A 113654-nucleotide genomic window follows, 5' to 3' on the forward strand; every position below is an offset into this window, starting at 1 on the left:
GGCGCGCGGCTTCTCGCGCCGCTTCTTCGAGCGCGCGCTCGAGCGCGAACTGCTGCTGCGCCCGATCGGCACGACCGTGTACCTGATGCCGCCGTACGTGATGACCGACGACGACATCGCGTGGCTCGCGCAACGCACGCGCGACACGCTCGACGCCACGCTCGCGGAGGCCGCACGATGAAGCCGGGCGCGCCACCCATCGCCACGCCGCTGCTCGACACGCTGCAGCGCGGCCTCGCCGAGCTCGACGCACAGGGCCTGCGCCGCGTGCGCCGCACCGCCGACACCGCCTGCGACGCGCACATGCGCGTCGACGGCCGCGACATCGTCGGCTTCGCGAGCAACGATTACCTCGGCCTCGCCGCCCATCCGGCGCTCGTCGCCGCGTTCGCCGAAGGCGCGCAGCGCTACGGGTCGGGCAGCGGCGGCTCGCATCTGCTCGGCGGCCATTCGCGCGCGCACGCGCGCCTCGAGGACGAACTCGCCGGCTTCGCGGGCGGCTTCTCCGACGCGCCGCGCGCGCTGTACTTCAGCACCGGCTACATGGCCAACCTCGCCGCGATGACCGCGCTCACCGGCAAGCAGGCGACGATCTTCTCCGACGCGCTGAACCACGCGTCGCTGATCGACGGCATCCGGCTGTCGCGCGCGAACGTGCAGATCTATCCGCACGCCGACATGCACGCGCTCGGCGCGCTGCTCGATGCGTCGGATGCGCCGACGAAGCTGATCGTCAGCGACACCGTGTTCAGCATGGACGGCGACCTCGCGCCGCTCGCCGAACTCGTCGCGCTGGCCGAACGCCACGGCGCATGGCTCGTCGTCGACGACGCGCACGGCTTCGGCGTGCTCGGCCCGCAAGGCCGCGGTGCGCTCGCGGCCGCCGCGCTGCGCTCGCCGAACCTCGTCTACGTCGGCACGCTCGGCAAGGCCGCGGGCGTCGCCGGCGCGTTCGTCGTCGCGCACGAGACCGTGATCGAATGGATGATCCAGCGCGCGCGCAGCTACATCTTCACGACGGCCGCGCCGCCGGCGGTCGCGCACGCGGTGTCGGCGAGCCTGAAGGTGATCGGCGGCGACGAAGGCGACGCGCGCCGCGCGCATCTCGCCGCGCTGATCGAACGCACGCGCGCGCTGCTGCGCGCGACGCGCTGGCAGCCGGTCGATTCGCACACGGCCGTGCAGCCGCTCGTGATCGGCAGCAACGACGCGACGCTCGCGGCGATGCGCGCGCTCGACGCCCGCGGGCTGTGGGTGCCGGCGATCCGCCCGCCGACGGTGCCGGCCGGCACGTCGCGGCTGCGCATCTCGCTGTCGGCCGCCCATTCGTTCGACGATCTCGCGCGGCTCGAAGCCGCGCTGATCGCAGCCAGCGAGGCGAGCGCATGAGCACCGCACTGTCCGTTTTCGTCACCGGCACCGACACCGAGATCGGCAAGACCTTCGTATCGGCCGCGATGCTGCACGGCTTCGCGCGGCACGGACTGCGCGCGGCCGCGCTGAAGCCGGTCGCCGCCGGCGCGTACGAGCGCGACGGCATCTGGCGCAATGAGGACGCCGACCAGCTCGACGCCGCCGCGAACGTCGCGCTGCCGCCCGAGCTGCGCACGCCGTTCCTGCTGAAGGCGCCGGCCGCGCCGCACATCGTCGCCGCGCACGAAGGCGTGACGCTCGACATCGACACGATCGTCGCGAGCCATCGCGAAGCGCTGACGCGCGCGAACGTCGTCGTCGTCGAAGGCGTCGGCGGCTTTCGCGTGCCGCTCAACGACACGCAGGACACGGCCGATCTCGCGGTCGCGCTCGGCTTGCCGGTCGTGCTCGTCGTCGGCATCCGGCTCGGCTGCATCAGCCATGCGCTGCTGACGGCCGACGCGATCCGCCAGCGCGGCCTCACGCTCGCCGGCTGGGTCGCGAACCACGTCGATCCGGCGATGTCGTACGCCGACGAAAACGTCGCGACGATTCGCGACTGGCTCGCGCGCGAGCATCGCGCGCCGCTGCTCGGCCGCGTGGCGCACCTGCGGCCCGCCGCCCCCGAATCCGCCGCGGCGATGCTCGACATCGCCGCGCTCGTCGACACGCTGCGCCGCGCGCAGCATTGACGCCCCCATCCCCACGTTCCCGCATCCAGCACAGGAAAACCACCATGACCCAAGCCCAGACCGCCGCCGTGCAACCCGACGCGATCCCCGTCGCGGCACCGACGCCGCAGCGCTGGCGCGTCGCCGACGTCGTCGCGCTGTTCGAGCTGCCGTTCAACGACCTGATGTTCCGCGCGCAGCAGGTGCATCGCGAGCATTTCGATGCGAACGCGGTGCAGCTGTCGACGCTGCTGTCGATCAAGACGGGCGGCTGCGAGGAGGATTGCGGCTATTGCTCGCAGTCGTCGCACCACGACACGGGGCTGAAGGCCGAGAAGCTGATGGACGTCGACGCGGTGCTCGAGGCCGCGCGCGCGGCGAAGGCGAGCGGCGCGAGCCGCTTCTGCATGGGCGCCGCATGGCGCAATCCGAAGGAACGCCACATGCCGGCGCTGACCGAGATGGTGCGCGGCGTGAAGGAGCTCGGCCTCGAGACCTGCATGACGCTCGGCATGCTCGAGGACGAGCAGGCGCAGCAGCTCGCGCACGCAGGCCTCGACTACTACAACCACAATCTCGACACGTCGCCGGAGTTCTACGGCCAGGTGATCTCGACGCGCACGTACCAGGACCGTCTCGACACGCTCGACCGCGTGCGCGACGCGGGCATCAACGTGTGCTGCGGCGGCATCATCGGGATGGGCGAGTCGCGCCGCGAGCGCGCGGGGCTGATTTCGCAGCTCGCGAACCTGAATCCGTATCCGGATTCGGTGCCGATCAACAACCTCGTCGCGATCGAAGGCACGCCGCTCGAAGGCACCGCGCCGCTCGATCCGTTCGAGTTCGTGCGCACGATCGCGGTCGCGCGCATCACGATGCCGAAGGCCGTCGTGCGCCTGTCGGCCGGCCGCGAGCAGCTCGACGACGGGCTGCAGGCACTGTGCTTCCTCGCGGGCGCGAACTCGATGTTCTACGGCGACCAGCTGCTGACGACGAGCAACCCGCAATCGCAGAAGGATCGCGCGCTGTTCGAGCGGCTCGGCATGCGCGCGAGCGACGCGGACGCGATGTCCGCCGACGCGTAAGCGTCAGTGCGCTCGCCCGCCGCGCACGAAACGGCGGGCGGATCTGCGCGGCTTCCGGCGCTCCCACGCGCCGGGGCAGCGGCTGTTCGGCGATCTCGCGGGCTTGCCTGAACGAAGCGCGCAAACGACGCTGCCGCGTAAACGACAAAACCCCATGCTCCGAAAAACATGGGGTTTGTCAGCGTTCCGAGCCGGGACATCCGCCGGCTTTTTCTCTCCGCAACGCCGGCGCGCAACGCCGGCGACCGCCTCACACGTGCGCCGCCGCGCCGTCGAGCGCGGCGCGCACGCGCGCGACCTGCTCCGCGTCGACGGGCGCGAGCACTTCGCCTCGGGGCCGCACGCCCGAGCCGAAATGCACCGCCCGCACGCCGGTGGCGCGCACGAAATCGCCGACCGCATCGACCGTCAGCCCCGAGCCGGCCAGCACCGTGCACGTCGTGCCGGCCGCCTGCCGCACCAGCCGCGTGATCGTCGCGACCGCGTCGAGCACCGACGGATGGCCGCCCGAAGTCAGCACCGACGTGACGGCCGGCACGCGCAGCAGCGCGTCGAAGCCGGCGTTCAGATCGCGGGCGACGTCGAAGGCGCGGTGGAACGTGAGCGCGCGCCCGTCGGCGGCGGCCGCGATCCGCGCGAGCGCGTCGACATCGACGTCGCCGTGCGCATCGAGCGCGCCGAACACGACGCCGTGCGCGCCGGCCGCGACGGCCGCGCGCACGTCGCGCTCGATCACGCGCAGGTCGTCGGCGTCGTAGACGAACGAGCGGCTGTGCGGGCGCACGATCACGTTGACCGGAATCGGCACCGCGGCGACGACGGCCTCGATCAGGCCCACGCTCGGCGTGAGCCCGCCTTCGCTGATCGCGGTCACGAGCTCGAGGCGGTCGGCACCCGCGCGCGCGGCGGCCCGCGCGTCGCCGACGGTCGTCGCGATGACTTCGAGAAGGACGGAGGAAGCGGCAGTTCGGTTCATCGGCAGGCTCGCGAATCGTCTGGACAATTCGCGCATCCTAGCCGAGCGGCGCGACGCGCGCCAGCATCCGGCCCGCGCCGCCCGTCGGTGCGCTACGGCCCGTTCATGCGAAAAACGGGCTTGCTCCCCTGTTTGGAAAGATTCGTTCGCGGAGCCGGCCCTACGCGCCGTCGGCCGTGTCGTCGCGCCAGTCGATATCGCCGCACAGCACGTGCAGCGCATCGCCGATGCGCACGGCCACCGACAAGGTCACGCACGGCTGCGCCTCGCTGATCGACAGATACGGGCGCGTCAGCTGCACGCGCCCCGGCTCGGCGATCGCGGTGCGGAAATACGGCCGGCGCAGCCAGTTCGCGCCCTGCGCATCGGCCAGCGGCGAGAACCGCGCCTCGGCGAGCGCGCGGTCCGCGCGCAGCACGACGTTGCGGCCGGACTGACGGCCGCGCGCGTCGAGCAGGAAGCAGCGCGCGGCGTCGTCGAGCGCGAGAAAGTTCCAGCACACCTCGTCGAGCGCTTCGCCGGCCGCGAGCCGCTCGGCCGCGCGTTCGAACGCGCGCAGGTACGGCGCGAGCCGCTGCGCATCGCGCCGCTCGCGCGCTTCGGATTGCTGCCGGAAGCGCTCGGTCAGCTCGCCGATGCAGCCGGTCGCCGCCGCGCTGTCGGGCAAGCCGGGCGCCGGGCGGCCGAAGTAATAGCCCTGCACGAAATCGGCCTCGCACGACAGCGCGATCTGCGCGTCGTGCTCGGTCTCGATCCCCTCGACGAGCACCAGCTTGCCGGCCTCGTGCAACAGCGTGACGAGCCCGTGCAGAATCGCGGTGAGCCCCGTGCGATGCGCGGCGTGCGACAGCATGATGCGGTCGAGCTTCACGATGTCCGGGTTCAACTGCCAGATCCGCTCGATGTTCGAGTGGCCGGCGCCGAAATCGTCGAGCGCGATCAGGAAGCCCTGCGCGCGAAACTCGCGCACGGCGTCGGCGAGCCGCTCGACGTCTTCCGCGCGCTGTTCGAGCACTTCGAGCACGACGCGGCGCGGCGGCATGCCGAGCCGCTTCAGGTTGGCGAGCAGCGCGGCGGCCTGGAACGGGTCGGTCAGCACGCCCGGATGCACGTTGAGAAACAGCCATTCGCGCTCCGCGCCGAGCAGCGCGAAATTCTCGAGATGCAGCGCCTGCGCGAGCCGGTCGAGCTGCAGCAGCTCGCCCTGGCGCGCGGCCTGGCCGAACACGTCGAGCGGCGACACCGCACGGTCGAGCGGATCGTGCGCGCGCAGCAGCGCCTCGTAGCCCACCGCGCGCTGGTGCGACAGGCTGAAGATCGGCTGAAACACGGTCGTGAGCGTCAGCTCGTGGTGCTGGGTCGCCAGTCGTTCGAAGCCGGAGCTCATCTCCCGCTCGAAACGATACGGCGACGCGGCAGCCGGACGCTCCTGCTGCACGATGGTCATGGCTGCCTCCTGCCGATGCGGCCGAACGTGGCGGGTGAACGGGGCGGCGCGCGCAATGTCATGGTGAATTCCTCGGTGCTCCGGTCGTTGCCGGACGGTACGCAAGCATCAAGCAAGCTCCGTGCAAGCGCTGAACACATATGCCGCACGCGCCTGCGCGCCCGCCGCACCAGCCTGGCGCAGCCGTGCTGCACCGTTTGCGTGCGCGCGCACCGGCGCACTCGAGCGCAGCGCGCACGTCGTCACGCTACACTGCGTACGGTCGTTCCATTCTCCTCGTGCCGTATCGATGGAAATCGTCTTCACCGTCCTCATTCTGCTGCTCACGGTCGCGCTGTCGGGCGCGCTCACGCGTGTGCTGCCGTTGCGGCTGCCGCTGCCGCTGATGCAGATCGCGTTCGGCGCGATGCTCGCGTGGCCCAGGCTGAACCTGCACGTCACGTTCGATCCCGAGATCTTCATGCTGCTGTTCATTCCGCCGCTGCTGTTCGCCGACGGCTGGCGGATCCCGAAGCGCGAACTGTACATGCAGCGCCGCGCGATCCTGATGCTCGCGTTCGGGCTCGTGTTCATGACGGTACTCGCCGTCGGGTATTTCGCGCACTGGCTGATACCCGAGTTGCCGCTGCCGATCGCGTTCGCGCTCGCGGCCGTGCTGTCGCCGACCGATGCGGTGGCGCTGTCCGGCATCGCCGGCAAGGGCCGCATCCCGCCGCAGCTGATGCACATCCTCGAAGGCGAGGCGCTGATGAACGACGCGTCGGGCCTCGTCGCGCTGAAGTTCGCGATCGCCGCCGCGCTCACCGGCATGTTCTCGCTGCGCGACGCGTCGATCACGTTCGTGATCGTCGCGGCCGGCGGGCTCGCCACCGGCGCGGGCGTCGCGTGGCTGTTCAGCGCGCTGTCGACGCGCTTTCTCAACGCAGAGCAGGAAGGCGATCCGGCCCCCGGCATCGTGATGACGCTGCTGGTGCCGTTCGCCGCGTACCTGTTCGCCGAGCATCTCGAGCTGTCGGGCGTGCTCGCGGCGGTGTCGGCCGGGATGATGATGAATTACACGAGCTTCTCGCGCAAAAGCACCGTCGCGTCGCGCGTGCGCGCGGAGAGCACGTGGGCGATGATCGAGTTCGTGTTCAACGGCATGGTGTTCATCATGCTCGGGCTGCAGCTGCCGCACATCATCGGCAGCGCGCTGGTCGACGCGCACCACACGAGCGATGCGCTCGTCGGCCGGATGATCTTCAACGTCTGCGCGATGATGGTCGCGCTGTATGCGATCCGCTTCCTGTGGGTGTGGCTGCTGCGCTGGATCGCGAGCCGCCGCGCCGCGCGCCAGGGCCTGCCCGGCACGATGGCCGGCGTGCGCACGATCGCGGTGATGACGGTCGGCGGCGTGCGCGGCGCGGTCACGCTCGCCGGCGTGCTGTCGATTCCGGTCGCGCTGTCGAACGGCGCGCCGCTGCCGGGGCGCGACGCCGCGATCTTCATCGCGTCGGCGGTGATCCTCGGCTCGCTGATCGTCGCGATGATCGGCTTGCCGCTGCTGCTGCGCGGCATGCGCGCGGCGCGCAACCCGCTCGCCGCCGAGGAGCGCGCCGCGCGCGCGGCCGCCGCGCAGGCCGCGATCCGCGCGATCGACGCGTCGCACGACGCGATCGCGGCCGCGCTCGACGAATCGGGCGCCGCGCGCTGCGCGGACATCTCGGCGCGCGTGATGGACCTGTACCGCCGCCGCCTCGCCTCGCTCGCCGACGACGGCCCGACGCCGCGCGCGCAGGCGCATCAGAGCGAAACGATGGAGCTGCAGATGCGGATCGCCGCGGTGCGCGCGGAGCGCACGGTGCTTTATCGGCTGCGCAGCGAAAGCCGCATCTCGGACGAAACGCTGACGAAGCTGATCCGCGAGATCGATCTGTCGGAGACGGCGCTGTCGACGCGCAAGAAGGGCCTCGTCTGATGCGTCGATGCACGCCGCCGCGCACGGCCACCGCATGAAGAAACGGCGACGCTCGCGCGTCGCCGTTTTCGCATCGGGCGGGCGGTTGCCTTACTTCGCGACGACCACCGGAATCCCCTTCAGCATGCCGGCGCCCTTCATCTCGTCGAGCGCGTGCTGCACGGCCGCGCTCGTCGCCGCGTCGATGCCGAGCTGCAGCGCGAGCTCGCGCTCCGCCCGCTTCACGCCCGCGAGGTTGCGCACCTTCACGTGGCCGAAGCCGCGCACGCGCGCATGCAGTTCGGCCAGTTGCGCGACCTGCGCCGCGTTGGCGGCCGTCATCGCGGCGAGCGCGCGCGTGAGCGTCGTCTCGTAGTCGTCGGCGAGCGCGCGCTCCATCCGGCGCTCGGCCGTGCGGCCGAACGGATCGAGCGGCGTGCCGCGCAGGCTGCGCACGCGCGCGAGCACGCCGAGCACCGGCCACAGCCACTGGCCGAACACGCGCTTGTTCGGCGCGCTGCCGTCGCGGCCGGCCTTCGCGAGCGCCGGCGGCGCGAGATTGAACTTCACGCGATAGTCCTGCCCCGGCACGCCTTCGAACTGCGCTTCGAGCGCCGCGCGGAACGCGCCGTCCGCATAGAGCCGTGCGACCTCGTATTCGTCCTTCACCGCGAGCAGGCGGTAGAAGGTCGTCGCGACCGCGCGCGTCAGCGCCTCGTCGCCCTTCGCGCGCGCCGCGTTCACCAGCGCGCGGTAGCGCTCGACGTAACGTGCGCCGCCGTATGCCGACAGGCGCGTCTCGCGATCGGCGATCAACGCGTCGAGCGGGGCAGGCGTGTCCAGCGTGTCGGAGGCGGCGGCTGTGGAAACCATCGGCGCGAGCCCCGCATGGCGCGCCCGCCACAACGCGTCGAGCCCCGTGGCGTCGCCGGCCGCCATCCGGCCGATCGAGAACGCGAGCTTGTTCATCGGCACCGCGACGTTGTTCAGCTCGATCGCGCGCATCATCGCGGCGAGCGACACCGGCACGAGACCGAGCTGCCACGCGTAGCCGAGCATCAGGATGTTCGCGCCGATCGAGTCGCCGAGGAATTTCGCGGCGAGCGCCTGCGCGTCGCAGCTCGACAGATGGCCGGCGCCGGCCGCGTGACGCATTTTCTCGAGCAGCGCGTCGGCGTGCAGGTTCGCGTCCGGGTTCTGCACGAACGACGCGTTCGGAATCCGGTGCGTGTTGACGACGATGCGCGTGCGCTCGTGGCGCACCGTCTGCAGCGCCTCGGCGCTCGCGCCGACCACCATGTCGCATGCGAGCAGCACGTCGGCCTGCTGCGTGTCGATGCGCACCTGGTTCAGCCAGCGGTCGCTCGACGCGATCCGCACGAACGACAGCACCGAGCCGCCCTTCTGCGCAAAGCCCATGAAGTCGAGCACCGACGCGCTCTTGCCCTCGAGGTGCGCGGCCATGCTGATCAGCGCGCCGACCGTCACGACGCCCGTGCCGCCGACCCCGGTCACCAGCATGTCGTACGGCGCCGCGTCGAGATGCGTCGCGGGCACCGGCAGCGCGTCGACGCGCGCGGCGAGCGCGGCTTCGTCGAACGCCGCGCCGGCCGCCTTCTTCAGCGCCGCGCCTTCGACCGTCACGAAGCTCGGGCAGAAGCCGTTCACGCACGAGTAGTCCTTGTTGCACGACGACTGGTCGATGCGGCGCTTGCGGCCGAGCGGCGTCTCGAGCGGCTCGACCGACAGGCAGTTCGACTGCACGCCGCAGTCGCCGCAGCCTTCGCACACCGCGTCGTTGATGAACAGCCGCTTATCGGGATCGGGGAACTCGCCCTTCTTGCGGCGGCGGCGCTTCTCCGCCGCGCAGGTCTGGTCGTAGATCAGCACGGTGACGCCCGGCGTCTCGCGCAGCTCGCGCTGCACCGCATCGAGCTCGCTGCGGTGATGGAACGTCGTGCCGGCCGGGAACTGCCCGTGATGGCCGTCGTACTTCTGCGGCTCGTCCGACACCACGACGAAGCGCGACACGCCTTCGGCTTCGACCTGCCGCGCGATCTGCGGCACCGAGATGCTGCCGTCGACCGGCTGGCCGCCCGTCATCGCCACCGCGTCGTTGTAGAGGATCTTGTACGTGATGTTCGCTTTCGCGGCGACCGCCTGACGGATCGCGAGGATCCCCGAATGGAAGTAGGTGCCGTCGCCGAGGTTCTGGAACACGTGCTTCGTGTTGGTGAACATCGCGTGCGCGGCCCAGTCGACGCCTTCGCCGCCCATCTGGATCAGGCCGGTCGTGTCGCGCTCCATCCACGACGCCATGAAGTGACAGCCGATGCCGGCCTGCGCGATCGAGCCTTCGGGCACCTTGGTCGACGTGTTGTGCGGGCAGCCCGAGCAGAAATACGGCGTGCGCTTCACCGCATCGGCTTCGTTCGACAGGATCTGCGGGGCGACGAGATCGACCACGCGTTCGCGGCGATCGAGCGTCGGCTTGTGGCGCGCGAGCCAGTCGGCGAACACCGGCAGGATGCGCGACGGACGCAGCTCGCCGAGTTCCGACAGCAGGCACGCGCCGGCCGCGTCGTGCTTGCCGAGCACGCGCGGGCGCGCGCCGTCCGCGCGGTTGTACAGATAGTCCTTGATCTGCTGCTCGATGACGGGGCCCTTCTCCTCGATGACCAGCACCTCGGCGAGCCCGTCGACGAAGGTGTCGATGCGCGTCATTTCGAGCGGATACGACAGGCCGACCTTGTAGATCCGCACGCCGGCCGCGTCGAGATCGCCGACCGTCAGGTCGAGGCGGCGCAGCGCTTCCATCAGGTCCAGATGCGCCTTGCCGCACGTGACGATGCCGACGTTCGCGTGCGCGCCCGGCGCGATCCACTTGTCGATGCTGTTGGCCCGCGCGAAATGGCGCACCGCGTCGAGCTTGGCGGCGAGGCGCGCTTCGATCGTCAGGCTCGGCAGGTCGGGCCAGCGGTTGTGCAGGCCGCCGGCCGGCGGCGCGAAGCCGGCCGGCGCCGGCCACTGCGTCTGCAGCGCGTCGAGATCGACGGTCGAGCCCGACTCCACCGTCTCCGAGATCGCCTTGAAGCCGACCCATGCGCCCGAGTAGCGCGACAGCGCCCAGCCGTACAGGCCGAATTCGAGCATGTCGGCGATGTTCGACGGGTTCACGATCGGCATGTGCCACGCCATCATCGCGAAGTCGCTCTGATGCGGCATCGACGACGACACGCAGCCGTGGTCGTCGCCCGCCACCACCAGCACGCCGCCGTGCGGCGACGAGCCGTACGCGTTGCCGTGCTTCAGCGCGTCGCCGGCGCGGTCGACGCCCGGACCCTTGCCGTACCACATTGCATATACGCCATCGACGGTGCGCTCCGGGTCGGCCTCGACGCGCTGGGTGCCGAGCACCGCGGTGCCGCCGAGCTCCTCGTTGATCGCGGGCAGGAAGCGCACGCCGCCGGCGTCGAGCAGCTTCTTCGCCTTCCACAGCTGCTGGTCGACCATCCCGAGCGGCGAGCCGCGGTAGCCGCTGACGAAGCCGGCCGTGTTCAGGCCCTGCGCGGTGTCGGCTGCGCGCTGCATCAGCAGCAGGCGGACCAGCGCCTGCGTGCCGGTCAGGAAGATGCGGCCGCGCGTGGCGGTCAGGTTGTCGGTCAGCCGGTAGTCGGATAGAGCGGGCGTGCCGTCGACGGGCAGGCGGGCGGTCATGGGGATGTCTCCTGATTGTGCTTTGTGCTGTGCCGGGCCGCGCGCCGCGGCGTCGGACGACGCCGGCCGCGAGCAGCGGGATGGCTCTATTTTTTCGCGGGAAGGCGAGAAAGTTTTTTCTCATCTTGCTGACGCGGCGTCGAAGCGAGAAAGACTGCACAGGTTTTGCAGCGGAATTGAGAGAGTTCTGCCGCAGGCCGCTGGGCGGCTCGCAGCGCATGCCGAGACGGGCGGGTGCGCTGCAGCGCTCACACGGCGAGGCGGCGGCCGCGGAAGCAGCGGCACGCGCGCGCAAGGCCGCGTGGCAAGGGTTTGCGCCTCGGATCGCGAGCGTCCTCACCCATGAAATGCACAGCGTTCGAATTGGTCGCGGGCGCCGGATATCCACAACGCCCGGCTGCAGGCGGGCGCTCACCGGTCGATTGCACAGCGTTTCGAGTGTCGTCGGGGGGTGGATTATCCACAACGCAATCGGCCCGCCCATCCAGCGGATCGAGGCGCTCACCATTCAAATCCACAGGGCTGCGAGTCGATGCGGAGGCCGGATATCCACACCCGCCTGCCCGCTTCCCGCCGATTCGGCGGCGACGCTCACCGGTCGAATGCACAGGATTGCGAGTCGATTGAGCGGGGGCGATTGTCCGCAGCGGTGTGCGGCTCGCGATGCTCTATTTACTTCCGGCGCGGCAGGCGCGGAAGCGTGTAGGTGCGGGGCACCTCGGGGGCAGCCACACACTAAAAACCCTGTGAGTTCCGATGGTGAGCAGCGGCACGCAAGCGAATGAGGAGGCCGATTTGGCTGTGGATAGAACCCACCCATCACAACTCGAAACGCTGTGCATTCCGACGGTGAGCGACAGCAAATCGATCGAACGGCCGCGCCGATTCGGGAATGAATGGCCCTTTCCGCGATCACTCGAAACGCTGTGCATTTCAAGGGTGAGCGGCGATCGGGAGATCGATGTGGACAATTCACCCATGCAACCACTCGCAACACTGTGAAATCGAACGGTGAGCGTCGGCGCGGTATCGCATGACGACCGCCGATTCGGGCGCGAACCGACGCGAGCGATGCCGCTCAGCCCCGCGCGCCGGGGCTCGCGCGCACGCGGCCGCGCCGCACGCATCGGCGCTCACCGTCGGGATACACAGCACATCGACTGGTTCGGGCGAGCGCATATCCACATCGCGGCAAGCAGTCGAATGAAACGCGCGATCGCGAGTGCGGTTAGAATGCGCGACCGCCGAAGCCGTCCACGGGAACGCGCTAGGCCACGCAGGCAGACCTCGGGCGCGACCGGGCCGCGACGCTCACCATCGGAATACACAGCGCTGCGACTGCGTTCGGCGGCAAGATATCCACAACGCGAAACGCTCGCGCGATCGATCGTCGAAGCGAGCGGCGCGCCTGAACGCGCAACGCGCCGAATGTCGGGCAGCGCGCGGAAGCCCGCGCGGCGCAAGCGTCACACGCGGGCGGACGCCGGCGCTCACCGTCCGCGAGCACAGCGTTTTTCGTCGTTGCGCGCCAGGTTGTCCACATGCTGCGGCAGGCATTCCTGCCCACGGGCGCATGCTCACCGACCAAATGCACAGCATTGCGACTGCGTGCGAAGCGAGATATCCACAACCGACATCGCGCGGACGTTGGCCGCCCGCGCATGCGCAACGTCGGCTAATGCACACGCCGGCGCGCCCGCGCCAACCGCCGCAAAACCGCGCCGCTTCAGGCTTGCGCCGCATGCTCACCGGTCGCTTGCACAGCATTTCGATTGAGCGAAATGCCGGTTGTCCACATCCGCCGCGCGGTGGCGTCGCCGCCGCCCCACGCCGTCACTCCGCGATCGAACGGACGATCCGCGCCGGGTTGCCGGCGACCAGCGTATTCGGCGGGACGTCGCGCGTCACGACCGAGCCGGCGCCGACCACCGCGTTCTCGCCGACCGTCACGCCGCCGAGGATCGTCGCGCCCGCGCCGATCCACACGTTGTTGCCGATCGAGATCGGCCGGGCCACGACCGCGTCGCGTCGGCGCGACGGCTCGAGCGGATGGCCGGACGTGATGAGGCTCACGTTCGGCCCGATCATCGCGTCGTCGCCGATGTCGAGGCCGCCGAGGTCGTAGAACGTGCAGTTCTGGTTGACGAACACGTTCCGGCCGATCCGCGTGGCTGCGCCGCCGGTTGCGTAGAACGGCGGAATCAGCAGGAAGCCGTCGTCGATCGGCTTGCCCGTCAGTTCGCCGAACAGGCTGCGGACTTCGTCCGCATCGGCGAACGTCAGCCGGTTGAGCCGCGCGGTGATCGCCATCGCGCGCGCGAGCTCGGCGCGCATCGCCGCCGATTCGGGCGTGCGCCGGGAAATGATCGTCGTGCGGTCGTCGTGGGCCATGCGGTGCCTTCTCCGTGGGTTCGATCCGGCGCGCGGCGCATCACGCTGGGTGCGGCGCGCCGCTCATGCGGCCGGCCCGGGCGCGCGCGCCGACCCGCCCGCATCGACCACCTCGCCCGGCAGACCGCCTGCGTCGCTGTCCGCGTCGACCGGCACGACCTCGTGAAAATGCGTGTAGTCGATGTGCGTGATGCCGCCCTCGTCGCGCATCAGGTCGACATAGCGGTGACGCCAGCGGATCTCGGCGTGGGTCCACGTGTGGCGCGCCTGCATGACCTGCGACGTCGTCTCGTCGGAGCCCTCGATCGTGATCAGCAGCGACGCGTCGCGCGCGGCGAGCGATTCGGCCGTTTCGCCGAACAGCGGGCTGGTTTCGTCGATCACGTGCATCAGGTTCCAGCCGAGCAGGAAGATCGGATGCTCGTTGCGCACGAGCGGCAGATCGTGGATCTTGCGCAGCGTGTAGCCTTCGTGCGTGCCTTCGACCCGCATCAGCCGCAGTTTCGCCTGCGCTTCGGCGATCACGTTCTGACGCGCGTTGGCGGCGCGCACCATCAGCGTCATCCGCCCGTCCAGCGGCCGCACGATCGCGTAGCGCGCGAACAGGATCTTCGCCTGCGGTCGCGAAAAGCGCGCGAACACGAGGCCGGTGGCCAATGCGATGCCCGACATCCCGATGAAGATCTCGAACGTGGCGACGACGTGCGCGTAGACGGTCTGCGGATGCATGTCGCCGTAGCCGACCGTCGCGAGCGTCTCGACGCTGAAGAAGAACGCGCCGGTGAAGCCGGCCGGCGACTGGTTCGCGATCGGCTCGTGGCCGAGCAGGTAGAGCAGCGCGAAGCCGCCGTTGATCAGCAGGAACAGCACCGCGAGCGACAGGAAGAACACGGGCCAGGTGACCGTCAGCGCGCGGTGATACAGGTCGCGCCAGCCGAGCGGCGGCATGCCGTACGCGATCACCGGGCGGGTGCCGGACCAGATCCGGCGGCCCCGGCCGCGGGAGAAAGGGGAAGACGGATCGACGTTCATCGCGCGACGCCTGGGACAGGAAGGCGATGAGCGTAGCATGCGCGGGCGCGGGGCGCGCGTACGGTGCGGAGGTCGCGCGGGGAGGGGTTTCGTGCAGCGCTCACGCGCTGCACCGAGGCCGCGGTGCGCGCGAGATCGGCGCTGCGCCGACGGACGCGCGGCGCGCGAAAGATCGCGCCCTCCGCGCGCGCCGCCCTTACTTCCGGTCGACGATCACGCGATCGAACGTGCCGCCGTCGGCGAAGTGCGTCTTCTGCGCGTTCGCCCAGCTGCCGAAAACCTGCTCGACGCTGAACGTCTTCAGCGGCTTGAACTCGGCCGCGTGCTTTTTCAGCACGTTCGGATCGCGCGGGCGCAGATGGTGCTGCGCGACGATCTCCTGCGCCTGCGGCGTGTACAGATAAGCGAGATAGGCCTGCGCGACCTTGCGCGTGCCCTTTTTGTCGACGACCTTGTCGACCACGGCGACGGGCGGCTCCGCGAGAATGCTCGCCGACGGATACACCGCGTCGAATTGCGCGCCCGATGCGCCGGTGTCCATCAGCGCGACCTCGTTCTCGAACGTGACGAGCACGTCGCCGATGCCGCGCTGCGTGAAGGTCGTCGTTGCGCCGCGGCCGCCCGAATCGAGCACCGGCACGTTGCGGAAGATCGCCTTCTCGAAATCGAGCGCCTGCTGGTCGGTCGCGCCCTTCTGCTTCTGATAGCCCCACGCGGCAAGATACGCGTAGCGGCCGTTGCCCGACGTCTTCGGATTCGCGATGACCACCTGCACGCCCGGCTTCGCGAGATCGCTCCAGTCCTTGATGGCCTTCGGGTTGCCCTTGCGCACGAGGAACACCATCGTCGTCGAGTACGGCGAGCTGTTGTCGGGAAAGCGCGCGCGCCAGTCCTTCGACAGCAGCTGGCCGCGCTCGGCGAGCAGGTCGATGTCGTTCGGCTGGTTCATCGTCACGACGTCGGCCTGCAGCCCTTGCAGCACCGACAGCGCCTGCGCGCTCGACGCGCCGTGCGACTGCTTGATCGTCACCGTTTCGCCGGTCTGCTGCTTGTACGCCGCGGCGAAGCTCGCGTTGATGTCCTTGTACAGCTCGCGCGTCACGTCGTACGACACGTTGAGGATCGACGTGTCCGCGTGCGCGGCCGTTGCCGCCACGACCAGCGCCGCCGCCGTGCCGGCGTGCAGCCAGCGGCCGATCACCTTGATGCCTGCCATCGCGATATACCCCGTTTCCAGTGGTGGTGAATGTGCGTGACGGCGCGCGTGCGCACCGTCATCGAAACGTAAGCGGGCATTCTAGCGGCCGGGCGCCGCGCGCCTTCCAATCTGTCGTGGAAAGCAAATCTGGAATTCTGCTAACGCGGCACGCCGGCTCGCGCGCGCGCCGGCCGCGGTGTTAAGATCGCCGCTCAGCCCTTTTCCGGTCCATCCATGTCCGCTGCTCCGCGCTCGCTGTCGATCCTCGCCGCCACCGCGGCAGGTGTGCGCGCGGCCGGGCTGAAACTGAAAAAACGACTCCTCGACTGACGGGGACGTCGCGTCCCGTCAGGCGAATGCCGGACGGGATGCCCGCGGGTCGTTGCTTTCTCCTTGCCCGCATGCCTCGCTCCGGCGCCCGCCGGCGGAACGGTTCCTCTCCACTCCGTTCTCACCATGAGGCTTTGCATGCACACACGTTTCGAAGGTATCTGGCTGCCGATCATCACGCCGCTCCACGACGGCGAGGTCGACCACGGCGCGCTCGCGCGGCTCGCGCGCCATTACGCGGCGGCCGGCATCACCGGCTTCGTCGCGGGCGCGACGACCGGCGAGGGCGTGCTGCTCGACGCGCGCGAACAGGATGCGGTGTTCGCGACGCTGCGCGACGCGGCGCCCGGCGTGCCGATCGTCGTCGGGCTCACCGCGAGCGCGACCCACTTCGCGGCCGCCCGCGCACGCGAGCTCGCCGCGCTGCGGCCCGACGGGCTGCTCGTCACGCCGCCCGTCTACGTGAGGCCGACGCAGGACGGCATCCGCCGTCACGTCGAGGCGATCGTCGCCGCGGCCGATGTGCCGGTGCTCGTCTACAACATCCCGTACCGCACCGGCGTGAACGTCGAACTGGAGACGTTGCAGGCGCTCGCGCGCGATGCGCGCGTGGCCGGCGTCAAGGAGTGCGGCGGCACGCTCGACCGGCTGAGCCGGCTCGTGCACGACACGCCGCTCGCGATCCTGTCCGGCGACGACAACCAGAACTTCGCGGCGCTCTGTGCAGGCGCGCACGGCGCGATCGCGAGCAGCGCGCACGTGCTGCCCGAATGGCACGTGCGCATCCACGCGCTGCTGCGCGACGGCCGCCTCGCCGACGCGCGACGGCTGGCGGTCGCGTTGCAGCCGCTCGTCGCGGCGCTGTTCGCCGAGCCGAATCCCGCGCCGGTGAAGGCGCTGCTGGCCGCGCAAGGATGGTGCGAAGACGGGCTGCGGTTGCCGTTCGTGCCCGCGAGCGCCGCGTTGCGCGACAGGCTCGGCGAGCTGTGGGCGGCGCTGCAGGCGCACGCGCCGGCGGTTGCGGCGGTGTAGGACGAGGGGTATGGGCGCGTGGGGCCGGCTGGGGTGGTGGCCGTTGTGCGGCGAAGCGGTCGGCTGGCCGGGGCGCCGGGTGAACCGCAAGCGGTGCGTTTCGCCGACCGGACGGCGCCGCTGCGCGACACGGCCGTCGGCGCGCGGGCGAGCGAACGAGCGAGCGGGCGAGCGCGCAGGCGAGCGGGCGAACGCGGCGGACGATCGAACGGGCTACCGTCGATGCGGCGGCGTGCCGGACGCTCACGCCGCCCATCGAAGCCTGAGCGCCAGCGGCGAGCGCGCCCGCTCACTCTCAAACTGCGCGCGCCGCCTCACGCGACACCGCCCCGGCGAGCCTCAGGCCGCCAGCGCCACCGCGTCGCGTCGGGTCGCGTCGCGCACGGCCTGCGTCACGATCTGCGCGAGCCGTTCCACGGTCGGCGTCGCCGACGACGTGCGGCGCAGCAACAGCAGCGGCAGGCTCGGCAGCGCGGGCAGGCCGCACGCGGCCGTGTCGAGTGCGCGCACCGACGCGGGCAACCCGTAATGCGAGCGCACCGTGACGCCCAGCCCGGCCGCCGCGGCCGCCCATAGTCCGGCCAGGCTCGGCGTGGTGAATGCGACGCGCCACGGCAAGCCCGCGCGGTCGAGCGCGTCGGTCGCCGCGGCGAAGAAGCGGCACGGCCGGTCGAACACGACGAGCGGCAGCGGCTCTCCACGCTCTGCCTGCTCTGCCTGCTCTGCCTGCTCTGCCTGCTCTGCCTGCTCTGCCGGCGCACCCGGCGTGCGCTCCGCGGCGGCGCTCGCAGCGCCGTCGCGTGCGGCATCCGGCATTGCGCCGGCGTCGGCCACGCCGACGTCGCCCGCGCCCACGGCCGCGATCCACTGCATCGGCACCTGGGCGATCGCGTCGCTGTCGATGCCCGCGCGCGACATCAGGCTCGCCGATGCCGGATCGCCCCACACGAGCGCGAGATCGAGCTGATTCGCGTCGAGCCGCTCGAGCAGCTCGGCATTGCGCGCGACGCGCGCCTCGATCCGCACCTTCGGATGCGCGCGCGCAAAACGCCCGAGCACGTCGGGCAGGATCGCTTCGCCGAAATCCTCCTGCAGCCCGACCCGCACCCAGCCGTCGAGATTCACGCCGCGCACGGCCGCGGCCGCTTCGTCGTTCAGTTCGATCATGCGGCGCGCGTAGCGCAGCATCGCGTCGCCCGCGTCGGTCAGCGCCAGCCCGCGCCCGGCCTTCACGAACAGCGGCGTGCCGGCCTGCTCCTCGAGCTTGCGGATCTGCGCGCTCACCGCCGACGACGAGCGCGCGACGCGATCGGCCGCCTTCGTGAAGCTGCCGAGGTCGACGCCCGCCACCAGGCTGCGCAGCGCCGCGACATCGAAATTGGGACGCGCAAGCGCGGCGTCGCTAGGGTCTCGCATCGGCATCTCGATCATCCTGTTTTGTCGAACGATTCATCAAAAACTTTCCGATTTTCAGGATGAATGTAGGTCGCCACACTGACGATGTCAATTTGCACACGGACCCGTCGTCATGGATACCTCCTGCCTCGCTTCCCCGTCCGCGCGCGCCGGCGCTGCGCGCGGCCCGGCGCATCGCTGGCGCGTGCTCGCTGCCGGCGTCGCGGCGAACATGAGCTTTTCGGCCGCCGCGGCCGGCATTCCGACCACCGCCGTGTGGATGCGCTCGGCCTATCACCTCGACAACGCCGCGCTCGGCCTCGTGCTCGGCGCGCTGGGCTTCGGCGTCGCGCTGTCGGAGTTGCCGTGGGGCATCGCGGCCGATCGCTTCGGCGATCGGCGCGTGCTGCTCACCGGCCTCGTCGCGACCGCCGCGATGCTCGCGGTGATGGTCGCCGCGATCGTGCCGAGCGCGCATGCCGTGCCGCCGCTGCTGCGCGTCGTGGCGGCGATGTGCTGCGTCGGCCTGCTCGGCGGCAGCGTGAACGGTTCGAGCGGACGCGCGGTGATGCGCTGGTTCGGCGAACGCGAACGCGGGCTCGCGATGAGCATCCGGCAGACGGCCGTGCCGCTCGGCGGCGGCGTCGGCGCGGCGCTGCTGCCGGCGCTCGCGTCGCATGCGGGCTTCGCCGCGGTGTACGGCGCGTTGATGCTGCTGTGCGCGGGATCGGCGGCGCTCACGTGGCGCTGGTTGCATGAGCCGCCGGGTGGGGTGGTTGCGTTCGCGCCGTCCGCCACTTCCGCCGCATCGGTCGCGACGGCTACATCCGGCGCATCGGACTCATCGGTCGCATCCGCCGCGTCGGTCCCATCGGCAACATCCCGCACATCCGACACATCGGCCGCATCCGCCGCGCCGTCCACCTCGAGCACCTCGACAACGCCGCCCGCCGCACAGCAAGCGTCCGCCGCTCCCGCGCGCGGCCCGCTGGCGAGCGCCCGCGTGTGGCGCATCGTGCTCGGCATCGGCGCGTTGTGCGCGCCGCAGTTCGCGGTGCTCACGTTCGCGACCGTGTTCCTGCACGATTTCGGCCGGCTCGGGCTCGCCGGCATCAGCACGGCGATGGTCGCGCTGCAGGCCGGCGCCATGGTGATGCGCGTGTGGAGCGGCCGCCATACCGACCGGCACGGCAACCGGCGTGCGTACCTGCGCGGGTCGGTCTGCGTCGCGGCCGGCGCGTTCTCGCTGCTCGCCGCAGCGACGGCCGCCAGCCCCTACGTTCCGCTCGGCGCGATCGTCGCGATTCTCGTGTTCGCCGGCATCTGCGTGTCCGCGTGGCACGGCGTCGCGTACACCGAACTGGCGACGCTCGCCGGCGCGAACCACGCGGGCACCGCGCTCGGGATGGCGAACACGGTCGTCTATCTCGGCCTGTTCGCCACGCCGCTCGCGATCCCGCCGCTGCTCGCCGTCAGTTCGTGGAGCGTCGTATGGCTCGCGACCGCGTTGATCGCTGGGGCGACCTATCCGCTGTTCGCGCGCTAACTCACGAGCTAATCGACGGACCAAGCCACCCGCCGACTCACGCGCGGGCGAGTCGGCGCGCGGCACACGCCACGTGATACACGCGGCACATGCAGCCGCAGCCGCACGCGACCGCACCGCGCGCGACAACGCCCGATGCACAGCAACTTGCGGCGCAGAACCCCGCGCCGCTGACGCTCAGCCCATCGCCGACGTCGCCACCTTGTCGAGCGTGATCGGCAGATCGCGCACGCGCACGCCGGTCGCGTGATAGACGGCATTGGCGATCGCGGCCGGCACGCCGGTGATGCCGATCTCGCCGATCCCGCGGATGCCGAGCGGATTGAAATGCGTGTCGCGCTCGTCGACGAAGATCACGTCGAGTTCGCCGATGTCCGCGTTCACCGGCACGTGATATTCGGCGAGGTTCGCGTTCGTGAAGCGGCCGTGCCGCACGTCGAGATACGACCCCTCCTCGAGCGCGGTGCCGAGCCCCCACACCATGCCGCCGATCAGCTGGCTGCGCGCCGTCTTCGCGTTCAGCACGCTGCCGACGCTGTATGCGCCGACGATGCGCGGCACGCGGATCGTGCCCAGCTCGGCGTCGACGTGCACCTCCGCGAACACCGCCCCGAACGAATGCGACGCATAGCGCGACTTCTCGTCGCCCGGCTTCGTCGTCGCCTGCACGTCGATCGGCCGGCCGCCCGCGCGCGCGATCACCGCCGCGGCGGGATCGCGCCGCGACGGATCGCGGCGATGCACGACCCAGCCGTCGTCGACCGTCACGTCGTCGGCCGCGACGCCGTGCAGCGGCGAACCGGGTGCGCCCACGGCCAGCGCGATCAGCTGCGCGCGCGCCTGCAGCGCGGCCTCGCGCACGGCAGGCGCGACGCTCGCCGCCGTCTGCGAGCCGCCCGACACCGGCGCGCGCGGCAGCCCGGAGTCGCCCAGCACGAAACGCACGTCGCGCAACGCGAAGCCGAGCGCATCGGCGGCCACCTGCGTCATCACCGTGTAGGTGCCCGTGCCGATGTCCTGCGTGCCCGATGCCACTTCAGCCGTGCCGTCCGGCAGAATGCGCGCGCGCGCCGACGCCTCGCTGCGGTTCGCCGGGTACGTGGCGGCCGCCATCCCGAGGCCGATCAGCGTGTCGCCGTCGCGCATCGTGCGCGGCGCGCCGGTGCGGCGCGACCAGCCGAAGCGCTGCGCGCCGAGCCGGTAGCACGCGCGCAGTTCGTTGCTCGACCACGGCTTGCCGTCCTGCGGATCGACCTGCGCGTAGTTCGCGAGCCGCAATTCGACCGGGTCCATCCGCAGCTGCCACGCGAGTTCGTCCATCGCCGACTCGAGCGCGAACGACCCCGACGCCTCGCCCGGCGCGCGCATGAAGGTCGGCGTGCCGACGTTCAGCGACACGATCCGGTGCGTCGTCGCCTGGTTCGGCACCGCGTACATGATCCGCGACGGCATCCCGCACATCTCGGTCCAGTCCTCGAACGTCGAGGTGGTCACGACCGAATCGTGGCGCATCGCGGTCAGCGTGCCGTCGGCGCGTGCGGCCAGCACGACGCGCTGCTCGGTGTACGGCCGCGAGCCGACCGGGCCGAACATCTGCGGCCGCGTCAGCACGAGCCGCACCGGCCGACCGGCCTGCTTCGCGGCCATCGCGCACAGCGACACGTGCGACCACGACGAGCCCTTGCAGCCAAAGCCGCCGCCGAGGAACGGCGACAGCACGCGCACCTGCTCCGGCGCGATGCCGAACACCGCGGCCACCGCGGTGCTCGCGCCCGACACGCCCTGCGTCGCGTCGTGCAGCGTGAGCGTCGGGCCGTCCCAGCGGGCCATCGTCGCATGCGGCTCGATCGGGTTGTGATGCTGCATCGGCGTCGTGTAGGTCGCGTCGATGCGCACCGCGCCTTCGCGCAGCCCCGCGTCGACGTCGCCGCGCTGCGTGTCCATCGGCCGCCCCTGCTGCTTCGGCGGCACGCGCGCGGCCGCCTTCTCGCGCGCGAAATCGAGCGCGGCGGCGCCCGGGCGATAGCGCACGCGCACCGCATCGGCGGCGGCGCTCGCCTGCTCGAGCGTCTGCGCGACGACGACCGCGACGGGCTCGTTGCTGTAGCGCACCGTGTCGTCCTGCAGCAGCGTGAGGTGCCGGCCCGCGGGCGGCGACAGCGGCGGCCGGCCGCCGTTGGGCAGCCGCATCGCGTTCTCGTGCGTGATCACGAGCAGCACGCCGGGCATCGCCCGCGCACGCGCCGTGTCGATCGATTCGATCCGCCCGGCCGCGATCGTGCTCGTCACGAGCACCGCGTGCGCGAGCCGCGGATCGGCGAATTCCGCCGCGTAATGCGCGCCGCCCGTCACCTTCAGCATGCCGTCGACGCGATCGAGCGGCTGTCCGGTCAGCGTGTTCATGCTGCACCTCCATTGGCTGCGGCGCGTTTCACCGCGCGCACGATCGCGCGCTGCGCGAGCGCGACCTTGAACGCATTGCCGTCGAGCGGCCGCGCATCGCGCAGCGCGAGCGCGGCGGCGTCGTGCAGCAACGCATCGGTCGGCGCGCGTCCCGCGAGATGCTGCTCGGCGAGCGTCGCGCGCAGCGGCTTGTGCGCCACACCGCCGAGCGCGATGCGCGCCTCCTCGATGCGCGCGCCGTCCATCCGCAACGCGGCCGCCACCGACACGAGCGCAAACGCGTAGCTCGCGCGATCGCGCACCTTCAGGTAATGCGCATGGCCGGCGAAGCGCGGCGGCGGCAGGTCCACCGCGGTGATCAGCTCGCCGGGCGCGAGCGTCGTGTCGAGATCGGGCCGGTCGCCGGGCAGGCGGTGAAACGACTCGAACGGAATCTGCCGCGCGCCGCGCGGGCCGCTCACCTGCACGACGGCGTCCAGCGCGGCGAGCGCAACGCTCATGTCCGACGGGTTCACCGCCACGCACTGCGGGCTCGCGCCGAGAATCGCGTGCATCCGGTTGTGGCCGCCGATGGCCGCGCAGCCGCTGCCCGGCTCGCGCTTGTTGCATTGCGCGAAGGCCGTGTCGTAGAAGTACGGACAGCGCGTGCGCTGCATCAGGTTGCCGCCGATGGTCGCCATGTTGCGCAGCTGCGCCGACGCGCCCGCGAGCAGCGCCTGCGACAGCAGCGGATAGTCCGCGCGGATGCGCGCATGATCGGCCGCATCGCTGTTGCGCACGAGCGCACCGATCCGCAGCCCGCCGTCGGGCAGCGCGTCGACCGTATCGAGGCCCGCGATGCGCGTGATGTCGATGAGCGCGACCGGTCGCGCCACGCCGCCCTTCATCAGATCGAGCAGGTTCGTGCCGCCGCCGATGAACGCCGCGCCCGGACGCTGCGCCGCGCGCACCGCGCCGGCGACGTCGGCCGCACGTTCGTAGGTGATCGCTTCCATTGCGATGCCCTCCGCCGGCTATGCGCTCGCCGCGTGCGCGGCGCGCACGGCGGCGACGATGTTGGAATACGCGCCGCAGCGGCACAGGTTGCCGCTCATGCGTTCGCGGATCTCGGCGTCCGTCAGCTGCACCGGGCGATGCCGCACGTCGGCGGTGACCGCGCTCGCCGCGCCGGCCGCGAACTCGTCGAGCAGCGCGGTCGCGGCGCACACCTGGCCGGGCGTGCAGTAACCGCACTGGAACGCATCGTGTGCGACGAACGCGCGCTGCACCGCGCTCGGCACGCCGTCGCGCGCGAGCCCTTCGACCGTCGTGATGTGCTGGCCTTCGTGCATCACCGCGAGCGTCAGACACGCATTGATGCGCCGCCCGTCGACGAGCACCGTGCAGGCGCCGCACTGCCCGCGGTCGCATCCCTTCTTCGTGCCGGTCAGCCCCGCGTACTCGCGCAGCGCGTCGAGCAGCGTGACGCGCGGCTCGAGTTGCAGCGTGTACGCGCGTCCGTTGATGTCGAGATGCACCGGCCGCGCGGGCACCGCGTCGCGGTGCGCAGGCGGCGCTGCGGCGGCCTCGCCCTGCGCATGCACGTGCGGCGCGGCGCCGACCGTCGCGGCCGCCGCCGCCGATTGCAGGAAGCGGCGACGCGCCGCGCTCGACGGCGTATCGGCCGGCTGCGACGGCGCCGGCCGGCCTTCGCCGAGCGGCGCGCGCGAAGCGGCGCGCCCGGGTTCGGCGGATGAGGAATCGGATCGATCGGTGAACATGAGTTCTGCTCGCTCGATGAGGGATGGACGCGGAAAGGCGGCCCGTGCCGGACCGGTCGTGCGCGAGCGCGCGCGCAGCGGCGCTCGGAGCAATTCCGGTGCCGCGCAGCAGCGACGCCGGCGCGCGCGTGCCGCGCACTCGGCCGGGATCGCGATGCGCGGCCGTATCCGAGCGCTGGATGGCGGCACGCTGACGCGCTGCTGGCAACACGCCGACGAAACGGCAACAAATACCGGCTCGCGGCATCGGACGCGACATATCGACCGCCGCTCGCGCGCTGGCCGCCGCGCACTGCGCGCGCATCGCGCGCGGCACGGTTCGCGCCTTCGCGTTGCACACGCATGTAAATGCGGCACGTCGTCCGCGTCCCGCTGGCAAATTCCACCATGCGCGTCTGCCTCGTGCAGCCTTCGCCGAAAGCCACGGGACAGCTTCGCGAAAGCGTTTCGCGATCATGTTCCGGTCGCAAACGATTCACCGAAACGTCGCATCGCGCCAGCATACTGGAAAACGTTTGCCGATCAGCCTGCCAGGAGAGAAGTGATGCGTCGTGTCGTCGTTGCCGCCGTTCTGTGTGCCACCGCGCTCGTCGCCGCCTGCAGCGACGACGCGCCGCACGACGAGCAAGCGGCCGACGCGTCGCAGCAGGCCGGCGCGTCGTCGGGCACCGCGAGCGCGTTCAACAGCGATGCCGGCGCGCACGCTGCCGCGGCGGATGCCGCGCCGCTCGCGCCGCCCGTCGTCCACTTCCCGCCCGACGACGACGACGATGCAAAACCGGCGGCCGATGCGTCGGCCACCGCGGCATCGGCCGCCGCTGCCTCGTCGCCGCATTGATCGCGCCGTCCCCGCTCCCGTCCCGTTCGCAGAACCGAGGTAAAACGACATGACGTCATCCAGCCGCCGCCGTTTCCTGCATACCGTCGCGCAATCGGCGGGCGCCGCCGTCGCGCTCAACGCCTTCCCCGAATCGATCCGCCGTGCGCTCGCGATTCCCGCCGCGCGCGGCACCGGCACGATCCGCGATGTCCAGCACATCGTCGTGTTCATGCAGGAGAACCGCTCGTTCGACCATTACTTCGGACACCTGCGCGGCGTGCGCGGCTACAACGACCGCTTCCCGATCCCGCTGCCGAACGGCAAGCCGGTGTGGTACCAGCCGTCGAAGGAGGATCCGGGCAAGCCGGTGCTGCCGTTCCGGCTCGACACGAAGACGACCAGCGCGCAATGTCTCGGCGCGCTCGACCACTCGTGGGCGAAGACGCACGCGGCGATCGACGGCGGCCGCTACGACCAGTGGCCCGCGAACAAGACCGACATGACGATGGGCTATCACGTCCGCGACGACATCCCGTTCCACTACGCGCTCGCCGATGCGTTCACCGTCTGCGACAACTATTTCTGCTCGCTGCCGGGGCCGACGCACCCGAACCGCTCGTACCTGATGACCGGCACGATCGATCCGACCGGCAAGTTCGGCGGCCCGCTGCTCGACAACGCCGACTACGTCGACGGCGACCTGCCGCCCGCCTACCAGCTGCTGTCGTGGACGACCTTCCCGGAACGGCTCGAGGCGCGCGGCGTGTCTTGGCAGATCTACCAGCAGGGGCTCACGTGGGCCGATCCGTACAACGGCAACTACGGCACCAACATCCTGCAGAACTTCGCGAACTTCATCGACGCGAAGCCGGGCTCGTCGCTGTATCAGCGCGCGCAGACGGTGCGCACGCTCGACAACCTGAAGGACGACGTGATCAACGACCGGCTGCCGCAGGTGTCGTGGCTGCTGCCGCCGGCCGCGTTCTCCGAGCATCCGAAATACACGCCCGCGTACGGCGCGAACTACACGTCGCAGATCCTCGACGCGCTGACGTCGAACCCCGACGTGTGGGCGAAGACGGTGCTGTTCATCATGTACGACGAGAACGACGGCTTCTTCGATCACGTCGTGCCGCCGCAGCCGCCGACCTCGGCCGCGCAGGGCGCCTCGACGGTGACCACCGACGGCGAGCTGCACACGGTCGTGAACCCCGGCCGCGGCGGCAGCTATACGGCCGACGGGCTGCCGTACGGCCTCGGGCCGCGCGTGCCGATGACGGTCGTGTCGCCGTGGTCGAAGGGCGGCTTCGTGTGCTCGCAGGTGTTCGACCACACGTCGGTGATCCGCTTCATCGGCGAACGCTTCGGCGTCGACGAGCCGAACATCACGCCGTGGCGCCGCACCGTGTGCGGCGACCTCACCGCCGCGTTCGACTTCCGCTCGTCGGACGCGACCTTCCCGGCGCTGCCCGACACGAGCCAGTACCGCTCGATCGCCGATCAGCAATGCACGTCGCAGCCCGCGCCCACGGTGCCCGCGACGCCGTCGCCGATCGATCCGCAGGAGCCGGGCGTGCGGCCGGCCCGCGCGCTGCCGTACGAGCTGCACGTGAACGCGAGCATTTACGGCGGCAACACGCTGCGCATCGAGTTCGCGAACCGCGGCAACCAGGGCGCGCACTTCCACGTGTACGCGACGAACCGCACCGACGGCCCGTGGCGCTACACGGTCGGCGCGCGCCGCGTGCTGCACGCGGACTTCGATCTGACCGAGACGAACGGCGCGTATGCGTTCTCGGTGTACGGCCCGAACGGGTTCGTGCGGGTCTTCGCGGGCGACGTGTCGGCCGCGACGGCGCGCCGCCGCAACCATGCGCAGCCCGAGGTGAAGGCCGGCTACGACGTCGCGAACGGCAATCTGTATCTGAAGCTGCGCAATCATGGCAGCGGCCACGTGACGTTGACGCTGACCGACAACGCGTACGGCGCGCCGTCGCGACAGGTCACGCTGCACGGCGGCGACGAGCGCGTCGAGCAATGGGCGCTCGCGGCGAGCCATCATTGGTATGACGTGACGGTGAGCGACGGCGCGAACCCCACGTTCTCGCGGCGCTTCGCGGGCCACGTCGAGAACGGCCGGCCGAGCTATTCGGACCCAGCGGCGGTGAAGCCCGTCACGGTGTCGTAAGCGGGGTGACGCGGGGTGTGACGCGGGCGCGCGCCGCGCGCGTCACACCGCATGCGCGAGCGCGCGCTCGACGAGCGCGCGGTCGAAGCCGTCGGCCGCGTCGCGAAAGCGCAGCGGCGCCGCGCAATGCACGAGCGTGTCGATGAAATACTTCGCGCGCGGCCACGGCCCGAAGCCCGCCGCGGTGTTGACGTGCCCCGCGTCGCCGAGGTTCACGAACGCGCTGCCGAGCTGCCGCGCGAGCGTGCGCGCGTCGGCGAGCGGCATCCACGGATCGGTCTCGCTGCCGATCACGATCGACGGCACCGCGAGCCGGCGCGCGTCGAACGGCCCGGCGAACGTGAACTTCTTCGGACTGGCCGGCGCGACGAGCAGCACGCCCGCGACGTCGGCGGCCTGCGGCCACTGCGCGAGCGCATGCGCGGCGGCGAGGCAGCCGAAGCTGTGCGCGGCCAGCACGAACGGGCCGCGCTCGCGCTCGAGCAGCGCGCGCACCGACTGCGCCCAGCGCACGAGGTCGGGCGCATCCCAGTCGGCCTGCTCGACGCGCAACGAACGCGCGAACTGCCGTTCGAGCCAGCTCTGCCAGTGGGCGCCTTCGCTGCCGTGCAGGCCCGGAACGGTCACGAGCCGCGGCGGCCACGCCGATTTGCTGCATGCGCGCATGATTGCCCTCGCTTGCGTTGCTTGAAGACGAGCGTCGATTCTCGCGCGCCGCGCATCGCGGCCGAACCAATTTTTTGTGCTTTGCTTGTGCGCGGGCTGCACGCGCCGCGGCCGCTCGGCGTCGCCGGCAGCCCGGCGACGGCGCAACGCGCCGCGAGACCGTAGAATGTGGGCTTCCCGCTTGCCATGCACCGGATCGGAGCCGCGCGCCGCCGCGCCGTTCCGGTCGACAGGAGATGCCCGATGTCCGCTTCGCCCGCCGGCGCGCTGCGCCCGTTCCATCTCGCCTTCCCCGTGACGAGCCTCGCCGCCGCGCGCGCGTTCTACGGCGGCCTGCTCGGCTGCGCCGAAGGCCGCAGCTCGGAACACTGGGTCGACTTCGACTTCTTCGGTCACCAGCTCGTCGCGCATCTCGCCCCTGACGAGACCGGCAGGAGCGCGGTGAATCCGGTCGACGGCGACGACGTGCCGGTGCGCCATTTCGGCGTCGTGCTGTCGATGGACGAATGGCATGCGCTCGCCGACACACTCCGCGCCGCGCACACGCGTTTCGTGATCGAGCCGCACATCCGCTTCAAGGGCGAGGTCGGCGAGCAGGCGACGATGTTCTTCCTCGATCCGTGCGGCAACGCGCTCGAGTTCAAGGCATTCGCCGACATCGGCCAGCTGTTCGCGAAGTAAGCGGATGAAGCTCCTGTTCTATACGCCGCACCAGGAAGCCGGCGCATGGCGCGACGCGCTCGCGCACGCGCTGCCCGACGCCGAGCTGCGCGAGTGGCAGCCGGGCGACACGGCCGCGGCCGACTACGCGCTCGTGTGGCGCGCGCCGCGCGCGCTGTTCGCGCCGCGCGAGCGGCTGCGCGCGATCTTCAATCTCGGCGCCGGCGTCGATGCGCTGCTCGCGCTCGAGCGCGCGCATCCCGGCACGCTGCCGCCCGACGTACCGCTCGTGCGGCTCGAAGATTCCGGCATGGCGCAGCAGATGATCGAATACGTGACGCACGCGGTGCTGCGCTACCTGCGCCGCTTCGACGAATACGACGCGCTGCAGCGCGAGCGGCGCTGGGAGGTGCTCGAGCCGCATCCGCGCGGGCGCTTCACGGTCGCGGTGCTGGGCCTCGGCGTGCTCGGCGCGCAGGTCGCGCAGGCGCTCGCCGCGCTCGGCCTGCCGGTGCGCGGCTACAGCCGCAGCCCGAAGCAGCTCGACGGCATCGCGACCTTCGCCGGCGAGCATGCCTTCGACGCGTGCATCGACGGCGCGAAGGTGCTCGTCAACCTGCTGCCGAGCACGCCCGACACCGACGCGATCCTGTCCGCGCGCACCTTCGCGCGGCTCGCGCCGGGCGCGTACCTGGTGAACGTCGCGCGCGGCGCGCATCTGGTCGAAGCCGACCTGCTCGACGCGCTCGCGAGCGGCCGCATCGCGGCCGCGACGCTCGACGTGTTCGAGCACGAGCCGCTGCCCGCCGACCATCCGTTCTGGCAGGCGCCGCGCATCACGATCACGCCGCACAGCGCCGCGCTGACGCTGCGCGACGAAGCCGTCGAGCAGATCGCGGGCAAGATCCGCGCGCTCGAGCGCGGCGAGCCGATCGGCGGCATCGTCGACCGCGCGCGCGGCTACTGAATTCGCACAACATGACACTGGAGACAACCATGACGTTCCCCACCGCCGTCAAGATCGTCGAAGTCGGCCCGCGCGACGGGCTGCAGAACGAGAAGGCCTTCGTGCCGACCGACGTGAAGATCGCGCTCGTCGACCGGCTGTCGCGCGCCGGCTTCCGCAACGTCGAGTCCGCATCGTTCGTGTCGCCGAAGTGGGTGCCGCAGATGGCCGACGGCGCCGACGTGATGGCCGGTATCGAGCGTCGCGCGGGCACCGTGTATTCCGTGCTCACGCCGAACCTGAAGGGCTTCGAGAACGCGCTCGCCGCGCGCGCCGACGAAGTGGTGATCTTCGGCGCGGCGAGCGAGGCGTTCTCGCAGCGCAATATCAACTGCAGCATCGCGGAAAGCATCGCGCGCTTCGAGCCGGTCGCGCAGGCGGCGAAGGACGCCGGCCTGCGGCTGCGCGGCAGCGTGTCCTGCGCGCTCGGCTGCCCGTACCAGGGCGACGTGCCGGTCGCCTCGGTGGTCGACGTGGTGGAGCGCTTCGCCGCGCTCGGCTGCGACGAGATCGACATCGCCGACACGATCGGCGTCGGCACGCCGAAGCGCACGCGCGAGGTGCTCGCGGCCGTCACGCGCGTGTTCCCGCGCGAGCGGCTGTCGGGCCACTTCCACGACACCTACGGCCAGGCGCTCGCGAACATCTATGCGGCGCTGTTCGAAGGCATCGAGATCTTCCACGCGTCGGTGGCCGGCCTCGGCGGCTGCCCGTACGCGAAGGGCGCGACCGGCAACGTCGCGACCGAAGACGTGCTGTACCTGATGCAGGGCCTCGGCATCGACACCGGCATCGACCTCGCGCAGGTGGTCGCCGCCGGCGACTTCATCTCCACTGCGATCGGCCGCGCGAACGCATCGCGCGCCGGTCGCGCACTGCTCGCCCGCGCGCAGAGCGCCGCCGACGCGCCGAGCTGCACCTGAGCCTCACACTTCCGGACTCACCCATGACGACACCCACTCCGTTCGACACCCTCCCCGATTCCGCGCGCCGCGTCGCGCTGCTGCTGCGCGAACGCGGGCATGCGAAAGACATCGTGATGCTCGCCGAAACCGGCAAGACCTCCGCCGAAGCCGCGGCCGGGCTCGGCTGCGCGGTCGCGCAGATCGCGAAGTCGATCCTGTTTCGCCGCGAGTCGGACGGGCTGCCGGTGCTGGTCGTCGCGAGCGGCGCGAACCGCGTCGACGAAAAGAAGGTCGCGGCGCAGGTCGGCGCGGTCGGTCGCGCGGACGCGAAGTTCGTGCGCGACAACACCGGCTATGCGATCGGCGGCGTCTGTCCGATCGGCCATCTCGTCGAACCGGTCACGCTGATCGATGCGGATCTCCTCGCGCTCGACAGCCTGTGGGCGGCCGCCGGCCATCCGCACGCGGTGTTCAACCTGTCGCCGCAGGAGCTCGTCGCGCTGACGGGCGCGCCGGTCGCCGACGTCGCGCTGCGCAACGACGCATGAGCGACACGCCGGTACCGGTCGGCACGGTGGCCTCGCCGTGCACCGACGTCTGCAGGATCGATCCGCGCACCGACTGGTGCGCGGGCTGCCTGCGCACCCGCGACGAAATAAAGGGATGGCGCGCGTCGGACGACGACGCGCGACGCGCGCTGCTCGCGCGCCTCGATGCGCGCCGACGGCTGATCGCACGCAGCGGCGCATAAAAAAATGCCGTTCGGCCTGCGTGGCGAACGGCATGAGATCGGAATCCTGTGAACGTGATCAACGTCACAGCCCGCATCATACGAGCGACCGTGCTGCATCGCATCGGGTGTTTCCCTACAACTTCTTACAGTGGCGTGGGGGAGTGAGCGGGGGGCGCGGATCGGGCTTGGGGTTGGGGCTTGGGGTGTCGAACGGCGGGCGTTGGGCGTTGGGCGTTGGGCGTTGGACATCGGGCATCGGGCATCTGCCGTCGCCGGCAAGCCATTGCAGCAAATCCCGGCCGCGAGCCCTGACGGCAAGCCGGAGCGCGCGTCTCAGTTGCCGGGCGCCGCGCGGCGCGCCGGCACGATGCGCCAGCCGAGGTTCACGCCGGCCGCCGCGACGAGGATCAGCAGCGCGCCGAGCACCTGCGTCCACGCGAGCGTCTGCCCGTACGCGATGCGATCGACGATGATCGCGACGACCGGATAGACGAACGACAGCGCGCCCGTCATCGCGACCGGCAGCTTCTGGATCGCGCCGTACAACAGCACATACATCACACCCGTGTTCATCACGCCGAGCACGACGAGATCGAGCCACTGCGCGGCCGTCGCCGGCAACGTGCCGAACTGCGCGAACGGCGCGAGCAGCACGACGCCGAGGCCGACCTGCAGCAGCGCGAGCAGATGCGGCGGCGTGCCCTTCAGATGCTTCGTGACGATCGACGACAGCGCGTACAGGAACGCCGCGCCGAGCGACAGCGCGACGCCTTCGAGATATTCGCCGGGCACCGCGAGCACCGCCGGCTCGACGCGCACCACGCAGACGAGGCCGATGAACGCGACCGCGAGCCACGCGAGCGTCGACGCGCCGATCCGCTCGCGGAACACGATTGCGCCCAGCGCGACGAGCATGAACGGCTGCGTGTTGTAGACGGCGGTCGCCATCGAGATCGACGCGCGCGAATACGCGGCGAACAGCAGCAGCCAGTTCGCGACGATCGCGAGGCTGCCGAACGCCGCGAGCGCGAGCATGCGCGGCGAGAACAGCGCGCGGCGCAGCATCCCGAGCGCCGCGCAGACGATCGCGAGCGTCGCCGCGCCGAACACGCAGCGAAAGAACACGACGTTGGACAGCGGCTGCTGCGACGACATCACGAGCCAGCCGATCGTGCCGGACATCAGCATCGCGACGAGCATCTCGGCGGCGCCGCGGCGGATTTCGTTCGAGACCATCGTGGGCTCCGGTGGCGAGGGAAGATGACTTCGATTCTAGGAGCTTGCTTTCCGTGCATCCACGGCTAGACTGAAGCGAAACCGCCGATTCACCTTCGAAACCAAAGCGATCATGTCGAAACGCCTTTCACCGCCGGCCGCGGTATCGCTGGACGCGACCGACCGCGCGATCGTCGCCGCGCTCGCCGACGATGCGCGCATCGCGACCAGCGAACTGGCGCGGCAGATCGGGCTGTCGGCGCCCGCGACCGCCGATCGCGTGCGGCGGCTCGAAGCGCAGGGCGTGATCGCCGGCTTCACCGTCGAGCTCGATCCGCGCGCGCTCGGCTACACGCTGCAGGCGATCGTGCGCGTGAAGCCGTTGCCGGGACAACTGCATCTCGTCGAAGACGTGCTGCGGCGCATTCCTGAATTCGTCGAATGCGACAAGGTCACCGGCGAGGACTGCTTCATCTGCCGGCTGTACCTGCGCACGATCGAGCATCTCGACGACATCCTGTCGAAAGTGACGGAGCGCGCCGAAACGAGCACGGCGATCGTCAAATCGACGCCCGTGCCGCGCCGCCTGCCGCCGCTCGTCGACGACGACGCGGGGCGACGCTGACGGGCACTGAAAGCGACTACGTACCACTCGGCGCCACTCAGCGCCAGCGCGCGTGACCAATGCGAGCGCGCCGGGCGCGCATACTGCCGCTTGTACTGCCGCTCAAGCAGCCGCGTCGCGCGCGTCGAAGAACGCCAGCAGTTCGTCGATCAGCGCCGTGGGCGCTTCTTCCGGAATGTAGTGGCCGCAGTCGAGCGCGCGGCCGCTGACGTCGCGCGCGACGCGCCGCCATTCTTCCAGCGGATCGAAGCACCGTGCGACGGTCCCGTTCGCGCCCCACAGCACGCGCAGCGGGCACGCGACCTTGTTGCCGCGCTCGAGGTCAGCACGATCGTGTTCGAGATCGATCGTCGCCGAGGCGCGGTAGTCCTCGCACATCGCATGCACGGCGCCAGGCTGCGCGAGCGCCGCGCGATAGGCGTCGAGCGCCTGCGGCGCAAACGGCGCGAGTCCGGCCGAGCGATTGCCCATCACGCGCTCGATGTACGCGTCGGTGCGGCCTTCGATCAGCGTTTCGGGCAGCGGCTCCGGCTGGATCAGGAAGAACCAGTGGAAATACGCGGTCGCGAACGCGCGGTCGGTCTGCTCGTACATCGCGAGCGTCGGCGCGATGTCGAGCAGCATCATCCGCTCGACGGCCGCCGGATGATCGAGCGCGAGCCGATGCGCGACGCGCGCGCCGCGATCGTGTGCGCACACGTGAAATTGCGTGAAGCCGAAATGACGCATCACTGCGAGCTGATCGGCGGCCATCGCGCGCTTCGAATACGGCGCATGCTGCGCATCGCTCGGCGGCTTGCCCGACGCGCCGTAGCCGCGCAGGTCGGTGGCGATCACCGTGAAATGACGAGCGAGCGTCGCGGCGACGCGATGCCAGATCATGTGGGTTTGCGGGTGACCGTGCAGCAGCAGAAGCGGCGGCCCCGCGCCTCCTTTGACACCGAAGATGTCGGTGTCCTGCACCGTCACGCGAAACGGTGCGAACGCGTCGAACGACATGGTTTGTTTCTCGTCGGTTTGTTATTGGCCGGTATTGTAGGAGGCTTGGCACATCGCTGCGCGCAATCAACAGCCGAATGCGTAGAGACAGAACACTCCCTCGATTGTCGGCACGCCGTGCGCTTTGCTAAGCTCGCGTAGAATCGCACGATCGTTCGTATCAATACGGACGCGCCGCTGCGCAGCTACACTCGAACTTTCGTTCGACTGCAAGCACCGATGCCGGCGTCGGCACGCACACGACCCGGCCGCCCTCGAGACTGGAGACAATCACATGGCATTGCCCGCTGTCCTGCAGAATCTGACGCTGCCCGTCATCGCGTCGCCGATGTTCATCGTCAGCTATCCCGAACTCGTGCTCGCGCAATGCAAGGCGGGGATCGTCGGATCGTTCCCCGCGCTCAATGCGCGCCCGGCGGAACTGCTCGACGAGTGGCTCACGCAGATCCAGTCGGCGCTGGCCGACCACAAGGCGCAGCACCCGGATGCGGTGATCGGCCCGATCGCGGTGAACCAGATCGTCCACCAGTCCAACGAACGGCTCGAGCACGACGTGCGCGTGTGCGTCGAACACAAGGTGCCGATCTTCATCACGAGCCTGCGCGCGCCGGCGCGCGAGATCGTCGACGCGGTACACAGCTACGGCGGCATCGTGCTGCACGACGTGATCAACCTGCGCCACGCGCAGAAGGCGCTGGAAGCAGGCGTCGACGGGCTGATTCTGGTCGCGGCCGGCGCCGGCGGCCATGCGGGCACGACGTCGCCGTTCGCGCTCGTCGGCGAAGTGCGCAGGATGTTCGACGGGCCGATCGTGCTGTCGGGTGCGATCGCGAACGGCGGCTCGATCCTCGCCGCGCAGGCGATGGGCGCGGATCTCGCGTACATGGGCACGCGCTTCATCGCGACGCAGGAAGCGCACGCGGTCGAAGCGTACAAGCATGCGATCCTCAACGCGAAATCGTCGGACATCGTCTATACGAACCTGTTCACCGGCGTGCACGGCAACTACATCCGCGAGAGCATCGAGCGAGCCGGCCTCGATCCGGACGCGCTGCCGGAATCGGACAAGTCGAAGATGAATTTCGGCAACGACAAGGCCAAGGCGTGGAAGGACATCTGGGGCGCCGGCCAGGGCGTCGGCCTGATGGACGACCTGCCGAGCGTCGGCGAGCTCGTCGAGCGGCTGAAACGCGAGTACGACGACGCGAAGGCGCGGCTCGGCATCGCACGCTGACGGATACGCGCGGCGCGGGCGCCGCGTGTGCGGCGCGCGGAGGTCGCGCGGATGTCACGCAGACGTTGCGGGTGCGCCATCACGCGGACCACTGCAAGTCGCACGCACCGCGAGCGCGTCGCGTCACTGGCGTCGCTCGTTCATTCGCGCCACTCGCGCCACTCGCGCCACTCGCGTCACTCGCGTCACTCGCGTCACTCGCGTCAACCGCGTCAACCGCGTCACTCGCGTCAACCGCGTCAACCGCGCCGCAATAAAAAAAGCGCGAACCCAGTTACGGTTCGCGCTTTCTTCATCGACGCACGCTCGCGTGCAAACCCAGTCAAGCTCGCTTGATTCGCGTGATCGGCAGCACGCGCAGCCGCGCCTCGATCGACGGGCACAGCGACTGCCCTTCGAAGCGCGCGGCGAGGAAATCGACGAACGAGCGCACCTTCGCCGATACGTGACGGCGGCTCGCGTACACCGCATAGATCGGCGCCTCGTGCGGCGGCACCGCGTCGAGCAGCAGCGGCACGAGCCGGCCGGATTCGATGTCGTCGCCGACCACCTCGGTGCCCAGCAGCGCGATGCCCGCGCCCGCGAGCACGGCCGCGCGCAGCCCTTCGAGATGGTTCACGATCAGGTTGCCGTTCAGGTTCACGCGCGACGCGGCGGCCGCGTCGATCACCAGCGCATCGAGCGCCGAGGCGCTCGACTCGCGCCGCAGATAGTTGTGGTACGCGAGATCGGCGATCGTCTGCGGCGTGCCGCGCCGCTCCAGATAATCCGGCGACGCCACCAGCAGAATGTGCGCGGTCGCGATCTGCCGCGCGACCAGCGACGACGACTTCAACCCATTCGGCGCCGCGCGCACCGCGACGTCATAGCCTTCCTCGATCAGATCGACGACACGGTCGGACAGCGTCATGTCGACGGTCACGTCCGGGAACCGGCCCGCATAGTCGGTGACGGCCTGCATCACGTGCCGCAAGCCGAACGCCGACAGCGACGTCACGCGCAACCGCCCCTGCGGCACGACGCTCGCGGCGCCCACCGCCTGCCCTGCCTCGTCGAGTTCCGACAGCGCCTGCACGAGGCGCTCGTAGTATTCGCGTCCCGCCTCGGTCGGCGCGACGCGTCGTGTCGTACGATGCAGCAGCCGCGCGCCGAGCTGCTGCTCGAGATGCATCACGTGCTTGCTCGCCATCGCGGCCGACATCTGCATGCGCTCGGCCGCGCCCACGAAGCTGCCTACTTCGACGACGTACCGAAACACATTCATGCTGACGAGGGTATCCATCGAACTAGCCCGCAATTCCTAGGTAATCATGCAATTTGGCAATAGGGTAACAAAGGCGAGGAAACATAAAGGTCAACAAACGCAAAACGGCGCCGCGGTGAGCGGCGCCGTTCGTGGGCGGGCAGGCCGACATGCCGGCCGCGCGCGCAGCGTCTGCGCGGCGGCGAATGCGCGAATCAGAACTTCGCGCGGATGCCGGCGCCGAACGTGTTGCCGTTCGACAGCCCGCTGATGTGGTCGTTCATGTACGCGGCGTAGACGTCGGTGCGCTTGGACAGCGGGTAATCGTAGCCGACGGCCCAGGTCTGGCGCGTCTGGTCGAGGCCGCCGGCGTCGCGCGAGTACGCGTACGACGCCATCGCGTTGCCGACGCCGAGCGGCACCGAGACGCCGCCCTGCGCGGTATTCACGTGCCAGCTGCCGGTTGCCTGATCGTTCTTCGTATACATGTACTGGCCGAACAGCTTCACGTACTTCAGGTCGTAGGTCGCGCCGACGAGCCCGATGCCCTGGCTCTTCAGGCCGGTCACGAGCGAGCTGAGATCCTGCGGGCCGTTGTTGAAGTTCACGTACTGGTAGACGGCGGTCGCCGCGAACGGGCCGTTCGCGTAGTTGAACTGGGCGCTCCACTTCTTCGAGCGGTTGTCGCCGGCCGTGTTGCCGAGCGCATACATCGCCGCGAAATTCAGGCCGCCGAACGACGGCGACGTGTACGACAGCGCATTGTTCCAGCCCGAATCGCCGACCGCACCCTGGTCGCTCGGATAGGTCGGGAACGTGCCGAGGCCGAGGAACACGTGGTACACCATCGGCGAGAACGTGTACGAGTCGTAGAACGGGTTGAACAGGATCGTCGACAGGAACAGGTGCGTCGTCAGGCGCCCCGCCGTCACCGTGCCGTACGGCGAGCTGACGCCGACGTACGCGTTGCGGGCGAAGAACGTGTCGCCCTGGAAGCGGCCGAACTGGCCGTTCTGCGCCCGGAAGAAGCTCTCCACCGTGAAGATCGCCTTGTAGCCGCCGCCGAGATCCTCCGCGCCGTGCAGGCCCCAGTACGACGTCGACATCCCGCCGCCCGACACGTTCCATGCGCGATCGCTGCCCGGGAACTTGGTCGCGCCCACCCACTCGTCGACCTGACCATAGAGCGACACGCTCGACTGCGCATGGGCGGGTGCGGCGGCAGCGACACAGGCGGCCGCGGCGATCAGGTTGACGGACGTGCGCGACGCACGGCGAGCGAATGCTTTCATGGGATCTCCAGGTTTTGTCGATAGTCGATAAGCGGCGCGAGCGTTGTTTTTGGGGCCGAGTGCTTGCGTCGTGTGGGGCGCAGCCATCTTTACGGAAGATTTATCCGACCAAAATTGCGCGCACTTATTGCGGGTATAGCGGCGGCATTAACTTCTCGGCGCGAAGATGCGCGGCGGCGCATCGCGGCGGCCCGGCGCGGGACGGACACGCGGCCGGCCGGCCGCGCGGCGCGCGTGCCGGGCGCGAAAGATAGCGCAATGCGTCGGGAAAATCAGCGGAAATGTGTGGGCGACTGTGGCGAATTCGCATCACAGCGCGGGGGACGAGCGCGCGGTGCGCTCAGTTTCGGTAGAACGGCGAGAAAAACGGCGAGCGGCCGGATTCTTCCTGCGCACGCGGCGGCGGCATCGGACGGCCGCCGCGCTCCTCGTTGTAGCGCGCGACGTCCGCGCGGATCGAGCCCGCGCGCAGCGGCACGTTGCCGCCGCCGGACGGATGCGGCACCTGGCGCGAATCGGCGCTGATCGGCCGGTACGGGTTCTGCGCGGCGTAATGACCGTACGACGGCGTCGGCCGCAGCCCCCAGCGGGCGCCGTAGCCGTTCACGCCGCCGCTGCGCACGCCGCCGGCCGGCGCACCGCGACGCCATACCGGTACGCCCGCGGCCGGTTGGCCGTATGCGCGCGTGCCGGCGCCGAGGCCATGACCGAAGCCGTGACCGAAACCCTGGGCGCCGAAACCTGCGCCGCCGCGCGGCGGCTGGGCAAGCGCGAGCGGCACCAGCAGCGCGCAGAGCGCCCCTGCCACCCATCGTCCGATCTTCCGTTTCGCCCGTTCCGCCATCGCTCAGTGCCTGTTGCGGCCCGCAGCCGGACACTCCCCGGCCGACGCAAGCCTTTCAGCAGTAATTTATGGGTGGCCCGAAACGGTGTCGAGCCAAAAAGTGTTAGGTCGCCGGCATCGGTGTAACACCATGTTACTGCTAGGTTTTTTCACTTCCTGACGCGATCGTCGCAGAACATTCTTCGGTGGATTGGCGCAGATTTCGACCCGCCGCGACACCGGCTCCCGTGCAATGGAATCATCAATCGATTCCCACAATGAATTTGTGTATTGAATTCGCTGGCCGGACAATAGCGGCTTCGCGCGCGCGACACGCGCGCCTGCCCCCGCCGTTGTTTCCGACTCGAGTTTCACCATGGCCCGTCCACGCTTTCTTCCCGACAATTTCACGCTCGCGCTGGTCGGCACCGTCGTGCTGGCGAGCCTGCTGCCGTGCCACGGCGCGGCCGCGCATGCGTTCAACTGGGCGACCAACGTCGCGGTCGGCCTGCTGTTCTTCCTGCACGGCGCGAAGCTGTCGCGCGAAGCCGTCATCGCCGGCGCGACCCACTGGCGGCTGCACGCGGTCGTGCTGCTCAGCACCTTCGCGCTGTTTCCGCTGCTCGGCCTCGCGCTGAAACCCGTGCTGCAGCCGCTCGTCACGCCGACGCTCTACGCCGGCGTGCTGTTCCTCTGCACGCTGCCGTCCACGGTGCAGTCGTCGATCGCGTTCACGTCGATCGCGAAGGGCAACGTGCCGGCCGCCGTGTGCGCGGCCTCGGCGTCGAGCCTGCTCGGGATCTTCGTGACGCCCGCGCTCGTCGGGCTGATGATCACGTCGCAGTCGGCCGCGGCCGCGTCGCCGTGGAGCACGGTCGGCAGCATCGTGATGCAGCTGCTCGTGCCGTTCATCGCGGGGCAGCTGCTGCGTCCGGTGATCGGCTGCTGGATCGACCGCAATCGCGGCGTGCTGCGCTTCGTCGATCAGGGCTCGATCCTGCTGGTCGTCTACGTCGCGTTCAGCGAGGCCGTGAACCAGGGGCTGTGGCATCAGATTCCGGCGCGCGCGCTGGGCGGCCTGCTGATCGTCAACATCGTGCTGCTGGCGATCGCGCTGCTGCTGACCACCTTCGTCGGCAAGCGGCTCGGCTTCAACCGCGCCGACCAGATCACGATCATCTTCTGCGGATCGAAGAAAAGCCTCGCGGCCGGCGTGCCGATGGCGAAGGTGATCTTCTCCGCGCAGGCAGTCGGCGCGATCGTGCTGCCGCTGATGCTGTTTCATCAGATCCAGCTGATGACATGCGCGGCCCTCGCGCAACGCTGGGGCGCGCGCGACACGAGCGGCGAAGATGGGGGACGGGTCGCCGCGGGCGCACGCGGCGGCCGCGGGCTGAACGCGGGCAGGCGCTGACGCGGGCGGGCGCAGGTGGCGTAGCGGTAGGAGGCGGTTGGCTGGGTGCTTGCCGCGGGCGGGGTTCGCGGGCTGCGGCGTTGTGGGTTTTGCGGTCCCGGCTCGCTCTCGCTTGCGGCTGCTCGCCTGCGCGCCGTGCCCTCTTCGCCGCTCGCCGCACACCGATGCACCATCCACGTGCATCAGGTCACGAAATCTTCACTCAATTGTCCGCGCGAGTTGCCGTTAAAGTCTGGCGTACCCTCGCTTCAGCCCGCCCATGCCTCCGCCCACTTCCGGCTCCGCTGCCGCCGTCACCACGCGCCTGATCGCGGAGCGCGCGCTCGCCGCCGTATTCCAGCCGATCGTCGATCTCGCGTCGGGCACCGTCGTCGGCTACGAAGGGCTGATCCGCGGCCCGCGCGGCACCGATCTCGAAGCGCCGAACGCGCTGTTCGCGCAGGCCGCCCGCGACGGCGCCACCATCGCGCTCGAACAGGCGGCCGCGCTCACCTGCATCGACGCGTTCGCGGCGCTCGGCTGCGACGGCAAGCTGTTCCTCAACTTCAGTGCGCGCACGATCGTGCAGCTCGCGCGCGAACGCGAACGCGCGCGGCAACTGCTCGCCCGCGCGGGCGTGGGCGCCGAGCGCATCGTGATCGAGCTCACCGAGCAGGCGACGATGCCCGACATCGCGCGCATCGGGCCGGCGGTCGAGACGCTGCGCGATGCGGGCATCCAGTTCGCGCTCGACGATTACGGCACCGCCAACGCGAGCATGAACCTGTGGCTGCGCCTGCATCCCGACGTCGTGAAGATCGACCGCTTCTTCATTCACGACATCGCGCGCGATCCGCTCAAGTTCGAGGCGGTCCGGGCGATGCAGCATTTCGCGCAAGCAAGCGGCGCGAAGCTGATCGCGGAAGGGATCGAGAACGAGAGCGACCTGACCGTCGTGCGCGACATCGGAATCTGCTGCGTGCAGGGCTTCCTGCTCGGCCGGCCGAGCGCGCGCCCGTCCGCGCTGCTGGCGCCGGCCGCCCGCGACGCGATCCATACGCCGCACATCGCGGTGTTTCCCGGCGCGACGCGCAGCGTGCGCCCGGCCGCGACGATCGCGGCGAAGATGCTGGTGCCCGCGCCGGCGCTGCCGCGCGACGCGACCAACAACGACGTGCTCGACCTGTTCAACCGGATGCCCGGCCTGCACGCGGTCGCGCTCGTCGAAGCCAGCCGGCCGGTCGCGCTGGTGAACCGGCACGGCTTCATCGACCGCTTCGCGCTGCCGTATCACCGCGAGGTGTTCGGCAAGAAGCCGTGTCTGCAGTTCGCGAACGATGCGCCGCTGATGATCGACAACGCGACGACGGTCGAGCAGCTCGCGATGCTGCTCGCGCGCCACGACCAGCGCTATCTGGCGGACGGCTTCGTGATCACCGAACACGGCCGCTACGTCGGGCTCGGCACCGGCGAGAGCCTGGTGCGCGCGGTGACCGAGATGCGCATCGAGGCCGCGCGCTACGCGAATCCGCTGACGTTCCTGCCGGGCAACATCCCGATCAGCGCGCATATCGACCGCCTGCTCGCGCGCGACGCCGGCTTCCACGCGTGCTACGTCGACCTGAACCAGTTCAAGCCGTTCAACGACCAGTACGGCTACTGGCAGGGCGACGAAGTGCTGAAGTTCGCCGCGACGGTGCTGGCCGGCGTGTGCGATCCGCAGCGCGACTTTCTCGGGCACGTCGGCGGCGACGATTTCCTGGTGCTGTTCCAGCGCGACGACTGGCAGGCGCGCGCGACCGAGGCGATCGCGCGCTTCAACGAAGGCGCGCTGCGCTTCTATACGCAGGCCGACCGGCTGGCGGGCGGGCTGCGCGGCGAGGACCGCCACGGCAACGCCGCGTTCTTCGGCTTCGTGACGATGGCGATCGGCGCGGTCGGCGTGCCGGCCGGCGCCAACGACGCGATGCGCTACGGCAGCGACGAGATCGCGTCGGTCGCCGCGCTCGCGAAGCGACGCGCGAAGCAGCAGCCGGGCGGACTCGCGGTCGTCGACCTCGACGCCGGCCGCGCCGCGCTGCGCGAGCGCGGCGAGCCGCCGCGCGCCGCGGTGGCCTGCTGAACGACGGGCGGAGACCGGCGGGGCGGGCGGTTGGCGGGATCGGGTAGCCGGCGCGCGCGTCGTACGCTTGCGCTCGCTCTCGTTCGCTTCATTCGCCTCGTCCGGCCCCGTCCGCTTCGTTCGCCGCGTCCGCTTCGTTCGTCTCATTCGCCCGCGCTCGCCCCCGCCACCGCGCCGCGCCGCGCCCCTTCTCTGGCCGCCGCTCCCATGAGCAACTTCACGCCGACCACCCGCGCACCGCAACACCGCCCCACACCAACCTTGCCTTTCCCGCGTTTTGTTTAGTATTTTTAGTTACGTCGTTTTCGCAGATTAGCAACCTAAAAACCCGTTATTTCCGGGTATTCCCCGGTTATCCGGCCCGAATTGCGCCCGGATTTTTACTATACAATCGCCTTCACCCTAAACAAACCGGACCCGAACGATGGGCACCACCATTCGCGACGTGGCGCGGGCGGCAGAGGTCTCGATCGGCACCGTCTCGCGCGCGCTGAAAAACCAGCCCGGCCTGTCCGAGGCCACGCGCGCGCGCATCGTCGAAATCGCGCACCGGCTCGGCTACGACCAGGCGCAGTTGCGGCCGCGCATCCGCCGGCTCACCTTCCTGCTGCATCGCCAGCACAACCGCTTTCCCGCGAGCCCGTTCTTCTCGCACGTGCTGCACGGCGTCGAAGACGCCTGTCGCGAACGCGGCATCGTACCCACGCTGCTCACGGTCGGGCCGAACGACGACGTGCTGCGCCAGATGCGTCCGCACGCGCCCGACGCGATCGCGGTGGCCGGCTTCATCGAGCCCGAGACGATCGAGGCGCTCGCGGCGACCGGCCGGCCGCTCGTGCTGATCGACCTGTGGGCGCCCGGCCTGCGTTCGGTGAACATCGACAACGCGACCGGCGCCGCGCTCGCGATGCGCCACCTGCTCGCCACCGGCCGCTCGCGCATCGCGTTCATCGGCGGCTCGGCCGCGCACTACAGCATCGCGCAGCGCGCGATCGGCTATCGGCGCGCGTTCTTCGAGGCCGGCAAGCTGTTCGATCCCGCCTACGAAGTGACGATCGACGCCGGCCTCGACCCCGACACCGGCGCCGCGCGCGCGATGGAGCAACTGCTCGACGCGCCCGGCCCGCGCCCCGACGCGGTGTTCGCATACAACGACGCCGCCGCGCTCGCCGCGCAGCGCGTCTGCATCGCGCGCGGCCTGCGGATTCCGCAGGACATCGCGATCGTCGGCTTCGACGACATCCCGGCCGCCGCGCACGCGAACCCGCCGCTCACGACGCTCGCCGTCGACAAGGAAGCGCTCGGCCGCCGCGGCGTCGAACTGCTGCTCGCGGAAGCCCCCGAGCACACCGAGATCTCCCTGCCCGTCGAGCTGATCGTGCGGGCCAGCAGCCAGCCCGCCGGCTCACCGGCACTCGATACCGCCACGGTCCACGAATCATGAACATGCCTCCGGTCCAACCCACTCCGGCCGCGCCGGCCGGTCACGCGCAAGCGGCGCCGTTCGTCGCGAGCTTCCGCGATCCGTCGTTCCTGCTGTCGCACGTCGAGGACACGCTGCGCTTCTACGCGGCGAACGCGTTCGACCCGACGGGCGGCTTCCACCACTATTTCCGCGACGACGGCAGCATCTACAACCCCACGTCGCGGCATCTGGTGAGCAGCTGCCGGTTCGTCTACAACTACGCGATGGCTTACCGGCATTTCGGCGATACGCGCCACCTCGACTACGCGCGCCACGGCCTGCGCTTCCTGCGCGACGCGCACTGGGACGACGCGCTGCAGGGCTACGACTGGGAACTCGAGTGGCGCGACGGCCGCAAGCAGGCCACGCTCGACGCCACACGCCACTGCTACGGGCTCGCGTTCGTGCTGCTCGCCGCCGCGCACGCGACGATGGCGGGCATCGACGAAGCGCGCGCGCTGATCGCATCGACCTTCGAGCTCGCCGAGCACCGCTTCTGGGACGCCGCCGCCGGCCTCTATGCCGACGACGCTACGCCGAACTGGCACGTATCGTCGTACCGCGGCCAGAACGCGAACATGCACATGACCGAAGCGCTGCTCGCCGCGTACGAGGCGACCGGCCATCTCACGTATCTGGATCGCGCGGAAAAGGTCGCGAGCCACATCACGCAGCGTCAGGCGGCGCTGTCGGGCGGCCTCGTGTGGGAGCACTTCCACGCGGACTGGTCGGTCGACTGGGACTACAACAAGGAAGACAGCTCGAACATCTTCCGGCCGTGGGGCTTCCAGCCCGGCCACCAGACCGAATGGGCGAAGCTGCTGCTGATCCTCGAGCGCCACCGGCCGCTCGACTGGCTGGTGCCGCGCGCGACCGAGCTGTTCGACGCGGCGCTCGCGCACGCGTGGGACGCCGATCACGGCGGCCTCTGCTACGGCTTCGGCCCCGACTTCACGATCTGCGATCACAACAAGTATTTCTGGGTGCAGGCGGAGACCTTCGCGGCGGCCGCGATGCTCGGCGCGCGCACCGGCAGCGAGCGTTTCTGGGACTGGTACGACGAGATCTGGCGCTACAGCTGGGCGCACTTCGTCGATCACCGCTACGGCGCGTGGTACCGCATCCTCACCTGCGACAACCGCAAGTACAGCGACGAGAAGAGCCCGGCCGGCAAGACCGACTATCACACGATGGGCGCGTGCTACGACGTGCTCGCGACCCTGGCGCGCGCGGCGCGCAGCGAGACGACGCAATGAGCGGCGGCACCTTCCCGGCTTTCGTGTCGGCGGGCGACATCCTGACCGACATGGTGCGCGCAGGCGACGCGCAATGGACCTCGGTGCCGGGCGGCGCCGGCTGGAACGTGGCGCGCGCGGTCGCGCGGCTCGGCTTGCCGAGCGCGCTGGCCGGCGCGATCGGCGAGGACTGCTTCTCCGACGTGCTGTGGCGCGCGAGCGAGGCCGCCGGCCTCGACCTGCGGTTCCTGCAGCGCGTGCCGCGTGCGCCGCTGCTCGCGATCGTGCACGAGACGCGCCCGCCCGCATACTTCTTCATCGGCGACGCGAGCGCGGACCTCGCGTTCGATCCCGCGCGGCTGCCGCAGGGCTGGGCCGAGCACGTGAAGTGGGCGCACTTCGGCTGCATCAGCCTGGTGCGCGAGCCGCTCGCGAGCACGCTGGTCGCGCTGGCGGCGCAGCTGCACGCGCGCGGCGTGAAGATCAGCTTCGATCCGAACTACCGCAACCTGATGACGGCCGCGTATCGGCCGACGCTCGAGAAGATGGCCGGCCTCGCCGACCTGATCAAGGTGTCCGACGAGGACCTGCGCCACCTGTTCGGCGGCGACGGCCCCGATGCGATCGCCGCCGTGCGCGCGCTGAACCCGCGTGCGGCGGTGTTCGTCACGCGCGGCGCGCAAGCGGCCACGCTCTACGCCGGCGACGACGTGCTCGAGGCAAGCCCGCCGCGCGTCGAAGTGGTCGATACGGTCGGTGCGGGCGACGCGTCGATCGGCGGGATGCTGTTCAGCCTGATGGCCGCGCCGCAGCGTTCGTGGCGCGAGCACCTCGCATTCGCGCTCGCGGCCGGCGCGGCAGCGTGCCGGCATACGGGCGCCCACGCGCCGACGCTCGACGAGGTCGTGGCGCTGCTCGAACGATGACGCGTGACGGGGCGCGGACGGGGCACCGGCGACGCGTCGATCGGTCGCCGTTTCGCGGCGCTGTACATGCTGCGCCGCAGTGCTACGATGAGGCGTCCTACTGCGGGAGAGGCACGATGATGGACACGAACACGTTCACGAAAGGCATCTACACGGCCAAGGCGCATACGCACCACGCCGCCAACGGTCAGTTCCAGGGCTACGTGATCCTCGCCCGGGACGACGGCAGCGAGACCGAGAACATGCGCTACGACGTCCATACGACGAGCACGAGCGAGGAAGAGGCATTCGAGGAAGCGATCGCGCTCGCGCACCGGATCCTCGGCGAGATCGAGCTTTGAGGTGTGCGCTTTGATCCGCGAGCTTGAACCTCGAGTTTGAACCTCGAGCTTCGACTCACGCGCCGCAACCAACCCAACCGTCACGCGCGCGCCACGACTCCGGCCGTGGCGCGCCGCCGCCGTTGCGGGCCGCTCACAGTAGCCGCGCGACCATCGACAGAAGCATCGTCAGCACCAGCGTCGACATGAACGGGAACGGGTAGCGCCGGCCTCCCAGTGTGAGCGTGACGTCGCCCGGCAGGCGCCCGACGCCCAGCTTGCCGAGCCACGGCCAGCAACGCGTCAGGATCATCACCGCGACGAACGACGTCATCAGCCAGCGCAGCATCGCCGGCTCCCTTTAGAGCGCGTGCGAGCGGTCGCCGCGCGCAAACGCGTCGAGCGTGCCGTCGATGCCGCGCGAGAAGCCGATCACCTTGAACAGCTCGCCCATTTCCGCTTCCGAAATCAGTTTCTGCACCGCATTGGCGGCCGGCAGGAAGGCGCGGATATCGGACGGATCGATGGCGGCCAGCGCGTCGGTGACGCCCGCGTTCAACAGGAAGCGCGCCTGCGACGTGTAGCCGAGCAGGTCCGCGCCTGTCGCGATGCCGGCTTCGTAGATGCCGGTAAATTCGACGTGCGCGGTGATGTCCTGCAGCCCCGGATACAGGAACGGATCGTCGTGCGCGTGGTGGCGGTAGTGGCACATGAGCGTGCCGCGCTCGCGCTGCGGATGGTAGTACTCGTGCGCCGGAAAGCCGTAGTCGACCAGCAGCACCGCGCCGCGCGCGAGCATCGTGCACACGGTGCGCGTGAACGCGAGCGCGGCTTCGTGCGTCTCGGTCACGTAGCCGTCGCCGACGTCGAGCGTCGCGAGCACCGCCGGCACGCCGGCCGCGCCCGCCGGGCGGTCTTCGAACACGAACGCGTGCCGCGCGTCGAGAGCGACGCCGCGCTCCAGCCACGTGTCGCCCGCCTTCGCGAACAGGCGCACCGGCATCGCGTCGAGCACCTCGTTGCCGACCACGACGCCGTCGAAGCGCTCCGGCAGCGCGTCGAGCCAGCGCACCTTGCCGGCGAGCGCCGGCGCGGCGGCCGCGATCGTCTCGCGCTGCCGCTCGCGCAGCTCGCCGGACAGATCCACGATCAGGTATTCGTCGAGCTCGACGCCGAGCGCGTCGAGCGCCGCGAGCAGCCCGGCCGCGAGCTTGCCGGTGCCCGCGCCGAATTCCATCACGCGACGTGTGTCGCTCGCCGCGAGCGCGTCCGCGACCGGATTCGCGAGCGTCTGCGCGAACAGCGGCGACAGCTCGGGGGCCGTCACGAAGTCGCTGCCGTCGTCGGCGCGGCGGCCGAACTTGCGCGCGCCGCCGCTGTAATAGCCGAGGCCGGGCGCATACAGCGCGCGCTCCATGAAGCGATCGAACGGCAGCCAGCCGCCGGCCGCCGCGATCTCGTCGCGCAGTTGCGCGGCAAGGGTTTCGGACTGCGCGAGCGCGTCGGGGCCGGGAGCAGGTAAACTAGCGGGTTCGTGAGCTTTCGGGTTCATCCCGGCATTGTAAATGACCGTTTCAGCCGATACGTCGCCCCCGCGCATCGCGCTCGTCGCCGGCGCGCTCGGCAGCGCGGCCGACGCCGCCACGCTCGGCCGTGCGCTCGCGACGCAATTCGCGCAGCGCGGCTGGGACGTCGCGCTGCAGCGCAGCCCCGGCGCGCCGCGTGCGGCGGCCGACGCGCTGATCGCCGAAGTCGCCGCGCGCGGCCGCCGCGCGGTCGTGCTCGACGCCGATCTGGCGCGGGAGGCCGACGCCGGCGGGCTGGTCGCCGCGTGCTGCACAGCGCTGGGCCGCCCGGCGTGCGCAGTGTTCGTCAGCGCGTGCGCGGGCGCCGACGACGCGCACACGGCCGACGGCGCGGCGCTGGCCGGCGCGCTCGCGCGCAACGTGACGGCCGCGCTCGCGCTGGCCCGCGCGCTCGCCGACGCGACGCCCGACGCGGCGCGCGACGACGAGGCGCTGCGCGCGTGCGCGATCCACGTGCTCGATCAGGCACTGTTTCACCCGGCGCCCGCGCAGTTCTCGCATGCGCTGATGCAGGCCGCGCTGAACCGCGCGACCGCCGCGCTGGCGCTGTCGCTCGCGCCGAAGGTGCGGGTCGCGGCACTGGTGCGCGGCCACGCGCCGCAGGCCGACGACATCGCGGCGGCCGCCTGCTATCTGGCGAGCGCGCCCGGCGTCACGGGCGCGACGCTGACCGTCGACGGCGGCGAGCACCTGGTGCCGCCGGACGCCGGCCCGAATGAATGAATCGCGCGCGAGCGTGCGGCCCGCGGGCCGCCGCCCGCGCCGCTTTGCGTGTGCGCACGCCAATTTGACTGGGACGACCATGTTTTCCGCTCTCCTGCACCCCCGCCTCGCGGACTGCCGCAGGCTCTACCTGCGCGACTACGAGGTGCACATCAACATCGGGGCCTTCGAACACGAGAAGCGCGGCGAGCAGCGCGTCGTCATCAACGTCGACCTGTTCGTGCCGCTCGCGCAGTCGACCCCGATCGACGACCGGCTGCATGAAGTCGTCGACTACGATCTGATGAAGCAAAGCGTCGCGCAATGTCTCGCGCGCGGCCACATCCATCTGCAGGAAACGCTGTGCGACGCGATCGCCGCGACCCTGCTGGCGCACGATGCCGTGCGCGCGGTACGCGTCTGTACCGAGAAACCGGACGCCTATCCGGACTGCGACGCCGTCGGCGTCGAAGTCTTTCGCATCAAGGACGAGGAGCGCGCATGAACGCCCCCCAAACGAACGACACGGCGGCCGACGGCGCCGCCACCGAAGCCATCGCCGCCGACTCCGGCCGCCGCGCGCTGACGCGCCGCGAGCAGAAGGAAGCGTACGAAAACAACAAGCTGTTCAAGCGGATCGCGCGCCAGGTCGGCCAGGCGATCGGCGATTACAACATGATCGAGGCCGGCGACAAGGTGATGGTCTGCCTGTCGGGCGGCAAGGACAGTTATGCGATGCTCGACGTGCTGCTGCGCCTGCGCGAGCGCGCGCCGATCGACTTCGACATCGTCGCGGTCAACCTCGACCAGAAGCAGCCGGGCTTCCCCGAGCACGTGCTGCCGGAATACCTGACGCAGATCGGCGTGCCGTTCCACATCGAGAACCAGGACACCTACAGCATCGTCAAGCGGCTCGTGCCGGAGGGCAAGACGACCTGCTCGCTGTGCTCGCGGCTGCGCCGCGGGATCCTGTACCGCGTGGCCGGCGAGCTCGGCGCGACCAAGATCGCGCTCGGCCATCACCGCGACGACATCCTGCAGACGCTGCTGCTGAACATGTTCTACGGCGGCAAGCTGAAGGGGATGCCGCCGAAGCTGCAGTCGGACGACGGCAGGAACGTCGTGATCCGCCCGCTCGCGTACGTGAAGGAAACCGATCTCGAGAAATACGCCGAGCTGCGCGAATTCCCGATCATCCCGTGCAACCTGTGCGGCAGCCAGCCGAACCTGAAGCGCGCGGAAATGAAGGCGCTGATCCGCGAATGGGACAAGCGCTTCCCGGGCCGCGTCGACAACATGTTCAGCGCGCTCGCCAACGTCGTGCCGTCGCACCTGATGGATACCGGCCTGTTCCCGTTCGCGTCGCTGCGCGCGACCGGCGTGGCCGATCCGCTGGGCGACATCGCGTTCGACGAGGAGCCGTGCGCGTCCGGCGATGCCGCGGGCAACGCGGCGGGCAACACGACGAGCGGCGCCGCGCGGCCGATCTCCATCGTACAGTTCGACGACCTGTAAGCAGGGGCCGGAACGCGCGTCGCGACGGCGCGCGAGCGCCCGTTGCGGCGCTGTCGCCGCGCCGCGACAGGCCCGGGACGCCAGGGGCCGCATGCTAAAATGGACGGCTTCGAACTCCTCTGACAAGCTGGCGCCATGAATATCGTGATTTTGGCGGCAGGCACCGGCAAGCGCATGCGTTCCGCGCTGCCGAAAGTGCTCCATCCCCTGGCCGGCAGGCCGCTCCTCTCCCACGTCATCGCTACCGCGCGCACGCTGCAGCCGTCCCGGCTCGTCGTCGTCGTCGGGCATGGCGCCGAGCAGGTGCAGGCCGCGGTCGCCGCGCCCGACGTGCAGTTCGCGGTGCAGGCCGAGCAGCTCGGCACCGGCCACGCGGTGCGCCAGGCGCTGCCGCTGCTCGATCCCGCGCAACCGGCGCTCGTGCTGTACGGCGACGTGCCGCTCACGCGTGCAACGACGCTCAAGCGTCTGGTCGACGCGGCACACGACGGCCGCTACGGGATTCTGACCGTCACGCTCGACGATCCGACCGGTTACGGCCGCATCGTGCGCGACGCGGCGGGCTTCGTCACGCGCATCGTCGAGCAGAAGGACGCGTCGCCGGAGCAGCTGAAGATCGCCGAGATCAACACCGGCATCATCGTCACGCCGACCGCGCAGCTGTCGATGTGGCTCGGCGCGCTGAAGAACGAGAACGCGCAGGGCGAGTACTACCTGACCGACGTGGTCGAGCTCGCGATCGAGGCCGGCTTCGAGATCGTCACCACGCAGCCCGACGACGACTGGGAAACGCTCGGCGTGAACAGCAAGGCGCAGCTCGCGGAGCTGGAGCGCATCCATCAGCGCAACGTCGCCGATGCGCTGCTCGTCGAAGGCGTCACGCTGGCCGATCCGGCGCGCGTCGACGTGCGCGGCACGCTGCGCTGCGGCCGCGACGTGTCGATCGACGTGAACTGCGTGTTCGAAGGCGACGTGACGCTCGCCGACGACGTGACGGTCGGCCCGAACTGCGTGATCCGCAACGCGTCGATCGGCGCGGGCACGCGCATCGACGCGTTCACGCACATCGACGGCGCCCAGCTCGGCGCGAACACCGTGATCGGCCCGTACGCGCGGCTGCGCCCCGGCGCGCAGCTCGCGGACGAAGCGCACGTCGGCAACTTCGTCGAGGTGAAGAACGCGGTGATCGGCCACGGCTCGAAGGCGAACCACCTGACCTACATCGGCGACGCCGACATCGGCGCGCGCGTGAACATCGGCGCGGGCACGATCACCTGCAACTACGACGGCGCGAACAAGTTCCGCACCGTGATCGAGGACGACGTGTTCGTCGGCTCGGACACGCAGCTCGTCGCGCCGGTGCGCGTCGGCCGGGGCGTGACGATCGCGGCCGGCACGACGGTCTGGAAGGACGTCGCCGAAGGCACGCTCGCATTGAACGAGAAGACGCAGACCGCGAAGAGCGGCTACGTCCGCCCGGTCAAGAAGAAAAGCTGAACACCTATGGCGGGCGTCGGCACGGCGCCCGCTTCGACTTACAGGGATTGACGACTCATGTGCGGCATTGTCGGCGCAGTTGCGCAGCGTAATATCGTTCCGGTGCTGATCGAAGGATTGCGGCGCCTCGAATACCGTGGCTACGATTCGTGCGGCGTCGCCGTGCTCGAACCCGACGCACCGCGCCGCGCGCGCAGCGTCGCGCGCGTCGCCGATCTCGACGCTCAGGTCCACGAAGCCCATCTCGAAGGCACGACCGGCGTCGCGCACACGCGCTGGGCCACGCACGGCGCGCCCGTCACGCAGAATGCGCATCCGATCTTCTCGTCGAACGCGCTCGCGCTGGTCCACAACGGCATCATCGAGAACTTCGAGACGCTGCGCGACGCGCTGCGCGCGAAGGGCTACGAGTTCGTGTCGCAGACCGACACCGAAGTGATCGCGCATCTGGTGCACAGCCTGTATCGCGGCGATCTGTTCGAAGCGGTGCGCGAGGCCGTGCAGCAGCTGCACGGCGCATACGCGATCGCGGTCACGCACAAGGATCAGCCGCACACCGTCGTCGGCGCGCGCCAGGGCTCGCCGCTCGTGGTCGGCCACGGCGACGGCGAGAACTTCCTCGCGTCCGATGCGCTCGCGCTGGCCGGCAGCACCGACCGCTTCACGTTCCTCGAAGAAGGCGACGTCTGCGAACTGTCGCTCGACGGCGTGAAGATCGTCGATCGCCACGGCGCGCTCGTCGAGCGCGAGACGCGCGTGGTCAGCGCGTACGGCGGCGCGGTCGAGCTCGGCCCCTATCGCCACTTCATGCAGAAGGAAATCTTCGAGCAGCCGCGCGCGATCAGCGACACGGTGCCGCAAACCGAAGCGTTCGAGCCGACGCTGTTCGGCGCGGCGGCAAGCGCTGCGTTCGCGAACATCGACAGCCTGCTGATCCTCGCGTGCGGCACCAGCTACTACTCGGGCCTCACCGCGAAGTACTGGCTCGAATCGATCGCGAAGATCCCGACCCAGGTCGAGATCGCGAGCGAATACCGCTACCGCGAGTCGGTGCCGAACCCGCGCCAGCTCGTGCTCGTGATCTCGCAGTCGGGCGAGACGGCCGACACGCTCGCGGCGCTCAAGCACGCGCAGTCGCTCGGCCACACGCACACGCTCGCCGTGTGCAACGTCGCGACGAGCGCGATGGTGCGGCTCACCGAGATGCAGTTCCTCACGCACGCGGGCACCGAGATCGGCGTCGCGTCGACCAAGGCGTTCACGACGCAGCTCGTCGCGCTGTTCGTGCTGGCGGCGACGCTCGGCAAGCTGCGCGGGCACGTCGACGCCGCGCAGGAAGCGCAATTCCTGAAGCAGCTGCGCCACCTGCCGGCCGCGCTGAACAGCGTGCTCGCGCTCGAGCCGCAGATCATCGCGTGGTCGGAGGAATTCGCACGCAAGGAAAACGCGCTGTTCCTCGGCCGCGGGCTGCATTACCCGATCGCGCTCGAAGGCGCGCTGAAGCTGAAGGAAATCTCGTACATCCACGCCGAAGCCTATCCGGCCGGCGAGCTGAAGCACGGGCCGCTCGCGCTCGTCACGGAAGCGATGCCGGTCGTCACGGTCGCGCCGAACGACACGCTGCTCGAGAAGCTGAAGTCGAACATGCAGGAAGTGCGCGCGCGCGGCGGCGAGCTGTACGTGTTCGCCGACGCCGACACGCAGATCGTCAACGACGACGGCCTGCACGTGATCCGGATGCCGGAACACTACGGGCAGCTGTCACCGATCCTGCACGTCGTGCCGCTGCAGCTGCTCGCGTATCACACCGCGTGCGCGCGCGGCACCGACGTCGACAAGCCGCGCAACCTCGCGAAGTCGGTGACGGTGGAATAAGCAATCGGCGCAGCGCAGCCCGGCGCGCCGACGAGACTGACGGAGAGACCATGGTAAGACTGTTTGGATGCGGATTGCTGGCGCTGAGCGTCGCGTCGACGGGCTGGGCGGCCGAGCACTACGTCGAGGTCTGGAACCCGCCCGAGGCGCGCACGCCGGCCGCGCACGCGGCGGATGCCCATACGCCTACCGCACGTACCGGCAGCAGTGCCGACTCGCATGCCGGCGGCAAGACCGCGGAAAAGCACGCCAGCGCTCAACCGAAGGCTTCCGTCAAGCCGCACAAGCGCCGCGTCGCGCAAGCCGTCAAAGCCACGCCGCATCGACCGCCTGCCGCGGCGGCCGACGCGCCGGCCGCGCCGCGCCCGGTCGCGCAGCCCGCGCCCGGCCGGCTCACCGTGATGCAGCCGGCCGCGCCGGACCCGCAGCACGCGCTTGGCTTCTCCGACATCCCGCGGCAATACACGCCGGACGGCAACGTGCTGCGCGTCGGCACCGGCAGCCGCTCCGCGGAGGTGACGCGATAATGGAAGCGCAGACCTATCACGGCTACCAGATCTGGGGCCATGCGATCCTGCAGCAGGACGAGATCCTGCAACCCGAACGGTTCGCGGCGAGCGGCACGATCACGCAGAACAACCGGCTCGTCGAAGCGTCGGGCGTGCTCGGCGTGTTCGATACCGAGGACGAAGCGCGCGAAGCCGGCCTCGAATGGGCCCGCGCGTGGATCGACGGTCATCAGTGAACGGCCCGCACGACGGGCGCATGCAACAAGGGGCGTCGACGACGCCCCTTGTTGCATGCGGATAGCGGAAATTCAGGCCGCGGCGCGCGGCGGCCGCACGGCCGGCTGCGGCCGGCCGACGAGCCGTGCCAGCGCGACGATCGCGACCAGCGTCGCGACGTAAGCGGCGATCTGGATGCCGGCCGGACGCGCGGTATAGCCGATCAGCGCATGCAGCGCCTTGCCGACGACGCTCGATTCCTTCAGCAGCCACGACGTGTCCCACACCGCATCGCCCCACGACGGCACGAGGCCCGCGGCGAGCAGAAAGCCCACGCACTGGCTCGCCATCCCGGCCGCGAGCAGCACGATCAGCACGTTGGTGACCGAGAACAGGCGTTTCAGCGGAATCTGCAGCAGGCCCGCGTACATCGCGTAGCCGAGGCCCGCGCCGCCGAGCACGCCGAGCAGGCCGCCGGCGATCATCTGCGGCGTCTGCCCAGGGTCGCCGGCCGCGATGCCGTACAGGAACAGCACGGCCTCCGAGCCTTCGCGCAGCACTGCCGCGCCGACCACGATCGCGAGCCCCGTCAGCGGCCGGCTGCCGGCCGCCACCGCGCGGCCGACCTCGCCCATCTGCAGCGCGATCTCACGGCCGTGCCGGCTCATCCAGATGCAGTGCCACGCCAGCATCAGCGTCGCGACGAACATCACGCCCGCGTTGAAGACTTCCTGCCCCATGCCGGACGCCCACTGCGAGATCGCGTCGGCGAACGCCGCGATCAGGCCCGCGCCGATCACGCCGCCGACGAGCCCGCCGCCGACCCACCAGCCGCGGCGCGGCACGCCCTTCGTGGCGGCCATCACGATCGACACGACGAGCGCGGCCTCGAGCACTTCACGGAACACGATCAGGGCAGTTGACAGCATGGCGGCGTCCGCTTACTTGACGGTGAGGTGCGTCTTCGACTGCGCTTCGTGATACTCGTCGTGGAACTCGTAAGTCCCGGCCTTCAGCGGCCCGACGAGGATCTCGACCGACTTGCCGGCCGGCACGACCTTCTCCGCCTTGAAGTCGTCGCTCTCGAATTCCGCGGGCGTCGCGTCGAGGTTCTTCACGACGAACTTCACGCGCTTGCCGGCCGGGATCGTCACGCCGTCGGGCGAAAACTTGTGGTCCTTCAACGTCAGGTTGACGACGTCGTCGGCGGCGAATGCGGAGCTGGCCGATGCGCCGAGCAGGGCGACGGCGAAACCGAGAGCGAAACGATTCATGTGCATCATGAGGTGAAATGCCGAAGCGGATTGATATTAAGAGCGATTCGCATTTTCACCCTGGCGTATCCTTAAAGCAATCGGGAAGATCGATGGGTGCGCGCACGTGCCGCACCGCGCCGGGCAACGCGAGCGGCGCGTTTTGGCCCCGTCGTCGCACCGTCAATCGGGAAAAATTCGGACGGGCGGAGGCGGTCGATTCGTCTGACTTCACGCTGACGAAAACCCTCGCGCGCCGCTTGACCTTCCCACCATGGCAAGCTTCATGCTGAACCTACTCGTCAATCGTCAACTCAGGAGAACACGATGGAATTCGAAGTCCAGGACATGACCTGCGGCGGCTGTGCCAATGCGATCACGCGCGCGGTGACGGCCGCCGATCCCGCCGCGAAGCTCGACATCGACGTGGCCGCGAAGACGGTCAAGGTCGAATCGGCGCAGGGCGCCGAACGCGTGCAATCCGTGATCGAGGCCGCAGGCTTCCATCCGACGCTGCGCGCGGCTTGACGCAGACGGGGCGCGGTGGCGGTACGGCGCCGCGCGCCCCGCTCCCACCTCACCGCAACCGGATCAGCGTCGACTTCAGCTCGGTGTACTTCTCGAGCGCATGCAGCGACTTGTCACGGCCGTTGCCCGACTGCTTGTAGCCGCCGAACGGGAAGTTCATGTCGCCGCCTTCGTCGTAGCAGTTCACCCACACCGTGCCCGCGCGCAGCCGGCGCGACACGTCGTGCGCGGTCGTCAGGTCCGACGTCCAGACGGCGGCCGCGAGTCCGTATTCGGTGTCGTTCGCGATCCGCACGGCCTCGTCGACATCGTCGAACACGATCACCGACAGCACCGGCCCGAAGATCTCCTCGCGCGCGATCTTCGCGTCGGGCTTCACTTCGAACACGGTCGGCTCGACGTAGAAGCCGCCCGTCTCCTGCCGCACGCGCGCGCCGCCGGTGACCAGCGTGCCCTCGCTGCGCCCCGCTTCGATGTAGCCGAGCACACGCTCGAGCTGGATGCCGTCGACGATCGCGCCCATCGACACCGACGGATCGAGCGGATTGCCCGGCACGTACGCACGCGCGGCCGCGACCAGCTTCTCGATGAACGCGTCCTTGATGTCGCGATGCACGAGCAGGCGCGAGCCGGCCGTGCACATCTCGCCCATGTTGTAGAAGATCGCGCCCGCGGCGGCCTGCGCGGCGCGCTCGAGATCCGGACAATCGGGCAGCACGATGTTCGGCGACTTGCCGCCGAGCTCGAGCCACGCGCGCTTGAGGTTCGACTGCGCGGCGTACTGCATGATCAGCTTGCCCACCGCGGTCGAGCCGGTGAACGCGATGCAGTCGACGTCGCGATGCAGCGCGAGCAGCTTGCCCGGCTCGCCCGCGCCCGGCACGACGTTGAACACGCCGGCCGGGATGCCGGCCTCGTACGCGAGCTGCGCGACCCGGATCGCGGTCAGCGGCGATTTCTCCGACGGCTTCAGCACGACGCTGTTGCCGGCCGCGAGCGCCGGCCCGAACTTCCACGCGGCCATCAGGATCGGGAAGTTCCACGGCACGACCGCCGCGACCACGCCGACCGGCTCGCGCGTGACGAGGCCCACCAGATGATGATCGGCCGGCGCGACTTCGCCGCCGACCTTGTCGATCGCTTCGGCGAACCACTCGACGCAATACGCGGCGCCCGGCACGTCGACCGTCGTCGTGTCGCCGATCGGCTTGCCCGCATCGAGCGTCTCGAGCAGCGCGAGTTCGTCGAGATGCGTGCGCATCAGCGCGGCCCAGCGCAGCAGCACGGCCTTGCGCGCGCGCGGGTTCAGCCCGGCCCACACGCCGGCGTCGAACGCACGCCGCGCGGCCGCGACCGCCGCGTTCACGTCGGCTTCGCCGCAGTCAGCCACCTTCGCGAGCACGCGGCCGTCGATCGGGCTCACGCAGTCGAACGTCTTGCCGCCGTGCGCGTCGCGCGACGCGCCGTCGATGAATGCGCGCCCTTCGATCCGGAGCGACGCCGCCTTGTCCTGCCAGTCAGCCAAAGTCAACTTGTTCATCAGGATTTCTCATTGTTTGGCATTCGCGCTGCGGCACGCCGCGCAACGGCAACGCTGCCGGCGGCGAATGCGGTGATGCGCGGTTAGAAGGTGGCCGGCGAATTGGCCGACACGACCTCGCAGAGCTGCTCCGCGCTGGGATTGCGAAAACGGTGCGGCAAACGGCTTTCGAAGTAGTAGCCGTCTCCGGGATCGAGCAGCCACGTCTCGCCGTCGACGGTCAGCTCGAGCCGCCCCGACACGACGACGCCGCCCTCGTGCCCCGCATGCGCGAGCATCTCCGCGCCGGTGTCGGCGAGCGGCTGATAGATCTCGCGCATGATGCACATGTTGCGATCCTTCACGCCCGCGCCGACGAGATGAAACGCGAGCGCGTCGTTGCCGAGGTTCGGCATCTGATCGCGACGCGACACGACCGAGCGCGACTCGACCAGTTCGAACGTGAAGAACTCGGCGAGACTCATCGGAATACATTCGAGCAGCTTCTTCAGCGAGCCGACCGACGGGCTCACGCGCCCCTGTTCGATCAGCGAGATCGCGCCGTTGGTCACGCCCGCGCGCTTTGCGAGCTCGCGCTGCGACAGGCCATGCTTGTTGCGCACGAAACGCAGACGCTCGGCGACTTCAGTGGACATCGATTCGGTTTCGGACACGATAGGAGTGCGGGAAAAAAGTGAAGCGACGCATTGGCTGCCGTTGAATATTCTAATCACTTTATCGCCCGGATCAGCGGGGAAAACCCTGAAAGGCGTTCGAAATAATGAACAGCGAGCGGGTCATTCCATTTAAGAATCTTTTATTCGGAATGCCTCGGGAAAGCCCTGACACGACACCGACAAAAAACATTTGACGGCGTTTTTGGCTCGTATATGCTGGCTCTCAGGTCAGCGTCATTCGTCGATCATCCGCACCAAAAGCGTTATCGCAACGCAAAAACCGGTGCAGTTCGACGTCAATGATGCGGATCGGGCACCTCGATTATTTTAAACGCCTCGCGCGCCGAAACGATCAGGTGTTCAATACTTTCAACAACCCAGTCGAGTGTAATCGTGAGAGTCCGTGGCCCTCTGGTGAGGTGGGATCGACGCGATGCGCGAAGTTCGCGCAGCGCCGGACCCGCTTCCGATGGCAGTTGCGGCTGGCATAGTCCTCGCCTGCTGCACCTGTCGATCTACACCATCCTGTCCCGTCGTTCCGTTCGGCGTCACAACGCTGTTTCCGCACGTGCATTCGTGGCCGTCGACACCGACGAAGTCGCGTCGCTGCTGCCGTAGCGCCTCTCCCCTTTTTCGTCGTTCGTTTCTGCTGCCTGCTCGCTAACCGCGCCATCCGCGCGGTGACGGAACGCGTTCGCGCATTCGTTGCTGCGTCGCGTCGCGCAGCGAAACGAACGACGGCCTGACCGTCGCGCACAGCACGGGTCGCCAATCGTCCCGTCGTGCCCATTCATCAGCGGCCTCGCGTGTTGCGCGCGGCTGCGGGGCCGTGTCGCGCCTGCGTTCCTGCACGTTCGGGAACCGCGCACGCACACGCCCTACGCACAACTGATAGACGTCATGGAAAGGAAACCTCTCGTCGGCATCACTGCCGACCTCACGCAGATCGGCGCTCACGCGTCGCATACGGTCGGCGACAAGTACGTCGCGGCGATCGTCGACGGCGCGCACGCGCTTGCGATGGTGCTGCCCGCGCTCGGCGATCGCCAGTCGGTCGACGACGTGCTCGCGACGGTCGACGGCCTGCTGTTTACCGGCAGCTACTCGAACGTCGAGCCGCATCGATACGGCGGCGAGCCGAGCGCGCCCGGCACCAAGCACGATCCGGCCCGCGACGCGACGACGCTGCCGCTGCTGCGCGCCGCGCTTGACGCGGGCGTGCCGGTGCTCGCCGTCTGCCGCGGCTTTCAGGAGCTGAACGTCGTCTGCGGCGGCACGCTGCATCAGCGCGTGCACGAAGTGCCGGGCCTCGACGATCACCGCGAGGACGACGACGCGCCGATGGACACGCAGTACGGCCCCGCGCACGTCGTGCATCTGACGCCGGGCGGCCTGCTGCACACGCTCGCCGGCGGCCGCGACGACGTCCACGTCAACTCGCTGCACAAGCAAGGCATCGCGCAGCTCGGCGCCGGCCTCGCCGTCGAAGCCGTCGCGCCGGACGGTCTGATCGAAGCCGTCAGCGTCGTCGACGCACCGGCGTTCGCGCTCGCCGTGCAATGGCATCCGGAATGGCGGCACGCGCAGGACCCGCTGTCCACGGCGATCTTCCGCGCGTTCGGCGACGCATGCCGCGCACGCCGCCACGCGCGCACGCAGGCCGCGTGCTCCGCTGCGCTCGCATGAGCGCGCCGACCCACATAACGAGAACGAACATGCAAGACATCGAAGACTTTCTGAAGCAGCACCGGATCACCGAGATCGAAGCGATCATCCCCGACATGGCCGGCATCGCGCGCGGCAAGATCACGCCGCGCAACAAGTTCACGTCCGGCGAATCGATGCGGCTGCCGCAGGCCGTGATGGTGCAGACGGTCACCGGCGAGTATCCGGAAGACGGTTCGCTGACCGGCGTGACCGACCCCGACATGGTGTGCGTGCCCGACACGTCGACCATCCGCCTGATTCCGTGGGCCGTCGATCCGACCGCGCAGGTGATCCACGACTGCGTGCACTTTGACGGCTCGCCGGTCGAGATCTCGCCGCGCTACGTGCTGCGCCGCGTGCTCGAGCTGTACAAGGCGAAGGGCTGGAAGCCGGTGGTCGCGCCCGAGCTGGAGTTCTACCTGGTCGACATGAACAAGGATCCGGACCTGCCGCTGCGTCCGCCGGTCGGCCGCACGGGCCGCCCCGAGACGGGCCGCCAGTCGTATTCGATCGAGGCCGTCAACGAGTTCGATCCGCTGTTCGAGGACATCTACGAATACTGCGAAATGCAGAACCTCGACATCGACACGCTGATCCACGAAGTGGGCGCCGCGCAGATGGAGATCAACTTCATGCACGGCGACGCGCTGTCGCTTGCGGACCAGGTGTTCCTGTTCAAGCGCACGGTGCGCGAGGCCGCGCTGCGCCACAGCATGTACGCGACCTTCATGGCCAAGCCGATGGAAGGCGAGCCGGGCTCCGCGATGCACGTGCACCAGAGCATCGTCGACGAGGAAACGGGCCGCAACCTGTTCACGTCGCCGGAGACGGGCGGCGCGACGTCGCTGTTCTACAACTACCTCGCCGGGCTGCAGAAGTACACGCCCGCGCTGATGCCGATCTTCGCGCCGTACATCAACTCGTATCGCCGGCTGTCGCGCTTCATGGCCGCGCCGATCAACGTGCAGTGGGGCTACGACAACCGCACGGTGGGCTTCCGCATTCCGCATTCGGGGCCGGCCGCGCGCCGCATCGAGAACCGCATTCCGGGCGTCGACTGCAACCCGTATCTCGCGCTCGCGGCGACGCTCGCAGCCGGCTACCTCGGGATGACGCAGCGCCTCGAGCCGACCGAGCCGCTCGTCAGCGACGGCTACTCGCTGCCGTACCAGCTGCCGCGCAACCTAGAGGAAGGGCTCACGCTGATGGCCGCGTGCGAGCCGCTCGCCGGCATCCTCGGCGACAAGTTCCTGAAGGCGTATTTCGCGCTGAAGGAAACCGAATACGAAGCGTTCTTCCGCGTGATCAGCTCGTGGGAACGCCGTCATCTGCTGCTGCACGTGTAAGCGGCGCACGATCGCATTACGGAAATACGGAGAAAACATGACTTACCGCAACGAATCCGCCTGGGTCCAGCCGGCCGCGCCGGCCACCGCACCGCGCACCACGCAGGCGCGCACGACCGCCGAATACCGCGCGCTCGACGCCGCGCACCACATCCATCCGTTCTCGGACATGGGCGCGCTCAATCGCGCCGGCAGCCGCGTGATCGTGAAGGCCGACGGCGTGTACCTGTGGGACTCGGACGGCAACAAGATCATCGACGGGATGGCCGGCCTGTGGTGCGTGAACGTCGGCTACGGCCGCAAGGAACTCGCCGACGCCGCGTATCGCCAGCTGCAGGATCTGCCGTTCTACAACACGTTCTTCAAGACCACGCACCCGCCGGTGATCGAACTGTCGGCGATGCTCGCCGAAGTCACGCCCGCGGGCTTCAACCACTTCTTCTATTGCAACAGCGGCTCGGAAGGCAACGACACCGTGCTGCGCCTCGTCTATCAATACTGGCGCGTGCAGGGCAAGCCGCAGAAGAAGTACGTGATCTCGCGCCACAACGGCTATCACGGCTCGACGATCGCCGGCGCGACGCTCGGCGGGATGGACTACATGCACGAGCAGATGCCGTCGAAGGTCGAGCACATCGTGCACATCGATCAGCCGTACTTCTTCGGCGAAGCGCAAGCGGGCGAGACGCCCGAAGCGTTCGGCCTCGCCCGCGCACAGCAACTGGAGGCGAAGATCCTCGAGCTCGGCGCGGAGAACGTCGCCGCGTTCATCGGCGAGCCGTTCCAGGGCGCGGGCGGCGTGATCTTCCCGCCGTCGACGTACTGGCCGGAGATCCAGCGGATCTGCCGCAAGTACGACATCCTGCTGGTCGCCGACGAAGTGATCGGCGGCTTCGGGCGCACCGGCGAATGGTTCGCACACCAGCACTTCGGCTTCGAGCCCGACCTGATCACGATGGCCAAGGGCCTCACGTCCGGTTACGTGCCGATGGGCGCGGTCGGCATTCACGAGCGCGTCGCGCGGCCGATCATCGACAACGGCGAGTTCAATCACGGCCTCACGTACTCGGGCCACCCGGTCGCGGCGGCCGTCGCGGTCGCGAACCTGAAGCTGCTGCGCGACGAAGGCATCGTCGAGCGCGTGAAGCGCGACACGGGCCCGTACTTCCAGGCGCTGATGCGCGACACCTTCGCGCAGCATCCGATCGTCGGCGAGGTGCACGGCCAGGGGATGGTCGCGAGCCTGCAGCTCGCGCAGGCGCCGGCCGAGCGCCGCCGCTTCGCGAACGGCGGCGAGGTGGGCACGATCTGCCGCGACTTCTGCTTCAACGGCAACCTGGTCATGCGTGCGACCGGCGACCGGATGCTGCTGTCGCCGCCGCTCGTGATCTCGCGTCAGGAAATCGACGAACTCGTATCGAAGGCGAAGAAAGCCGTCGATGCAACCGCCCAGCAGCTGGGCCTTTCGTAACGGCTTTGACTACGGGCGTGCGGCGGGCGCCGCACGCCGCCATAACCAGGGGAACTCCACCATGCGTGCCTGCTTTCTTCGCCAAGCCTGTTCCATCGCGGCCCTCGCCGCCGCCGCCGCGTTCACGTCGGTCGCCAGCCCGTGCGCCCACGCGGACGAGCTGAACGTGTACAACTGGTCCGACTACATCGCGCCGGACACGATCCCGAACTTCCAGAAACAGACCGGCATCCACGTCAAGTACGACAACTACGACAGCGACGACACGCTGCAGGCGAAGCTCCTCGCCGGCAGCTCGGGCTACGACATCGTCGTGCCGACGTCGAACTACATGGCCAAGCAGATCCAGGCCGGCGTCTACCAGAAGCTCGACAAGTCGAAGATCCCGAATCTCGCGAACCTCGATCCGCTGCTGATGAAGATGATCGCGGACGCCGATCCGGGCAACCAGTACGGCGTGCCGTGGGCATACGGCACCGACGGCATCGGCTACAACGCGCAGGCGGTGAAGAAGGCGCTCGGCGACAAGGCGCCGGTCGACAGCTGGGCGCTCGTGTTCGACCCGGCCAACATGGAGAAGCTGAAGAGCTGCGGCGTGTCGTTCCTCGACCAGGCGGTCGACGTGTTCGCGGCGACGCTGCAGTACATGGGCCGCGATCCGAACAGCAAGAACCCCGGCGACTACCAGGCCGCGTTCGAGGTGCTGAAGAAGGTTCGCCCGTACATCACGCAGTTCAACTCGTCGGGCTACATCAACGACCTCGCGAACAACGACGTGTGCGTCGTGCTCGGCTGGTCGGGCGACGTCGGCATCGCGCATCGCCGCGCGGCCGAGGCGAAACGCGCGTACGACATCAAGTTCTCGAACCCGAAGGAAGGCGGGCTGCTGTGGTTCGACGTGATGGTGGTGCCGAAGGATGCGCCGCACCCCGAGGCCGCGATGAAGTGGATCAACTACGTGTCCGACGCGAAGGTCAACGCGGCGATCACCAACACGGTGTTCTATCCGACCGCGAACAAGGCGGCGCACCAGTTCGTCACGCCGGCCGTCGCGCAGGACCCGACCGTCTATCCGCCGGAGGACGTGCTGAAGAAGATGGTGCTGATGAAGCCGATGCCGGCCGACATCCTGCGCCTCGAAAACCGTCTGTGGGCGCAGTTGAAGACGGGCCACTGAGCCGGCTTCGTCATGGCGGCGCACGCGCGTACTGAACGCGTGCCCGCCTGAACAGGCGGACCGTCCGTCCGCCCGCGCGCACCGCGCGCCCGGTTCCATCCGGCACGAGCCGTTCGTCCGCGAGTCGCGTTGCGCGCCTCGTGCGGGGACGCTCATGCCTGCAATCCGTGAAGAACGAATGGTGAATCCCATGCAATCGATACCCTCTTCCGCTGCTGCACGCCAGGCCCAGCCGGCCGCCGTGGCCCGTTCGAAGAACGACGCGTTCGTGCGCATCGAAAACGTCGTGAAGAAGTTCGGCGACAGCACGGCCGTCGACAACGTGAACCTGACCATCGCGAAGAACGAGTTGTTCGCGCTGCTCGGCAGCTCGGGCTGCGGCAAGTCGACGTTGCTGCGCATGCTGGCCGGCCTCGAGACGGCCACCTCCGGCAAGATCTTCGTCGACGGCGAAGACCTCGCGTCGCTGCCGCCGTACCGCCGGCCGGTGAACATGATGTTCCAGTCGTACGCGCTGTTTCCGCACATGTCGGTCGAGTCGAACGTCGCGTTCGGGCTCAAGCAGGAAGGCACGCCGAAGAACGAGATCAAGGAGCGCGTGGCCGACGCGCTCGCGCTCGTGCAGATGAGCAAGTACGCGAAGCGCAAGCCGCATCAGCTGTCGGGCGGCCAGCAGCAGCGCGTCGCGCTCGCGCGCTCGCTGGTCAAGCGGCCGAAGCTGCTGCTGCTCGACGAGCCGATGTCGGCGCTCGACAAGAAGATCCGCCAGAAGACCCAGCTCGAACTGGTGAACATCATCGAGAAGGTCGACGTGACCTGCGTGATGGTCACGCACGACCAGGAGGAAGCGATGACGATGGCGAGCCGGCTCGCGGTGATGAGCGAAGGCAAGATCGTGCAGATCGGCACGCCCGGCGAAGTCTACGAATACCCGAACAGCCGCTTCTCGGCCGAATTCATCGGCTCGACGAACCTGTTCGAGGGGCGCGTGGTCGAGGACGAACCCGATCACATCTTCGTCGAGAGCGACGACCTCGAGGCGCGCATGTACGTGAGCCACGGCGTGACCGGCCCGCTCGGGATGCCGGTCGGCATCTCGGTGCGCCCGGAGCGCGTGAACGTGTCGCGCGAGAAGCCCGGCTCGCATCACAACTGGGCGCGCGGCGTGGTGACCGACATCGCGTACATGGGCAGCTACTCGCTGTATCACGTGCGGCTGCCGAGCGGCAAGACGGTCGTGTCGAACCTGTCGAGCTCGAACCTGATGCGCGACGACGCGCCGTCGTGGAACGACGACGTGTTCGTGTCGTGGTCGCCGGCGAGCGGCGTCGTGCTGACGCAATGAGGACGCCATGATCAGAACCTCCGCTTCCACTCCGTCCGCGCCGGTTTCCGCCGGCGCGGCCAGCACCGGCGCCGGCCGCGCGCGCCGCAGCCGCTTCGCCGCGCTGTCGCGCCTGCTGCCGTCGGGCCGCAGCGTCGCGATCGGCGTGCCGTTCCTGTGGCTCACCGTGTTCTTCGCGCTGCCGTTCGTGCTGGTGTTCAAGATCAGCTTCGCCGACCAGGTGATGAGCATCCCGCCGTACACGTCGCTCGTCGAGATGAAGGACGGCGCCGTGCACTTCGTGCTGCAACTGTCGCACTACGCGTTCCTGCTGCAGGACGACCTGTACATCGCGACCTATCTCAGCTCGCTGAAGATGGCCGCGGTGTCGACGCTGCTGTGCCTGCTGATCGGCTATCCGATGGCCTACTACATCGCGCGCGCGGAGCCCGGCCGGCGCAACGTGCTGATGATGGCCGTGATGCTGCCGTTCTGGACGTCGTTCCTGATCCGCGTGTACGCATGGATCGGCATCCTGAAGGACGACGGCCTGCTGAACCACGCGCTGATCGCGCTCGGCATCATCCATACGCCGCTGCGCCTCTATCACAGCGACGCGGGCGTCTACATCGGGATGGTCTATTCGTATCTGCCGTTCATGGTGATGCCGCTGTACGCGCACCTCGTGAAGATGGACCTCACGCTGCTCGAGGCCGCGTACGACCTCGGCGCGAAGCCGTGGGTCGCGTTCACGCGCATCACGCTGCCGCTGTCGAAGAACGGGATCATCGCGGGCAGCCTGCTGGTGTTCATTCCGGCGGTCGGCGAATACGTGATTCCGGAACTGCTCGGCGGCGCCGACACGCTGATGATCGGCCGCGTGATGTGGGACGAGTTCTTCAACAACATGGACTGGCCGATGGCGTCCGCGGTGACGGTCGCGATGGTGCTGCTGTTGCTGGTGCCGATGGCGTTGTTCCAGTACTACCAGGTCAAGGAACTGGAGGAAGCGAAATGATCAAGCCAAGCAAACCGCTGTCGACCGGCATTCTCGCGTTCGGCTTCCTGTTCCTGTACATCCCGATCATCAGCCTGGTCGTCTACTCGTTCAACGAGTCGAAGCTGGTGACCGTGTGGTCGGGCTTCTCGCTGAAGTGGTACGCGGCGCTGCTGGACGACGACGAGCTGCTGACTGCCGCGTGGCTGTCGCTGAAGATCGGGCTGCTGACGGCCACCGCGTCGGTGGTGATCGGCACGTGGGCCGGCTTCGTGCTCGCGCGCTTCGGCCGCTTCAAGGGCTTCACGCTGTACACCGGGATGATCAACGCGCCGCTGGTGATTCCCGAGGTGATCCAGGGCATCTCGCTGCTGCTGCTGTTCGTCGCGCTCGAGCAGATGTTCGGCTGGCCGAAGGGCCGCGGGATGGTGACGATCTGGATCGGCCACGTGATGCTCTGCGTGTCCTACGTCGCGATCATCGTGCAGTCGCGCGTGAAGGAGATGAACAAGTCGCTCGAAGAAGCGGCGCTCGATCTCGGCGCGACGCCGCTGAAGGTGTTCTTCGTGGTCACGCTGCCGCTGATCTCGCAGGCGCTGCTGTCCGGCTGGCTGCTGTCGTTCACGCTGTCGATCGACGATCTGGTGCTGTCGGCGTTCCTGTCCGGGCCGGGTTCGACCACGCTGCCGCTGGTGGTGTTCTCGCGCGTGCGGCTCGGGCTGAACCCGGAGATGAACGCGCTCGCGACGCTGTTCATCTCGGCCGTGACGATCGGCGTGATCGTCGTCAACCAGATGATGATCGCGCGCGAGCGACGCCGCGTGGCCGACATGAAGGCGGCGTTCGCGGCCGCGTGAGTTGCGTTTCCAGCTGTTCATAACATGACCGCGCGCCGCGCGATGCGGCGCGCAATACAGATCACACATTGACAGGTGCACGACAAGGAGAGTCCGCAATGAAGAAGAAACTGATCTGCCTGCTGGTGGCCGGCGCGTTGCCGGGCGTCGCGCTGGCCGGCTCCACATCCGCCGAGATCAAGGCGCTGCAGGCGCAGGTCGCCGCGCTGCAGAAGCAGATGAAGGCCATGCAGGCGCAGCTCGCCGCGCAGCCGGGCGGCGCCGCGGTCGCCCACGCCGGCGCGGCCGGGGCGGCCGGCTCCGGCGGCACGGCGCGGCCGGCCATCGTGGCGGCCGACCCGTCGTCGCCGGATTACGGCAAGGCGCAGGCCGCGCTGACCAACGACGAAGTCAGCGAAATGAAGCAGCAGATCGCGAACCAGCAGCTGAAGGTCGACTCGCTGACCGACGCGGCCACCACCGGGCCGCTCGCGGGCCTGTCGGTGACGGGCTACCTCGATCCGACCTACATCTACAACCGCGCGGCCGGCTCGTCGTCGTTCCTGTTCGCGAACCACGAGAACGCGTACAACTACTTCAACAGCACGTTCGGCGATCTGTACCTCGACATCAAGAAGACCTTCGGCGTCGGCCCGATGGCGCCGTCGGCGGAGATCACGCTGATGCCGAACCGCGGCAACGGCATCACGCTGCTGCAGAACTCGCGCGGCTCGATCACCGACAACCTGCTGAACACCGCGGTCATCAACGTGCCGATCAGCGCGACCACCACGCTCGTCGCCGGTCTGATCCCGAGCTTCGGCGGCTACGAGGTGCAGCAGTCGAACCAGATGCTCACGCTCACGCACAACCTGCTGTACGACTTCTCCGATCCGGGCAGCTACGTCGGCGCGGGCGCGAACTACACGAAGGGCAACTGGGCGTGGAAGTTCTTCGTCGGCAACGAGCAGTACCGCACCTACGGCTCGGTCACGCAGACGGGCACCAACGCGCTCGGCGATCCGATCACGACCAGCAACAAGGTGCCGACCTTCACCGCGCGCGCGGACTACACGTGGTCGAGCGCGCTCGATCTCGGCGGCTCGATCAACATCGGCCGGCAGACGCTCGCGAGCGCGATCGACTCGAACGGCGTCGTGCATTACGGGCCGGGCGGCAACGGCGGGAGCGGCTACGGCACGTTCTTCTTCGGCGAACTCGATGCGACCTACATGCTCGCGGACACGCAGTACAACGCCGAGCTCGACTACGGCCAGCAGCAGAATGCGGCGTACAACGGCGGGCTCGCGCAGTGGTACGGGCTGTCGCTGCTCGCGCACCGCAAGTTCAACGCGCCGGTGGTCGGCCGCATGGGCGTGACGCTGCGCTACGACGCGCTCGTCAACAGCAAGAACGGCGGCGGCGGCGGAGGCATCGCGCTGAACGGCAACGGCATGGATCCGTACAACGGCTTCGGCGTGGACGCCGACTGTCTCGCGACGTCGAAGGCGAACGGCGGTCTGGGCTTCGACTGCAAGGGTGCGATCCGTCAGGACGTCGCGCTCGACCTGCTGTTCTATCCGACCCAGCAGATCACCGTGAAGGTCGAATACCGCCACGACTGGGCGAACAACAAGGTGTTCCTGCGCAACGACGGTTCGTACGGCAAGTCGAACGACCTGCTCGCGACGCAGTTCATCTATTCGTTCTGACGCAGGCCGGGCGGGACGCCGTGCCGCGAGCACGGCGTCCCGCGTCATTTCAACCGGCCGGATCGCGGTGCGTCGCGCACCGCCTCCGGCCATCTCCGAGGGAGCCGGTTCGATGCCGCAGTCTTTCACCCGCCGCGCCGATGCGCTCGCGCACGACTCGTATTACGAAGCCAGCGTCACGCGGCCGCCGACCAACGATCCGGTGCTCGACGGCGCGATCGACGTCGACGTCTGCGTGATCGGCGCGGGCTTCGCCGGGCTGTCGACGGCGCTCGAATGCCGCGCGTGCGGGCTGTCGGTCGCGGTGATCGACGCGCACCGCCCGGGCTGGGGCGCGTCGGGCCGCAACGGCGGCCAGGCGATCACCGGCTTCGCCAAGGACGGCGTGATCGAGCGGCAGCTCGGCGCGGCCGGCGCGCGGGCCGCGTGGTCGCTGTCGCTCGACGGCGTCGAGCTGATCGCCGAGCGCATCGCGCGCTACGCGATCGACTGTGACTTCACGCGCGGCTACCTGACGGTCGCGACCAAGCCGCGCCGCGTCGGCGATCTGCGTGCGTGGATGGACGCGGCGCGCACGCGCTGGGGCCACCCGTCGCTGTCATGGCTCGACACCGCCGGGATCCGCGCGCGCATCGCGTCGCCGCGCTATCTGGCCGGCGTTCACGATCCGCTGTCGGGCCATCTGCATCCGCTCAAGTATTGCCTGGGCCTCGCCGACGCCGCGCGGCGCGAAGGCGTCGCGCTGCATGCGCACACGCCGGCGCTCGACGTCGCGCGCGGCGCGCGGCCGGTCGTGCGCACGCCGTCGGGCGAGGTGCGCTGCGGCTTCGTCGTGTCGTGCTGCAACGCGGGGCCGGGCGGCATCCTGCCGGCCGCGACGGCCGCGCGCATCGCGCCGGTCGCGTCGTACATCATCGCGACCGAGCCGCTCGGGCGTGCGCGCGCCGACGCGCTGATCGCGCAGCGCGAAGCCGTATGCGACAACAACGTCTTCCTCGACTACTTCCGGCTGTCGGCCGACCACCGGATGCTGTTCGGCGGCCGCGCGAGTTCGGCGGGCGCGCCGCCCGAGGTGCTCACCGAAGCGATCCGCCAGCGCATGACCGGCGTGTTCCCGCAACTCGCCGACGCGCGCGTCGAGCATGCGTGGGGCGGCTTCGTCGACGTCACGCGCAACCGCGCGCCGGACTTCGGCGCGCTCGATCGCAACTTCTTCTACGTACAGGGCTTCAGCGGCCACGGCGTCGCGCTGACCGGCATCGCCGGACGCGCGGTGGCCGCCGCGATCGCGGGCGACACGCGCGCGTTCGACCTGTTCGCGCAGCTGCGCCACCGGCGCTTTCCGGGCGGCGACGCGTGGCGCCAGCCGGCGCTCGAACTCGGCATGCTGTATCACCGCGTGCGCGAGCTGTTCTGAGCCAATCGATCACATCCACATCATGCAGACATTCGCGAACCAGCCCCACGTCGCGTCGTACTACGCGGCGACCGTCAACGATACGACCCGCCATGCGCCGCTCGCCGGCGCGACCGACGCCGACGTGTGCGTGATCGGCGCGGGCCTCACCGGCCTGTCGGCCGCCCTGAACCTCGCGGAGCGCGGCCATTCGGTGACCGTGCTCGAGGCGTCGCGGGTCGGATGGGCGGCGAGCGGGCGCAACGGCGGGCAGCTGATCGGCGGCTTCGCGTGCGACATCGATACGTTCGGCAACTTCATGCCGGACAGCGACGTGAAGCGGATCTGGGAGATGGGACTCGAGACGCTGTCGCTCGTGAAGGCGCGGATCGACAAGCATGCGATCGACTGCGCGCTGGTGCCCGGCTACCTGACCGCGGCGAACACCGAGCGCGACGCCGATGCGCTGAAGCGCTGGCGCGACGAGGCCGCGAAGCGCTTCGGCTACGAGCGCTTGCATTTCGTCGAAGCGGACGCGCTCGGCGACTTCGTGCAGTCGGCGCGCTATCGCGGCGGCCTGTACGACCCCGACAGCGGTCATCTGCATCCGCTCAACTACACGCTCGGGCTTGCGCGCGCGGCGACCGACGCCGGCGTGCGGATCCACGAGGACAGCTGCGTGACGCGCGTGCGCGACGTGGCGGGCGGCCATGTCGTCGAGACCGCTGGAGGCCACGTGCGCGCGCGCTTCGTGGTGCTCGCGTGCAACACCTACGTCGGCACGCTGGCGCCCACGCTGGCGAAGAAGATCATGCCGGTCGGCACCTACGTGATCGCGACCGAGCCGCTCGGCGACGCGCGCGCCGCCGCGCTGATGCCGGCGCGCGCGGCCGTCTGCGACAGCCGCTTCGTGCTCGACTACTTCCGGCCGGCGCCGGACACGCGGCTCGTCTGGGGCGGCAAGGTCAGCTATTCGACGCGGCCGCCGCGCAACCTCGCGGCCGCGATGCGCGCGGACATGCTGAAGACGTTCCCGCAACTCGCGGACGTGAAGATCGACTATGCGTGGGGCGGTTTCGTCGACATCACGATGAACCGTGCGCCGCATTTCGGGCGCGTGACGCCGACCACCTACTTCGCGCAGGGCTTCTCTGGACACGGCGTGAACACGACCGCGCTCGCGGGCAAGCTGATCGCCGAAGCGATCGACGGCCAGGCGAGCCGCTTCGACCTGTTCGACAAGATCCGCCACCGCGACTTCCCCGGCGGCGCGACGCTGCGCACGCCGGCGCTGGTGCTCGCGATGAGCTGGTACAGGCTGCTGGACGCGTTCGGCGTGCATTGAGCGGCGCGTGCGACGCGCGTTCGCGCTGCAACGCAAAACGGCCGCGCAGGCGCGGCCGTTTCATCGGCTATCGCGGCTTCCGCACAACGGGCAAGCGGGGCTGCCGAGGTGCGGAAGCGCCCCGCTCAGTCGGTGCCGTACTTCGGCGAGTGCGGCCCGTACAGCAGCCCGTTCGGCGGGCCGGCGGACAGCAGGCGGTTGCTGGTCAGCGCGGCGACGTCGTGCGCCTCGTCGGTCAGCGAATGGGCGATCTGCTTGACCGCCGCCTGCACCAGCATCCCGACGAGACCGAACGCGTTGACGTTCACGTTGTTGCCGAGCTCCTTGCCGGTCGCGCGGCCGGCGCCCTGCCACAGCACGTCGCCGGTCCGCAGGTCGACGAGCTTCGCCGACGCCGCGACCACCGTCGTGCTGTCCAGCACCTGGTAGACCGAGCCGTATTTCGTGATCTTCGTGTACAGCGCGGCATCGGCGCCGAAGATCTCGCGCAGCTTCGCCGGCGACGTGCCCTGGATCTCCGCGGCGTTGGTGAGGCCGTTCTGCTTGAACGTCTCGTCCATCACCGCGACCGGCACCACGTAGTAGCCCGACTCGGCGAGCGGCAGCGTCATCTGCGACAGCACGCCGTAGGTCGCGCCGACGTCGGTCGTTTCGTTGATCGGCGGCAGCACGAGGATCGAGCGCGGATGGCTGTTCTTGAACGCCGTGTAGTCGGCGCGTTTGACGGGCTGCGCGCATGCGCTCAGCAGCGCGACGAGCGACAGCACGGACATCAGCTTGAATGAAAGTGTCTTGAACATGGCGGGCGCGTTACTGTTTGGCGGAAGTCGTATCGGCGTTCTTGCGGCCGGCGAGCGTCTGGCCGGCAGCCGACGGGGTCGGCGCGCTTGCAGCCGCGGTGGTCGCAGCGCCGCTCGGCGCGGCCTTCTTCTTCATCAGGAAATCCATGTACGACGCGGATTCCGGGAACAGCGCCTTCTCGGCCTCGAACTCCTGGCCCGCCTGCTGTTCGCTGCCCACGCTCGCGTAGAGCATCCCGAGATGCGCATGGAAGCCGGGCGGCGGCTTGTTGCCCTTCGCACGGATTTCCTGCAGCGCTTTTTCGAGCGCGTCGATCTGCTGTTGCGGCGACGATTGGCCCTTGAAGTATTCGTACACCTGCGGCTGATAGCCGTTCCACTGATAGAGCGGCGGCGTGGTCGGCGCGGCGCAGCCCGCGAGCAGCATGGCGGCTGCCGTCGCCGGCAGCCAGATTCCCCGTTTCATTGTTTGGTCTCTTGTGATTCGATGATTGATCCGGTGCGCCGTACGGCGCACCGCGCTTACTTCGTCGCCTTCAGCACGCCCGCGTCGACCTGGTCGACGAGGTGATTCACGGCTTCCTGGATCGCGAGGTCGAGCACCTTGCCGTTGAGCGTCGAGTCGTAGCCGGCGGTGCCGCCGAAGCCGATCACTTCGCGGTTCGACAGGCTGAATTCGCCGGCGCCCTGGCTCGAGGCGACCACTTCCGACGTCGTCGTGTCGACGATGTTCAGGTTGACCTTCGCGTACGCGACCTGCGTCTTGCCGCTGCCGAGAATGCCGAACAGCTGGTGGTCGCCGACGTCCTTGCGGCCGAACTCGGTCACGTCGCCGGTCACGACGTAGTTCGCGCCCTTCACGGCCTGCGCCTTCTTCATGAAGCCGGCTTCCTGCTTGATCTCGTCGAGGTTCTCGCGATCGAGCACGTTGAAGCGGCGGCTCTGCTGCAGGCGCGTGACGAGAATCGTCTTGGCCTGGCCGCCGAGGCGGTCGATGCCGTCGGAGAAGATCCCGCGCATGTAGCTCGAGCGGTTGTCGAACTTGCCGATCGCGATCGCGACGGGCTTGCCCGCATACGGCTTCTGCGCGCTGCTCACGGCAGGCACGTCGAGCGTGCGCGACGATTCGGTCGCGCAGCCCGACAGCGCCGCGACGAGTGCCGCCGCGACGACAACGGTGCGTCGTGTCTGAATGTTCACTGCTGGTCTCCTTGCGAAAAAGATTGCCCGACACGGGCGCGCCGGCTCGCGAGCGAACCGGCGGAGGAAGCGATGGAAATGCCGTGGACGCGCAGCGGCGCGCGCCGCGTCATCGCGGCAATGGCGATAGCGACGGTGACGGCATGCGTTGAGAACGCGCGCGCAACGGACGGGTTGCGGCGACAGGCGAGCGTGCGGCGCGCCGGTATGCGCCGCTCATGTGGTCGTGGATGTGGTCGTGTGCGTGATTGCGCTGTTGATCGCGCATGATTGGCCCCGTATATGCTTTTGGCCGATCATACCAAGCTCTTCGCCGACTCGGCATCGTCCCGGCACGAATTGACGAACTTTTGCGTTGCCTGCGTATCGTGGATGCGACGGGGCGATGGATCGTCGGATGCGATGGATGGGTCGGATGCGACCGACTCGTCAGACTCAACCGACTCAACCGATGCGATGGACGCGTCCGATGCGACGGCGTCGAAGGCTCGAACTCCGCGAGCTATGCGGACTGCGCCAACTCCCCGGACTTCATAGCCCCGCTAGACCCCACACGCCGATGACGCGACATCGCGCCACTCCATCGCCCCTAGTCGGCAACCTTCTGGCGCATCGTCACGAATTCCTCTGCGGCGGTCGGATGGATGCCGATCGTGTCGTCGAATTGCGCCTTCGTCGCGCCGGCGCGAATCGCGATCGCGATGCCCTGGATGATCTCGCCGGCGTCGCGGCCGACCATGTGCGCGCCGACGACGCGCTGACTGTCGCGCGCGACCACCAGCTTCATCAGCGTGCGCTCGTCGCGCCCCGACAGCGTGTGGCGCAGCGCCCGGAACGACGTCCGGTAGATGTCGAGCTCGCCGTACACGCCGCGCGCATGCGCTTCGGTGAACCCGACCGTCGCGACTTCCGGCTGGCTGAACACCGCGGACGGCACCCATTCGTGGTCGGTCGCGACGCGCGCGCCACCGAACAACGTGCGCGCGAGCAGGCTGCCGTCGCGCGTCGCGACCGGCGTCAACTGCGGCCGCGACGTGACGTCGCCGAGCGCGTGGATCGACGCCACCGACGTCGCCGAATACGCATCGACCGCGATCGCGCCGCGCGCGTCGAGCAGCACGCCCGCGCGCTCGAGGCCGAGCCCGTCGACGTTCGGCACGCGGCCGGTCGCGTAGAGCACCGCATCGTACGGCCCGTGCGTCGCGTCGCCGACCCGCACGGAGAGCGTGCCGTCGTCGGCCCGCGCGATCGACTCGACCACCGCGTGCGCATGAATCGCGACGCCCTGCTTCGTCATCTCGTCGGTGAGGAACTGCCGCACGTCGTCGTCGAAGCCGCGCAGGATCCGCTTGCCGCGATAGAACAGGTCGACGCGGCTGCCGAACCCGTTGAAGATGCCGGCAAACTCGACCGCGATGTAGCCGCCGCCGACCACCGCGATGCGTCCGGGCAGCGCCGGCAGCGACAGCGCCTCGCGCGACGTGATCGCATGCTCGATGCCGGGCCGCGGCGGCAGCGACGGGCGCGAGCCGGTGGCGATCGCGATGTGGCGCGCGCGGAACGTGCGCTCGCCGACGGCGACCGTATGCGCGTCGACGAGCGTCGCGCGGCCGGCGTGCATGTCGACGCCCGATTGCCGCAACAGGTCGATGTAGATGTCGCTGAGGCGGTTGATCTCGCGATCCTTCGCGGCGATCAGCGCGGGCCAGTCGTGGGTGCCGGCGCCGAAGCGCCAGCCGAAGCCTTGCGCGTCTTCCAGCTCGTGCGGATAGTGCGAGGCGTAGACGAGCAGCTTCTTCGGGATGCAGCCGCGCAGCACGCAGGTGCCGCCGATCTGTTCCTGTTCCGCTATGGCGACGCGCGCGCCGTAAGACGCCGACATCCGGGCGAGCCTCACGCCGCCGGAGCCGGCCCCGATGACGAACAGGTCGTAGTCGAAATCCATCGCAAGCCTCATCGCAGTTCGGATGACGGCACGATAACAAGATTCCGGCGTTCGTGCGGGAAGCGCCGATGCAGGGCGCGCGCCACGAAAAAAAACGGCGAGAGACCCTGCCTCTCGCCGCTCAACCCGGTTGCCGGGTGTGCCATGCGTCACCGATCGAGCGCATGCCCGGCCAGCCGGCCGCGCGGCGCCGGTCCGCCCGCACGCGCGAACGGCGCGCCCGCGGACCGGCCGCCATGCTCAGGCCTGCGACGTGTCGCTGCCGTCCGTCGCCTGCGTGTCGTCTGCCTGCTGCGGCTGCTCGTCCTTCTTCTCGAGCATGCCTTCGATCGCCTCCGCGCCCTTGAAGCCGGCGATCGCCGCGGCTGCCTTGGTCAGCAGGCCCGCATCGGGATCGACCTTCTCCGCAGCCTCGACGGCCGCGACGGCACCAGCGATTTCACCCACGGTATTCAGGATACCCATCGTCATCCCCTTCGAAGAAAATCGTGAGCGCATCGTCCCACGAAAAAAACCGGCGGACCGCGTTTGTCATCGCCGGATACACAAGTTACCCACCAGGCCGGCCGCGCGCGAACCCGCGCGCCGGAACGACGCCCGCGCGCACCGCGGACCATGCGCGCAGCGTAGCGCAAACGCGTCGCGCGCACTGTCAAAGTATGTTCTGGATTGCCGACGGAACGCTTACGGGCAGCACGAGCGCCCGCGGCGGCGCGGGCGGGCAAAAAAAGAGGCTCCCACAGGAGCCTCCCGGATGCGCGCCGCGCGTGGCGCGGCGCAGCTGCGACGGTTCTCGTCAGAAGATATTGCGCAGGCCGATCGCGATGCCGGTCTGGTTGCTGCGGCCCGGCAGCTCGACGTTCGCGGCGCCGTTCGTCTTGTTGAAGTCGACGGTGCCGTAGACTTCCGTGCGCTTGCTGAGCGCGTATTCGGCGATGCCGACGATCGCGTAGCGGTTGCCGCTCGCGAGCGTGCCGTTGGCGGTCATCGCGTTGCGCATGTGGTCGTAGTAGAACGCCCCGGTCAGCGTCAGCGGCGTGCTGACCTGCCAGCTCACGCCGGCGAACGGACCGTCGTCGATCCGGCCCGTGCCCTTCGCGACCGGAATCGACTGCTGCGCGAGCAGGCTGTCGACGAAACCGGTGTCGTCCTTCGAGCGCAGGTAGCCCGCGTAGACCTTCGCCTTGCTGAACGCGTAGACGACGTTCGCGTGGTAGATGGTCTGCTTGCGTGCGGAGTTGTCGCTGTTCTGCTGCGCGCCGGCCGCGATGCTCAACGGCCCCATCACGTAGGACAGCGACACGCCCCATGCATTGCCCTTGCCGAGCGAGCCGGGGATCTGGCCGGAGAAGCCGCCCGCGCCGGTCGACTCGTAGTTCGTGCCGGTCGAGTACATCGCCTTCGCGGTCAGGCCCGAGAACGTGCCCGTGTACTTGATCTGGTTGTCCGCATACAGGCCGCCGCCCAGCGCCACCGGGAGCCACGCGTTCTCGAGGTAGTTGCCGACCGTGAGCGGATCGTAGGTGTCCGCGAGCAGGTCGAACAGCGGGGTCTTCTGGCGGCCGAGGGTCACCGTGCCGTACGGGCTCTGCAGGCCGACGTACGCGGCGCGATTGAACAGGCGGCCGCTGTCGGCGAATGCGCCGTTCTGCAGGTTCACGCCGCTTTCGAGGTTGAACACGGCCTTCAGGCCGCCGCCGAGGTCTTCCGAGCCGTAGATGCCGAAGCGGCTGTTGGTGATCGCGCCGTTGGTCATCGACAGCAGGCCGTCGTTCTTCGCATTGGCGTTGGTGAGGTAGCGGATGCTGGCGTCGGCGACGCCCCACAGCGTGACCGAGCTTTGTGCTTCGGCGAACTGACTGGCGACGGCGAGTGCCGCGCCCCCTGCGATGGCTGCGAGCCGGGTGGTCTGCTTCATGAGCTTTCCTATTTGTAGGTGTCTCCGTTCATGGCCGGCCGCGTGTGCAGCCGGGTGGCAATCGCGGGCGCTCATGGCGCCCGCGATGTCGGCAGAATCATAAGACCAGTACGCGGAACGAAAGAAATTGAAACGTCCGCGCACGCGCGATTGTCGTCAGCGAACAACGGTCGATTGGGCGGGCGGGGATTGCGCCGGCGGGAGGCCGGGCGCGGCGCGGCGAGGACCGTGCGGGGTTGGAGGCGATGACGCTGCGTCGGGGCGCGCCGTCGTGCACGTGCAGGAGTGCTGCGGTTGCCGGTATCGGAGGCGGCGGGCCAGGGCTCGGGCAATCGGGTGCGGCGGCTGATCGGTGGCGCGATGAGTGCGCTGCAGCAACGTACCGAGATGGCGGCTCGCTGCGACGCCCCGGGGTGTCACGCCCGCTGCGATGTTACGTACTCCGACTCCGGTGCGGCGGCGTTGGTGGCGTTGGTGGCGTTGGTGGCGTTGGTGGCGTTGGTGGCGTTGGTGGCGTTGGTGGCGTTGCCGCCATCGCTGCCGTTACCTCCATCCCCGCCCGCGCCGCCTGCCGGATCCCCCGCCCGCTGCCGCGCCCGCCGCACGATCTCCGCGAACGCGCCGACGAGCGGCAACACCGCGCCCCACAGCGCGACATCGGGCGCGAGCCGCGTGACGAGTCCACCGCACACGGCGCCGCCGAGGAAGCAGAAGCTGATCGTCGCGAGCAGCGCAGAATCGTGCAGCGCGCCGGCGTCGTAGCGCGGTATCAGCCCGACGAACAGCTTCTGCGCGGCGCGGCGCAGATTGCCGGTCGTCATCACCGACGTGTACGACAGCGCCTCGAGATGCGTGAACGACAGCGTCTGCAGCGTCGCGACGAACGTGATGCCGGGGATCAGCCACGCGCTCGACGCGCCCACCAGCCCGCTCGCGGCCAGGCCGAGAAACGCGATCTCGACGATCAGGCTCGCGAACGCGGTGTGGCGCATCCAGCCGCGCTGGGCGGCGAGGCCCAGCAGGTGCGCGACGAGCACCGCGACCACGAACCCGCCGAGCGGCGGCACGTGACGCAGCGCGGCCGCCCATTCGCCGGCCGACAGATTGATGCCGAGCAGCGCGACGTTGCCGGTCATCGTGTTCGCGAACACGTGGCCGTGGCCGACGTACGTGTACGCGTCGAGATAGCCGCCGGAGAGCGTGAGCAGCGCGGCGACGGTGAGGTTGCGGCTGGCGCCGTCGAGATTCATCGATCCTCCATGTGGTGTGCCGCCCGGCCGCATGCCGCGCACGGCGGGCGATTCATCGGCGTCGGCGCGGCGGCCGGCCGCCCTTCACTGGCCGATGCCGGTGAGCCCGATCAACGCGCCCGCCGCGAGCAGCCACAGCGGATGAATGCGCGTGCGCCACGCGAGCACCGCGCATGCGGCGGTGATGCCCCACTGGATCGCGCTGCGGTTCGACGCCTGCGAGATCAGCATCGCGCTGGCCGCGACGAGCCCGGCCGTGACGGGCATCAGCCCCTGCTGCACGTAGCGGCGCCACGGCCGGTCGCGAAAGCGCTCCCACGCGTGCAGCGCCAGCACGGTCACGATCGACGACGGCCCGAACTTCGCGATCGACGCGACCAGCAGCCCGGCCCAGCCGGCCACGTGCCAGCCGACCAGCGACACGATCATCATGTTCGGCCCCGGCGCCGCCTGCGCGAGCGCGAACAGCGCGGTGAACTCGTGCGCGCTCATCCAGTGATGCACGTCGACGACCTGCCGCTGCATCTCCGGCAGGATCGTGTTGCCGCCGCCGAACGCGAGCAGCGACAGCTGGCTGAAGATCGTCGCGATCGCAATCAACGTGTCGTTCATCGGCCGCCTCCGTCGCGTGCCTCGGCGCGCGGCTGCGCCGGCGTGTCGCGACGCCGCGACGCGAGCCAGATGCTGACGGGCGTCAGCACGAGCATCGTCGGCAGCAGCGGCACGCGCAGCACCGCGATCGCGACGAACGCGAGCGCCGCGATGCCGGCGGCCGTGCGCGGCGCCTGCCGCAGCGGCCGCGCGACCTTCACCGCCATCGCGACGAGCAGCCCCGCGGCTGCGGCCGCGAGCCCGCCGAACAGATGCTGCACGTGCGGGTCGGCCTGCGTCTTCGCATACAGCACGCCGAGCGCGACCACGACGAGCGTCGGCCCCGCGATCAACCCGAGAATGCCGGCGAACGCGCCCGCGACGCCGCGAAAGCGCATGCCGACGGCGACCGACAGGTTGATCACGTTGCCGCCCGGCAGAAACTGGCACAGGCCGAGCAGATCGGTGAATTCGTCGGCGGACAGCCACTTGCGCTCGTCGACGATGGTGCGCCGCGCAAACGGCAGCGCGCCGCCGAACGACATCAGCCCGAGCGACAGAAAACCGGTGAACAGCTCGGCGAGACCGATCGGGCGCGGCGCGGCGGCGGGCGGTGGGGAAACGGATTGCATGGGGATCCTCATCAAGCGGTGCCACGAGGTTACCGCCGTCGCGGAGGACGGCAAAACGATTTTATCGGCGCGTCCTTGTGATCTAGAATCACAAGCATGCCACGCGACCTACCGCCCTTTTCCGCGCTTCGTGCCTTTGAAGCAGCGGCCCGACACGAGAGCTTCAGCGCCGCCGGCGACGAGCTGCATGTGACCCACGGTGCCATCAGCCGGCAAATCGCCGGGTTCGAGGCGTGGCTCGGCAAGCCGGTGTTCCAGCGCTACGGCAAGCGCGTGAAGCTCACCGACGACGGGCGCCGCTATCTCGACACCGTGCGCGCCGCGTTCGACAGCATCGCGCTCGCCACCGAGCAGCTGCGCAACGCCGGCGCGACGCGCGTGCTGCGCATCAACGCGCTGCCGACCTTCGCGATGAAGTGGCTGCTGCCGCGCCTGTCGCGGTTCCAGCGCGACGTGCCGAACGTCGAGCTGAAGCTGTCCACGTCGAACGCGGCGCTCGACACGCTCGACGGCTTCGACGTCGCGATCCGCCGCGAGCCCGGCCCCGGGCCGAACTGGCGCAGCGGCCATTTCCTCGACGAAAGCGTGATTCCCGTCTGCAGCCCCGCGCTGCTCAAGCGCGCGCCGATCGCCCGCGCGGAAGATCTCGCGCGGCACGTGCTGCTGCATTCGGATACGCGGCCGGAAGGCTGGCGCGACTGGTTCGCCGCGGCCGGCGTGACGATGAAGGGGCGCAAGCGGCAGTCGTTCGACCACTTCTATCTCGCGCTGCAGGCGGCCGTCGACGGGCTCGGCGTCGCGCTCGGCCCGCTGCCGCTGATCGACGACGAGCTCGCGAGCGGCCGCCTCGTGATGCCGCTCGACGGGCCGCGCATCGCGACGCGCAGCTACTGGTGGATCGCGCCGGGCGCGTCCGCCGACGATCCGCTCGTCGCGCAGTTCTGCGCGTGGCTGCAGGGGCAGTCGAACACCGGCGCATGAGCGGGCGCCGGCGGGGCCGCTTCCGCTACCCGCTCACACCACCGGGCCCGGCTCCTTCTCCTTGCGCAGGATCGCGTACAGGATGATCGCGCCGAACGTCGCGGTGCCGATGCCGCCGAGCGCGAAGCCGCCGAACTTCAGCGAGAAGTCGCCGGCGCCGAGCACCAGCGTGACGGCCGCGACGATCAGGTTGCGGTTGTCGGAGAAGTCGACCTTGTTGACGACCCAGATCCGCGCGCCCGTCACCGCGATCAGCCCGAACACGACGATCGACACGCCGCCGAGCACCGGGCCCGGAATCGTCTGGATCACCGCGCCGAACTTCGGCGAGAAGCCGAGCCCGATCGCGATCAGCGCGGCGAGCGCGAACACGAGCGTCGAATAGATCCGCGTGACGGCCATCACGCCGATGTTCTCCGCGTAGGTGGTCACGCCCGTGCCGCCGACGCTGCCCGACACGATCGTCGCGAGCCCGTCGCCGATGAACGCGCGGCCGACGTAGCGGTCGAGGTTGGTGCCCGTCATCGCGCTGACCGCCTTGATGTGGCCGAGGTTCTCGGCGACCAAGATCACCGCGATCGGCGCGAGCATCAGCATCGCGTGCGGATCGAACACCGGCGCGCGAAAGCGCGGCACGCCGAACCACGCGGCATGCGCGACGATCGAGAAGTCGATCGGCTTGCCGAGGCCCATGCCGTTGGTCGCGACCGCATAGATCGCGTACGCGATCACGAGCCCGACCAGGATCAGCAGCCGCTGCACCATCCCGCGCGCGAACACCGCGACGCCGCCGACGCACAGCACGGTCACGAGCGCCATCACCGAGTCGAAGGTCGACGCCGACACGCCCCTGACCGCGATCGGCGCGAGGTTCAGCCCGATCACCGCGACCACCGCGCCGGTGACGACCGGCGGCATCAGCGTCTCGATCCAGCGCGTGCCGATCGCCTGCACCAGCGCGCCGAGCGCGACGTACACGACGCCGCACGCGACGATCCCGCCGAGCGCCACCGGAATGTTCGGGTTCGGCCCGCTGCCGCCGTAGCCGGTCACCGCGATCACCAGGCCGATGAACGCGAAGCTCGAGCCGAGGTAGCTCGGCACGCGGCCGCCGACCAGCACGAAGAACAGCAGCGTGCCGATGCCCGACATGAAGATGCACAGGTTCGGATCGAAGCCCATCAGCAGCGGCGCGAGCACGGTCGAGCCGAACATCGCGACGACGTGCTGCACGCCCATCGCGACCATCTGCGGCCACGCGAGGCGCTCGTCGGGCCCGACCACGCGCGACGCCGCGCCGGCCGGTTGCACCCGCCAGCGCGGGAAGTAGGAATCGGACATGGGGAAAGGGCTCCTGTCGGTCGCCGGCGGCGGACGGTGCGCCGGCCTGGAATCTGGCGCGAGTTTACGGAGCGGAAATGGGGCTGGCAAGCGCGCCGCCGCACGCGCGGCAATGGCGCGCCGGGAGCGGGCTTGCGGTATGACGGGGGAACGAGTCGGCCGGGCGGCCGTGGGTCACCGCGCCGGTCGCCGCGCGGGCGACCGGCACGCGCACCGCGCGACGTGAGCGAAGGCTCACATCGCACGATGCTGCGCGCCGATCAAGGATTGACGTACTGGAACAGCGACAGGTTCTGCAACTGCACGTAGGCCTTCTGCGCGCCGGTCAGCGCGTTCTGCACCTGCAGATACTGGCTGATCGTCGTCACCATGTTGGTGCCGGTCAGGTCCGTCAGGTTGCTGGTGGTCTGCAGCGACGCCGTCTGGGTGACCGCCTGCATCGCCTTGACTTCCTGCTCGCGGCCGCCGACCGACGCCTGGATCGTCGTCACGTTGCGCATCGTGTTGCCGACCTTGATCGAGCCGGTCATCATCGCGTTCGACAGCGCGGCGGCCGCGACGGGATTGCCCGTCACCGGCGTCTTCAGCGCGGCGATCATCGAGTCGAGCGTCGAGAAGATGTCCGCGCCGCCGGTTGCCTGCGGGCCGGGCGTGACCGAGAACGAGTCCCCGGCCGACGGCGTGCCGGACACCGAGACGGTCATCCCGCCGCCGAGCGCGATCGACGCGCCGGCCGTGTACGCCTGCGCGGGCGTCGTGGTCGGCGGCTTGGCCGACGAATCGGTGACCGTGTAGGTCGGCGCGGCCGGCGTGCCGCCGAACGTGATCGCGAAATGATGGCCGTTGGTCGCGGCCGACGGGCTCGTGACGGTCACCGCGGTAATCCGGCCGGTGCCCGTGTTGGCGGCGTCCGCCGCCGGCACCGGGACGCTGCCGAGCGACTGCACCGACATGAACACGGCCGCGCCGGTGTCGCCTTGCGCGACGCTGCTCGAATCGCCGATCTGCACCTGGCGCGTGCCCGAATCGCCGACATACGACACGGTGCCGTTCGGGCTGCTCGTAAACGGCGCCGACGAATTGTTGACCCCGGCGAACAGATAGGTGCCCGCGCCGTCGTTCGTGTTCGCGAGCGTCATCAGCTGGTCGCGATAGCCCTGCAGCTGGGTCGCGAGCGCCGCGCGGTCGCTGTCGGCGAGCGAACCGTCGCCGGCGCGCACGGTCAGCGTCTGCACGCCGGTCAGCACGGTGCTCACGCTTTGCAGCGTCTGGTCCTCGGCCTGCAGCGACGCGAGCGCCGTGCTCTGGTTGGCCGTGTACTGCGACAGCGTCGCCGACGTCATCGACAGCTGCACGGCCTGCGCCGCGCCGACCGGGTTGTCGGCCGGCGTCTGCAGGCTCACGCCGCTTGCGATCTGCTGGTACAGCTGCGAGAGCTGCGCCTGCTGATCGTTCATCTGTGAGACGTTCAGCTGGAAAAACTGGGCGCTGGAAATCCGCATCGCTTCTATCCCTCGAATCCGGTCAGTTGAACAGGCCGAGAACGGTCTGGAACAGCGTCTGCGCGGTCTGGATCACCTTCGCGTTCGCCTGGTAAAGCTGCTGGTACTGCATCAGGTTCGCCGCTTCCTCGTTCTGGTTCACGCCCGACACCGACTGCTGCGCGCTGGTGATCTGGCCGACCAGCGACGTCTGCGCGGCGCTCGACGACTTCAGCTGGCTCGCCGTGTTGCCGATCGCGTTCACGTAGTTCGCGTACGCGCCGGTGAGCGTGGTCGTGCCGCCGCCGAGCGACTTGGCCGTCACCAGCTGCGACAGCGCGAGCGCGTTGGCGCCGTCGCTCGTGCCGCCCGCGTACGGCCCGATCGAGAACGAGTCGCCGTCGGACGGCGCGCCCGACAACGTGACGGTCACACCGTTCAGCGTGCCGGACATCGTCATCTTCGCGCCCTGGCTCGCGTTGTACGGCACGCTGTCGGTCGGGTTGGCGATCGTCACCGAGGTGGGCGGCGTGCCCGCGATCGTGACCGTCGTGCCGACCGGGAAGCCCGACAGCGAGTTCGTCGCCGCGTCGTAGGTGAGCTTGGTGGCCGGAATCTGATAGCCGGAGCTCACGCCGTTCGAGACGATCTTCCCCGTCCCGATGTTGGTCGTCGACGCGGAGGCGACGACCGGCGACGCCGCCGCGATCGCCGCGCCGCTCGTCGTCGCGAGCCCGAAGCCGGTCAGCGCGCCGCGCGTCGGCAGCACGGTGAACTGGTCGCCGGCGTTCATCGCGCCGGACGAGAACGACAGCTGCAGCCCGCCCAGCGATGCCGGCATCGACGTCGACTGGCCGATCACCGAGCCGCTCGCCCGGTCGGCCAGCGTGTAGTTGGTGCCGTCGAACGACAGCGTGTAGTCGCCCGTCGTCGGCTGCGCGGGGTTCGTGAACGACACGGACAGCGCCGCGTTGCCGGTATTGCCCTGATTCGCGAAGACGGTCGCCGGCGCGACGGCGAACAGGCTGCCGCCCGGATTGCCCGACAGGTCGACGCCGAGCGCGTTCTGCGCATTGACCTGCGCGGCGAAGCTGGTCGCGAGCGCGCCGAGCTGCGCCTGCGCCGGATCGAGCGTCTGACGGCGGAACGCGAGCAGGCCGCCGAGCGTGCCGCCCGACAGCGACGCATCGGGCAGCGACTGGTCCGGCGTTTTCGGATTCGCGCCGGCGATGCCCTGCGACACCACGGTCAGCTCGCTCGGATCGGACGACGACGCGACGGCCGCGAGCTGGTAGCTCTTGTCGGCGACGACGAGCGGCTGGCCGCCCGCGAGGAACACGCTGTAGCCGCTGTCGTTGCGCACGACCTGCACGCCGGCGAGCGACGACAGGTTCGACACCGCGAGGTCGCGCTGGTCGAGCAGCTGGTTCGGCGGCTGCCCCTGGCTGCTCGCGGCCCCGATCTGCTGGTTCAGCTGCGCGATCTGCGAGGTGTACGTGTTGATCTGCGACACGGTGCTGGTGAGCTGCGTGTTCACGCTCTGACGCAGCGCGTCGTACTGCTGGCCGGTGGCCTTCAGCTGGTCGGCGAGGATCTGTGCGTTGCTGATCGCGGTCTGCCGCACCGACGGGTCCGACGCGTTGTTCGCGACGTTCTGCAGCCCGGTGAAATAGTTCGTGATCGCGGTCGAGATGCCGGCCGTCGGGCTGCCGACGTAGTTGTTCAGCTGCGCGACGAGCGAATACCACGTCGACTGCGCGCCGCCTTGCGACTGCGCGGCGTTCAGCTGGTCGCTCAGGTACTGGCTGTACTGCCGCTGCACGGTGACGGTGTTCACGCCCTGCGGCAGATAACCGCTCGCGGTGTACTGGCCGCTCTCTTCGGCATAGACGGGACGCTCGACCGAATAGCCGGGCGTCGCGGCGTTGCTGATGTTCTGACCGGTCGTCGTGAGGCCCCAGAGCGCGGCATTGAGGCCGCTGACGCCGAGGTTCATGAATGTGTTGGACATGCGCGATCCTGATGAGCCGGCCGCGCTGCGGCCGCCGGGTTGCGTGACTCCCGGTATAACGGCCGCGGATCGAAAAAATTGAGGGAAAAATGCGCACGCGGCGCGCGCGTGCGCGCGGCGGCCGCGAGGCGGTGCGTCAGGCCCGCGCGAGCGAGCGGCGCTTCATCTCGAGCTGCGTGATCAGGCGCTGCAGCGTGTTCTCCGCGCTGCCCGGCAGCGACATGAAGCGAAACCCGAGCTGATAGCGGCGCGAGCCGTTCGGCAGCTGCGTCGAGCGCTGCGACACGAGGCGCAGGTCGAGCGACAGCTTGCCGTGACCGTTCAGTTCGAGCTCGACCTCCGGCAGCAGCGTGCCGACTTCGAGCGTCTCGACGCGCTCGTCGATCGTGCGCAGCCCGACGCCGCCGAGCGACAGGTTCTGCACCTCGAACACGAAGCCCTCGCCGTCCGGCAGCTTGCCGCGACACTGGAACGGATCGACGACCGGCGCATCGACGCGGAAGTACTCGCGCCGCTGGATGCACATCAGCACTTCGGGGAATTCGGCGACGAACGCGGGCAGCCCCTCGTAGCGCGTCTCGCGCGGCGTGCCGGTGGTGAACTCGACGCGCACGCCGTCCGGCGCGGCGGCGAAGGTGCAATGCGACGCGGCGAGGATGCCGGCGTTCTGCTCGGCCAGCGCGCCCCAGTCGAACGTGAAGGTGCGCGCGCCGACGTCGACGTCGAGCAGGCGCGTGACGAGCTGCCCGCCGGGATACTGGACGGTCAGGAAGTCGCCCCGGTTCACGAGGTTGCGCAACTGCACGCCGATCTCGAGCGGATTGCGGCGGGCGTAGTCGGGTCCGGAATGGCCCGCATCCAGGCTCGGGTCGGTCGACGTTTCGATATTCATGGCTAGCCGGTTTCTTGTCATGGACGCCCCGGCAACCGGGACGCAATAAAACCGGGCCTGAACATGGGCCCGGTTGCTGGTCTCTCACACTTAGCGGCAGTGCTGACCGAAAGTTTAGATCGAATCGCGGATTATTTTCCGCGCAAACGATAAAACCGCGCGCGGCGGACGCCGGGCGCGGTCGGAAACACGGCAGGAAATCACGCCGCGCGGCCGTGGCGGCGCGGCGCGTCAGCCGATCTGCTGCATGATCGAGATCAGCTTCTTCGCGTAGTGCGGGTCGGTCGCGTAACCGGCCTTCTGCATGCCGTGCGCGAAGCCCTCGACGCTGCGGCTCGCGCTCAGCACGCCCGCGTAGCGCGGGTTGTTCTTCAGCAGGCTCGCATAGTCGGTCATCGCGTGCTCGTACGAGTCGTACGCGCGGAACTTCGCGACCACGCGGCGCGGCGTGCCGTTCACGTACTCGGTCGTGAGCGCCGCCACCGTGCGGCCCGTCCAGCCCTTGTTCGCCTTGATGCCGAACACGTTGTAGCTGGTCGAGCCGTCGCTCGCGCGGATCTCGCGCTTGCCCCAGCCCGATTCGAGCGCAGCCTGGCCGACGATGAAGCGCGCCGGAATGCCGGTCGCCGCGCTCGCCGCCTGCGCGGGGGCGGCGAGCCGGTCGACGAACGCGTCCGCGTCCTGCACGCCGCTCGAGCCTTTCAGCGGCGGCGTCAGCGCGCTGCCGGCCGAGTAGCCGCGCGTGCCGGCGAGCGCGCCGTTGTTCGCCGCATTCGCGTAGGCCCGCGCCATCGCGTTCATCGCGGCGAGGCTGCCTTCGTTGCCCGACGTGCCGGCGCCGGCCGCGCCCAGGCCCGTCGCACCGAGGCCGGCCGCGCCGGCATCGCCCGCCGGATCGGCGCCCTGGCCCGCGTTGCGCAGCAGCTGCTTCATCAGCGCATCGGCGACGCCGATGCCGCGCTTCGACATCTGCTGCGCGAGCTGCTGGTCGAGCATCGACGTGTACATCTTCGACGTGTGCGAGTCGAGCAGCCCGCCGTCGGGCGTCGCGTCGCGCATGCTCTTGAGCATCATTTCCGTGAACATCGCGTCGAACTGGCCCGCGACCGCCTTCGCGCCGGCCTGCGGCGACGCCTTCGCCTGCGCGCGCAGCGCGTCGAAACCCTGCACGTCGAGCGCGAAGCGCTGCGTCAGGTCGTTTGCGTTCGGAAGATTCGCCATCAGATGATCTCCAGATCGGCGCGCAGCGCACCCGCCGCCTTCATCGCCTGCAGGATCGACATCAGGTCGGCCGGCGTCGCGCCGAGCGTGTTCAGTGCCTTCACGACGTCGGCGAGGTTCGCGCCGGCCGTCACCATCTTCAGCGAGCCGTTGTCCTGCTTCAGCTGGATCTGCGACTGCTGCGCGACCACCGTCTGCCCGTTCGAGAACGGCCCCGGCTGCGACACCACCGGCTGCGTGTTGACGACCACCGACAGGTTGCCGTGCGCGACCGCGCAGCTTTGCAGCGTGACCATCTGGTTCATCACGATCGAGCCGGTGCGCGCGTTGAGGATCACCTTCGCGGCCGCCTTGTCCGGGCTCACGTCGAGGTTCTGCAGGCGCGCCATGAACGCGACCTGCTGCGACGGGTCGGCCGGCGCCGCGAGCTGGATCGTGCGGCCGTCGAGCGCCGTCGCGGTGCCCGGGCCGAAGCTCGAATTCACCGCGGACACGATCCGCTGCGCGGTGCCGTAGTCCATGTCGTTCAGTTGCAGCTGCAGCACGCCGTTCATCTGCGCGACCGCGTTCGGCACCGAGCGCTCGACGATCGCGCCGCCGGCGATGCGGCCGGCCGCGAGCTGGTTCACCTGCACGCGGCTGCCGTTCGCGCTCGCGCCCGCGCCGCCGACCGCCATGTTGCCCTGCGCCAGCGCGTACACCTGCCCGTCCGCGCCCTTCAGCGGCGTGAGCAGCAGCGTGCCGCCGCGCAGGCTCTTCGCGTTGCCGAGCGACGACACCGTCACGTCGAGCGCCTCGCCCGGCCGCGCGAACGGCGGCAGCGTGGCGGTCACCATCACGGCCGCGACGTTCTTCAGCTGCATGTTGTTCAGCGACGACGAGCCGCCGTTCGCCGAGCCGTTGTTGATCGAGATGCCGAGGTTCGCGAGCATGTTCGCGAGCGTCTGCGTCGTGAACGGCGTCTGCATCGTCTGGTCGCCGGTGCCGTCGAGGCCGACCACGAGGCCGTAGCCGATCAGCGGGTTGTCGCGCACGCCCTGGATCTGCGCGAGATCCTTGAGGCGCTCCGCATGGGCGCCGGCGGCGCCGAACGCGCACGCGATCAGCATGAATGCGCCGGCCAGCGCGCGCGCTGCGCGCCGCGACAGGCGGTGGAAAAGAGGCTGCTGCATCGGGATCACCACGGTGCCAGATTGAGGAAGAAGCGCTGCAGCCAGCCCATCGTCTCGGCTTCGTTGATGTAGCCCTTCGCCGAGTATTCGATCCGCGCGTCGGCCACCTGCGTCGAGTAGACCGAGTTCGCGCCCGAGATCGTGTTCGGGTTGACGACCCCCGAGAAGCGCACGAACTCGTTGCCCTGATTGATCAGCATCTGCTTCTCGCCGCTCACGACGAGGTTGCCGTTCGGCAGCACGTTGGTCACCGTCACGGTGATCGTGCCGTTGAACGTGTTCGCGGCGCTCGCGCCGCCGGTCGCCGCGAACTTGTTCGCGCCGGTCGCCGACAGGTTCGCCTTCGCGAACAGCCCGCCGAGGAACGCGGCCGTCGGCACGTTGAAGTCGGTGTTGCCCTGCCGGTTGGTGTTCGCCCCCGACGACTTGGTCGCGTTGATGTTCTCCGCGATCACGATCGTCAGGATGTCGCCGACGTTGCGCGGCCGCTGATCCTCGAACAGCGGCCGGCCCGCGAAGCCCGGATTGAAGATCGAGCCGGGCGCCTGCATCGCGATCGGCATCGGCGGTTGCGCCGTCATCGGCTGCTGGATGATCGGATCGCGCGGAATCTGCGCGCAACCGGCGAGCGCGGCCACCGCGACCGCGCACGCGGCGCGGACGGTGGCTGACGGGAGGAGGCGGACCTGCTTCATGGCGACGGCGGGACTTCCGGTTAGGTCTTCATCTGCGTGACGGTCTGCAGCATCTGGTCGGACGTCGTCACGGCCTTGCTGTTGATCTCGTACGCGCGCTGCGTCTGAATCATGTTGACGAGTTCCTGCACGACGTTCACGTTCGACGCCTCGACGTAGCCCTGGTTGAGCACGCCCGCGCCGTTCAGGCCCGGCTGCGACACGTTCGGCGCGCCCGACGAGGTGGTCTCGGCGAACAGGTTCTCGCCCTTCGCCTCGAGGCCGGCCGGGTTGATGAAGGTCGCGATCTGCAGCGAGCCGATCTGCACCGCGTTGTTCGAGCCCGGCTGCGTGACCGACACGACGCCGTCCTTGCCGATCGTCAGCGACTGCGCGTTCTGCGGCACGGTGATCGCCGGCAGGATCTGGTAGCCGCTCGACGTGACGAGCTGGCCCTGCGCGTTGGTCTGGAACGAACCGTCGCGCGTGTAGGCGTTGGTGCCGTCCGGCATCAGCACCTGGAAGAAGCCCGCGCCGTTGATCGCGACGTCCTTCGAGTTGCCGGTCTGCGTGAGGCCGCCCTGCGTGTACAGGCGCTCGGTCGCGACCTGCTGCACGCCGGTGCCGAGCTGCAGGCCCGACGGCAGCTCGGTCTGCTGCGTCGAGTTCGCGCCCGGCTGGCGGATCGTCTGGTACAGCAGATCCTCGAACACCGCGCGCGACGCCTTGAAGCCGTTGGTGCTGGTGTTCGCGAGGTTGTTCGAGATCACGTCCATCTGCGCCTGCTGCGCGTTCATGCCGGTGGCGGCAATGTAGAGCGATCGGTTCATGTTGAATCTTCTCCTGGTAGCGAGGGCCGTGCCGCTCAGCTGAAGTTGAGCAGCTGGTTCGCCGACTGCTCGTTCTGGTCGGCCGTCTGGATCAGCTTCGACTGCAGCTGAAACGCCCGCGCGTTGTCGATCATCGCGACCATCGCGGTCACCGGGTTCACGTTGCTGCCTTCGAGCGAATTCGGCGTGACGACGACGTTCGGGTCGGCGTCGGCCGGATTGCCGTCGGCGGTGCGGAACAGCCCGTCGTTGCCGCGCGTGAGCGTGGTCGGGTCGGGGTTCACGAGCTTCATCTGATCGACCATCGCAACGGCGGTCGGCGGGTCGCCCGGCATCAGCGCGGACACCGTGCCGTCCTTGCCGATCGTGACTTCCGCGTTCGGCGGCACCGAGATCGGGCCGCCGTTGCCGATCACCGGCAGGTTGCTCGCGTTGACGAGCTGGCCGTTCTCGTCGACGTGCAGGTTGCCGGCGCGCGTGTACGCCTCGCCGCCGTCGGCGGTCTGCACCGACAGCCAGCCGGCGCCCTGCACGGCCACGTCGAGCGGGTTGCCGGTGCGTGTGATCGGACCCGGCGCGTAGTCCGCGCCGGGCGTCGACGCGAGCACGTAGGTACGCGTCGTCGTCGGGTCGATCGTGCTGCCGTCGCCGAAATTCATCGGCACCGCGCGGTAGTTCGCGAGCTGCGCGCGAAAGCCCGTCGTCGACGTGTTCGCGAGGTTGTTCGCGACGATCGCCTGCTGGTCGAGCGACTGCGACGCGCCCGTCATCGCCGTGTAGATCAGTCGGTCCATGGCTGCCGGTTATCCGCGCTTTACAGGTTGATGAGCGTCTGGTCGACGGTCTGCTGCGTCTTGATCGTCTGCGCGTTCGCCTGGTAGTTGCGCTGCGCGGTGATCAGGTTCACGAGCTGCGACGTGAGGTCGACGTTCGAGTTCTCCAGCGCGCTGCCCTGCAGCGTGCCGTGGTTCGTGCTGCCCGGCGCGGAGATCTGCGGCACGCCCGACGCGGCCGTCTCGGCGTACTGGTTGCCGCCGAGGTTGATCAGGCCGTTCGGGTTGTTGAAGTTCGCGATCGCGATCTGGCCGAGCACCGCCGTCTGACCGTTCGAATAGTTGCCGGTCAGCTTGCCGTCCGCGCCGATCGAGAAGGTCGTCAGCGTGCCGCTCGCGTAGCCGTCCTGCGCGAGGTTGTTCACGCCGTCCTTGCCGCCGTACTGCGTGGTGCCGGTCAGGTCGAGCGTCAGCGCCTGCGGCGTCGACGAGCCGTCGGTGGTCGGCACGCTGAACTGGAACTGGCCGAGCGATGCGGTCGGCGTGGCCGACGCGGGCAGCGTCGTGCTCGTGATCGCGCCCGACGAATCGAACTTGACCGTGCCGAGATCGGTCATCGTGCCGCCCTGCACGCCCGCGTACGCTTCCCACGCACCGGCCGCCGACTTCACGAAGTACATGTTGACCGCCTGCGAGCCGCCGAGCGAGTCGTACACCTGGATCGCGGTCGAGTAGTTGTAGGTCGCGCTGTCGGTCGCGTTGAACGGCGTCTTGGTCGGCACCACGTCCTGCGAGTTCAGGTTGAACTGGCCGACGATCTTGGTGGTCGGCGTCGGCGCGATGTTGGACGTCGGCGCCTGCAGCGGCACGGTCTGCGCGGTGCTGACCACGCCGTTCTTGTCGGCCGTGTAGCCCATCAGGTTCATGCCCTGCGCGTTGACGATGTAGCCGTTCTTGTCGCGCTGGAACGTGCCGTCGCGCGAGTAGGTCGTCACGCCGTTGTTCGACATCTGGAAGAAGCCGTTGCCGTTGATCGCGACGTCGAGCGACGAATTCGTCGTGTTGATCGTGCCCTGGCCGAACTGCTTCTGCACCGACCCGAGCGTCGTGCCGATCCCGATCTGCGTGTTGACCGACGTCGCGATCGAGTTCGCGTACATGTCGGAGAACTGCGCGGTGCTCGACTTGAAGCCGACCGTGTTCGCGTTCGCGATGTTGTTGCCGATCACGTCGAGCGCGTTCGATGCGCCGGCGAGGCCGCTCAGACCCTGTTGATAACCCATTTCGGTCTCCGTTTGCGAGAAAGCTGGATCAGTTGGTGGTGGTCGTGCCGCCGGACGACGACGACGCGGTGTTCGGGAAAATCGACGCGACCTGGGTCAAGCCCACCGTCGTGCCGTTCGACAGCACCAGCCCCGCGGTGCCGTCGGCCTGCTTGATGACGCTCTGTACCTGCGCGGCCGCGAGCACGGTCGGCGCATAGGTCTTGCCGTCGCTGCCCGTGTACTGCGCGCTCACCGTGTACTTGCCGTCCGGCAGCGCATTGCCGGCTGCATCGGTCGGCGTCCAGTTGAACGGCACCGTGCCGGCCGACTGCTTGCCCGCGTCGATCGTGTTGACGACGACGCCCGCGCTGTTCTTCACGGTGATGGTCAGGTTCGACACGTCGTTCGCGAGCGACACGCCGAACGGCGACGCCGCGCCGCTCTTCACCGAGACGTCGTTGCCCGGCGCGAGCACGTTGGTGCCGATCAGCAGCGCGGCCTGCGTCTGCTGGCCGGCCGCGAGCTGCGTCGACAGCGACGACAGCGACGAGTTCAGCTGCGCGATGCCGCTGACCGTGTTGATCTGCGCGAGCTGCGACGTCATCTGCGAGCTGTCGACGGGGCTGGTCGGGTCCTGGTTCTGCAACTGCGTGACGAGCAGCTTCAGGAACGTCGCCTGCAGGTCGCTCGCCGACGTGCCGGTCGTCGACACTTTGTTGGTGTTCATCGTGTCGGTCGGCAACGTCGACACGTTGGTGCCGTTGCTGCCGATCGTCGTGTTGGAGGATGTCATCCTGGTGGCCTTGGGTCGGAACTGTCGGAACTGTCGAATCTGGCGCGGCGCGCGGCTTACGTGCCGATCGTCAGCGTCTTGAGCATCAGCGTCTTCGCGGTGTTCAGCGTCTCGACGTTGGCCTGGTACGAGCGCGACGCCGAGATCATGTTCACCATCTCCTGCACCGGGTCGACGTTCGGCATCTGCACGTAGCCGTTCGCGTCGGCGGCGGGGTTCGCGGGGTCGTAGGTCGACTTCATCGGCGACGGGTCGTCGACGACCTTGGTCACGCGCACGCCGCCCACGCCCTGGCCGGACGCGGTGCGCGCGCCGCCGAGCGGGTCGGTCGCGAACACGACCTGCTTGGCCTTGTACGGCTTGCCGTCGGGGCCGGTCGCGCTGTCGGCGTTCGCGAGGTTCGACGCGGTGACGTTCAGGCGCTGCGATTGCGCGGACAGCGCCGAACCGGCGACGCCGAAAATGTTCATCAACGAGGGCATGGTGGCTCCTGGTGCTCGGATTCGATGGCGGGGCGCGCCGTTACTGGTTGCTCGTGATCGCGGCGATCATCGTCTTGATCTGCTGGGTCATCACGGTCATGCCGCTCTCGTAGTGCAGCGCGTTGTTCGCGAATTGCACGCGCTCGACGTCGAGGTCGACCGTGTTGCCGTCGAGCGACGGCTGCAGCGGCATCCGGTACTGCGCGCGACCGTAGTCGTCGGCCGGGCCGCCGGTCGGGATCAGCTTCGCGGCGCCGGCCATGTGGCCGGGCGCGGTGGACACCATCGTCATCCCGCTCGTCACGCCGGCCGGCTGCGCCATCGGCAGTTGCGCGGCGTTGCTCGGCGCGAGGCCTCCGTCCGTCTGCTTCAGCGAGCGCGCGAGCGCCGACGCGAAATCGACGTCGCGCGCCTGATAGCCCGGCGTGTCGGCGTTCGCGATGTTCGACGACAACAGTTCCTGCCGATAGGCGCGCACGTCGAGCGCCTGTCGGCCGAACGCGAATTCGGCATCGAGTTTGTCCAGCATGTGTGCGTCTCTCCAGATGAAGCGCTGCACGCCCCCCGCGCCGGATGGCGACCCAAGGGGCTTTTTTCCATGACACCGATGGTAGGGGTGCGGCACAACCCGCAATCGGACGAATAACGCGCCAAAGGCCCCCTCTATTCATCGTTTGCGCGACGGCCCCGCTGCCTAGAATGCGAATCGGATCAACGGTTTCGAGGACACGGCGATGACAGGCAGCGCACTTCGCGACGACGGCGCACGCGGCAAGCGCGTGCGGCGTGCGTTCGCGCTCGCCGCGGCGTTGTGGCTCGCGGCGCCGGGCGCGCACGCGGACGACGCGATGATCGTGATCCCCGGGCGCGGCGAGACGGTCGAGACCGCGCTCGCCCATGCGAGCGCGGCGGGCGTGGCGGGCGTGGCGGGCGTGGCGGGCGCGGCGGGCGTGGGACAACCGGGCCGCGGCGGCGCGGGCGTTGCGACGGTCGCGGGCAGCGGCGGCGCGGCGCCGGTCGGGAATGCCGGCGTGGGCGCGATCGCAGGCGCCGGCATGGTCGGCGCGGGCACGGTTGCACCTGCCGCGCAGCCGGCCGGCACGATGGTCGTGGTCGACGTCCCGGCGCCGGCTGCGGTGCCGAGCGCCGCCCCGCGCGCCGCCTACGCGGACGCGCGCGCCAATTCCGTCAGCAGCGCCTATGCCGCGCACGCCGCTAACGCCTCCAATTTCGCCGGTTCCCGCTACGCCGCACCGCGCGCTGCCGATCCGGGCGCCGTGGCGACCGTCGTCGCCGGCGCGCCCGAACCGGCGTCGAACCCGACGCGGCCGGCCTTCGCCCGCGCGGCCGCCGTGCGCACCGCGTACGCTGCGCCGGCGCCTGCCGCGCCCGCGCCCCAGCCGGCCGCCGCGGCGCAGCCTGCGACCCCGCCCGGCCAGCAAGACCCCGAATCGATCCGGCGCAGCGCGCTCGCGTTCCTGCAGCAGCAGATCGCGGGGCTGCCCGGCAAGACCACCACGACGGTCGCCGCCGCGTTTCCGCGCGGGCTCGCCGAATGCACGACGCTCGAGCCGTTCCTGCCGACCGGCGCGCGCCTGTGGGGCCGCACGACGGTCGGCGTGCGCTGCGCGGGCGCGCGGCCGTGGACGGTCTATCTGCAGGCGAAGGTCACCGTGCAGGCCACCTATTACGTCGCCGCGCGGCAGATCGCGCCGGGCGAGCCACTCACCGCCGCCGACCTGATCGCGCGCAACGGCGACCTGACGGTGCTGCCGCTCGCGGTGATCACCGATCCGGCGCAGGCGATCGGCGCGACCTCGCTCGCGCGGATCGCGGCCGGGCTGCCGTTGCGCCAGGACATGCTCAAGAGCGCCGCGTCGGTGTCGGCCGGCCAGACGGTGCGGGTGGTCGCGGCCGGCCCCGGTTTCACGATCTCGGCCGAGGGCAACGCGCTCGCGAACGCGGCGCCGGGCCAGTCGGTGCGGGTCAGGATGGCGGCCGGTCAGATCGTCACGGCGATCGTCAAGGACGCCGGCACGGTGGAAATTCCGCTATAGGGACCGAACCCACCGCAACATTGCAAAGAATTGTTTATTCGGAGAATTTCGCACCCGCGATGCTAAAGTTCGGGCCGGCCCGGCCGTTATCTGGGTCAAACCGAACAGGAAAACCATCGTGAAAATCGATTCCACTCCGAACCCGAGCCCACTCGCGCCCACCGGCAACGGCGCGACCCGCGCGCAATCCGGCGCGGCTTCGTCGTCGTCCGCGCAGGCCGGCGACGCTGGATCGACCGGCGGCGACACGAGCGTGAACCTGTCGGGTCTGTCGGGACAGCTGCGTTCGCTGTCAGCCTCCGGCAGCGCCGACATCAACACGGCGCTGGTCCAGTCGATCAAGGACGCATTGAAGGACGGCTCGTTGACGATCGACGTGAACAAGATCGCCGACGGCGTACTGAATACCGCCCGCGACCTGCTGCAACGGCAGCGCTCGCAGAGCAACTGAGCCGGCCCGGGGCCCGTCACGCCCTGACCGGTCCCCTGGATGGCCGGCATGCGGGAACGCGTGCCGGCGCGACGAGCATGACGCGATGAGAGAAGAGCTGCTGGCCACGGTCAACGACGAACACGCGACGGTCGAAGCGTTCGCGTCGCTGCTCGCGTATGAAGAAAAGGCGCTGACGACGCCGCAGCCGCTCGACATGCTGCCGGGTATCGTCGAAAAGAAGAGCGAGCTGATCGATCGGCTCGCGCAGCTCGAGCGCACGCGCGACGCGCAGCTGTCGGCGCTCGGCTTTCCGGCCGGCAAGAAAGGCATGGATCAGGCCGCCGAGCGCGACGCGCGTCTCGCCGGCCGCTGGCAACTGCTGCTGCAGGCCACCGAACGCGCGCGCCAGGCCAATGCGACCAACGGGATGCTGATCCGGATCCGGATGGACTACAACGATCGCGCGCTCGCGGTGCTGCGCTCGGCGTCCGCGCCGGCCGGCGTCTACGGGCCGGACGGACGCGTGTCGGCGCTGATGCGCTGAGCGCCGCGCGCGCCGCAGCGCCGGCGCCCCGTCGCACCATGCGCGGCCGCGCCGCACTACCCTTCCTTTACAGCAACGGACACGCGGTGACCTGCGTGCCGCGTTGCGCGCAAAGCCGTTCGTAGTCGCGCAGATACGCGCGCTCGTCGGCGTCGAGCAGCGCGACGTCGATCAGGTCCCAGTCGTAGCCCACCGTGACGAGGTTTTCGAACGCGACGGTGCCCGCTTCGGCGTCGTCCGCATGGACGATCACGATGTTCTCGATCCGCACGCCGCCCTTGCCCGGCAGGTAGATGCCCGGTTCGACCGAAATCACCGCATTCGGCACCAGCCCGTACGACGCGCCGGGCGCGAAGCGCACGCCGCCCTCGTGCACGTGGATGCCGACGCCGTGACCGGTGCCGTGGCCGTAATCGTAGCCGTGGTCGCGGCACACCTGGCGCACCGTCGCATCGACGTCGCCGCCCGTCGCCGTGTTCGGGAAGCGCGTGACGAGCCCCTTGATGCAGGCCTTCAGCGCGACCGTGTAGATTTCGCGCTGCCACGGCTGCGCGACCGTCTCCGCTCGCGTGCGACGCAGCACCACGCGCGTGCAGTCGGTCGCGAAGCCGGCGTCGTAGTACGCGCCGCTGTCGAGCAGCACGAGTTCGCCCTCGGTCAGTTCGACGTCGGCGCTCGCCTCCGTGTAATGCGCGAACGTGCTGTTCGCGCCGTTCGCGGCGATCGACGGGAACGTCAGCGCGACGGCCGAGCGCGCGCCGTACGCGTCGTTGATCTTGCGCGCCAGGTCGTATTCGGTGTGGCGCCGTCCCGGCTCGCCGGTCTTGGCCCAGCGCATCGTCTCGGCGATCGCCGCCGAGCTGCGCGCGAACGCATCGCGAAAGCGCTCGAGCGCCGCCGGCGTCTTGCTCGCCCGCAGCGCCTCGACCGGGTTGAAATCGGCGTGGCGCGCATGCGGCCAGACGCGCCGCACCGATTCGACGAGCGCGCAGTTGACCGATTCGAAGCCGTAGCAGACGTGCTCGACGGCGAAGCGGGCGAGGAAACGCTCCAGTTCGGCGAAGTCGCGGCGGATCACGTGCAACGCCGGGTACGACGGCAGGTCGACCGCACAGCGGTCGCAGCCTTCGGGCAGGAACAGCGCGACCTGCTCGCCGAGCACGAACAGGAAGCCGAGATGCGACGACGCATTCGGGATGTGATAGCCGCGGCTGTTCAGCAGATAGGCGAGATCGTCGGACGCGCAGGTGACGAAGGCGGTCGTGGGGGGCGTCGTGTCGGTCGTCGTGGCGGTCGTCGTGGCGGTCGTCGTGGCGGTCGTCGTGTCGCTCGCCGTGGCGGTCGCCGTGGCGGTCGCCGTGTCGCTCGCCGTGGCGGTCGCCGTGTCGCTCGCCGTGTCGCTCGCCGTGTCGCTCGTCGTGTCGCTCGTCGTGTCGCTCGCCGTGTCGCTCGTCGTGGCGGTCGCCGTGGCGGTCGCCGTGTCGCTCGCCGTGTCGCTCGCCGTGTCGCTCGCCGTGTCGCTCGCCGTGGCGGTGTGCGCGGCGAGCCGGCCGTTCAGCGCGTCGAGGTTCTGCGCGACGCTCACGCCGGTCGTCGCCTCCGGCAACCCGAAGATCGGCCGTTCGACGACCCAGCCCGGCAGCGCGATCGCGCGATCGATTTCGCGCGACGTGAGGCTCACCCAGTCGAGCGACGCGGGCTGCGTCTGCGCGAGCAGCCGGTCGCGCTGCGCGATGCTGATCCGCCACGCGTCGTAGCCGACCCGCGCGAGCCGCGCCGCGTGCGTGACCAGCCAGCCGGCGAGCGCCTGCCAGATCGTCACGTCGATGCCGAGCTTCACGACCTGCACGCGCGCCGGGTCGCACTGCCGTTCGGCCTGCAGGTGATAGCGGCCGTCGACGAACAGCACGAACGGCGGGATGCCGAGCGCGTGCGCCGTCGCCGCGCTCAGGAAGATTCCGCAGCCGGCCGAGCCGTCGAAGCCCGACAGCGCATAGCGCGGGTTGTTGCAGCGCGGCAGGTATTCGGTGATGTACTCGTCCTGTGACGTGACCACGACCGCATCGAGCCGCGCGGCGTCGAGCAGGCGCGACAGGCCGGCCTGCGTGTCGGCGACGCGCGCATCGTACGCGGCAAGGCCGGAGAAGCTGAATTGGAGTCGATCGATCATCGGATACCTGTCATTGATTGTTGTCGACGGCCGGCGGCGGCGTGGCGGCGAACGCCCCGACGCTGCGGCTCAATTTTTTGTCCCACTTAACTTTGTTTGATGAGGGACAAAATCTAGAGCACGCATACAGGGCGGTCAAGCGCAAATTTTCGTAGGGCTAAAATTACCGATCGTGACGCGGCGGCCCGCTCGGCGACCACCGACGGCTACGGGCGGCGTCACGGTGCCACGGGTACAATGCGCCGGCATCGCCGCCCGACGGCCGTGCCGCGGGCGATGCTCGGCATGCTGGGGCGCGGCCGCCGCGTGTTGCGCGCTTTCCGGTTCGTTGCCACGAGTTGCCACGAAAGAGATTCATGGATTCAGACATCATGCGTATCGGCCAGCGCATTCGGCGCCTGCGCCGGGAAGCGAAGAAGACGCTGCTGGAAGTCGCGACCGAAGCGCACCTGTCGGTCGGCTTCCTGTCGCAGGTCGAGCGTAATCTGACCGGCATCTCGCTGTCGTCGCTGGTCAACGTCGCGAACGCGCTGAAGGTGCCGCTCGGCACGCTGATCGACCAGCCGCGCCAGGCGCAGCCCGATTCGCACGCGGGCCGCCGCGAGCCTTATGCGCTCGACGCGGCGTCGCAGTGGTACGAGCGGCTGTCGACGACCTTCGACGGCAGCCAGATCAATGCGCTGAAGGTGCGGATGATGGAGGGCTACCGGTCGGAGTGGGTCGCGCACGGCGGCGACGAGTTCGTGTACGTGCTCGCCGGCCGCGTGTGCTACACGATCGGCAAGCGCGATTACCCGCTGTCGGCCGGCGATTCGCTGCATTTCGATGCGAGGAAGCGCCATCGCGTCGCCAATGTCGGCGACGGGCCGGCCGAGCTGATCGCGGTCGGCACGCTGCCGCTGTTCGACGACGGTGCGGAATTGGGCTCGGCGGCCATGAAGATCAGGCTGCTCGCGCGCGAGGCCGGCGCGACGCCCGGCGAACCGCGCGTGAGCCGGCGCGAATCGGTGTCGAATGGCGTGCGGGCCGACGACGAGCCGGCCGCCTCAGCCGCTGCCACGCCGACGCGCGGCTCGACACAGCCGGCCGGCGGGAAACCACGCGCGGCCGCGGGCAAGGGCCGGGTTGCCGCGGCACGCGCGCGGACGAAGCAGTGAATCGGCCGGGCTGGGATTGACGAGACGCGACAAGCCGGCCGTGACTGGATGGGCCGCGATTGGCCGGGCCGCGATTAACCGGGCCACGATTGGCCGGGCCGGGATTGGGCGGGCTGGGATTCAACGGGTCGAAATTCGTTGGGCCAGGATGCGCCGGGTCGTGATCCGTCGGGCCAACACACGCATGACCCAGACGGGCCGGGCCTCAACAAGCCGCGCCGCGCTCATCCGGGCGTAATCGGCCGCGCCGTAATCGGCCCGGCCGCGATCCCCGCCGCGACAAGCCACGCGGCCCCCACCCCACCACCCGCCCCTCGCCTATTCCGCGATCGCCAGCGCCTGCTTGACCGCGTCGATCCGTGCGCGATGCACGGCGTCCTTGATCTGCATCGCATCGTTGCCGATACCGCGCGCGATCGCGCCGGCATCGACGCTGCGCGCCGCGACCAGCGCCACGCGCAGCCGCTCGGCCTGCGGATACGGCTGCGTGTCGAGCCCGAGGCGGCCGCGCGCATCCGATTCGCACGCCTGCAGCATCTCGGCGAAGCGCGCCGGCTTGCGCAGCGCGTCGCTGCGCTCGAACAGCCGCACCAGCGCGGCCGCGCCCATCTCCATCACGCGATGCAGGTTGCAGTGCTCGCGCGCGACCACCAGCGCGAGGTCGCGGCATTCGTTCGGCACCCGCAGCCGCTCGCACAACGGCTTGATCAGCTCGACGCTGCGGCCTTCGTGGCCGACGTGGCGCGGCAGCACGTCGGCCGGCGTCGTCGCCTTGCCGAGATCGTGCGTGAGCGCCGCGAAGCGCACCGGCAGCGAATAGCCCTGCTTCGCCGCGTAGTCGACGACCATCATCACGTGCACGCCCGTGTCGACTTCCGGGTGGTAATCGGCGCGCTGCGGCACGCCCCACAGCGCATCGACCTCGGGCAGCACGCGCGCGAGCGCGCCGCATTCGCGCAGCACGTCGAACATCCGCGACGGCGTCGCCTCCATCAGCCCGCGCGCGATTTCCTGCCATACGCGCTCGGGCACCAGCGCGTCCGCTTCGCCCGCGTCGACCATGCGCCGCATCAGCGCGAGCGTCTCGTCGGCCACCGTGAAATCCGCGAAGCGCGCGGCGAAGCGCGCGATCCGCAGAATCCGCACCGGATCCTCGACGAACGCGTCGCTCACGTGCCGGAACACCCGCGCGCGCAGATCGGCCTGCCCGTCGAACGGGTCGATCACCGGCCCGATCAGCGTGCCGTCCGGGCTCAATTCGCGCGCCATCGCGTTGATCGTCAGGTCGCGCCGCGCGAGGTCCTCGTCGAGCGTCACGTCCGGCGCGTAATAGAACTGGAAGCCGTGATAGCCCGCGGCCGTCTTGCGCTCGGTGCGCGCGAGCGCGTACTCCTCCTGCGTGTCCGGATGCAGGAACACCGGGAAATCCTTGCCGACCGGCCGGAAGCCCTGCGCGGCCATCTGCTCGGGCGTCGCGCCCACCACCACGTAGTCGCGGTCCTGCACCGGCACGCCGAGCAATGCGTCGCGGATCGCTCCGCCTACTGCGTAAATGTTCATGGCGTCGATTCGTACTCGGCGATCACGTTGGTTTCGCGCCGCGCGCCTTCGATCCAGCGCTGCACCGCCGGCAGCGCCGTCACGCGCGCGGCATACCCGGCCGCCTCCGGCGACAGCTCCGGCGCATAGGTGTTGAAGCGCATCACGACGGGCGCATACATCGCATCGGCAATCCCGAATTCGCCGAACAGGAACGGGCCGCCCGATGCCGCCAGGCAGGCGCCCCACAGCGTGTCGATGCGCGCGACGTCGGCGAGCGCGTCGGGCGTCGCGCCGCGGCCGGGCGCCGACGCGCGCACGTTCATCACCATTTCCGTGCGCAACGCGGTGAAACCGGCGTGCATCTCCGCCGAAATGCAGCGCGCGTGCGCGCGATCGAGCGGATCGGCCGGCCACATCGGAAACTGCGGATAGCGCTCGGCGAGCGTCTCGGCGATCGCGAGCGAATCCCAGATCGCGAAGCCGTGATCGTCGATCAGGCACGGCACCTTGCCGGTCGGCGAATACTCGCGGATCCGCGCGGCCGTGTCGTCGCGGCGCAGTTCGATCGCGATCTCGTCGAACGGGATGCCGAAATGCGCGAGCAGCAGCCAGGGCCGCATCGACCACGACGAGTAGTTCTTGTCTCCAATGACGAGTTTCATGGCGGTGTTCCGATTAGCGCGAGGTTGGACGACGGAAAGCGACGGCCGGCGGCGCCTAGCGGCGCGCGCGGAACCAGTCGAAGCGTGAGCGCTGCGCGGCGGCGCCGAGGTACGCGGGCGCGATGCTTTCGAGACTCGCGGGCGTGAGCCCGAGTTCCGGCGCGAGCGGCCCGGACAGCACGTTGGGCTGCGACATCGACGCGAGATTGTCGCGCGTGATGACCGGCTCGCCCGGCAGACATTCGAACACGCGCGCCTGCAGCTGCGCGAGCGCATCGGGCAGCCGCACGATGCGTGCGTGCCGGCCGACCAGCGTGCCGCAATAGCGCACCAGCTGCTCGAGCGTGTACACCGTCGGGCCGCCGAGCTCGTAGGTCTTGCCATGCGCGGCCGCCAGATCGAGCGTGTTGACGAACGCGCGCACGACGTCGCCGACGAACACCGGCTGGAAGCGCGCGTCCGGCATCGCGAGCGGCAGCACCGGCAGCGTGCGCTGCAAGTTCGCGAACGTATTGAGGAACGCATCGCCGGGGCCGAAGACGACCGACGGGCGGAAGATCGTCAGCGCGAGCGGGCCGGCCGCCGCAGACGCCGCGGCCGCCCGCAGCGCGGCCTCGCCGTCGCCCTTCGAGCGCTGGTACATGCTCGGGCCGTTCGAATCGGCGCCGAGCGCGCTCATGTGCAGCACACGCCGCACGCCGGCCTGCGCGCACGCGGCGCCGAGCGCGGCCGGCACGGCGACGTGCGCGCGCTCGAAGCCCGGCCCGTACGGCGAGCCGCGCCCGCCGTGCAGCACGCCGATCAGATTGACGGCCGCATGCGCGCCGGCGACGAAGCCGGTCAACGTGCGCGCATCGAGCGCGTCGAGCTCGACGATCTCGATCGGCAGCATCTGCAGGTGGCGCGCATGCTCGCGCCGCCGCGTGGCGACCCGCACGTGCTTGCCGGCTTCGATCAGCGCATTGACGAGCCGGCTGCCGATGAAGCCGGTGCCGCCCAGCAGCGCGACGGTCTGGCGTTCCATGTTCGGTCCTCCGATGGACGGTTCACGCCGATGACGGCGTGCGTGGCGCGTGGCACGCGCGCGCACGAAACGGCGTGCACCGGGCGTTCGCGAGCCGGCCATTCGCGTGAACGGCCCCTTCACGCTGCCGCGCGGCGCGCGTGCAGCACGAAGGTTGCGGATCAGGGCGAGATCGTGCCCAGGCGCTTCTTCAACGACTGCGGTTTGCCCTCGAAGAGCGCCGCGTAGTAGACGGTGTTCGACAGCACGTTCTTCACGTACTCGCGTGTCTCGTTGAACGGAATCGTCTCGGCGAAGATCGCGCCTTCGACCGGCCGCGTCAGCACCTGGCGCCACTGGCGCGGCCGTCCCGGCCCGGCGTTGTAGCCGGCGGTCGCCAGCACCGGCGAGCTGTCGAAGTTGTTGTAGATGTCGGCCAGATACCAGGTGCCGAGCTGGATGTTGGTGTCGATGTCGTGCATCTGCGCACGCGTGATCGTGCCCATCCCGAGCTTCTTCGCGACGAGCTGCGCGGTGGCCGGCATCAGCTGCATCAGCCCGCCCGCGCCGACCGACGAACGCGCGTTCGTGATGAAGCGCGACTCCTGGCGGATCAGCCCGTACGCCCATTCGACGTCGAGCCCGGTCGATTGCGCATAGCGCTCGACGATGTCGCGGTACGGCGACGGATAGCGCAGCGTGAAGTCGTGCTCGGCCTTCGTGCGGTCGGCCGTATTCACCGTGCGGTCGAGCAGCTCGACGCGCTTGCCGTACGCGGCGGCGGCGAGCAGCTGGCGATCGGTCATCCCGCGCAGCGGCCAGTTCCATTCGCGGTTGCCCTCGAGGCGCAGGTTCAGGCCGTAGAAGCGCTGCGCGAGCGCGAAGCCCGGAATCTTGCTCATCGCGTCGATCTCGGCGTCGCTCACCTTCGTGCGCGGCGGCACCGACGTGCGCTGGCCCAGCTCCTCGCCGGCGAGCTGCCCGTAGAAGTTGTACTGCCCGGCCACCTGCTCGAATTCCTGGTTCGCCTGCAGCGTGTCGCCGCTTTGCTTCAGCGCGCGCGCGTGCCAGTAGATCCATGCGGGATCGCTGCGCAGCGACGGCGGCATCTGCTCGATCGACCAGCGCACCATCGGCCAGTTGCCGGCCAGCAGCGCGGCGCGCGTGCGCCATTCGTAGCCGGGGTTCGACAGCGGCGCGTTGGCGGATTTCGCATACCAGTCGGACGCGAGCGCCGAGCGCTTGATGGCGGCCTGGTAGCCGATCGCGCCCCACGCGATCGCCTGCTCCCGCTTCGTCAGCGAACCGGCGAGCGAGGTGAGCATTCCGGCGGCCGCATCGGGATCGTTGCGCGCCATCCGGCCGAGCGCGATCAGCGCGAGCTGGTGCGATGCGGCGTCCGCGCCGACGCCGCGCGCAAGGTACAGCGGCGGCGCGCTCGTCGCCTGGTCGAAACCGGCCGGGCGCGGGCCGAGCGCGTCGACGATCTTGCCGCCGAGCGTCGTGTAGTTCTGCTCGAAAGCGAGGCGCGCCTGCTGCCACACGTCGTCGCTCGTGAACTGCTGGTTGACGGTGAGCGCCGTGATCAGGTCGACGCAGGCGTCGCCGTAGTATTTCGGCTCGACGAGCAGCGCGCGGGCGGCATCGGCGACGTTCTCGCCGCGCGCCGCGCGCGATTCGAGCGCATAGCATTTGACCTGCGTGTCGTCGTCGAGCACGAAGCGCTTGTACTGATCGTCGAAGCCGCGCCAGTCGTGGCGCGCGCCGAGCACGAGCAGGTAGTCGTTGCGCAGGCGATCGGCGATCGCCTGGCCGTCGTAGCGCTGCAGGAACGACTGCACCGGCGCGTCCGGCGCATCGACGCGCGCGCGTCCGGTCGAATCGAACAGCTGCGGTTTGATCTGGAAATACTCGACGTAGGACGGCACCGGATAGTTCGGGATCATCGACGCGAGCTGCGCGGCCTTCGCGGCATCGTTGCGGCGCGCGGCTTCGCGCAACTGCACGAAGATCTGATCGTCCCCGGCGAGCGTGTCGTCGCCCGGTGCGGCGCACGCGCTCGTGCCCGCCACGAGCGCGGCGGCCGAAAGCGTGAGCGCGACCGCGCGATATACTCGGAAAAGGCTGTTCGACATCGTTTTGAATGGAGCACGAAGTGAGCGAAAGCATAGCATGCAACCCTGTGCCGAACCCGAAGGTTGCACTGCGCAGAACGCTGTCCGGCGCGCGTCGCGACGCCGCGTCGCAGCCGGCCGCGAACGCCGCGCTCGAGGCCCGGCTGCGCGGCTTGCTCGAACGGCTCGCGCCGCGCACGGTCGGCTTCTACTGGCCGCTGCCCGGCGAATTCGACGCGCGCGACGCCGTGCTCGCGTGGGCCGCCGCCGGCCCCGGCCGCCGCGCCGCGCTGCCGGTGATCGGCGAGAAGCACACGCCGCTCGCGTTCCATGCATGGGATGCGCACACGCCGATGCGCGAAGGGCATCACCGGATTCCGGAGCCCGCGTCGGGCATCGCGGTCGTGCCCGACCTGTTGCTGATTCCGTGTGTGGGATTCGATCTGCAGCGCTACCGGCTCGGCTACGGCGGCGGCTATTACGACCGCACGCTCGCGGCATGGCCGGGCGACACGCTGCCGGTGACGGTCGGCATCGCGTACGACGCGTGCCGCGTCGACGCGCTGCCGGCCGAGGCGCACGATCTGGCGATGGGCTGGATCGTCACCGACCGCGCGCTCTACCCGGACGCCGGATGACGCGACGCGCGACGCCGCGCCGGCATCCCGCGCGTCGCCGCGCTCGGCGTCCGAGCCGCAATCGTTTACAACGAGGCGGCCGCGCGCGCGGCGGTGTCGTACAGGCCCGATGCGTTGCGCAGCAGTTGCGCGGCGTCGCCGATCTGCTCGTTGGTGAGGCCGCTGTCCTTCAGCGTCTCGATCAGACAGTGCTCGCGCACCTCGCGATACTTCATGCACAGCGCGCGGCCCGCATCGGTCGCGAAGAAGAACACTTCCTTGCCGCTCTTCTCGCTTTTCACATAGCCGCGCGCGATCAGTTTTTTCAGCGCATAGGTCGCGACGTGCGTATCCTCGATATTGAGCACGAAGCAGATGTCGGCGAGCTTCTTCTTGCGCTCACGGTGGCTCACGTGATGCAGCAGCGACACCTCGACGGCCGTCATGTCCTTCGCGCCGGCGGCCGACATGCAGCGCACCATCCAGCGGTTGAACGCGTTGCCGGCCATGATGAGCCCGTATTCGAGCTCCGACAGCTCCACGCTCGACTCGGAAACGAGGTGTTCGGATGACACGATCTTGGTCGGAGAACGCTTCATGGAAGGGCGGCGCAAGCAGGATGTCAGGGTGTGCCGAGTGTACGACAGAAGCCTCTGTATAAGAGCTAGGCGAAAACGCTTATTGGGAAATTCTCGATATTTTATTGAGAATGTACGCTAACATTGCCGTCCGAACCGTGCCAGTCCGATGACGCAACCCCGCATTTATCCACTCGGCGATGCCGCCCTCGTCTGCGAGATGCCGGCGCCCGCCACGCTCGATTGCCAGCGCCGCGTGTGGGCCGTCGCCGAAGCCGCGCGCGCGTGGCCCGACGTGATCGACGTCGTGCCGGGCATGAACAATCTGACGATCGTGTTCGACGCGCTCGCCTCAACCGCCGAGTCGCTCACCCCGGCGCTGCGCGACGCGTGGGACAGCGCCGACGTCGCGCCCGTGCCGGGCCGCGACGTCGAGATCCCGGTCGAGTACGGCGGTGCCGCCGGCCCCGATCTGGCGGCCGTCGCCGCGCACACCGGGCTGTCGGCCGACGAAGTGGTCGCGCGCCACGCGGGCGGCGAATACGTCGTGTTCTTCGTAGGATTCCAGCCGGGGTTCGCGTATCTCGGCGGCCTCGACCCGGCGCTGCACACGCCGCGCCGCGCCGCACCGCGGCTCGAGGTGCCGGCCGGCTCGGTCGGCATCGGCGGCGCGCAAACCGGCATCTATCCGGCCACGGCGCCGGGCGGCTGGCAGTTGATCGGCCGTACGTCTCAAGTGCTGTTCGATCCGGCCCGGCCGCAGCCGACGCTTCTGCTGCCCGGCGACCGCGTGCACTTCACCATTGCCGGAGTCGACGCGACATGACCCAGAAAACCGCCCCCGGCACGATCGAGGTCGTGCGCGCCGGCCCGCTGTCCACCGTGCAGGATCTCGGCCGCCGCGGGATGCGCCATCTGGGCGTCGCGCAAGGCGGCGCGCTCGACGGCCTCGCGCTCGAAGTCGGCAACCGGCTGGTCGGCAACCGTCCCGATGCGGCGGCCGTCGAAATCACGATCGGCCCGGCCGCCTTCCGCTTCACACGCGCCACGCGCATCGCGATCACCGGCACCGAGTTCGGCGCGACGCTCGACGGCAAGCCGGTGTATTCGTGGTGGAGCCTGCCGGTCGACGCCGGACAGACGCTCGTGCTGCCGGCCGCGAAACGCGGGATGCGCGGCTACCTGTGCATCGCGGGCGGCATCGACGTGCTGCCGGTGCTCGGCTCGCGCAGCACCGATCTCGCGGCGCGCTTCGGCGGCCTCGGCGGCCGCGCGCTGCGCGACGGCGACCGGCTGCCGGTCGGCGTGCCGCCGGCCGGCGCCGGCTGCCTCGCGTCCGATGCGCCCGAGTTCGGCGTGAAGGCGCCGGCGTGGTGCGCGTTCGTGCGCGTCGACGAACCGCCGCGCCGCCACCGTCCCGCGCATGCGCCGTGGGCGATGCCCGTGCGCGTGCTGCCGGGCCCCGATTACGCGTCGTTCTCGGCCGAGTCGCAGCAGGCGCTCTGGGACGAGGAATGGCTCGTCACCGCGAACAGCAACCGGATGGGCTATCGGCTCGCCGGCGCCGAGCTCGTGCGCGAGCGGCCGGTCGAGCTGCTGTCGCACGCGGTGCTGCCCGGCACGATCCAGGTGCCGCCGAACGGCCAGCCGATCGTGCTGATGCACGACGCGCAGACCACCGGCGGCTACCCGAAGATCGGCACGGTGATTCGCGCCGATCTGTGGAAACTCGCGCAGGCGCGGCTCAACCTGCCGATCCGCTTCGTGCGCTCGACGCCCGAGGCCGCGCGCGCCGCGCTGAACGCGGAACGCGCGTATCTGAGACAGATCGACGTCGCGATCGAGATGCGCGAGGAGACGCGTCGCCGCGCGCAATCGCGCGCAGCGTGACAATGGCGCAAGCAGTACGCAACACGGCCCGCGCAGCCCGCGGGCGAGGAACATCATGGAAATCGATCTGAACGCCGATCTCGGCGAAGGATGCGGATCGGACGAGGCGCTGCTCGACCTCGTCACGTCGGCGAACATCGCATGCGGCTGGCATGCAGGCGGCGCCAATGCGATGCGCGACTGCGTGCGCTGGGCCGTGCAGAAGGGCGTGTCGATCGGCGCGCATCCGAGCTTTCACGATCCGGAGAATTTCGGCCGCAAGGAAATGCAGCTGCCGCCCGGCGACATCTATGCCGGCGTGCTGTACCAGCTGGGCGCGCTGTCGGCGATCGCGCAGGCCGAAGGCGGCCGCATCGCGCACGTCAAGCCGCACGGCGCGCTGTACAACCAGGCCGCGCGCGATCCGACGATCGCGGACGCGGTCGTGTCGGCCATCCACGATTTCGATCCGTCGCTGTCGGTGTTCGGGCTCGCCAACAGCGTGTTCGTCGCGGCCGCGCGGCATGCGGGCCTCGTCGCGATCGAAGAGGTGTTCGCCGATCGCGGCTACCGCGCGGACGGCACGCTGGTTCCGCGCAGCCAGCCCGGCGCGCTGATCGACGACGAAGATGCGGTGCTCGCGCGCACGCTCGACATGGTGCGCGAGCGGCAGGTGCGCGCGGTGACGGGCGAGTGGGTGCCGCTCAATGCGCAGACCGTCTGCCTGCACGGCGACGGCCCGCATGCGCTCGCCTTCGCGAAGCGGATTCGCGCGGCGCTCGAGACGGCCGGCATCGACGTGATCGCGCCCGGCGCGCTGCAGGCCGGCGAAGACGCGTAACGCGGCACGCCCTCGCGCACGCATCGCGTGCCGCATCCGATCGGCCGCACCAAAGAAAAAAGCGCCCTCGTGGCGCTTCACTGTTGGCGCAATCGCCGCGGCTTCGCCGTCTGTCGATTCGCCTCCCGAAACCGCCTTGCGACGGTGACCGGAACGCTGCTCCGGATGAAAAAACGTCCGCCGCCGCCCGATTGCTGCTTCCCCCGGTCGGACGACGGAACGTCGCTTATACCGCTAAGTCTGCCGCATGCATGTGCTGTACGACGATGTTTGGCCCCGCCGTGCATGCAGACACTCCGCGGCCGGCACGCTGATTACGTGCCGGCTACGCCAACCCCGCGCTTTGTTTTCTGCTACCCCGTAGAACTTTTCTATTCTTTGCATTTTTTCAACTTGTGGGGTGAAGAATAGAGATTGGCAGAACCGGATGTCAATGGCTTTAAACGCTATTTCCAGACGGTTCGAGGGTTTTCCTTATCGGCTCGCGCGGCCGCTTACGCGCATCGACACGCAAGCGCGCAGCCGATCGAATGGCGGAGGACCGGCGAGCGGCGTCGGGCGCGCTCAGTTCGCGTCGACCCGGTACCCCTGCTGGCGCAACAATTCGAGCACGCCGCGCTGGCCACCCAGGTGCAGCGCGCCGATCGCGACGAACACCGGCCGGTTCGGCGCCGCGATTGCCGTCATCCGTGCAACGAAGCGCCGGTTGCGCTCGTACAGGATCTTGTTGTCGATCGACGCCGACAGCGCCTTCGACCGTGCGAGCCGCTCGCTCTTCGCGACCGCCCATGCGGAGATCGCGTCGGCGTCGCCAATACGCCACAGCCGGTGCAGCGCGCCGATGTCGGCGGCGTTCTGCGCGGGCGTCTGCACCATGTCCTGCGCGAGCATCTCGCGCTGCTCGGCGAGCGTGAGGCCGGTGAACGCGCGCATCTGCTCGGCGAGCGTCTCCAGGCCGATCACGCGGCCGCCCTTCTTCTTCAGAAATACGTTCTGCAGCTGCGCCTCGGTGCCGTACTCGGTCTGCAGGCCGGCCGACAACGAGTCGTACGTCTCGACCACCAGCGCGGCGAGCCACGGCCGCATCCGGCGGATTTCGGCGAGCGCGGCCGGGTTGCCGCGCAGCCGCGCGGCGAGCTGCTGCCACAACGGCTCGGGAAGCAGGCGCTGCAGGCACGGGTAGCGGCAGACGCCGTACTTCGACACGTCGTCCTGCGATTCCAGCAGATCGTCCGGCGACAGCTCGAGCGCGAGCGTCGGCGAGGCGGCGAGCGCCGCGAGGATGGTGGGCCGGAACGGCTGCGCGCTCGGGTAGTCGGACGGGTCGCCCGTATGCAGCGTGCCGAGCACGTACAGCGTGACCTTGCCGCGCGTCGCGACGTAGAACGGCATGCGGGCCGGCTGCACGCGCACCGTACCGCGCGCGACCGTGCCGCTCGACACGGACGGCGCGTGGAAGCCCGGCAGCGTCATGCCCGGCGACGGCGCCTGCGCCCGATGAATCGGCGAACTGCTCGGCATGCGCTCCTGCGCGCGCGCGGCCGCGGCCGGCACCAGCACGCTCGCGGCCACGCAGGCGCCGGCCAGCGCCGCGCCCGTCACCGTGCGCACGCTCCAGCGTCTTGCGTTGCGGCACGCGCGCAGCATGCGCGCGCGGCCGGCTCCCGACCGGCGCACGCGAGGCGCGCGCGCCGCCAACCCGTCAGGCATTCGCCTCCCCCACCTCCTCGGCGCGATGGCAGGCCACGCGACGTCCGTCGACGTCGCGCAGCTGCGGTTCCTCGACACGGCAGCGCTCGACCGCATACGGGCAGCGCTGGTGAAACGCGCAGCCCGACGGCGGATTGAGCGGCGACGGCAGTTCGCCCTGCAGCTTGATCTGCACGCGGCGGTCTTCCTCGAAGATCGCCGGCGTCGCCGACATCAGCGCACGCGTGTACGGATGACGCGGCCGCGCGTAGATCGTCGCCTTGTCGCCGAGTTCGGCGACGCTGCCGAAGTACATCACCATCACGTCGTCCGCGACGTGCTCGACCACCGACAAGTTGTGCGAGATGAACACGTAGCTCGTGTTGAACTGCTCCTGCAGATCCATGAACAGGTTCAGGATCTGCGCCTGGATCGACACGTCGAGCGCGGACACCGGCTCGTCGGCGACGACGATGCGCGGCTCGAGGATCATCGCGCGCGCGATCGCGACGCGCTGGCGCTGGCCGCCCGAGAACATGTGCGGATAGCGCTTCGCGTGCTCGGGGCGCAGGCCGACGGTGCGCATCATCTGCGCGATGCGCGCTGCGCGTTCGGCCGCCGACAGGTTTGCGTTGATCTCGAGCGGCTCGGCGAGCGTCTGCTCGACGGTCTTGCGCGGATTCAGCGACGCGAACGGGTTCTGGAACACCATCTGCACGCGGCGGCGCAGGTCGGCGACGGTGTGGCGGCCGGCGCCGGCCACGTCGTTGCCGTCGATCATCAGGCTGCCCGAGGTGGGCGTCTCGATCATCGTGAGCTGGCGCGCGAGCGTCGATTTTCCGCAGCCCGACTCGCCGACCACCGCGAGCGTCTTGCCGCGCTCGAGCGTGAACGACACGCCGTTCAGCGCCTTCACGGTGCCCTGCCCGAACATCCCGCGCCTGACCGTGTAGTGCTTCGCGAGCTGGTCGGCGACCAGCACGGCCTGCCCGTCGGGCGACGCGCGGCGCGTTTCGTTGACAGCATTCATCGTGCGCCTCCCGTCAGGTCGAAGCTGGAAACATTGAGCGGCTTGATGCAGCGCGCGCGCATCGCATCGTTGCCGGCCACGAGCGGATCGAGCGCCGGGCGCGCCTTGCGGCAATCGTCGACGACGTACTTGCAGCGCGGCGCGAACAGGCATCCGGACGGGCGATCATCGCGGCCCGGCACCATGCCGGGCAATGCGGCAAGGCGACGCGCCCCCTGATTGTGCTCGGGAATCGCCGCGAGCAGCGCTTCGGTGTACGGGTGATGCGGCGCGCGGAAGATGTCGGGCACGCGGTTGGTCTCGATGATCTCGCCCGCGTACATCACCGCCACGCGCTGCGCGACCTCCGACACCACGGCCAGATCGTGCGAGATCAGCACCAGCGCCATCCCGCGCTCCTTCTGCAGCTTCACGAGCAGATCCATGATCTGCGCCTGGATCGTCACGTCGAGCGCGGTGGTCGGCTCGTCGGCGATCAGCAGCTTCGGATTGCACGCGACGGCCATCGCGATCATCACGCGCTGGTTCATGCCGCCCGACATCTGGTGCGGGAACGCCGCGATCCGGTTCTTCGCATCGGGAATGCCGACCTGGTCGAGCAGCTCGAGCGCGCGCCGGTGCAGCGCGTCGCCGCGCAGCCCTTCGTGCAGCTTCAGCACCTCCTTGATCTGGTAGCCGACCGTGTAGCTCGGGTTCAGGCTCGTCAGCGCGTCCTGGAACACCATCGCGATGTCCTTGCCGACGATCTTGCGGCGCGCCTTCGGCGACGCCCTCAAGAGATCCACGCCGTTGAACGTGACCTCGTCGGCCGTCACCTTGCCGGGCGCGTCGATCAGGCCCATCAGCGCCATCATCGTCACGCTCTTGCCCGAGCCCGATTCGCCGACGACGCCCACCACCTCGCCCGGCGCGATCGACAGGTTGATCCGGTCGACGGCGGGCAGGCCGTTGAAATTCACCGCGAGATTGCGGATGGTCAGGAGCGGGTTGCTCATGTCGTCCTCCGCCGGGCCGCCCCAAAGAGGATGACCGCCCCCTTGGGGGGCGCCGTGCATGGGACCGGAGTAAGCGCCGAAGCGCCAACTCCGCTCGGCAGCGAACGAAGCAAGCGTGGGGTTCGTTTCATCTTAGGCCATCCGTTTCAGTTTGGGATCGAGCGCGTCGCGCAGCCCGTCGCCGAGCAGGTTGATCGCGAGCACCGAAATCAGGATCGACAGGCCCGGCATCGTCACGATCCACCATGCGTTGTCGATGTAGTCGCGCGCGGACGCGAGCATCGCGCCCCACTCGGCGGTCGGCGGTTGCACGCCGAGGCCGAGGAAGCCGAGCGCGGCCGCGTCGAGGATCGCCGACGAGAAGCCGAGCGTCGCCTGCACGATCAGCGGCGCCGTGCAGTTCGGCAGCACCTGCGAGAACATCAGGCGCAGCGTGCCGGCGCCGGCCACGCGCGACGCCGTCACGTACTCCTTCTGCAGCTCGCCGAGCGCCGACGCGCGCGTGAGGCGCACGTAGGCCGGCAGCGCGACGATCGCGATCGCGAACATCGTGTTGGTGAGGCCCGGCCCGATGATCGCGACGACGGCGACCGCGAGCAGCAGCGACGGCAGCGCGAGCAGCACGTCCATGATGCGCATCACGGGCGTGTCGGCCCATTTCTGGAAGAACGCGGCGACGAGGCCCAGCACGATGCCGGGGATCAGCGCGAG

The 113654-nt window shown here is 69.4% G+C and carries 104 protein-coding genes (2 of these 104 cut by a window edge); 50 read left to right on the plus strand and 54 right to left on the minus strand.

All coding sequences use genetic code 11. The features are described from left to right. The 4 genes in view from bioA to bioB are tightly spaced (at most 44 nt apart) and all read left to right on the plus strand, a layout consistent with a single transcriptional unit that may run on beyond the window. A protein-coding gene (gene bioA / locus MYA_RS13095; RefSeq protein WP_011886179.1) for an adenosylmethionine--8-amino-7-oxononanoate transaminase crosses the window boundary here: on the plus strand, positions 1-181 show its 3' portion. It extends 1166 nt beyond the left edge of the window; 181 of the gene's 1347 nt are visible here — the last part of the coding sequence; the start codon falls outside the window, past its left edge; it ends in the stop codon at positions 179-181. Further along, positions 178-1389 carry an 8-amino-7-oxononanoate synthase gene (gene bioF, locus MYA_RS13100; protein WP_014723752.1) on the plus strand — a complete coding sequence of 404 codons (1212 nt, stop codon included), beginning with the start codon at positions 178-180 and terminating at the stop codon, positions 1387-1389. Before bioA ends, bioF begins: the two co-directional genes overlap by 4 nt. Then, positions 1386-2105 carry a dethiobiotin synthase gene (gene bioD, locus MYA_RS13105; RefSeq protein WP_011886181.1) on the plus strand — a complete coding sequence of 240 codons (720 nt, stop codon included), beginning with the start codon at positions 1386-1388 and terminating at the stop codon, positions 2103-2105. The genes bioF and bioD overlap by 4 nt, the downstream gene beginning before the upstream one ends. Positions 2106-2149: 44 nt before the next feature. After that, a complete protein-coding gene (gene bioB / locus MYA_RS13110) occupies positions 2150-3169 on the plus strand; it encodes a biotin synthase BioB (protein WP_011886182.1) in 1020 nt (339 codons plus the stop codon). A 250-nt stretch (positions 3170-3419) separates the two neighbouring features. Here bioB and MYA_RS13115 read toward each other — a convergent pair whose 3' ends face one another. Next, on the minus strand, positions 3420-4145 hold the full coding sequence (locus MYA_RS13115) for a copper homeostasis protein CutC (RefSeq protein ID WP_041493903.1): 726 nt from the start codon (positions 4143-4145) through the stop codon (positions 3420-3422). A 160-nt stretch (positions 4146-4305) separates the two neighbouring features. Then, the gene (locus tag MYA_RS13120) at positions 4306-5592 is read right to left on the minus strand and encodes a sensor domain-containing phosphodiesterase (protein WP_011886184.1); all 1287 of its coding nucleotides are present in this window, start codon (positions 5590-5592) and stop codon (positions 4306-4308) included. 289 nt (positions 5593-5881) lie between these two features. On the opposite strand from MYA_RS13120, the gene MYA_RS13125 reads away from it, so the two are divergent. Beyond that, positions 5882-7549 (plus strand): Na+/H+ antiporter, encoded by a 1668-nt coding sequence (locus MYA_RS13125; protein ID WP_014723754.1) that lies wholly within the window; start codon positions 5882-5884, stop codon positions 7547-7549. Between the two features lie 90 nt (positions 7550-7639). Here the strand turns inward: MYA_RS13125 and MYA_RS13130 are convergent, their stop codons facing one another. The 4 genes from MYA_RS13130 to MYA_RS13145 all read right to left on the minus strand — a co-directional run bounded on the left by MYA_RS13130 (position 7640) and on the right by MYA_RS13145 (position 15884). Beyond that, the gene (locus MYA_RS13130) at positions 7640-11245 is read right to left on the minus strand and encodes an indolepyruvate ferredoxin oxidoreductase family protein (protein WP_014723755.1); all 3606 of its coding nucleotides are present in this window, start codon (positions 11243-11245) and stop codon (positions 7640-7642) included. Between the two features lie 1833 nt (positions 11246-13078). After that, positions 13079-13636, minus strand: a complete 558-nt coding sequence (locus MYA_RS13135; protein WP_014723756.1) for a sugar O-acetyltransferase — start codon at positions 13634-13636, stop codon at positions 13079-13081. A 63-nt stretch (positions 13637-13699) separates the two neighbouring features. Next, on the minus strand, positions 13700-14668 hold the full coding sequence (locus MYA_RS13140; RefSeq protein WP_041493904.1) for an ion channel: 969 nt from the start codon (positions 14666-14668) through the stop codon (positions 13700-13702). Positions 14669-14864: 196 nt separating this feature from the next. After that, positions 14865-15884 carry a sulfate ABC transporter substrate-binding protein gene (locus MYA_RS13145; protein ID WP_011886189.1) on the minus strand — a complete coding sequence of 340 codons (1020 nt, stop codon included), beginning with the start codon at positions 15882-15884 and terminating at the stop codon, positions 14865-14867. A 450-nt stretch (positions 15885-16334) separates the two neighbouring features. Between MYA_RS13145 and dapA the strand changes: the two genes are divergently transcribed. After that, entirely contained in the window at positions 16335-17228 is an 894-nt protein-coding gene (gene dapA / locus MYA_RS13150) for a 4-hydroxy-tetrahydrodipicolinate synthase (RefSeq protein ID WP_014723758.1), read from the plus strand. A gap of 339 nt (positions 17229-17567) precedes the next feature. On the opposite strand, the gene MYA_RS13155 is transcribed toward dapA, so the two are convergent. Further along, positions 17568-18650 (minus strand): LysR substrate-binding domain-containing protein, encoded by a 1083-nt coding sequence (locus tag MYA_RS13155; protein ID WP_085954494.1) that lies wholly within the window; start codon positions 18648-18650, stop codon positions 17568-17570. 106 nt (positions 18651-18756) lie between these two features. Between MYA_RS13155 and MYA_RS13160 the strand changes: the two genes are divergently transcribed. Next, positions 18757-20169, plus strand: a complete 1413-nt coding sequence (locus MYA_RS13160; protein WP_014723761.1) for an MFS transporter — start codon at positions 18757-18759, stop codon at positions 20167-20169. A gap of 177 nt (positions 20170-20346) precedes the next feature. On the opposite strand, the gene MYA_RS13165 is transcribed toward MYA_RS13160, so the two are convergent. Genes MYA_RS13165 through MYA_RS13175 form a run of 3 tightly spaced genes read right to left on the minus strand, consistent with a single transcriptional unit; the run spans position 20347 to position 24332 of the window. Continuing rightward, positions 20347-22572, minus strand: coding sequence for a xanthine dehydrogenase family protein molybdopterin-binding subunit (locus MYA_RS13165; protein WP_014723762.1), 2226 nt, complete (start codon positions 22570-22572; stop codon positions 20347-20349). Continuing rightward, the gene (locus tag MYA_RS13170; RefSeq protein WP_014723763.1) at positions 22569-23567 is read right to left on the minus strand and encodes an FAD binding domain-containing protein; all 999 of its coding nucleotides are present in this window, start codon (positions 23565-23567) and stop codon (positions 22569-22571) included. The genes MYA_RS13165 and MYA_RS13170 overlap by 4 nt, the downstream gene beginning before the upstream one ends. 18 nt (positions 23568-23585) lie before the next feature. Continuing rightward, complete coding sequence (locus tag MYA_RS13175; RefSeq protein ID WP_014723764.1) at positions 23586-24332, minus strand: (2Fe-2S)-binding protein; 747 nt, start codon at positions 24330-24332, stop codon at positions 23586-23588. A gap of 544 nt (positions 24333-24876) precedes the next feature. Here MYA_RS13175 and MYA_RS32495 point away from each other — a divergent pair. Both MYA_RS32495 and MYA_RS13185 read left to right on the plus strand, forming a co-directional pair. Further along, positions 24877-25170 (plus strand): hypothetical protein, encoded by a 294-nt coding sequence (locus MYA_RS32495; RefSeq protein ID WP_041493906.1) that lies wholly within the window; start codon positions 24877-24879, stop codon positions 25168-25170. 49 nt (positions 25171-25219) lie between these two features. After that, positions 25220-27340, plus strand: a complete 2121-nt coding sequence (locus MYA_RS13185; RefSeq protein ID WP_011886197.1) for a phosphocholine-specific phospholipase C — start codon at positions 25220-25222, stop codon at positions 27338-27340. Between the two features lie 42 nt (positions 27341-27382). Here MYA_RS13185 and MYA_RS13190 read toward each other — a convergent pair whose 3' ends face one another. Beyond that, complete coding sequence (locus tag MYA_RS13190; RefSeq protein ID WP_011886198.1) at positions 27383-28006, minus strand: RBBP9/YdeN family alpha/beta hydrolase; 624 nt, start codon at positions 28004-28006, stop codon at positions 27383-27385. Positions 28007-28249: 243 nt separating this feature from the next. On the opposite strand from MYA_RS13190, the gene MYA_RS13195 reads away from it, so the two are divergent. Genes MYA_RS13195 through MYA_RS13215 form a run of 5 tightly spaced genes read left to right on the plus strand, consistent with a single transcriptional unit; the run spans position 28250 to position 31328 of the window. Then, positions 28250-28687, plus strand: coding sequence for a VOC family protein (locus tag MYA_RS13195; RefSeq protein WP_011886199.1), 438 nt, complete (start codon positions 28250-28252; stop codon positions 28685-28687). Positions 28688-28691: 4 nt separating this feature from the next. Then, positions 28692-29633, plus strand: coding sequence for a 2-hydroxyacid dehydrogenase (locus MYA_RS13200; protein WP_014723766.1), 942 nt, complete (start codon positions 28692-28694; stop codon positions 29631-29633). A 29-nt stretch (positions 29634-29662) separates the two neighbouring features. Beyond that, on the plus strand, positions 29663-30595 hold the full coding sequence (locus MYA_RS13205) for a hydroxymethylglutaryl-CoA lyase (protein ID WP_011886201.1): 933 nt from the start codon (positions 29663-29665) through the stop codon (positions 30593-30595). Between the two features lie 23 nt (positions 30596-30618). Beyond that, on the plus strand, positions 30619-31125 hold the full coding sequence (locus tag MYA_RS13210) for a YbaK/EbsC family protein (protein WP_011886202.1): 507 nt from the start codon (positions 30619-30621) through the stop codon (positions 31123-31125). Further along, a complete protein-coding gene (locus MYA_RS13215) occupies positions 31122-31328 on the plus strand; it encodes a DUF1289 domain-containing protein (RefSeq protein ID WP_014723767.1) in 207 nt (68 codons plus the stop codon). Before MYA_RS13210 ends, MYA_RS13215 begins: the two co-directional genes overlap by 4 nt. Positions 31329-31643: 315 nt before the next feature. On the opposite strand, the gene MYA_RS13220 is transcribed toward MYA_RS13215, so the two are convergent. Continuing rightward, complete coding sequence (locus MYA_RS13220; RefSeq protein WP_014723768.1) at positions 31644-32546, minus strand: DMT family transporter; 903 nt, start codon at positions 32544-32546, stop codon at positions 31644-31646. A gap of 112 nt (positions 32547-32658) precedes the next feature. Between MYA_RS13220 and MYA_RS13225 the strand changes: the two genes are divergently transcribed. Then, the gene (locus MYA_RS13225; protein WP_014723769.1) at positions 32659-33150 is read left to right on the plus strand and encodes an Lrp/AsnC family transcriptional regulator; all 492 of its coding nucleotides are present in this window, start codon (positions 32659-32661) and stop codon (positions 33148-33150) included. 102 nt (positions 33151-33252) lie between these two features. Here the strand turns inward: MYA_RS13225 and MYA_RS13230 are convergent, their stop codons facing one another. Continuing rightward, positions 33253-34149: an alpha/beta fold hydrolase gene (locus MYA_RS13230; RefSeq protein WP_011886206.1), complete on the minus strand. Its 897-nt coding sequence runs from the start codon at positions 34147-34149 to the stop codon at positions 33253-33255. Positions 34150-34423: 274 nt separating this feature from the next. On the opposite strand from MYA_RS13230, the gene MYA_RS13235 reads away from it, so the two are divergent. Further along, a complete protein-coding gene (locus MYA_RS13235; RefSeq protein WP_014723770.1) occupies positions 34424-35383 on the plus strand; it encodes an NAD(P)H-dependent flavin oxidoreductase in 960 nt (319 codons plus the stop codon). Between the two features lie 322 nt (positions 35384-35705). Here the strand turns inward: MYA_RS13235 and MYA_RS13240 are convergent, their stop codons facing one another. The 3 genes from MYA_RS13240 to MYA_RS13250 all read right to left on the minus strand — a co-directional run bounded on the left by MYA_RS13240 (position 35706) and on the right by MYA_RS13250 (position 38762). Next, positions 35706-36665 (minus strand): LysR family transcriptional regulator, encoded by a 960-nt coding sequence (locus MYA_RS13240; RefSeq protein WP_011886208.1) that lies wholly within the window; start codon positions 36663-36665, stop codon positions 35706-35708. Between the two features lie 176 nt (positions 36666-36841). Then, positions 36842-37918: a porin gene (locus MYA_RS13245; RefSeq protein WP_011886209.1), complete on the minus strand. Its 1077-nt coding sequence runs from the start codon at positions 37916-37918 to the stop codon at positions 36842-36844. Positions 37919-38258: 340 nt separating this feature from the next. Further along, the gene (locus MYA_RS13250) at positions 38259-38762 is read right to left on the minus strand and encodes a hypothetical protein (RefSeq protein ID WP_034192510.1); all 504 of its coding nucleotides are present in this window, start codon (positions 38760-38762) and stop codon (positions 38259-38261) included. 355 nt (positions 38763-39117) lie between these two features. Here MYA_RS13250 and MYA_RS13255 point away from each other — a divergent pair, with 355 nt between their 5' ends. From MYA_RS13255 to MYA_RS13280, 6 genes are all read left to right on the plus strand, one after another. Continuing rightward, the gene (locus MYA_RS13255) at positions 39118-40155 is read left to right on the plus strand and encodes a bile acid:sodium symporter family protein (RefSeq protein ID WP_014723772.1); all 1038 of its coding nucleotides are present in this window, start codon (positions 39118-39120) and stop codon (positions 40153-40155) included. Positions 40156-40414: 259 nt separating this feature from the next. Then, the gene (locus MYA_RS13260; RefSeq protein ID WP_014723773.1) at positions 40415-42256 is read left to right on the plus strand and encodes an EAL domain-containing protein; all 1842 of its coding nucleotides are present in this window, start codon (positions 40415-40417) and stop codon (positions 42254-42256) included. Positions 42257-42680: 424 nt separating this feature from the next. After that, positions 42681-43700, plus strand: a complete 1020-nt coding sequence (locus tag MYA_RS13265) for a LacI family DNA-binding transcriptional regulator (RefSeq protein ID WP_014723774.1) — start codon at positions 42681-42683, stop codon at positions 43698-43700. Beyond that, positions 43697-44977, plus strand: a complete 1281-nt coding sequence (locus MYA_RS13270) for an AGE family epimerase/isomerase (protein ID WP_041493907.1) — start codon at positions 43697-43699, stop codon at positions 44975-44977. Before MYA_RS13265 ends, MYA_RS13270 begins: the two co-directional genes overlap by 4 nt. Beyond that, complete coding sequence (locus MYA_RS13275; protein ID WP_014723776.1) at positions 44974-45882, plus strand: carbohydrate kinase family protein; 909 nt, start codon at positions 44974-44976, stop codon at positions 45880-45882. Before MYA_RS13270 ends, MYA_RS13275 begins: the two co-directional genes overlap by 4 nt. 119 nt (positions 45883-46001) lie before the next feature. Then, positions 46002-46223 (plus strand): hypothetical protein, encoded by a 222-nt coding sequence (locus MYA_RS13280; RefSeq protein ID WP_041493908.1) that lies wholly within the window; start codon positions 46002-46004, stop codon positions 46221-46223. A 133-nt stretch (positions 46224-46356) separates the two neighbouring features. On the opposite strand, the gene MYA_RS13285 is transcribed toward MYA_RS13280, so the two are convergent. Further along, a complete protein-coding gene (locus MYA_RS13285; protein ID WP_011886217.1) occupies positions 46357-46551 on the minus strand; it encodes a DUF2905 domain-containing protein in 195 nt (64 codons plus the stop codon). A gap of 12 nt (positions 46552-46563) precedes the next feature. Continuing rightward, positions 46564-47754, minus strand: coding sequence for a class I SAM-dependent methyltransferase (locus MYA_RS13290; protein ID WP_041493909.1), 1191 nt, complete (start codon positions 47752-47754; stop codon positions 46564-46566). Positions 47755-47767: 13 nt separating this feature from the next. Between MYA_RS13290 and MYA_RS13295 the strand changes: the two genes are divergently transcribed. The 7 genes from MYA_RS13295 to MYA_RS13325 all read left to right on the plus strand — a co-directional run bounded on the left by MYA_RS13295 (position 47768) and on the right by MYA_RS13325 (position 54122). Next, positions 47768-48511, plus strand: coding sequence for an SDR family oxidoreductase (locus tag MYA_RS13295; protein ID WP_014723779.1), 744 nt, complete (start codon positions 47768-47770; stop codon positions 48509-48511). Positions 48512-48590: 79 nt separating this feature from the next. Further along, entirely contained in the window at positions 48591-48995 is a 405-nt protein-coding gene (locus MYA_RS13300; protein ID WP_034192505.1) for a dihydroneopterin aldolase, read from the plus strand. Then, complete coding sequence (gene ttcA, locus MYA_RS13305; RefSeq protein WP_014723781.1) at positions 48992-50005, plus strand: tRNA 2-thiocytidine(32) synthetase TtcA; 1014 nt, start codon at positions 48992-48994, stop codon at positions 50003-50005. Before MYA_RS13300 ends, ttcA begins: the two co-directional genes overlap by 4 nt. Positions 50006-50140: 135 nt before the next feature. Then, positions 50141-51502 carry a bifunctional UDP-N-acetylglucosamine diphosphorylase/glucosamine-1-phosphate N-acetyltransferase GlmU gene (glmU, locus tag MYA_RS13310; protein ID WP_014723782.1) on the plus strand — a complete coding sequence of 454 codons (1362 nt, stop codon included), beginning with the start codon at positions 50141-50143 and terminating at the stop codon, positions 51500-51502. A gap of 57 nt (positions 51503-51559) precedes the next feature. After that, positions 51560-53377 carry a glutamine--fructose-6-phosphate transaminase (isomerizing) gene (glmS, locus tag MYA_RS13315; RefSeq protein ID WP_014723783.1) on the plus strand — a complete coding sequence of 606 codons (1818 nt, stop codon included), beginning with the start codon at positions 51560-51562 and terminating at the stop codon, positions 53375-53377. 50 nt (positions 53378-53427) lie between these two features. After that, positions 53428-53904 (plus strand): hypothetical protein, encoded by a 477-nt coding sequence (locus MYA_RS13320; RefSeq protein WP_014723784.1) that lies wholly within the window; start codon positions 53428-53430, stop codon positions 53902-53904. Beyond that, positions 53904-54122, plus strand: coding sequence for a hypothetical protein (locus MYA_RS13325; RefSeq protein ID WP_011886225.1), 219 nt, complete (start codon positions 53904-53906; stop codon positions 54120-54122). The genes MYA_RS13320 and MYA_RS13325 overlap by 1 nt, the downstream gene beginning before the upstream one ends. Before the next feature lie 72 nt (positions 54123-54194). Here MYA_RS13325 and MYA_RS13330 read toward each other — a convergent pair whose 3' ends face one another. Both MYA_RS13330 and MYA_RS13335 read right to left on the minus strand, forming a co-directional pair. Then, the gene (locus MYA_RS13330; RefSeq protein WP_014723785.1) at positions 54195-55031 is read right to left on the minus strand and encodes an FTR1 family iron permease; all 837 of its coding nucleotides are present in this window, start codon (positions 55029-55031) and stop codon (positions 54195-54197) included. Between the two features lie 12 nt (positions 55032-55043). Then, a complete protein-coding gene (locus tag MYA_RS13335) occupies positions 55044-55376 on the minus strand; it encodes a cupredoxin domain-containing protein (protein ID WP_041493992.1) in 333 nt (110 codons plus the stop codon). Positions 55377-55682: 306 nt separating this feature from the next. On the opposite strand from MYA_RS13335, the gene MYA_RS13340 reads away from it, so the two are divergent. Further along, positions 55683-55883, plus strand: a complete 201-nt coding sequence (locus tag MYA_RS13340; protein ID WP_011886228.1) for a heavy-metal-associated domain-containing protein — start codon at positions 55683-55685, stop codon at positions 55881-55883. A gap of 49 nt (positions 55884-55932) precedes the next feature. On the opposite strand, the gene MYA_RS13345 is transcribed toward MYA_RS13340, so the two are convergent. Both MYA_RS13345 and MYA_RS13350 read right to left on the minus strand, forming a co-directional pair. Continuing rightward, on the minus strand, positions 55933-57423 hold the full coding sequence (locus MYA_RS13345; protein ID WP_014723787.1) for an aldehyde dehydrogenase: 1491 nt from the start codon (positions 57421-57423) through the stop codon (positions 55933-55935). Positions 57424-57506: 83 nt separating this feature from the next. Then, on the minus strand, positions 57507-58058 hold the full coding sequence (locus MYA_RS13350) for a cupin domain-containing protein (protein ID WP_011886230.1): 552 nt from the start codon (positions 58056-58058) through the stop codon (positions 57507-57509). A 414-nt stretch (positions 58059-58472) separates the two neighbouring features. On the opposite strand from MYA_RS13350, the gene MYA_RS32125 reads away from it, so the two are divergent. The 11 genes from MYA_RS32125 (at position 58473) to MYA_RS13400 (ending at position 71390) form a co-directional block, all read left to right on the plus strand. After that, positions 58473-58697, plus strand: coding sequence for a hypothetical protein (locus tag MYA_RS32125; RefSeq protein WP_011886231.1), 225 nt, complete (start codon positions 58473-58475; stop codon positions 58695-58697). Positions 58698-58979: 282 nt separating this feature from the next. After that, the gene (locus MYA_RS13355) at positions 58980-59765 is read left to right on the plus strand and encodes a gamma-glutamyl-gamma-aminobutyrate hydrolase family protein (RefSeq protein WP_011886232.1); all 786 of its coding nucleotides are present in this window, start codon (positions 58980-58982) and stop codon (positions 59763-59765) included. A gap of 29 nt (positions 59766-59794) precedes the next feature. Further along, positions 59795-61132 carry a glutamine synthetase family protein gene (locus MYA_RS13360; RefSeq protein WP_011886233.1) on the plus strand — a complete coding sequence of 446 codons (1338 nt, stop codon included), beginning with the start codon at positions 59795-59797 and terminating at the stop codon, positions 61130-61132. Positions 61133-61169: 37 nt separating this feature from the next. Further along, positions 61170-62603, plus strand: a complete 1434-nt coding sequence (locus MYA_RS13365; protein ID WP_014723790.1) for an aspartate aminotransferase family protein — start codon at positions 61170-61172, stop codon at positions 62601-62603. Between the two features lie 61 nt (positions 62604-62664). Then, positions 62665-63780 carry a polyamine ABC transporter substrate-binding protein gene (locus MYA_RS13370; protein WP_011886235.1) on the plus strand — a complete coding sequence of 372 codons (1116 nt, stop codon included), beginning with the start codon at positions 62665-62667 and terminating at the stop codon, positions 63778-63780. A gap of 190 nt (positions 63781-63970) precedes the next feature. Beyond that, a complete protein-coding gene (locus tag MYA_RS13375) occupies positions 63971-65125 on the plus strand; it encodes an ABC transporter ATP-binding protein (RefSeq protein WP_014723792.1) in 1155 nt (384 codons plus the stop codon). Positions 65126-65135: 10 nt separating this feature from the next. Beyond that, complete coding sequence (locus MYA_RS13380) at positions 65136-66122, plus strand: ABC transporter permease subunit (RefSeq protein WP_041493993.1); 987 nt, start codon at positions 65136-65138, stop codon at positions 66120-66122. Further along, on the plus strand, positions 66119-66958 hold the full coding sequence (locus MYA_RS13385; protein WP_014723793.1) for an ABC transporter permease subunit: 840 nt from the start codon (positions 66119-66121) through the stop codon (positions 66956-66958). Before MYA_RS13380 ends, MYA_RS13385 begins: the two co-directional genes overlap by 4 nt. 98 nt (positions 66959-67056) lie before the next feature. Beyond that, complete coding sequence (locus tag MYA_RS13390; protein WP_014723794.1) at positions 67057-68649, plus strand: DUF3138 family protein; 1593 nt, start codon at positions 67057-67059, stop codon at positions 68647-68649. Positions 68650-68761: 112 nt separating this feature from the next. Beyond that, positions 68762-70066 (plus strand): NAD(P)/FAD-dependent oxidoreductase, encoded by a 1305-nt coding sequence (locus tag MYA_RS13395; protein WP_014723795.1) that lies wholly within the window; start codon positions 68762-68764, stop codon positions 70064-70066. Between the two features lie 22 nt (positions 70067-70088). Beyond that, a complete protein-coding gene (locus MYA_RS13400) occupies positions 70089-71390 on the plus strand; it encodes an NAD(P)/FAD-dependent oxidoreductase (protein WP_014723796.1) in 1302 nt (433 codons plus the stop codon). A gap of 125 nt (positions 71391-71515) precedes the next feature. Here the strand turns inward: MYA_RS13400 and MYA_RS13405 are convergent, their stop codons facing one another. The 9 genes from MYA_RS13405 to MYA_RS13445 form a co-directional block, all read right to left on the minus strand. After that, the gene (locus MYA_RS13405; protein WP_011886242.1) at positions 71516-72190 is read right to left on the minus strand and encodes a DUF799 domain-containing protein; all 675 of its coding nucleotides are present in this window, start codon (positions 72188-72190) and stop codon (positions 71516-71518) included. Between the two features lie 10 nt (positions 72191-72200). Continuing rightward, complete coding sequence (locus MYA_RS13410) at positions 72201-72656, minus strand: DUF4810 domain-containing protein (RefSeq protein WP_041493910.1); 456 nt, start codon at positions 72654-72656, stop codon at positions 72201-72203. Positions 72657-72712: 56 nt separating this feature from the next. Then, positions 72713-73390, minus strand: a complete 678-nt coding sequence (locus MYA_RS13415; RefSeq protein WP_014723798.1) for a CsgG/HfaB family protein — start codon at positions 73388-73390, stop codon at positions 72713-72715. Positions 73391-73979: 589 nt separating this feature from the next. Further along, entirely contained in the window at positions 73980-75335 is a 1356-nt protein-coding gene (gor, locus tag MYA_RS13420; protein ID WP_014723799.1) for a glutathione-disulfide reductase, read from the minus strand. A 240-nt stretch (positions 75336-75575) separates the two neighbouring features. Beyond that, a complete protein-coding gene (locus tag MYA_RS13425) occupies positions 75576-75800 on the minus strand; it encodes a hypothetical protein (protein ID WP_034192573.1) in 225 nt (74 codons plus the stop codon). A gap of 331 nt (positions 75801-76131) precedes the next feature. Continuing rightward, positions 76132-77253 carry a porin gene (locus MYA_RS13430; protein ID WP_014723803.1) on the minus strand — a complete coding sequence of 374 codons (1122 nt, stop codon included), beginning with the start codon at positions 77251-77253 and terminating at the stop codon, positions 76132-76134. Positions 77254-77669: 416 nt separating this feature from the next. Continuing rightward, the gene (locus MYA_RS13435) at positions 77670-78503 is read right to left on the minus strand and encodes a YoaK family protein (protein WP_014723804.1); all 834 of its coding nucleotides are present in this window, start codon (positions 78501-78503) and stop codon (positions 77670-77672) included. Positions 78504-78587: 84 nt separating this feature from the next. Next, positions 78588-79115, minus strand: coding sequence for a chromate transporter (locus MYA_RS13440; protein WP_011886248.1), 528 nt, complete (start codon positions 79113-79115; stop codon positions 78588-78590). Next, positions 79112-79726, minus strand: a complete 615-nt coding sequence (locus tag MYA_RS13445) for a chromate transporter (RefSeq protein WP_014723805.1) — start codon at positions 79724-79726, stop codon at positions 79112-79114. Before MYA_RS13445 ends, MYA_RS13440 begins: the two co-directional genes overlap by 4 nt. A 96-nt stretch (positions 79727-79822) precedes the next feature. Here MYA_RS13445 and MYA_RS13450 point away from each other — a divergent pair, with 96 nt between their 5' ends. Continuing rightward, positions 79823-80707 (plus strand): transcriptional regulator GcvA, encoded by an 885-nt coding sequence (locus MYA_RS13450; protein ID WP_034192495.1) that lies wholly within the window; start codon positions 79823-79825, stop codon positions 80705-80707. A 33-nt stretch (positions 80708-80740) separates the two neighbouring features. Here MYA_RS13450 and MYA_RS13455 read toward each other — a convergent pair whose 3' ends face one another. The 13 genes from MYA_RS13455 to flgB form a co-directional block, all read right to left on the minus strand. Further along, positions 80741-82048: a solute carrier family 23 protein gene (locus MYA_RS13455; RefSeq protein ID WP_014723808.1), complete on the minus strand. Its 1308-nt coding sequence runs from the start codon at positions 82046-82048 to the stop codon at positions 80741-80743. A 260-nt stretch (positions 82049-82308) separates the two neighbouring features. Then, positions 82309-83550 (minus strand): flagellar hook-associated protein FlgL, encoded by a 1242-nt coding sequence (gene flgL / locus MYA_RS13460; RefSeq protein WP_011886252.1) that lies wholly within the window; start codon positions 83548-83550, stop codon positions 82309-82311. Positions 83551-83572: 22 nt separating this feature from the next. Next, positions 83573-85540, minus strand: a complete 1968-nt coding sequence (flgK, locus tag MYA_RS13465; RefSeq protein ID WP_011886253.1) for a flagellar hook-associated protein FlgK — start codon at positions 85538-85540, stop codon at positions 83573-83575. A gap of 136 nt (positions 85541-85676) precedes the next feature. Then, complete coding sequence (locus tag MYA_RS13470) at positions 85677-86432, minus strand: flagellar brake protein (protein ID WP_014723810.1); 756 nt, start codon at positions 86430-86432, stop codon at positions 85677-85679. Between the two features lie 231 nt (positions 86433-86663). After that, positions 86664-87653 (minus strand): flagellar assembly peptidoglycan hydrolase FlgJ, encoded by a 990-nt coding sequence (gene flgJ / locus MYA_RS13475; protein ID WP_014723811.1) that lies wholly within the window; start codon positions 87651-87653, stop codon positions 86664-86666. Continuing rightward, positions 87653-88825, minus strand: coding sequence for a flagellar basal body P-ring protein FlgI (locus MYA_RS13480; protein WP_034192572.1), 1173 nt, complete (start codon positions 88823-88825; stop codon positions 87653-87655). The genes flgJ and MYA_RS13480 overlap by 1 nt, the downstream gene beginning before the upstream one ends. A 5-nt stretch (positions 88826-88830) precedes the next feature. Beyond that, complete coding sequence (gene flgH, locus MYA_RS13485) at positions 88831-89520, minus strand: flagellar basal body L-ring protein FlgH (protein ID WP_011886257.1); 690 nt, start codon at positions 89518-89520, stop codon at positions 88831-88833. A gap of 20 nt (positions 89521-89540) precedes the next feature. After that, positions 89541-90329: a flagellar basal-body rod protein FlgG gene (flgG, locus tag MYA_RS13490; protein WP_011886258.1), complete on the minus strand. Its 789-nt coding sequence runs from the start codon at positions 90327-90329 to the stop codon at positions 89541-89543. Positions 90330-90364: 35 nt separating this feature from the next. Then, the gene (flgF, locus tag MYA_RS13495) at positions 90365-91123 is read right to left on the minus strand and encodes a flagellar basal-body rod protein FlgF (protein WP_011886259.1); all 759 of its coding nucleotides are present in this window, start codon (positions 91121-91123) and stop codon (positions 90365-90367) included. 20 nt (positions 91124-91143) lie between these two features. After that, positions 91144-92385: a flagellar hook protein FlgE gene (gene flgE, locus MYA_RS13500; RefSeq protein WP_014723814.1), complete on the minus strand. Its 1242-nt coding sequence runs from the start codon at positions 92383-92385 to the stop codon at positions 91144-91146. A 28-nt stretch (positions 92386-92413) separates the two neighbouring features. Next, on the minus strand, positions 92414-93160 hold the full coding sequence (locus MYA_RS13505; RefSeq protein WP_011886261.1) for a flagellar hook assembly protein FlgD: 747 nt from the start codon (positions 93158-93160) through the stop codon (positions 92414-92416). A gap of 56 nt (positions 93161-93216) precedes the next feature. Next, positions 93217-93642 (minus strand): flagellar basal body rod protein FlgC, encoded by a 426-nt coding sequence (flgC, locus tag MYA_RS13510; RefSeq protein ID WP_011886262.1) that lies wholly within the window; start codon positions 93640-93642, stop codon positions 93217-93219. Positions 93643-93682: 40 nt separating this feature from the next. Continuing rightward, the gene (gene flgB / locus MYA_RS13515; RefSeq protein ID WP_011886263.1) at positions 93683-94171 is read right to left on the minus strand and encodes a flagellar basal body rod protein FlgB; all 489 of its coding nucleotides are present in this window, start codon (positions 94169-94171) and stop codon (positions 93683-93685) included. A gap of 205 nt (positions 94172-94376) precedes the next feature. Here flgB and flgA point away from each other — a divergent pair, with 205 nt between their 5' ends. The 3 genes from flgA to MYA_RS13530 all read left to right on the plus strand — a co-directional run bounded on the left by flgA (position 94377) and on the right by MYA_RS13530 (position 96676). Next, positions 94377-95699: a flagellar basal body P-ring formation chaperone FlgA gene (gene flgA / locus MYA_RS13520; RefSeq protein ID WP_014723815.1), complete on the plus strand. Its 1323-nt coding sequence runs from the start codon at positions 94377-94379 to the stop codon at positions 95697-95699. 118 nt (positions 95700-95817) lie between these two features. After that, positions 95818-96150, plus strand: a complete 333-nt coding sequence (gene flgM / locus MYA_RS13525; protein WP_011886265.1) for a flagellar biosynthesis anti-sigma factor FlgM — start codon at positions 95818-95820, stop codon at positions 96148-96150. Positions 96151-96235: 85 nt separating this feature from the next. Then, entirely contained in the window at positions 96236-96676 is a 441-nt protein-coding gene (locus tag MYA_RS13530; RefSeq protein WP_011886266.1) for a flagella synthesis protein FlgN, read from the plus strand. A 67-nt stretch (positions 96677-96743) separates the two neighbouring features. On the opposite strand, the gene MYA_RS32585 is transcribed toward MYA_RS13530, so the two are convergent. Continuing rightward, positions 96744-98846 carry a M24 family metallopeptidase gene (locus tag MYA_RS32585; RefSeq protein WP_014723816.1) on the minus strand — a complete coding sequence of 701 codons (2103 nt, stop codon included), beginning with the start codon at positions 98844-98846 and terminating at the stop codon, positions 96744-96746. A gap of 356 nt (positions 98847-99202) precedes the next feature. Between MYA_RS32585 and MYA_RS13540 the strand changes: the two genes are divergently transcribed. After that, a complete protein-coding gene (locus tag MYA_RS13540; protein ID WP_014723817.1) occupies positions 99203-100003 on the plus strand; it encodes a helix-turn-helix domain-containing protein in 801 nt (266 codons plus the stop codon). Positions 100004-100321: 318 nt separating this feature from the next. On the opposite strand, the gene MYA_RS13545 is transcribed toward MYA_RS13540, so the two are convergent. The 4 genes from MYA_RS13545 to MYA_RS13560 form a co-directional block, all read right to left on the minus strand. Next, complete coding sequence (locus tag MYA_RS13545; protein ID WP_014723818.1) at positions 100322-101563, minus strand: multifunctional CCA addition/repair protein; 1242 nt, start codon at positions 101561-101563, stop codon at positions 100322-100324. Beyond that, a complete protein-coding gene (locus MYA_RS13550; protein WP_011886270.1) occupies positions 101560-102207 on the minus strand; it encodes a glutathione S-transferase family protein in 648 nt (215 codons plus the stop codon). Before MYA_RS13550 ends, MYA_RS13545 begins: the two co-directional genes overlap by 4 nt. A 55-nt stretch (positions 102208-102262) precedes the next feature. Continuing rightward, positions 102263-103231, minus strand: coding sequence for a complex I NDUFA9 subunit family protein (locus tag MYA_RS13555; protein ID WP_041493911.1), 969 nt, complete (start codon positions 103229-103231; stop codon positions 102263-102265). Positions 103232-103392: 161 nt separating this feature from the next. After that, positions 103393-105345, minus strand: coding sequence for a lytic transglycosylase domain-containing protein (locus MYA_RS13560; RefSeq protein ID WP_041493912.1), 1953 nt, complete (start codon positions 105343-105345; stop codon positions 103393-103395). A gap of 8 nt (positions 105346-105353) precedes the next feature. On the opposite strand from MYA_RS13560, the gene MYA_RS13565 reads away from it, so the two are divergent. Next, positions 105354-105962, plus strand: coding sequence for a 5-formyltetrahydrofolate cyclo-ligase (locus tag MYA_RS13565; protein ID WP_046423598.1), 609 nt, complete (start codon positions 105354-105356; stop codon positions 105960-105962). 65 nt (positions 105963-106027) lie between these two features. On the opposite strand, the gene MYA_RS13570 is transcribed toward MYA_RS13565, so the two are convergent. Next, positions 106028-106540: a winged helix DNA-binding protein gene (locus tag MYA_RS13570; RefSeq protein WP_014723821.1), complete on the minus strand. Its 513-nt coding sequence runs from the start codon at positions 106538-106540 to the stop codon at positions 106028-106030. A 148-nt stretch (positions 106541-106688) separates the two neighbouring features. On the opposite strand from MYA_RS13570, the gene pxpB reads away from it, so the two are divergent. From pxpB to pxpA, 3 genes are read left to right on the plus strand one after another with little or no spacing between them, the layout of a single operon-like run. Continuing rightward, positions 106689-107345, plus strand: a complete 657-nt coding sequence (gene pxpB / locus MYA_RS13575) for a 5-oxoprolinase subunit PxpB (protein WP_014723822.1) — start codon at positions 106689-106691, stop codon at positions 107343-107345. Continuing rightward, a complete protein-coding gene (locus MYA_RS13580; protein ID WP_014723823.1) occupies positions 107342-108409 on the plus strand; it encodes a biotin-dependent carboxyltransferase family protein in 1068 nt (355 codons plus the stop codon). The genes pxpB and MYA_RS13580 overlap by 4 nt, the downstream gene beginning before the upstream one ends. A gap of 55 nt (positions 108410-108464) precedes the next feature. After that, the gene (gene pxpA, locus MYA_RS13585; protein ID WP_011886277.1) at positions 108465-109229 is read left to right on the plus strand and encodes a 5-oxoprolinase subunit PxpA; all 765 of its coding nucleotides are present in this window, start codon (positions 108465-108467) and stop codon (positions 109227-109229) included. A gap of 564 nt (positions 109230-109793) precedes the next feature. Here the strand turns inward: pxpA and MYA_RS13590 are convergent. The 4 genes from MYA_RS13590 to MYA_RS13605 all read right to left on the minus strand — a co-directional run. Next, entirely contained in the window at positions 109794-110939 is a 1146-nt protein-coding gene (locus MYA_RS13590; protein WP_041493913.1) for a TraB/GumN family protein, read from the minus strand. Beyond that, positions 110932-111948: a peptide ABC transporter ATP-binding protein gene (locus tag MYA_RS13595; protein WP_011886279.1), complete on the minus strand. Its 1017-nt coding sequence runs from the start codon at positions 111946-111948 to the stop codon at positions 110932-110934. The genes MYA_RS13590 and MYA_RS13595 overlap by 8 nt, the downstream gene beginning before the upstream one ends. Then, a complete protein-coding gene (locus MYA_RS13600) occupies positions 111945-112943 on the minus strand; it encodes an ABC transporter ATP-binding protein (protein WP_014723825.1) in 999 nt (332 codons plus the stop codon). The genes MYA_RS13595 and MYA_RS13600 overlap by 4 nt, the downstream gene beginning before the upstream one ends. A 132-nt stretch (positions 112944-113075) precedes the next feature. Then, positions 113076-113654, minus strand: partial view of an ABC transporter permease subunit gene (locus MYA_RS13605; protein WP_011886281.1) — the 3' portion only. Its footprint extends 339 nt past the window's final position; the window shows 579 of its 918 coding nt (coding positions 340-918); the start codon falls outside the window, past its right edge — the gene reads right to left on this strand; the stop codon is at positions 113076-113078.

The sequence above is a fragment of the Burkholderia sp. KJ006 genome, from assembly GCF_000262695.1.
Taxonomy (GTDB): domain Bacteria; phylum Pseudomonadota; class Gammaproteobacteria; order Burkholderiales; family Burkholderiaceae; genus Burkholderia; species Burkholderia vietnamiensis.

Excerpts from the sequence above, each read along its gene's own strand:
- bioF (WP_014723752.1), top strand. The coding sequence starts at position 178 with ATGAAGCCGGGCGCGCCACCCATCGCCACGCCGCTGCTCGACACGCTG.
- bioD (WP_011886181.1), top strand. The coding sequence starts at position 1,386 with ATGAGCACCGCACTGTCCGTTTTCGTCACCGGCACCGACACCGAGATC.
- bioB (WP_011886182.1), top strand. The coding sequence starts at position 2,150 with ATGACCCAAGCCCAGACCGCCGCCGTGCAACCCGACGCGATCCCCGTC.
- MYA_RS13115 (WP_041493903.1), bottom strand. The coding sequence starts at position 4,145 with ATGAACCGAACTGCCGCTTCCTCCGTCCTTCTCGAAGTCATCGCGACG.
- MYA_RS13120 (WP_011886184.1), bottom strand. The coding sequence starts at position 5,592 with ATGACCATCGTGCAGCAGGAGCGTCCGGCTGCCGCGTCGCCGTATCGT.
- MYA_RS13125 (WP_014723754.1), top strand. The coding sequence starts at position 5,882 with ATGGAAATCGTCTTCACCGTCCTCATTCTGCTGCTCACGGTCGCGCTG.
- MYA_RS13130 (WP_014723755.1), bottom strand. The coding sequence starts at position 11,245 with ATGACCGCCCGCCTGCCCGTCGACGGCACGCCCGCTCTATCCGACTAC.
- MYA_RS13135 (WP_014723756.1), bottom strand. The coding sequence starts at position 13,636 with ATGGCCCACGACGACCGCACGACGATCATTTCCCGGCGCACGCCCGAA.
- MYA_RS13140 (WP_041493904.1), bottom strand. The coding sequence starts at position 14,668 with ATGAACGTCGATCCGTCTTCCCCTTTCTCCCGCGGCCGGGGCCGCCGG.
- MYA_RS13145 (WP_011886189.1), bottom strand. The coding sequence starts at position 15,884 with ATGGCAGGCATCAAGGTGATCGGCCGCTGGCTGCACGCCGGCACGGCG.
- dapA (WP_014723758.1), top strand. The coding sequence starts at position 16,335 with ATGCACACACGTTTCGAAGGTATCTGGCTGCCGATCATCACGCCGCTC.
- MYA_RS13155 (WP_085954494.1), bottom strand. The coding sequence starts at position 18,650 with ATGCCGATGCGAGACCCTAGCGACGCCGCGCTTGCGCGTCCCAATTTC.
- MYA_RS13160 (WP_014723761.1), top strand. The coding sequence starts at position 18,757 with ATGGATACCTCCTGCCTCGCTTCCCCGTCCGCGCGCGCCGGCGCTGCG.
- MYA_RS13165 (WP_014723762.1), bottom strand. The coding sequence starts at position 22,572 with ATGAACACGCTGACCGGACAGCCGCTCGATCGCGTCGACGGCATGCTG.
- MYA_RS13170 (WP_014723763.1), bottom strand. The coding sequence starts at position 23,567 with ATGGAAGCGATCACCTACGAACGTGCGGCCGACGTCGCCGGCGCGGTG.
- MYA_RS13175 (WP_014723764.1), bottom strand. The coding sequence starts at position 24,332 with ATGTTCACCGATCGATCCGATTCCTCATCCGCCGAACCCGGGCGCGCC.
- MYA_RS32495 (WP_041493906.1), top strand. The coding sequence starts at position 24,877 with ATGCGTCGTGTCGTCGTTGCCGCCGTTCTGTGTGCCACCGCGCTCGTC.
- MYA_RS13185 (WP_011886197.1), top strand. The coding sequence starts at position 25,220 with ATGACGTCATCCAGCCGCCGCCGTTTCCTGCATACCGTCGCGCAATCG.
- MYA_RS13190 (WP_011886198.1), bottom strand. The coding sequence starts at position 28,006 with ATGCGCGCATGCAGCAAATCGGCGTGGCCGCCGCGGCTCGTGACCGTT.
- MYA_RS13195 (WP_011886199.1), top strand. The coding sequence starts at position 28,250 with ATGTCCGCTTCGCCCGCCGGCGCGCTGCGCCCGTTCCATCTCGCCTTC.
- MYA_RS13200 (WP_014723766.1), top strand. The coding sequence starts at position 28,692 with ATGAAGCTCCTGTTCTATACGCCGCACCAGGAAGCCGGCGCATGGCGC.
- MYA_RS13205 (WP_011886201.1), top strand. The coding sequence starts at position 29,663 with ATGACGTTCCCCACCGCCGTCAAGATCGTCGAAGTCGGCCCGCGCGAC.
- MYA_RS13210 (WP_011886202.1), top strand. The coding sequence starts at position 30,619 with ATGACGACACCCACTCCGTTCGACACCCTCCCCGATTCCGCGCGCCGC.
- MYA_RS13215 (WP_014723767.1), top strand. The coding sequence starts at position 31,122 with ATGAGCGACACGCCGGTACCGGTCGGCACGGTGGCCTCGCCGTGCACC.
- MYA_RS13220 (WP_014723768.1), bottom strand. The coding sequence starts at position 32,546 with ATGGTCTCGAACGAAATCCGCCGCGGCGCCGCCGAGATGCTCGTCGCG.
- MYA_RS13225 (WP_014723769.1), top strand. The coding sequence starts at position 32,659 with ATGTCGAAACGCCTTTCACCGCCGGCCGCGGTATCGCTGGACGCGACC.
- MYA_RS13230 (WP_011886206.1), bottom strand. The coding sequence starts at position 34,149 with ATGTCGTTCGACGCGTTCGCACCGTTTCGCGTGACGGTGCAGGACACC.
- MYA_RS13235 (WP_014723770.1), top strand. The coding sequence starts at position 34,424 with ATGGCATTGCCCGCTGTCCTGCAGAATCTGACGCTGCCCGTCATCGCG.
- MYA_RS13240 (WP_011886208.1), bottom strand. The coding sequence starts at position 36,665 with ATGGATACCCTCGTCAGCATGAATGTGTTTCGGTACGTCGTCGAAGTA.
- MYA_RS13245 (WP_011886209.1), bottom strand. The coding sequence starts at position 37,918 with ATGAAAGCATTCGCTCGCCGTGCGTCGCGCACGTCCGTCAACCTGATC.
- MYA_RS13250 (WP_034192510.1), bottom strand. The coding sequence starts at position 38,762 with ATGGCGGAACGGGCGAAACGGAAGATCGGACGATGGGTGGCAGGGGCG.
- MYA_RS13255 (WP_014723772.1), top strand. The coding sequence starts at position 39,118 with ATGGCCCGTCCACGCTTTCTTCCCGACAATTTCACGCTCGCGCTGGTC.
- MYA_RS13260 (WP_014723773.1), top strand. The coding sequence starts at position 40,415 with ATGCCTCCGCCCACTTCCGGCTCCGCTGCCGCCGTCACCACGCGCCTG.
- MYA_RS13265 (WP_014723774.1), top strand. The coding sequence starts at position 42,681 with ATGGGCACCACCATTCGCGACGTGGCGCGGGCGGCAGAGGTCTCGATC.
- MYA_RS13270 (WP_041493907.1), top strand. The coding sequence starts at position 43,697 with ATGAACATGCCTCCGGTCCAACCCACTCCGGCCGCGCCGGCCGGTCAC.
- MYA_RS13275 (WP_014723776.1), top strand. The coding sequence starts at position 44,974 with ATGAGCGGCGGCACCTTCCCGGCTTTCGTGTCGGCGGGCGACATCCTG.
- MYA_RS13280 (WP_041493908.1), top strand. The coding sequence starts at position 46,002 with ATGGACACGAACACGTTCACGAAAGGCATCTACACGGCCAAGGCGCAT.
- MYA_RS13285 (WP_011886217.1), bottom strand. The coding sequence starts at position 46,551 with ATGCTGCGCTGGCTGATGACGTCGTTCGTCGCGGTGATGATCCTGACG.
- MYA_RS13290 (WP_041493909.1), bottom strand. The coding sequence starts at position 47,754 with ATGAACCCGAAAGCTCACGAACCCGCTAGTTTACCTGCTCCCGGCCCC.
- MYA_RS13295 (WP_014723779.1), top strand. The coding sequence starts at position 47,768 with ATGACCGTTTCAGCCGATACGTCGCCCCCGCGCATCGCGCTCGTCGCC.
- MYA_RS13300 (WP_034192505.1), top strand. The coding sequence starts at position 48,591 with ATGTTTTCCGCTCTCCTGCACCCCCGCCTCGCGGACTGCCGCAGGCTC.
- ttcA (WP_014723781.1), top strand. The coding sequence starts at position 48,992 with ATGAACGCCCCCCAAACGAACGACACGGCGGCCGACGGCGCCGCCACC.
- glmU (WP_014723782.1), top strand. The coding sequence starts at position 50,141 with ATGAATATCGTGATTTTGGCGGCAGGCACCGGCAAGCGCATGCGTTCC.
- glmS (WP_014723783.1), top strand. The coding sequence starts at position 51,560 with ATGTGCGGCATTGTCGGCGCAGTTGCGCAGCGTAATATCGTTCCGGTG.
- MYA_RS13320 (WP_014723784.1), top strand. The coding sequence starts at position 53,428 with ATGGTAAGACTGTTTGGATGCGGATTGCTGGCGCTGAGCGTCGCGTCG.
- MYA_RS13325 (WP_011886225.1), top strand. The coding sequence starts at position 53,904 with ATGGAAGCGCAGACCTATCACGGCTACCAGATCTGGGGCCATGCGATC.
- MYA_RS13330 (WP_014723785.1), bottom strand. The coding sequence starts at position 55,031 with ATGCTGTCAACTGCCCTGATCGTGTTCCGTGAAGTGCTCGAGGCCGCG.
- MYA_RS13335 (WP_041493992.1), bottom strand. The coding sequence starts at position 55,376 with ATGAATCGTTTCGCTCTCGGTTTCGCCGTCGCCCTGCTCGGCGCATCG.
- MYA_RS13340 (WP_011886228.1), top strand. The coding sequence starts at position 55,683 with ATGGAATTCGAAGTCCAGGACATGACCTGCGGCGGCTGTGCCAATGCG.
- MYA_RS13345 (WP_014723787.1), bottom strand. The coding sequence starts at position 57,423 with ATGAACAAGTTGACTTTGGCTGACTGGCAGGACAAGGCGGCGTCGCTC.
- MYA_RS13350 (WP_011886230.1), bottom strand. The coding sequence starts at position 58,058 with ATGTCCACTGAAGTCGCCGAGCGTCTGCGTTTCGTGCGCAACAAGCAT.
- MYA_RS13355 (WP_011886232.1), top strand. The coding sequence starts at position 58,980 with ATGGAAAGGAAACCTCTCGTCGGCATCACTGCCGACCTCACGCAGATC.
- MYA_RS13360 (WP_011886233.1), top strand. The coding sequence starts at position 59,795 with ATGCAAGACATCGAAGACTTTCTGAAGCAGCACCGGATCACCGAGATC.
- MYA_RS13365 (WP_014723790.1), top strand. The coding sequence starts at position 61,170 with ATGACTTACCGCAACGAATCCGCCTGGGTCCAGCCGGCCGCGCCGGCC.
- MYA_RS13370 (WP_011886235.1), top strand. The coding sequence starts at position 62,665 with ATGCGTGCCTGCTTTCTTCGCCAAGCCTGTTCCATCGCGGCCCTCGCC.
- MYA_RS13375 (WP_014723792.1), top strand. The coding sequence starts at position 63,971 with ATGCAATCGATACCCTCTTCCGCTGCTGCACGCCAGGCCCAGCCGGCC.
- MYA_RS13385 (WP_014723793.1), top strand. The coding sequence starts at position 66,119 with ATGATCAAGCCAAGCAAACCGCTGTCGACCGGCATTCTCGCGTTCGGC.
- MYA_RS13390 (WP_014723794.1), top strand. The coding sequence starts at position 67,057 with ATGAAGAAGAAACTGATCTGCCTGCTGGTGGCCGGCGCGTTGCCGGGC.
- MYA_RS13395 (WP_014723795.1), top strand. The coding sequence starts at position 68,762 with ATGCCGCAGTCTTTCACCCGCCGCGCCGATGCGCTCGCGCACGACTCG.
- MYA_RS13400 (WP_014723796.1), top strand. The coding sequence starts at position 70,089 with ATGCAGACATTCGCGAACCAGCCCCACGTCGCGTCGTACTACGCGGCG.
- MYA_RS13405 (WP_011886242.1), bottom strand. The coding sequence starts at position 72,190 with ATGTTCAAGACACTTTCATTCAAGCTGATGTCCGTGCTGTCGCTCGTC.
- MYA_RS13410 (WP_041493910.1), bottom strand. The coding sequence starts at position 72,656 with ATGAAACGGGGAATCTGGCTGCCGGCGACGGCAGCCGCCATGCTGCTC.
- gor (WP_014723799.1), bottom strand. The coding sequence starts at position 75,335 with ATGGATTTCGACTACGACCTGTTCGTCATCGGGGCCGGCTCCGGCGGC.
- MYA_RS13425 (WP_034192573.1), bottom strand. The coding sequence starts at position 75,800 with ATGGGTATCCTGAATACCGTGGGTGAAATCGCTGGTGCCGTCGCGGCC.
- MYA_RS13430 (WP_014723803.1), bottom strand. The coding sequence starts at position 77,253 with ATGAAGCAGACCACCCGGCTCGCAGCCATCGCAGGGGGCGCGGCACTC.
- MYA_RS13435 (WP_014723804.1), bottom strand. The coding sequence starts at position 78,503 with ATGAATCTCGACGGCGCCAGCCGCAACCTCACCGTCGCCGCGCTGCTC.
- MYA_RS13440 (WP_011886248.1), bottom strand. The coding sequence starts at position 79,115 with ATGAACGACACGTTGATTGCGATCGCGACGATCTTCAGCCAGCTGTCG.
- MYA_RS13445 (WP_014723805.1), bottom strand. The coding sequence starts at position 79,726 with ATGCAATCCGTTTCCCCACCGCCCGCCGCCGCGCCGCGCCCGATCGGT.
- MYA_RS13450 (WP_034192495.1), top strand. The coding sequence starts at position 79,823 with ATGCCACGCGACCTACCGCCCTTTTCCGCGCTTCGTGCCTTTGAAGCA.
- MYA_RS13455 (WP_014723808.1), bottom strand. The coding sequence starts at position 82,048 with ATGTCCGATTCCTACTTCCCGCGCTGGCGGGTGCAACCGGCCGGCGCG.
- flgL (WP_011886252.1), bottom strand. The coding sequence starts at position 83,550 with ATGCGGATTTCCAGCGCCCAGTTTTTCCAGCTGAACGTCTCACAGATG.
- flgK (WP_011886253.1), bottom strand. The coding sequence starts at position 85,540 with ATGTCCAACACATTCATGAACCTCGGCGTCAGCGGCCTCAATGCCGCG.
- MYA_RS13470 (WP_014723810.1), bottom strand. The coding sequence starts at position 86,432 with ATGAATATCGAAACGTCGACCGACCCGAGCCTGGATGCGGGCCATTCC.
- flgJ (WP_014723811.1), bottom strand. The coding sequence starts at position 87,653 with ATGGCGAATCTTCCGAACGCAAACGACCTGACGCAGCGCTTCGCGCTC.
- MYA_RS13480 (WP_034192572.1), bottom strand. The coding sequence starts at position 88,825 with ATGCAGCAGCCTCTTTTCCACCGCCTGTCGCGGCGCGCAGCGCGCGCG.
- flgH (WP_011886257.1), bottom strand. The coding sequence starts at position 89,520 with ATGAAGCAGGTCCGCCTCCTCCCGTCAGCCACCGTCCGCGCCGCGTGC.
- flgG (WP_011886258.1), bottom strand. The coding sequence starts at position 90,329 with ATGAACCGATCGCTCTACATTGCCGCCACCGGCATGAACGCGCAGCAG.
- flgF (WP_011886259.1), bottom strand. The coding sequence starts at position 91,123 with ATGGACCGACTGATCTACACGGCGATGACGGGCGCGTCGCAGTCGCTC.
- flgE (WP_014723814.1), bottom strand. The coding sequence starts at position 92,385 with ATGGGTTATCAACAGGGTCTGAGCGGCCTCGCCGGCGCATCGAACGCG.
- MYA_RS13505 (WP_011886261.1), bottom strand. The coding sequence starts at position 93,160 with ATGACATCCTCCAACACGACGATCGGCAGCAACGGCACCAACGTGTCG.
- flgC (WP_011886262.1), bottom strand. The coding sequence starts at position 93,642 with ATGCCCTCGTTGATGAACATTTTCGGCGTCGCCGGTTCGGCGCTGTCC.
- flgB (WP_011886263.1), bottom strand. The coding sequence starts at position 94,171 with ATGCTGGACAAACTCGATGCCGAATTCGCGTTCGGCCGACAGGCGCTC.
- flgA (WP_014723815.1), top strand. The coding sequence starts at position 94,377 with ATGACAGGCAGCGCACTTCGCGACGACGGCGCACGCGGCAAGCGCGTG.
- MYA_RS13530 (WP_011886266.1), top strand. The coding sequence starts at position 96,236 with ATGAGAGAAGAGCTGCTGGCCACGGTCAACGACGAACACGCGACGGTC.
- MYA_RS32585 (WP_014723816.1), bottom strand. The coding sequence starts at position 98,846 with ATGATCGATCGACTCCAATTCAGCTTCTCCGGCCTTGCCGCGTACGAT.
- MYA_RS13540 (WP_014723817.1), top strand. The coding sequence starts at position 99,203 with ATGGATTCAGACATCATGCGTATCGGCCAGCGCATTCGGCGCCTGCGC.
- MYA_RS13545 (WP_014723818.1), bottom strand. The coding sequence starts at position 101,563 with ATGAACATTTACGCAGTAGGCGGAGCGATCCGCGACGCATTGCTCGGC.
- MYA_RS13550 (WP_011886270.1), bottom strand. The coding sequence starts at position 102,207 with ATGAAACTCGTCATTGGAGACAAGAACTACTCGTCGTGGTCGATGCGG.
- MYA_RS13555 (WP_041493911.1), bottom strand. The coding sequence starts at position 103,231 with ATGGAACGCCAGACCGTCGCGCTGCTGGGCGGCACCGGCTTCATCGGC.
- MYA_RS13560 (WP_041493912.1), bottom strand. The coding sequence starts at position 105,345 with ATGTCGAACAGCCTTTTCCGAGTATATCGCGCGGTCGCGCTCACGCTT.
- MYA_RS13565 (WP_046423598.1), top strand. The coding sequence starts at position 105,354 with ATGGAGCACGAAGTGAGCGAAAGCATAGCATGCAACCCTGTGCCGAAC.
- MYA_RS13570 (WP_014723821.1), bottom strand. The coding sequence starts at position 106,540 with ATGAAGCGTTCTCCGACCAAGATCGTGTCATCCGAACACCTCGTTTCC.
- pxpB (WP_014723822.1), top strand. The coding sequence starts at position 106,689 with ATGACGCAACCCCGCATTTATCCACTCGGCGATGCCGCCCTCGTCTGC.
- MYA_RS13580 (WP_014723823.1), top strand. The coding sequence starts at position 107,342 with ATGACCCAGAAAACCGCCCCCGGCACGATCGAGGTCGTGCGCGCCGGC.
- pxpA (WP_011886277.1), top strand. The coding sequence starts at position 108,465 with ATGGAAATCGATCTGAACGCCGATCTCGGCGAAGGATGCGGATCGGAC.
- MYA_RS13590 (WP_041493913.1), bottom strand. The coding sequence starts at position 110,939 with ATGCCTGACGGGTTGGCGGCGCGCGCGCCTCGCGTGCGCCGGTCGGGA.
- MYA_RS13595 (WP_011886279.1), bottom strand. The coding sequence starts at position 111,948 with ATGAATGCTGTCAACGAAACGCGCCGCGCGTCGCCCGACGGGCAGGCC.
- MYA_RS13600 (WP_014723825.1), bottom strand. The coding sequence starts at position 112,943 with ATGAGCAACCCGCTCCTGACCATCCGCAATCTCGCGGTGAATTTCAAC.